The following is a 112,288-nucleotide window of genomic DNA, read 5'->3' as shown; positions in this document are numbered from 1 at the left end:
GAGCTCGACAGGGCGCCGATCAGGATCGACCCGATGAGGGCGGTGCCCAGCGACGACCCGAGGTTCTGGAACACGCCTTGCAGGCCGCCGACCTCGCTGGTCTCCTTCTCGGTGACGGCCGACATGTTGACATTGCCTAGCTGCGACGCGAGCAGACCGAGGGCGCTGCCGGCCAGGAACATCCCGGAGGCGAACAGTAGCGAACGCAGATCAGGGGTCGCCGTGCCGAGGAGCATGAAGGCACTGACGACGAGGATCCACTGACCGAGGCGCACGATTCGCCGCGGCGACCAGACCTTCGAGAGCTGGGTGCCCACGATCGAGAACAGGATCAGCGACACGGACAGCGGGAAGATGCGGATGCCGGTCTGCAGCGCGTCGAGGCCCAGCGTCATCTGGAGGTAGACCGGCACCATGAAGAAGAGGCCGGCGGTGACGGCGTATTGCGCGCCCAGCACGGAAAGCCCGCTGCGCAGCTGTGTGATGGAGAACATCTCGACGTGCACCAACGGTGCGCGCCCCTGCCGCACGAGCGCGCGCTGTCGACGAATGAAGAGGTAGATCAGCGCGACGCCGGCCACGATGAGCCACGCCGTCAGCGAGATCCCCAGCGGAGCGATCTCATTGCCGGCGATCACGGGGGAGTGCAGCGGAACCACCCAGCCCCACGTCTTGCTCTGCAGCATGCCGAACACGACGCCCACGAGTCCCGCGGACGACAGCAGGACGCTGAGGAGGTCGATCCGTACGCTCTGTCGGGCCGTCTTGTCGGTGATGACACGGGCGAACAGGACGACGAAGAACAGGATGACGACTTCTCCGACGAACACGTACCGCCAGGAGAAGTAGGTGGTCACGAAGCCGCCGATGAGTGGCCCCGCGGCGACCGCTGCCCCCGAGACGGCACCGATCACGGCATAGGCGCTGATCCGGCTGCGGCCCGTGTAGTTGTCGGCGACGAGGGCGGCGATCGCCGGGATCACGAGCACGGCGCCGAGTCCCTCGATGATGGACCAGCCGAGGAACAGGAATCCGAACGTCGGGCTGAACGCTGTCATGAGCGACCCGACGGCGTAGATGCACGACCCGATGACGAAGGCGCGTCGGCGCCCCCAGACATCGCCGAGCTTCGCGCCGAGCAGCATCAGGGAGGCCATCGTCAGCGTGTAGAACGTGATGGCCGCCTGCATGGCCGCGACAGTCGTGTCGAGGTCTTCGACGACCGTCGAGATCGACACGTTCATCACTGTGCCGTCCAAGACCATCACGAACTGCGCGAGTCCGAGGACGATCACGACCGACCATTTCTTCATTGAGTCCCCGCTCGCTCGGCCTGGGGCTGATTATGTTCCCCGGCGGGGCGGCCGGTCAACAGAAGCGGGGCTCAGGACTCGACATCCTCCGCGGGCTCCTCGGTCCGTGCGGGCGGCGTCGGGCGGCGACGCCGGCGGACGAGGGTCAGGATGCCCCAGACGACGACGCCGACGACCAGCGCGACGACGATCCACGGGATGAGGAACCCTAGCGCGATCACGATGCCGTTGAGTGTCGCGACCAGGCCGTTCCAGCCGGCGGCCAGACCATCGCCGAATCCGGCGGGGTCTGCCTTCACCACGGTGACGGTGGGCTGGAGCGACACGGACAGGCTCGACATGTCGACCTGTGCCTCGAGGTACTCCAGCTGCTGCTGGTAGGACTCCAGCGTCGCCTGTCGCTCGGCCAGCGCGCTCTCGGCGGCGATGAGGTCCGCGACCGTGGTGGCCTGTCCCATCAGTTCGGTGAGCCGGTCGACGGAGGTCTGTGCGGACTCGATACGCGCCCGCAGATCGATCGCCTGATCGGTCACGTCCTGACGGTTGATCGAGGATGCCGTGACCTCTCCGACATCCGCCAGTTGCTCGACGAGCGGAGTGAGTTGATCGGAGGGAACACGGACCGTCACCCAGCCGCCGTCGGGGGAGTAAGGGAGCGTGGTCGTGTCCCTGACCATGCCGTCCATCGGTACGACCATGCCGGACTGCCCGATCGACATCGACTCGACGTACCCGCCCGAGGCGATCGCGGCCTGGCCGACCTGACGAGCGGCCGCAGGGATGTCGTCGACGGTCACGGTGGCTGAGGCAGACGCGATGATCTCGCGATTGTCGCCCGCAGCGATGTCCGCGGAGCGCAACTGATCGGAGCCGGCGCTCTCGGGCGTGGGGGGCAAGGCCGCACCCGAGACGGCGCTCCCGGCGGAGTCCTGCTGCACCTGCGAGTCGAAGGGGGCGACGGCCACTCCTCCGGTTGACATAGGGGAGACGACGTTCAGGACCGTTGGCGCGATCACGGCCGCGACGATGAGCACTCCGGCCGCGGCGCCCACGCCGGTCCACACTCGACGTCGCCGTGTCCGGCGCTTCGACCCGGCGACGCGGTCGTCGGCGATGCCTGCGAAGACGCCGTTCTCGATGACGTCGATGCGTTCATCGCTCAACTCGGGCAGCCGGGGGTTCGCGGCATCCGGAGTCCGGGGGTCTGACGTGTTCATGTGCTCTCCGATTCCGTGAGGACGCTCCGCAGTCGGGTGCGGATGCGGGAGAGACGGTTGCGGACGACACCGTGCGCCACGCCGAGCTCGTCGGCGGCGGCCTGGTAGGCATAGCCCTCGGCGGCGCAGAGGCGGAAGATCTCGCGGTCGAGCTCGCTCAGTCCGCTCACCTCGTCGGCGATCAGGTCGACGAGTTCGGCGTCCACCACCTGCTGCGCGACATCGACCGTCGCGGGGATCGAGTCTTCGAGCCCCGCAGTGGTGTTCTCGCGGTCCCGGCGTTGGCGCCGGATACGGTTGGCGGCCTGGAAACGGCAGACCGTCACCAACCACGGCAACAGCGAGTCGCTCGCAAGCTCGAGGCCCGGAAGCCTGCGCCACGCGACCAGGAACGTCTCCTGAGTCACGTCCTCGGCATCCGCGTCGTTGCCCACGAGATTGTGCGCCAGCCAGTACACCGGTCGGACATAGGCCCGATAGAGCGTGCGGAACGCGTGCTCGCTGCCGGTCGCGGCCAGAGCCACGAGCGCGGAGTCATCGCGCAGTTCCTGCTCGGTCATGCCTCGTCCGTCCTGTCCACGGCCATTGTCTCTCACACCGGAAGTGTCCCGAGGTGTCGGATCGTCTCACCGCCGGGCTCATCAGTTCCTGCCTGTATCCTGGAGATTCGAGAGGGAGTATCCCGTTCTCGCGTGTCCGTCATCACGGACCCCGTCGGTGGGGTCCCGGGCGCGCGCCGCACATCTGGACATCGGATGCCGCGGGGGAGAGACTTTCGACGCTTCGTCATCCCTCTGAAAGGCCCTTAATGGACCTCATCCTTCCGCTGTGGTTCGAAGTCGGCTCGTTGATCGTGCTGACGCTGATCCTCGCCGCCGACCTGCTGCTGATCCTCAAGCGCCCGCACATCCCCTCGACGAAGGAATCGACCCTCTGGGTCGTGTTCTACGTGACGCTGGCCCTGATCTTCGCCGGGCTGATGTGGATCATCGCGGGCGGTGAGTTCGCCGGACAGTTCGTCGCCGGATGGCTGACCGAGTACAGCCTCTCGATCGACAACCTCTTCGTCTTCGTGCTGATCATGAGCCAGTTCGCCGTTCCGCGGCGCTACCAGCAGGAAGTGCTGATGGTGGGCATCATCATCGCGCTCATCCTGCGCGGTCTGTTCATCCTCGCGGGAGCGGCGATCATCGAGCAGTTCAGCTGGGTGTTCTACATCTTCGGCGCGTTCCTGGTCTTCACCGCGTGGCGCCAGGCGTTCCCCGGCGGCGACCACGATGAGGAAGTCAAGCGCGAGAACTTCATCGTGCGCCTCCTGCGCCGCACCATCGACATCAGCGACACGTACGACGGCGCGAAGATCCGCACGGTCGTCGGCGGCAAGAAGATGTGGACGCCGATGATCATCGTCTTCGTGGCGATCGGCATCACGGACCTGCTGTTCGCGATCGACTCGATCCCCGCGATCTTCGGCATCACGCAGAGCCCGTTCATCGTCTTCACGGCGAACATCTTCGCGCTGATGGGTCTGCGCCAGCTGTACTTCCTGCTCGGCGATCTGCTGGATCGTCTGCGGTACCTGCACTACGGCATCGCGTTCATCCTGGCCTTCATCGGACTCAAGCTCGTGTTCCACGCGATGCACGTCAACGAGCTGCCGTTCATCAACGGCGGGGAGCCGATCGAGTGGGCGCCGGAGATCTCCACGTGGATGTCGCTGGGCGTCATCATCCTCTCGATGGCGGTCGCCACGATCGCGAGCCTGGTTGCCTCCGCGCGGGACAAGAAGGCCGGCGTCGCCGCTCCGGACGGTCCCGCCGACGCTGCGCAGGACCCCTCCGCCGAGGCGTGAGGGTCTGAGCGAGTGGTAGTCTGGCCCCGTGCGGACCGCCCTACTTCTCCTTAGCAGCCGCGACGAGTCCTAGTTCCCAGGCCTCACTCGTCGCGGAGTCTCTCGCGGGCTTGATCCCCTTCTGAGGAGAACGACAGACCAATGAGCACAGCTGTTTCCGATGCATCCGTCATCCCCGATCGCCCGCGCACGCTGGCCGAGAAGGTGTGGGACGACCACCTGGTCGTGAAGGGTTCGGATGACGAACCCGACCTGATCTACATCGACCTGCACCTCGTCCACGAGGTCACCAGCCCGCAGGCGTTCGACGGCCTGCGCGCCGAGGGGCGCCCCGTGCGCCGACTCGACCTGACGATCGCGACCGAGGACCACAACACCCCGACGTTGGCGATCGACAAGCCGATCGCCGACCTCACCAGCCGCACGCAGATCGAGACGCTGCGGCGCAATGCGGCGGAGTTCGGGGTACGCCTGCACTCGCTGGGCGACAAGGAGCAGGGGATCGTCCACGTCGTCGGCCCCCAGCTCGGGCTGACGATGCCCGGCATCACCGTGGTCTGCGGCGACAGCCACACGAGCACGCACGGCGCGTTCGGGGCGATGGCCTTCGGCATCGGCACGAGCGAGGTCGAGCACGTGCTCGCCACGCAGACGCTGCCGCTGAAGGCGTTCAAGACGATGGCGATCACCGTCGAGGGCGATCTCAAGCCCGGCGTCACGGCGAAGGACATCATCCTCGCGATCATCGCGAAGATCGGCACCGGCGGGGGACAGGGCTACGTGCTCGAGTTCCGCGGCAGTGCGATCCGTGCCCTCTCCATGGAGGGGCGGATGACGATCTGCAACATGTCGATCGAGGCCGGTGCCCGGGCGGGCATGGTCGCACCGGACGACATCACGTTCGCGTATGTCAAGGACAAGCCGCATGCGCCGCAAGGCCAGGACTGGGACGACGCGGTCGCCTACTGGCGCACGCTGCCCAGCGATGAGGGCGCCGTCTACGACGCCGAGGTGTACCTGGACGCGAACGAGCTCGAGCCCTTCGTCACGTGGGGCACGAACCCCGGCCAGGGCGTGTCGCTGTCGGACGTCGTCCCGACGCCCGACGACATCGCCGACCCCAACGAGCGCGCCGCCGCCGAGCGCGCGCTGGAGTACATGGACCTGAAGGCAGGCACTCCGCTCAAGGAGGTGCCGGTCGATGCCGTGTTCATGGGCTCGTGCACGAACAGTCGTATCGAGGACCTCCGCGCCTTCGCCTCGGTCATCCAGGGCCGCACGAAGGCGCCCGGTGTGCGCGTCATGGTCGTCCCCGGCTCTGCGCGGGTGCGCCTCGAGGCCGAGGCCGAGGGCATCGACAAGATCGTCGAGGCGTTCGGCGCCGAGTGGCGCTTCGCCGGATGCTCGATGTGCCTGGGCATGAACCCGGACCAGCTCGCCCCCGGCGAGCGATGCGCATCGACGAGCAACCGCAACTTCGAGGGCCGCCAGGGCAAGGGCGGACGCACCCACCTGGTCTCGCCCCTCGTCGCCGCCGCCACTGCGGTGCGCGGCACGCTCTCGAGTCCGAGCGATCTCGAAGATACGCCGATCTATGCACGCGTCGAGGCGGGGGAGTTCTGAAGATGGACAAGTTCACGACCCACACCGGTATCGCGGCGCCGCTGAAGCGCTCGAACGTCGACACCGACCAGATCATCCCCGCGGTGTACCTCAAGCGGGTCACCAAGACGGGCTTCGAGGACGCCCTGTTCGCCAACTGGCGGCAGGACCCCGACTTCGTGCTCAACCAGCCCGCGTTCCAGGGCGCATCGGTCCTGGTCGCCGGCACCGACTTCGGCACCGGGTCCAGCCGCGAGCACGCCGTCTGGGCGCTGCGCGACTTCGGCTTCCGCGTCGTGCTGAGCCCCAAGTTCGCCGACATCTTCCGCGGCAACTCCGGCAAGCAGGGCCTGGTCACTGGCGTGATCTCCGAGGAAGACCTCGAGCGCATCTGGGCCGTGATCGACGCGGACCCGGGCGTTTCGATGACGGTCGATCTCGAGGCGCGCCGTGCCGTCATCGGTGATCTCGAGGTCCCTTTCGACATCGACGATTACACTAGGTGGCGGCTTATCGAAGGGCTCGACGACATCGGGCTCACCCTGCGCAACCAAGAAGCGATCGCGCAGTTCGAAGCGCGCCGTGAGGCGTGGCGGCCACGGACGCTACCCGTTCCGTGAGCTGGGGCTCCCCACAAGGGGGCACCCGCACGCACATCAACCATCAAGTGAGGCCCACCGCATGAAGACACTCCTGAACGAGTCCCCAGTGTCACCGTCAGGAGGGTCCGGCGAAGTCCTCGCGATCCGTGGTGGACGGCCCCTGCGCGGGCGCGTCGAGGTGAAGGGGGCGAAGAACCTCGCCACCAAGGCGATGGTCGCTTCGCTGCTCGGCAACACGCCGAGCGTGCTGCGGGATGTTCCCGGCATCAGCGATGTTCAGGTGGTCCGGTCCCTGCTCGAGGTCCACGGCGTCACCGTCGAGGACGGCGATGAGGAGGGCTCGCTCGTCTTCGATCCCCGCGGTGCCGCCTCGGCGCACTTCGAGGAGATCGACGCACACGCCGGGGCTTCCCGCATCCCGATCCTGTTCTGCGGTCCGCTACTGCACCTGTTGGGCGAAGCCCTGATACCGGACCTCGGCGGGTGCCGCATCGGCGACCGGCCGATCAACTTCCACATGGATGCGCTGCGCGCGTTCGGTGCGATCGTCGACAAGAGTTATGAGGGCATCCGGATCACCGCGCCCAACGGGCTGCACGGCGCGAACATCGAACTGCCGTACCCGAGCGTCGGCGCGACCGAGCAGGTGCTGCTCACCGCAGTCAAGGCCAAGGGCGTCACCGAGCTCAAGAACGCCGCGATCGAGCCCGAGATCATGGACCTGATCGCGGTGCTGCAGAAGATGGGCGCGATCATCTCGTACGAGCCCAACCGCGTCATCCTCATCGAGGGTGTCGACGAACTTCGCGGCTACGACCACCGCAGCATCTTCGATCGCAACGAGGCCGCATCCTGGGCCTGCGCGGCCCTGGCCACCGACGGCGAGATCTTCGTCGGCGGAGCCAAGCAGCAGGAGATGCTGACGTTCCTCAACGTGTTCCGCAAGGCCGGCGGATGGTTCGACATCAAGGAGGACGGGATCCTCTTCCGTCGCGGCGGACCGCTCAAGCCGGTCATCGTCGAGACCGACGTGCACCCCGGCTTCATGACCGACTGGCAGCAGCCGCTGATCGTGGCCCTCACGCAGGCCGAGGGCGAGTCGATCGTGCACGAGACGGTCTACGAGAACCGGCTCGGCTTCACCGAGGCTTTGAACAAGATGGGCGCCGACATCGTCGTGCACCCGCACGGGCTCGAGGGCGGCGAGCGGCGGGTGCCGCGGCGCAAGCTCGAGCAGGCCGCCGTGATCAACGGCCCCACGCCGCTGCGCGCCGCCGACATCGAGGTGCCCGACCTGCGCGGCGGCTACTCGTACGTCGTGGCGGCCCTCACCGCGAAGGGCGAGTCGATCGTCTCCGGCGTCGGCATCATCAGCCGCGGCTACGAGAAGTTCTTCGACAAGCTGGACGCGCTCGGCGCCGACTTCGACGTCATCGGATAGCCCGTGGCATCCTCTCGTCCCACGGTCACACGGAGACGCGCGTCGCCCGAGAAGCGCCGTCCGAGCATCTTCTGGCCGTTCGCGGTCATCGTGCTGCCGATCATGAGCCTCATCACGAAGATCGAGATCGAGGGCGCCGAGAACCTCCCCGAGGAGGGGCCGTACATCGTCGCCCCGAACCACTACTCCGAAATCGATCCGCTCATCGTGGCCGTCGCGGTCTGGCGCCTCGGGCGCCTGCCGCGGTTCATGGCCAAGGCCAGCCTGTTCGATGTGCCGGTCCTCGGCTGGGCGCTGCGCGCGACGGGCATGATCCCGGTCGCCCGTGCGTCCTCCAGCGCATCGGCCAAGCAGACCCTGTCGGCCGCGGAGCAGTTGGTCGAGCACGGTCGCGGAGTCATCGTGTACCCCGAAGGCTCGCTCACGCGCGACCCGGATCTGTGGCCCATGCGGGGCAAGACCGGCGCGGTGCGTCTCGCGCTGGACGGCGGCATCCCGCTCATCCCGATGGTGCACTGGGGAACGCAGAAGATCATGCCGCGGTACGGCAAGAAGATCAGCCTGTGGCCGCTGCGCAAACCGGTGCGCGTGGCGTTCGGCCCTCCGCTGGATCTGTCCGAGTACGCCGGCCGGCCGATCGGACCCGCGACGCTGAACGCGGCAACGGATACGCTGATGGACGACCTCGCCCGACTCCTGGGCGACCTCCGCGGCGAGACGCCGCCGGAGGCCCGCTGGGACCCGTCCTCACACGGGCAGAACGAAACGGGACGCCTTGAGTCGTAAGCAGGATTCCTCCCTCCCGCGCGTCACGGTGATCGGCGCCGGGAGCTGGGGCACGACGTTCGGCAAGATCCTCGCCGACGGCGGAGCACACGTGACGATGTGGGCGCGCCGGCCCGAGCTCGCCAACGAGATCAACGAGGGCAAGCGCAACAGCGGCTACCTCCCCGGCATCAACCTGCCGCGCGAGATGTACGCGACCCATCACCTCTCCGACGCCCTCGAGGGTGCGGAGCAGGTGTACCTGTCCGTGCCGAGCCAGTCGCTGCGCGAGAACCTCAAGGCCGTGCGTGCTCTCGTCGGTGAGACGGATGCCCCGATCATCTCCCTGATGAAAGGCGTCGAGCGCCGTACGGGCCTGCGCATGAGCCAGGTCATCGAGCAGGAGCTGCAGTGCGATCCGGCACGCATCGCCGTGGCATCCGGACCCAACCTCGCCCTCGAGATCGCGCGCGAGCAGCCCACGGCCGCCGTGATCTCCTCCACGAGCCGCGAGACGGCGGATGCTGTGGCCCGGCGTGCGCGAAACAAGTACTTCCGGACCTTCGTGAACACGGACGTCATCGGCACCGAGTTCGGCGGCGTGCTCAAGAACCTGATCGCGGTCGCCATCGGCATCGTCGACGGGGTCGGCTACGGCGAGAACACCAAGGCATCGATCATCACCCGCGGTCTCGTCGAGATGACCGACTTCGCGGTCGCGCAAGGCGCTGACCCGGAGACGCTGCAGGGTCTGGCGGGCCTCGGCGACCTCATCGCCACGTGCCAGTCGCCGCTCAGCCGCAACAACACCGCCGGGCGCCTGCTCGGCCAGGGATACAGCTTTCAAGATGTGGTCAAGCAGATGCAGCAGACCGCGGAGGGTCTCGCGTCCGTCGCACCAGTGCTCCAGCTCGCTCGGGAGGTCGGCGTCGAGATGCCGATCGTCGAGCAGGTCAAGCGCGTGCTGGACGGCACGATGGACCCGCGCGAGATCGCGCCGCACCTGACGACCGACGATGACAAGCCGAAGGGCGAGAGGACGCAGAATGGACAAGCGGGCAGTGGCGGTGCTCTTTGGAGGTCGCTCCAGCGAACACTCGATCAGTTCCGCAACAGCGGGCGGCGTACTTCGCGCGATTGACCGCGACCGCTTCCGGGTGATCCCGGTCGGCATCACGCGCGCGGGCGCCTTCGTCCTGGAGGACGACGACCCCGACAAGTTCGCGCTCGACCCGGCGAACATGCCCGTGGTCGCCGACAATGGCACGCGGATCCTGTGGCCGGAGGCGGCCGGGGCATCCGTGCTGCGCGTGCGTCGCGCCGACGGCACGGTCGAGGACCTCGGCGCCATCGACGCGGTGCTGCCGATCCTGCACGGCCCGCACGGCGAGGACGGCACGATCCAGGGGTTCTTCGACACGCTCGAGCTGCCCTATGCGGGCGGCGGAGTGCTGGACTCGGCGCTGTGCATGGACAAGCACTTCATGAAGATCGCCCTGCAGGCCGCCGGCGTGCCGGTCGCGCCGTGGATCACGCTGCGCCGCGCGCAGTGGACCCAGGATGTCGCCGCGATCGCGGCACAGGCAGCGCATCTGACCCTGCCGTGGTTCGTCAAGCCCGCCCGGGCCGGGTCGAGCGTCGGCGTCTCGAAGGTGCACAACATCGATGAGCTCGCCGCCGCCCTCGACGTCGCCTTCGCCGAGGACGACAAGGTGCTGCTCGAAGAGGGGCTGCACGGTCGCGAGATCGAGGTCGGCGTGCTCGAGGGACGCGGGACGGATGCCGCACGCGCCTCGCTCCCGGGCGAGATCGTGCTGACCACCCGCGAGTTCTACGATTTCGAGGGCAAGTACCTCGGTGGTGACGGCGTCGACGTCGTCTGCCCGGCCGACATGTCGGCGGCGGAGATCGCCGCCGTGCAGGAGATGGCGCTGCGCGCGTTCGAGGCGGTCGACGGCCGTGGCCTCGCGCGCGTCGACTTCTTCCTCACGCCCCACGGCCTTCCGGTGGTCAACGAGCTCAACACGATGCCCGGGTTCACCCCGATCTCGATGTTCCCCAAATGCTGGATCGCGTCGGGTGTGAGCTACTCCGAACTGATCTCCGAACTCATCGACACCGCGCTCGAACGGGCGTAGCTGTCCGGAACCAGCTACGGGCTGTCCGCCCGGATCGGCCCTACGCGGATAGCGTCGATGCATGGCCTTCTGCGACCCCGCGCGCGTCATCGACGTCCGCCGACTCACCCCGCACATGATCCGCGTCCGGCTGGAGGCGATCGGAGAGTGGAGGTGGCCGACGACGGGTCGAGGAGACGAGAAGATCGATCTCGCCTTTCCCCGACGGGGTGAGACTCACGCCGACATCGCCTTCTTCAACCGCGCCGACTACGGCACCTCAACAGGCCCCGACGAGCCCGTCTGGCGTCACTACACCGTGCGCGCCGTGGACCTCGCTGGCGCCCGAATCGATGTCGATTTCGTCATCCACGACGGCGGATTCGCATCGGATTGGGCGGGCCGAGCCGAGCCGGGCCACGTGTTGGGCGTCTTCTCCGTCGATGAGTCTCGGTCGTACTACGCGCCACCCGTGACGGCCTCACGGCAGTTGTTGGTGGCGGACGCCACTGGTCTGCCGGGGCTCGGGCGCATCGTGGAGGGCCTCCACTCGGGGACGACGGCGCAGGTGTTCGTCGAAGTCGCCGAGGAGGGAGATCGCCAGTCCTTCGACAGTGCTGCCGACCTGGATATCACGTGGCTGATCGGGACCGGTCTCGGGCTCTCGCACAGTGCACTTCCGGCGACCATCGAATCATGGACTCCACCCGCATCGCTGGAGTATGCCTGGATCGCGTGCGAGGCCGCCGCGAGCCGGCAGGTCCGCCGTCATCTGCGCACGGTCCTCCGCATGGATCGCCGACGTCACATCGCCGTCGGGTATTGGACGTCCGGGCACACCGGCCACTTCGAGCAGGACGAGCGCGTTCTTGATCACGATCACACGCACGAGCACGATCACGTGCACTGAATGAACAAGGAGGGGCCGCGTGATCCGAACCTTCCGGATCGCGCGGCCCCTTCGTTGCGCTACTCGGCGACGGCACCCGCCAGCAGCGGCACGTAGTTCTCGAGCACCCAGTCCATATTCAGGATGCTGACGCTCGTCGTCGCACGAGCGAGTTTGCGGTCGGTGATCCAGATGTCACTGCCCGAGGCGATCGGCGACCACTGCGCCAACAGCGGATTGGCCAGGCTCGCATCCACCTGCGCCTGGTCGTCTCCCCATGCGATGAAGACATCCGAGTCGACCTCGTCGAGCTTCTCGAGGCTCACGGCGCCGTACCAGACGTCGGCGGGCCGGTTGGCGCTGATGGCGGCGACGGCGGGGGAGACGACGAGCCCGAGCTGCTCGGTCAGTGCGATGCGGCCATCCTTCGAGTCATAGAACGCGAGTTCCGTGCTGCCTTCCGCAAGAGCCATGCCGTAGGCGAACGTCTTGCCCTCGAACTCCGGATGCGCCGCCGCAGCGTCGGCGAGAGAAGCCTCCGCCGCTTCGATGAGTTCCTCGGTGGCGGCGGGACGCCCGAGCGCCTGCCCGATGATGTCCGCCTGATCCTGCCAGGAGGTGGTTCCCCACGCCTCATCGGCGTACGCGACGGTCGTCGCGATGGACGCCAACCGGTCGTAGTCGGTCTCGGTGATTCCCGAGTAGGGGGCGAGGATCAGGTCGGGGGCGAGGTCGAGGATCTGTTCGAAGTCCATCTCCCCGGTGTCCGAGACGGTGAGAGTCTCAGGCAGCGCACCGCCGATCTCGTCGACGGCCTCGCGCACCCAGGGCAGGTAGCCGTCTTCATCGCCGGCCCATGTCTCGTCGGGCACGGCGACAGGCACGACACCGAGCGCGATGACCGTGTCTTCGGAGCCGATGCCGATAGTCACGATGCGCTTCGGTTCTTCGGTGATGACGGCTTCGCCGAATGCGTGCTCGATCGTCGTGGGATAGGCGCCGTCTTCTACCGGAATCAGCGATTCGACGACTGCGCTGGGGGTGTTTTGCGCCGCAGGCGCGCTGCATGCGGTGAGCGTCAACCCCAGCGACACGGCGGCGACGATCGCGACAGCGTGACGTGCGCGACGGTGGGGGAGGCGGGCAAGGTCGGTCATCGATGGATCCTCTTGTCTGATCGCTTCCTGAGCGGAGCGAGTGATGGGCGAGGCACGATCCGTCCGCGAGAACTGCGCGGACGTGGCCTGCGAACAACGCTACGAGCGTGCTCCTCGCTCAGGCGGTCGCACCGTGTGCCTATCGGGACACCGTCGTCAAGGAGGGCTGCGAACGGTCGGCGATCACGCCCGGCGTCACCCCGATCACGCGGCGGAATGTCGCCACGAACGTGCTGACCGAGGCGTAGCCGAGATGACGGCTCACCTGTTGCACGCCCCAACCGCTCATCAGCAACGAGACGGCTTCTCGCATGCGGACCGCGATGCGCCACTGAACGAAGCTCATCTGCGTCTCTGCGGAGAAGATGCGGGTCAGCGTGCGTGCGCTGATGTTGAGCATGACGGCCCAGTCCTCGAGCGAGCGGGCGTCACGAGGATGGCGGAGGACCTCTTCGACGAGGCGTGCGACGCGGTCATCGGCAGGCACGATGAGAGCGCTGTTGTGCTCTGATGCCGGGGTGAGGAGATCGATGCACACTTGCTGTGCACGAGCGCGGTGCTCGTCGGGCATGTCGTGCTGCGCCTCGTGCAGGAGCAGCTCGCGCATCGCCGGCGTCACCGTCATGAGCGTCGGACTCTCCCACGCTCGGGCGCAGGACGACGGATTGATGTGGGTGGCTCCGAGCGAGACCGGGCCGTCGGCGGTGACCCGATGGATCATCCCGGCCGGGATCCACAAGGCCAGTCCGAGTGAGAGCCGCCAGACGCGGGACTGTACGCGTACACGTACGGAGCCGCGGTCGACCCACAGCAGTTCGTGCTCGCGATGGGCGTGGGGAATCCACCCGATGGCGCTGTCAGTGGCGAAGACGCTCGTGCTGAGGTGTAACCCGGGGTCCACGACGGCGTGGATCTCGCGTGTCGCAGTGATCGTCAGAGCCGTTCCTTCCGCTGCCTCGAGCGAGGCGTCGGGGAGTCGCCTCATTATGTAAGGCTAACCTTACTAGAGGCAGGCGGTCAGGCGTTCCCGCGGGGCACCACGAGTGGCCGACCCGTGATCGGGTCGGGGATGATCACCGACTCGATGCCGAATACGGCGCGCACCATGTCGACGGTGACAATGTCCTCCGGTGCACCCTCCGCGACGACGGCACCGTCGCGCATGGCGATGAGGTGTGTGGCGTAGCGCGCGGCGTGGTTCAGGTCGTGCAGCACGGCGACGAGGGTGCGGCCCTCGCGGTGAAGGGTGGAGAACAGCTCCATGAGTTCGATCTGATGCGCGATGTCCAGGAACGTGGTCGGCTCATCCAGCAGCATGATCGAGGTCTGCTGTGCGAGTGCCATTGCGATCCACACCCGCTGACGCTGACCGCCGGAGAGCTCGTCGACGAGGCGATCGGAGAGCGGCTCGAGGTGCGTGAGCTCCAGAGCGGTGGCCACGGCATCCTGATCGTGTTTCGACCATTGCTGCAGCAGCCGCTGGTGCGGGTAGCGGCCGCGTGCGACGAGATCGGCCACGGTGATCCCGTCTGGCGCCAGCGATGTCTGAGGCAGCAATCCCAGCGTGCGGGCGACGTCCTTGGCGCGATAGGTCGTGATCTGCTTCCCGTCCAGCAGTACCTGTCCCTCCGATGTCGGGAGCAGTCGTGCCATCGCCCGGAGCAGGGTCGACTTGCCGCACGCATTGGGTCCGATGATCACGGTGAAGGAGTCCGCGGGGATCACCACGTCGAGCCCGGACGAGATGACGCGCTTGTCATACCCGATCGTCGCCCCACGTGCTTCGAGACGGGATGCTGCGGTGTCGAGGCTCATCGGGCCTTCCCTTTGAATTCGCGGATGAGGAGCCAGAGCAGGTAGCCGCCGCCGATCGAGACCGTGACCACTCCCACCGGCAGAGCAATGCGGATCGCGATCAGATCGGCGACCACCAGCAGCAGCGCCCCGGTCAGCGCGGCGGGGAGGAGTCCGATTCCGGAGGTCTTGGTCAACCTCTTGGCGACCTGCGGGGCGGCGAGCGCGATGAAGGCGATCGGGCCTGCGGCGGCAGTCACGAGTGCGATGAGGGCGACTCCGATCACGATGGCGGCGAGGCGTGCGGGTTCGGCGCGCAGCCCCAGAGCGCGCGCGGTGTCGTCCCCGAGCTCGAGCTGGCGAAGACTCGGGCCGAGCGCGATGGCCAGTGGCACCAAGACCACGAACACGATCAGCATGGGCCAGAACTGGTCGAACGCCAGCCCGCTCAGAGAACCCGCGCCCCAGGAGGCGGCGACCATGGCGTCCGGCAGGGCTGACGTGAGCAACAGGTAGGAGTTGAAGGAGCCGATCACCGCAGTGACGCCGATCCCCATGATGATGAGGCGGAATCCGTGCACGCCGCCCCGATACGACAGCGCGTAGACGACGATCGCGGTGGCGATGCCGCCGAGCAGCGCTCCGGTCGCGACCTCCCAATAGCGGAGGCTGCCGAAGAGAAGCATCACGACGAGTGCGCCGAAGTAGGACCCCGCCGAGAAGCCGATGACATCGGGACTGCCCAATGGGTTCCGGGTGAGCGACTGGAACACAGCGCCGCTGAGACCGAGTGCTGCTCCGCACACGGTCGCGAAGAGCAGGCGAGGAAGGCGCCACTCGATCACCAGCATGTTCGTCCGGGCATCGCCGCTGCCGACTAGGGCGGCCAGGACGTCGGCGAGCGGAGTGTCGGAGGTGCCGGTCGAGAGTGTGGCGACCCCCGCGACGAGCACGAGCAGTCCGATGGCGAGACCGACCCAGATCGACCGTCGGTGCAATCGGAGCGACAGCTGCGGGTGGTCGAGGCGCACGAGCCAGGTGCCTGCCGACGTCGCCCTCACAGTCCGCTCACGCTCTTGCGTCGGGCGAGCACGATCAAAACCGGAGCCCCGACGGCTGCAGTGACGAGCCCGACGCGCAGCTCGCCGCTCGGCAGCAGCACCCGGCCCACGATGTCGGAAACGAGGATCAGAATCGGCGCCCACACGAGGCTGTAGGCCAGGATCCAGCGTTGATCGGGGCCGACGAACCAGCGCACCATGTGAGGAATCATGAGCCCCACGAACGCGATGGGCCCGGCGAGGGCTGTGGCGGTCCCTGCCAGGAGGGTCACCGAGACCACGACGGCCGCTCGGGTCAATGCGACGTGGGCGCCCAGCATCCGTCCCACGTCGTCGCCCAGGGCGAGTGCGTTGAGCGATCGCGCGCTCCACAGCGCAAGAGCGATCCCGGCGAGGATGAAGGGAGCCATCGCCGCGACGACCTCCAGGTCGCGGCCGCCGATGGAACCGGCGCCCCAGAAGCGCATGCTGTCGAACACGTCGGGGAACTTCAGGCTGACTCCGGAGGCGACTCCACCGAGTACCGCGGCCAGGGCGACGCCGGCGAGTGTGAGCCTGATCGGGGTGGCCTGACCCGGGCCGGTGGAACCGATCAGGTACACGAGCACCGTCACGACGGCGGCGCCCAACAGGGCGAACCAGACGTATCCTCGCGGATCGGTGATGCCGAGGAGCCCGATCGCGATGGTGACGAAGAACCCGGCGCCCGCATTCACCCCCAGGATTCCGGGGTCGGCGAGGGGATTGCGCGTGAACGCCTGGATGAGGGCGCCGGCGAGCCCGAGCGCCGGTCCGACCAGGAGGCCGACGACGGTGCGCGGGATCCGCAACTCCCACACGATGAGGTGCTCCGTCGATCCGTTGAAGGCGAAGAGCGTCTCCCACACCGTCAGCACCGAGATCCCGCGGGCTCCGACCAGGATGCTGGCCACCACCGTGGCCGCCAGGATGACGACCGACAGCGCGAGCCCCAGGGACCGGCGCGCATTCGTGGAGGCGAGCGTCGCAGAACCGGGGCGCATGCGGAACTCCTGGGGTGGACACCCTCGTCGGGCACAGAGGACGTGGGATTCCACGCGAGGCGCGGCGTCTCTCCGAGGCTAATCGAGCTCGCTATCGCGCGTGGGCCAAGCCATAGCGCTGTTCGGACAGCACAGCGTCGCGGCTACGGGGCCGGACGGTCGGTGCACTTGCCGCCGTCAGCCGGCAGTGTGCCCACCGCGCTGCTCAGCGCCTGCAGCGACTCGTTGCCGGAGACGACGTCGTAGTCGAGGTAGACCTCGACGGCAGGCGTGCGCCCGTACGTCGTGAACAGGTAGTTCGGCGCATCCGAACCGTCGATCAGCCAGTCGACCCCGTTCACGGTCTCGCACGGGAGCGTGGACGGGCCCGGAGGCGTGACGCCGCACGTCAGCAGGACGGCCGCGGGGGAACCCCACGCCCCGGTGGCCTGTGCGTCCGTCCACTGCCGATCCTGGCCGTCGACCGAGTCGGGAAGGCGCACGGTGACCTCGGCGCAGAGGGGATCGTTGGCGTCGGCCGCGGGCGTCATCGAGACCGTCGTGGAGCACCCGCTGACGCCGAGTGCAGCGAGGATCAGGAGCGCGGCGGCGAGGGGACGACGATTGCGAAGCACCCCTCCAGGCTACCCGCGCCTGCTCGGAGGATCGGCCCATCCGGCTACGGTGGGAGTCATGAGTGCACCCGCCGACCCGACCGTGGGCAGCCTGTCGGAGGGCGAGATCCTGCGACGCATCCTCGAGGCGTTCGGCGAGTCGACTGCGCTGGTCGGGCCGGGCGATGACGCCGCCGTGATCGCGATGCCGGACGGCAGAGTGGTCGCCACCACCGACACGCTGGTGCACGGGCCCGACTTCCGTCTTGCCTGGTCGGGTGCCTTCGACCTCGGATGGAAGTCGGCGGCGGTCAACCTCGCAGACGTCGCCGCCATGGGCGCTCGCCCGATCGCACTGCTCGTGGCTCTGGCGATGCCCGACGACACCCGGCTCTCGTTCGTCACGGGGTTGGCCGAGGGTCTCCGTGCCGCCTGCGATGCCCTGGCGCCCGGCTGTCGCGTCGAGGGCGGCGACCTCACCGTCTCCGACACCCTGACCATCGCGATCACCGCGCTCGGCTCGCTCGACGGTCGTGCGCCGGTGCTGCGGAGCGGCGCACGACCAGGCGATGTTGTGGCGATCGCGGGTGACCTCGGGTGCGCGGCGCGCGGCCTCGAGATCCTCTTCGGACGGTTCCGGGATGCCGCGAACGATCCGATTCCCGTTGCGCCCGGCACGCTCGACCCCGCGGATTCCGCCTTCGTGCGCGCCCAGTTGCGACCGCATCCGCCGATCGCACTCGGCCCGCGCGCGGCGGACGCCGGTGCCACGGCGCTCATGGACGTGTCCGACGGGCTGGCTTTGGACGCACAGCGCATGGCCGGGGCATCCGGAGTCACCATCGAGCTCGACAGCGCGGCACTCGGGTCGGACCCTGCCGCGGCGCTGTCCGGCGGCGAGGATCACGCGCTGCTCGCGACCTTCCCCGCGACGATGGCGTTGCCGGAGGGCTTCCGACCGATCGGCCGCGTCGCCGTGTCATCCGGCGCGCCGCTGCTCGTCGACGGCGTCGAGCCGACCGGTCGCGGCGGTTGGGATCCGTACCGGGACTGGGACGCGCACGGCGGCTGAGCCGGCGACTACGCCTGAGGGGTCGGGCTGACCCACCACAACGTCGTATCGCCGTACTTCTTGAGCTTCACGTGCTCGAGTCCGGCGGGCAGGACCGGCGGCGCCGACCGCTTCGCGCGCTCGACCACGACGGTCGCGTGTGGCGAGAGACTGGGCTCGAGCAGGACGAGCGCCTCGGTCAGTTCGGTGTCCGGCAGGTCGTACGGAGGGTCGAGGAAGACGAGATCGAAGGGTCCGCGCGGTGAGCGCAGGAAGGCGAGCACGGGGGAGCGGTGCACGCGGGTGACGGCATCCTTTCCCACCGAGTGGGCCACCTTGGCCGCGTTGCGCTGTACCAGGGTTGCCGCGCGCGGAGACTTCTCCACGAGATCGACGGATGCCGCTCCCCGGCTGAGAGCCTCCAGCCCGAGTGCGCCGGATCCGGCGTAGAGATCGAGCACCGCGGCGCCGCGGATCGCGTCCGAGGATTCGAGGGCGCCGAAGAGCGATTCTCGAACCCGGTCGCTCGTGGGACGGGTGCCGGCGTCGGGCACCTCAAGGGTGATGGAGCCCGCGCGGCCGGCGATGATGCGTGTCACCCCCTCACGATATAGGTGGCCAGGGGACCTAGGTCGCTGGTCGTGCGTTCCGCGCCACCCCTAAGCTCGGGCTGATCCACCTCGTGAGCCAGAAAGGGGCGCTCATGTCCATGCACCGCCGTCGCACCATCGCGATCACCTCCGCCGCCGTGTTGCTCACGCTCGCGCTGAGCGCGTGCGGTGGATCGCCCGAGACCTCGCCCACCACGTCCGCGCCGCCGACGGCCTCCGCCGCCCCGACGCCGGCCGAGTCCGTCACGCCGGAGGAGCCCTCGGCCGCGCCCGCGGTCCTGCCGACCGACTGCACGACCCTCGGGACCGACGCCGTGCGGGAGGAGACCGTCGGCGACATGACCCTGCAGGGCGATGGCGTCGGGTTCGTGCGTCCGGCACCGGCCAACGCCACGCTCGCGCTGGGCTGCGACTGGATCATCGAGGAGAGCGCGGGAGTGCTGCTGCTGATCAGCACCGCCACTCCGGCCGAGGTGACGGCAGGTGTCGACAGCCTCGCCGCGCTCGGCTACACATGCTCGGTCTCGGACGACTTCGGCGCGGACTTCTGCGTGCTTCCGGGGGACGGCGCAGACACCGAGGAGATGGTCGTCGCCCGCGACGGCGTGTGGATCTTCCTGGGCAGCGTCAACCGCAACGCTCGGGCGTTCCTCTCGGACATCGCCCAGCAGATCTGGGGCTAGCGGCTCGATTCAGGATGCAGCCGCGGCCGCATCCTCCTCGCGCAGGCGCGCTTCGGTACGGTACTCGGGGCGCATCCCCGACTTGTCGGCGTAGAACGCGCGCACCCGATCCATGTCGGCGGAGACATCGCCGGTGAGGTCGATGGTCGGCCCCAGCCCGGTCGTCATCGTGGTGCGATCGACGTAGCCGAGCGTGAGCGGCAGTCCGGCCTCGCGGGCGATGCGGTAGAAGCCGGACTTCCAGTACTTGCCCGAGCTGCGTGTGCCCTCCGGGGTGACGACGAGTCCGAACACCTCACCGGCGCGGATTCGGGCGACGACGTCGCCGACGACGCTCGCGGGGTTGTCTCGGTCGACGGGGATGCCGCCGAGTCCGCGCATGAGCGGTCCGCGCCATCCGCGGAACAGGCTCGACTTGCCCAGCCAGCGGACCCGCATGTCGAGTCGCCACGCGATCGCGAGCATCAGGACGAAGTCCCAGTTCGAGGTGTGCGGCGCGCCGATGAGGATCGTAGGAGTGCGGGGTGCGGGCGTGGACGAGAGCGTCCAACGGCTGCACGCCCAATAGGCGCGGGAGAGGAACCGTCGGATCATCGTCCTACCGTAGGGCCTGACCGCTGAGTGCGTGCCGACAACAGGTGTCGCCCGCTCTGCCTAGACTCGGAGGCATGCCGGGCTTCACCCTTGAATCGCGCCTGGACGGGGCCGTCGGCGGCAAGACGGCCTCCGCCCTGCAGCGCGCGTTCGGCATGCACACCGTCGGAGACCTCGTCGCCCACTACCCGCGGCGGTACGCGCTGCGCGGCGAGCTGACGCCGATCTCCTCGTTGCCGGTGGGCGAACCCGTCACGATCGTCGCCGAGGTGCGTCGCGCGTCGGAGCGCCGGATGCAGAACCGCAAGGGCTCGCTGCTGGAGGTCGTCATCAGCGACGGCCAGGGGGAGCTCTCGCTGACGTTCTTCAATCAGTCCTGGCGCCTCAAAGACCTGCACGCGGGGCGCCGCGGCATCTTCTCCGGAAAAGTGGGGGAGTACCGCGGCGCCAAGCAGCTCGCCCACCCCGACTATGAGCTGTTCGAAGACGAAGCGGAGGCGCGCCTCAACGCGGAGGCGTACGCGAATCTGCCCATCCCGATCTATCCCGCCACGAGCACCGTGGCGAGCTGGCAGTTCACGAAGATCGTGCACTTGGTGCTGGACGGCCTCGGCGAGGTGCCCGATCCACTGCCCGACGCCTTCCGGGAGCGCCACGGCCTGCTCGAGGCGCGCGTCGCGATCGAACGGGTGCACCGTCCTGCGTTCCCCGACGAGATCGAGCCCGCCCGGGCGACGTTGCGCATGCACGAGGCCTTCGTACTGCAGGCGGCGCTCCTGCAGCAGCGCCAGTTCGTGCGGGCGCTGTCCGCGACGGCGCGACCCGCCTCCGACGGCGGACTGCTCGCGCGCTTCGACGCCATCCTCCCCTTCACGCGCACGCAGGATCAGGTCTCGGTGGGGGATCAGATCGCCAAGGACATGGTCGCGGATTGGCCGATGAACCGGCTCGTGCAGGGGGAGGTGGGCTCCGGCAAGACGCTCGTCGCGCTCCGCGCCATGCTCCAGGTCGCCGAGTCCGGCGGACAGTCCGCGCTCATCGCGCCGACCGAGGTGCTCGCCGCGCAGCACGTCCGCTCGATCGCGAAGATGCTCGGTCCGCAGCTGGCGCCCGAGTTGATGCCCATCCTGCTGACCGGGCAACTCACCGCGGCGGAGCGACGCAAGGCGGCGTTGCGCGCGGCCTCCGGGCAGGCCCATATCGTCGTGGGAACCCATGCGCTGCTGAGCGAATCGACGACCTTCGCCGATCTCGGCCTGGTCGTCGTCGACGAGCAGCATCGCTTCGGCGTCGAGCAGCGCGAACTGCTGCGCGCCAAGGGCATGGCCCCGCACGCGCTGGTCCTGACGGCCACCCCGATTCCGCGGACCGTCGCGATGACGGTCTTCGGCGACCTCGACGTGTCCACCATCCGCACCCTGCCCGCAGGGAGGGCCGGCATCCAGACCTTCGTCGCGCCGCTGGCCGAGAAGCCGGCGTGGTTCGCGCGGGTGTGGGACCGCATCGCCGAAGAGGTCGGCAAAGGCCATCAGGCCTTCGTGGTCTGTGCTGCGATCGATGCCGAGGCGGCGACCAAGGACGACACCGCCGACGAGCCGGTGCCCGCGACTGAGGGCGAGACCGCGAAGACCCGCTGGGGAGTGGTGCAGGCGGCCGACATGCTGTCGCGGCATCCGGCGTTCGCACAGATCCGCGTCGAGATCCTGCACGGCAAGATGCCGTCGGACGAGAAGGACGCCGTCATGCAGGCATTCGCCCGCGGCGACATCGACGTGCTCGTGGCCACGACCGTGGTCGAGGTCGGGGTCGACGTGCCCAACGCCTCGACGATGGCGATCCTGGAGGCGGACCGCTTCGGCGTGTCGCAGCTGCATCAGCTCCGCGGCCGCGTCGGCCGTGGCGGCGTACCGGGGCTCTGCCTGCTCGTCACCGAGGCGACGGTGGGCACGTCGGCGCGCTCGCGCGTGGATGCGGTCGCCTCGACGACCGACGGCTTCGTCCTGGCCGAGGTCGATCTCGAACTGCGCGGCGAGGGCGACGTGCTCGGCGACGCGCAGTCCGGAGCGCGGTCGTCACTGCGACTGCTGCGGGTGGTCAAGGATGCCGACATCATCGCCGAGGCCCGCGCCGAGGCGGAGCTCGTCCTGGAGGATGACCCGGCACTGCTGCGCCACGCCGGCCTCGCCGCCGCCATCGAGCGCCGCGTGGGCATGCAGGAGCGCGCCGCGCTCGCGAAGAACTGAGCCGTTCGTGTCGCGCCGCGTCCGGTGTGCGCGCACACCCTCGGAGCCTCGGTAGGCTGGCAGCATGAGCAGCCGGATCGCCGTCGTCCCGGGGTCATTCGATCCTCCGACCCTCGGTCACCTCGATGTGATCCGCCGTGCGGCCTCGCTGTACGACCAGCTCCATGTGCTCGTCGTGCACAACCCCGGTAAAGAGGCGATGCTGCCGATCGCGCAGCGTCTCGCGCTGCTGGAGCAGTCTCTCGCCGAGACCGACATCGAGGGCGAGGTCATCGTCGCGTCCTGGAGCATGGGGCTGCTGGTGGACTACGCGACGGATGTCGGAGCCGGCGTCCTGGTGAAGGGCATCCGCTCACAGATCGACGTCGCCTACGAAACGCCGATGGCGATCGTGAACCGTCATCTCGCGCACATCGAGACCGTGTTCCTCCTGCCGGACCCGTCGCACGCGCTCGTCTCGAGCTCGCTGGTGCGCCAGGTGGCGTCGCTCGGCGGCGATGTGTCGCCGTTCGTGCCGCCCGCCGTGGCGCGATTCCTCGACACGGGTGCCCGCAGCCTCTGAGGCGCTGCGGCGCGCTCACGGGCTTCGCACGGCTGAACGCCGGTACGATTGACCCTCGTGAGACGGCATCGACCAGGACCCTTCGCGCTGAACGTGCGCGACATCATTCGACACCCCGGAGAGATGCGGGAGCACACGCTCGACCTCACGGCCGACCAGAAGTGGGGCGAGGGCCTCGTGGCTGTGGCCGAGGGCGAGCAGGTCGATCTCGACGTGCGCATCGAGTCGGTCCACGAGGGCATGCTCGTGTCGGGGACCGTGCACACCTCGTACACCGGAGTCTGCGGTCGGTGCCTCAACGACATCGACATGCCCCTCAAAGTCGAGTTTCAGGAGCTTTTCGCGTATCCTGGAGATGAAACATCTGACTTCGAGGTTCAAGACGACCACGTGGATCTTGAAACTCTGGTCAGAGACGCGATCGTCTTGTCGCTTCCGTTTCAGCCGGTGTGTCAGCCGGATTGCCCCGGCCTGGATCCGGCTACGGGCGTGCGGCTGACCGATACCTCCGGCGCAGACCAGCGCGAACCCACTGATAGCAGGTGGGCTGCGCTCCAGGAATACACCACAGACCACGACGACACAGCTTCGCGCCCGTAGGGCCGGAACCGTATCGCCGAGAACACAGAAGAGAGTCAGTCATGGCAGGTAACCCCCCCAAGCGGAAAGTCTCGCGCTCGAACACTCGCTCGCGTCGCGCGCAGTGGAAGGCCGCGCCCATCGCGCTGGTGAAGACCATCGAGAACGGCACCGTCGTCTACAGCCGTCCGCACCAGGCCAAGGTTGTCACCGACTCGCAGGGCACTGAGCTGTTCCTCGAGTACAAGGGCCGCAAGGTCGCCGACGTCTGATCCGCTCTTCGCGGACAATCGTGACCGACGTCACATCGAGGCGTTCAGTCCTCACCGACAAGCTCGGGGTCGAGATCGACCCCGAGCTTCTGTCGCTGGCGCTCACGCATCGCTCGTACGCCTATGAGCACGGGCAGGTTCCGCACAACGAGCGACTCGAGTTCCTCGGGGATTCGGTGCTCGGCCAGGCCGTGACGGTGCGCCTGTTCACCGCGCACCCGGAGCTCGAAGAGGGCGCGCTGGCCAAGCGTCGCGCCAGCGTCGTGTCCACCGTCGCGCTGGCCGAGGTCGCGCGCGGCATCGGCCTGGGCGATCATGTCCTGCTCGGCCGCGGCGAGGACCAGACCGGCGGGCGCGACAAGGACTCGATCCTCGCCGACACGATGGAAGCCGTCATCGGGGCCACCTTCCTCTCCGCCGGCCCGGATGCCGCCACCGCGATGGTGCTGCGCCTGGTCGAGCCGCTGCTGGCTGACCCCGAGCGCCACGGTGCCGCCATGGACCCCAAGACGAGCCTTCAAGAGCTGGCCGCGCGCACCGGTGCCACGCCGCCGGTGTACTCCGTGATCTCGGCCGGCCCCGATCACGATCGTCGCTTCACCGCCACGGTCTCGGTGGGCGAGGTGTCGGCAGAGGGCACGGGTTCCAGCAAGAAGCAGGCCGAGATGGCCGCTGCGCTGCGCGCCTGGCACATGATCAGCAACGACGACTTCTAGGCCCAGTCGTGCCCGAACTTCCCGAGGTCGAGGTCGTCCGCGCCGGCCTCGAACCGGCCGTCTCCGGGGCGACGATCCTCGGCGTGACCGTGTGGGACGAGCGTGCGCTCACGCGACATCTTGGATCCGGCGCCCACTTCGAGGCGGTCCTGACCGGACGACGCATCGCGGCCGCCGCGCGGCGGGGCAAATTCCTCTGGATGCCGCTGTCCGAGGATTCCGGCGACCCGACCGCGGCCATCGTGGCTCACCTGGGCATGAGCGGGCAGCTGCTGCTGCGCGCACCCGGTGCCGCTCCGGAACGGCACGAACGGATCCGGCTCGACATCGCGCATCCCGATCACGGAGACCTTTCGGTGGTCTTCGCCGACCAGCGCACGTTCGGCTCGCTCGCGGTGGATCCGCTGCAGCCCACGCTGGACGGCGCGGCCGGTGGCTACGGCTCGAGTGCGCCGTCCACGCCGCACCAGGTGGCGCACATCGCCCGCGATCCGCTCGATCCCGCCTTCGACGATGCGTTGTTCCGCCAGGCGCTCAGCCGCAAGAACTCCGCGGTCAAGCGCGTCCTCCTGGACCAGTCGACCATCAGCGGCGTGGGGAACATCTATGCCGATGAGGCGCTGTGGGCAGCCCGCATCCATCCCGAGACTCCGGCGCAGTCGCTGTCCACGCGTGCAGTGAATCGCCTCCTGACAGAAGTGCGTGCCGTGCTGGAGAAGGCGCTGGCCGAGGGCGGCACCAGCTTCGACGCGCAGTACGTCAATGTCAATGGCGAGGCCGGGTACTTCGCGCACTCGCTGAACGCCTACGGCAGAACCGGTCAGCCGTGCCCTCGGTGCGGTCGTCCGATCGTGCGGGCATCCTTCATGAATCGCTCCAGTCACTACTGCGCGCACTGCCAGCGGATGCCGCGGACGGCGTGACCGGCGCTCAGTCGATCCGCTTCTGCCACTCGCCCGCATAGCGCGTCGGAGTGAAGCCCATCGCCTCGTTGATGGCGAGCATCGGGCGGTTCTCCTCGGCGTTCCCCGTCACGATCCGGCGCCCCTCGGGGAACGCGGTCGCGGCGAGCAGCAGCGTCTGCGTCTTGACGAGCGCGCCCAGACGATGGCCGCGATGCTCCGACAGGACGAGGGTGTCGTTCTGGTCGATGGGTTTTCCCGGGACGCGCATCGAGACGAGCTCGGTGAACGCCACCAGTCGACCGGATTCCGCGTGCTGCGCCGCGCCGACGAGTGTCGCCATGCCGCTGGTGAGCGTCATCGACTCCATCCGGCGCACGCGCTCGGCATCCCACGCCTCCTCGTCGACGACGCTGTCGCCCGCGGGGGCATCCGTCGACATGCGCGACTTCATCCACGCGTAGTCGTCGATCCACTCGTCCGGCGTCGGCGCCGTCCACGACACGTACCGATAGCCGGTCGATGCGCGCACGGCGTCCTCGCCCATGCGCCGCAGTGCCTCGGCCGGCGCATCGAGATCGAGTGTGCTGATCCGGTAAACCTGCTCCAGATCGTAGCCGCAGTGCGAGAGAAGGGCGGAGCTGGCGTCCGTGGGGACCGCACCGAACCCGGTTCGAGCGACGACGGGCTCCCCGGAGGAGGGGACGTGGTCGGTCCAACCCTGCAGGATGCTCCGGCCGCGCTCGCGCGCGCGGTCCTCCGCGAAGGCGAGCACGCGCCGGCCGAAGCCCTGCCCCTGGAAATCGGGAAGGATCTCGACGCGGATCTGCACCCGGCGCGATCCCTCCTCGAGGGGCACGTACATCATGAGCCTTCCGGCCAGCGCGTCCTGACTGCGCACGATCCAGCCATGCACCTCTTCGTCGGCGCTCTTCCAGTGCGGCAGGGATTGCGCCGGCGTCACGTCGATCGAATCGTCGCCCCGCACGGCCGCACCGACGCGGTTGCGCACCTCGACAGCCGCGCGGAAGTCGTCGGCAGCGGGATCGGCCGCGTCATCCGGCACCATGATGGGGCTGAGCAGCAACTCGCCCAGCGCCACGGAATCACGCATCCAGCACCTTCTTCCATGCGCCGGCGTAGGACGCCGGTACGAAGCCGATCGCCTCGTTGATGTCGAGCATGTGCCGGTTCTCCTCGGCGTTGAACGTCGACACGCGCGGCGACTCGGGTGCGATCTCGCGCCAGCGCAGCAGGTTCGCGCACTTGACGATCGTGCCGAGGCGATGCCCGCGGTGCTCCTTCAGGGCGAGTGTGCCGTACTGGTGCGTCGCCCCAGCGGGATCGCCCGCGATGACGAGTTCGTTGAAGGCGGCGAGGATACCCGTAGGCACGTGTTCCACCGCGGCGACCGAGACGGTGTGACCGCCCTTGAGCAGACGCTCGTCGCGGCGCGCCACGCGTGCGGCATCCCACGTCTCCTCTTCGAACACCATGTCACCGCTCGGGACGTCGGTTGCCATCCGTGACAGCACATAGGCGTACCCCGCGGCGTATTCGGCCGGGGTGGGCGCGGTCCACGTCACCACGCGATAATCGGGTCCCGCGATCGCCAAGGACTCGGCCAGCATGCGTTCGACCAGATCGAACGACCCGTGCAGGTCGAACACGCTGTTGCGCTCGGTCTGTGCGAACGTGAACCCGCGGCGGAGGAAGAACTCGGTCTGCCGGTCGTGCGCGGGAATGCGTCCGTACCCGGTCGGCGACGGGAGCATGTCTCCGGCGGCGTCGCCGCGGTGCAGCGTCCAGGTCTGGGCGATCGGGCGTCCCCGCTCGGCGGCGACGTCCTCCACAATGTCGAGCAGCGCGTCTTCGATGCCCTCGTTCCAGTGGTCGGGATGCGGGAACAGGTCGAACTCGAGGGTCTTGGTGCCCTCTTCGTTCGGCAGCGTGATGCTGACCGCGCCGACGATCTCGTCGTCCCGGTACGCCAGGTACCCGAGCCGCGTGTTGTCGGTCTGGTCCTGCCAGCCGGGGAGGCTCTCCTCGGGGGCGCTGCGGAAGTAGTCGTGGCCTGCGTCGCGTCGACACACCAGGTTGTCGAGCGCGTTCAGGTCCCGGAACGGTCGCGCGTCGGGGCTGTCGAGCGATGCGGGGACGGCGAGAGGCACGATGCGAAACGCCGTCGCGGTGTGGGTGGTCATGACAGTGTCTTCTTCCAAGCTCCGTTGTAGGCAACCGGCACGAAGCCGATGGTCTCGTTGATGTCCAGCATGGGTCGGTTCTCCTCGGCGTTGTAGGTGATCACGCGCGGGGATTCCGGTGCGACCTCGTGCCATGCGGCGAGTCCGGCGCACTTGACGAGCAGTCCCAGTCGATGGCCGCGGTGCTCCTTCAGCACGAGGGTGTCCTCCTGTGCGGTCGCCGTCGTGCGGTCCTTGCCGATCACGAGCTCGTTGAACGCGACGAGCGCACCGGTCTCGACGTGCTGCGCGGCCGTGACCTGCAGGGTGCGGCCGACGTCCGTGTACATCGAGTCGTGGCGCGCGAGGCGTGCGGCATCCCACACCTCCTCGTCGAACTCCATCGCGGCCGCAGGGGCGTCCGTGATCATGCGCGACTTCATCCACGCATAGCCCTCGATGTACTCGGGCGGCGTCGGCGCGAACCACTGCACGACGCGGTAGTCCGTGGACGCGGCGCGCGCCTCGGCGAGCAAGGCGGTCAACCGCTCCTGGGCCTCCGCGAGATCGAGCGCGCTCATGCGCTCGACCTGCTCGAGGGAGTACCCGTTGCGCAGGTAGAACCGGGCCGCGTGATCCTCGGGAATGGTCCCGAACCCCGTCGGCGGTGCGATCCGCGGTCCGGGAGCATCCGGATGCGTCGCCCAGGACTGCAGCACGGTGCGGTCGTGCTCACGGGCGACACGCTCGACGAGTTCGTACGCGGCCGTGCCGATGCCGCGACCCCATGACGAGCGCAGCAGCTCGATGCGCCAGAACACGACGCGAGAGCCTTCTTCGAGCGGTATGTCGACACCGATACGACCGACGACCGCGCCGTCGAGCACCGCGAGCCAGACGAACCGCAGCTCGTACTGGTCCGGGCGGAAGGCGGGCAGGAGTTCGTCGGGTGCGATGCTCTCGTCCTCGTTGCCGTTGATCTCGGCGTAGACGAGGTTGCGCACGCGCACCATCTCGAGGAAGTCGGCGGCATCGGCCGCGTCGACGGAGGCCGGCATGGTGAGGAGTCGCAGTTCAAGGTCTGCAGGCGGAGTGCTCATCGGTGTTCCTTCAGCGGATGCGGAATTGGTGGGTGGGGGCGTTCCGGGGCCGGTGAGGGCCCCGGAACGCCGGGTGACCGAGGTCATGCGCGCACCGCCCGGAGGAGGTGTTCGCGTTGTGCTGCCTGCTCTCGCGCAGTGCGGGCGGATGCCGCGGCGAGATCATTCGCGCGACTGTCGTGGTCGCGTGTCCGGTCGAGGCTGCGGGCGCCCCGCAGCAGCAGCCAGAGTCCGAGCCGCAGCGACAGACGATCGACGAGTGCAAGACGCACGCTGTCGGTCGAGGCGGCGGCGAGGGCTTCGTGCCTGTCCAGGTCGAGAGACCGGACGGGCATCAAGGTGTCATTCATGATGGTCTCTTTCGAGTGGGGGTGTGTGGGAAGGTGCCCGAATGGGCGGCGGCGCGCGGTGGCGCGGCAGGCGAGAGTGCTCGCAGAGGGATGCTCGCGGAAAGGGAGCAGCGCGGTCCGAAGCCGGAAGCGGCCAGGTGCGGAACCCGCCCGAAGGCAGAGTTCTCCCTAGAAGCCGTTAGATGGCGACGGGCGTGAATGCGCCGAAGGACAGGGTCACCGGAGCAAAGGGCGCACGGGTGTTCGGCGTAGTGCCGGTCGTGTTCATAAGCATCATCGGTAACCTCCTTTCGACTTCAGACGCGGAGACTCACGTTAGTCCGCTGGGCCGGCGCACGTCAAGCCATTTCTCAGAAATGACGGAAACCCGGGCGTGTTCGTGGGTGCGGAGACCCCGGATCACGGTCTGCCTCCGCGGACCGCGGGCAGAGTTCAGGTAGCGTAGTGCGGTAATCGACCGGGGCGAAAGGCGCATCCATGCACCTGAAGAGCGTGACGCTCAAAGGGTTCAAGTCGTTCGCGCAGCCGACCACGTTCGCTTTCGAGCCCGGCGTCACCGCGATCGTCGGACCCAACGGCTCGGGCAAGTCGAACGTCGTGGACGCTCTCGCCTGGGTGATGGGGGAGCAGGGCGCGAAGACGCTCCGCGGCGGCAAGATGGAGGACGTCATCTTCGCCGGTACCGCGACCCGCGGCCCGCTGGGCCGCGCCGAGGTGCAGCTGACGATCGACAACGCGGACGGCGCACTGCCGATCGACTACTCCGAAGTGACGATCAGCCGCACGCTGTTCCGCAATGGCGCCAGTGAGTACGCGATCAACGGCGACACATGTCGTCTGCTGGACGTGCAGGAGCTGCTGAGTGACTCCGGACTCGGCCGCGAGATGCACGTGATCGTCGGCCAGGGGCGCCTGGACAGCGTGCTGCAGGCGTCGCCGGAAGATCGCCGCGGCTTCATCGAAGAAGCCGCCGGCATCCTGAAGCATCGCCGCCGCAAGGAGAAGACCCTCCGCAAGCTGGACGCGATGGAGGCGAACCTCACGCGCCTCAGCGACCTCGCCGGAGAGCTGCGCCGCCAGCTCAAGCCGCTCGGTCGCCAGGCCGAGATCGCGCGCGAGGCCGCCACGATCGCCGCCGTCGTCCGTGATGCGAAGGCGCGGCTGTTCGCCGACGAGTTGGTGCGACTGCGCGGCGAGCTCGACGCCCACGCGCGCAGCGAGCAGGAACGCCACTCCGAGCGTCTGGTGCTGCAGGACCAGGCCGAGAACCAGAAGCTCCGCGTCGAGAAGCTCGAATCCGAACAACGCTCCGAAGTCGTCGATGCCGCGCGCGGCACCGCATTCGCGCTGGAGCGGGTTCAGGAGCGCCTCCGCGGGCTGTTCACACTCGCCGGGCAGCGGTTGGCGCTGCTGGGCGTCGACGACGACGCGGGCATCGAGCACGCGACCGTCTCACAGGCCACGATCGACGAAGCGCGCGCGGACATCGATGAGATCGGTGCCGGGCTCGGCGAGGCGCAGGATGCGGCGGCCGCCGCCATGCGCGACGTCGTGCGTGCACGTGCCGAACTGGATGCGCTGGACACAGACATCGCCGCGCAGAGCGCCCTCGTGTCCGAACACGACATGAAGCTGACCGCACTGCGTGGAACGGCGGAGGCCGCGGCATCCGCTCTCGCCGCCGTCCGTACCGCTGTCGAGCGGCAGGAGCGCGCGCTCGAGGCGGCGCTCACGCGACGCGCCGAGGCCGCGGAGACACTGGCGGGACTGGATCCCGATCTGGTCCCCGAGGAGTCGTCCGCGGAGCATGCGGCGGCCTACGACCGCGCGCAGCGCGAGGCTACCGAGACCGAGGCCGCGGTCGGCGCGCTGCGCGACAGGCTGCATGCCGCCGAGCGCGAGCATGAGGCTCTCACCGCCCAGACGAAGGCGCTGGGCCGCGCGCTGGACGTCAAGAACGGCGCCACCGAACTGATCGCACGCGGCGGTGCCGGCATCCGGGGCCTCGTCAGTGACTCCGTGCAGGTCAAGCCGGGGTACGAGGTGGCGATCGCAGCCGTGCTCGGCTCGCTGGCGGAAGGCGTACTCGTCGAAGGGCGTGGCGACGCCGTGGCGCTGGCCGACAACGTGCGTGGGGGAGACCTCGGCGTGGTCGACATGGTCATCGCCGGCGCCGGCATGATGCGTCCGTCGTTCCCGGTTCTCGCCGGCATCACACCCGCGCGCGAGGTCGTCACGGCCCCCGAAGGCGTGCTCGGCGTGCTGTCGTACGTGGCCATCGCCGACGATCTGTCAGCGGCCGTGGCAGCCGGTCCGGCCCTCGCCAACGCCGAGCTCGGCGGACCGGTGACGATCGTGACGCGTGCCGGCGAAGTCTGCACCGAATACACGCTGCGCGCCGGCTCCGGCTCGGGCCGCTCGCGACTCGAACTCGTCGCAGAACGGGATGCCGCCACCGAGCGCCTCGCCGAGGTCGCGGTCATCGCCGATGCACTGCGCGAAGAGCTCGAGGCCCGCGTCCGCGAGCTCGCGACATCACGCCAGCGCACGAAGGCGTCGCTCGAATCGCTGCGCGCCCACGATGCGGCGCTGGCCGCGCACGCGGAGCAGGTCAACCGCGCCACCGTGCGGCACGAGGCGGCCATCGCCGAGTGCGAGCGCCTGGAGGCCGGGCTCCGGCAGGCTCAGGCGGCGGTCGAGGAGGCCGAGGGTGCTGCCCGGGTCGCCGGGGACCGGCTGTCCGCGGCTATGGAGGCTCCGCGGCCGATGCTCGACGCGTCCGCGCGAGACGGCATGCTCGAGGCGCTGGAGGCGGCTCGCGATGACGAGATGCGCGCCCGTCTGGACGTCGAGACGCTCAAGGAGCGGGTGCGCGCCGGCGAGGCGCGCGTCGTGTCGCTGGAGCGGCAGCGCGAGCGGGAGCGGGCTGCGGCCGAGGAGGCCGCACGTCGTGCCGTCATCCGTCGTCTGCAGCGCGAGGTCGCCGCCGACGTGGTCGCGCAGCTGCCGGCGCTCATGGACTCGGTCGACCGGTCGGTGACGCAAGCAAAGGTCGAACTGGCCACTGCGGAGTCCGCACGCAGCGCCGTCACCGCCGAACTCACCGAGCTGCGCCGGCAGGAAGCGGCCGTGCGCGAGCGCCTGGCCGGACTCACCGAGAGCGTGCACGGCCTCGAGCTGAAGATCCACGAGAAGCGCCTGCACGTGACGAGCCTGCTGGAACGGGTGGCCTCCGAACTCGGGCTCGAGGAAGATATTCTCATTTCGGAATACGGCCCGGACCAGGCGATCCCAGGAGACGAGGTCGTCGAGGACGACGCGGCTGCGGCGTCCGTTCCGTTCGATCGCGCCGCTCAGCGCAAGCGCCTGCAAGACGCCGAGCGCAAGCTCGGCCAGCTCGGGCGGGTGAACCCGCTAGCCCTCGAGGAGTTCGCCGCGCTGGAGCAGCGGCACAAGTTCCTCACCGAGCAGCTCGGCGATCTCACCCAGACGCGCAAGGACCTCCTCACGATCATCGAGGAGCTCGACGAACGAATGCAGGTCATCTTCCTCGCGGCGTTCGAGGACACCCGCGTGGCGTTCGGCGAGGTGTTCCCGATCCTGTTCCCGGGCGGCACCGGCAGCATCTCGCTGACCAACCCCGACTCGCCGCTGACGACCGGCATCGAGGTCATGGTCCGCCCCGTCGGCAAGAAGATCGAGCGTCTCTCACTGCTGTCGGGTGGCGAGCGCTCGCTCGCGGCCGTCGCGTTGCTGACGGCCATCTTCAAGGCGCGGCCGAGCCCCTTCTACATCCTGGACGAGGTCGAGGCGGCGCTGGACGATGCCAACCTCGGTCGCCTGCTCGGCGTCTTCGAGCAGTTGCGCGAGAGCAGCCAGCTCATCGTGATCACGCACCAGAAGCGCACGATGGAGATCGCCGACGCCCTCTACGGCGTCTCGATGCGTCAGGACGGCGTGTCCGCCGTCGTCGGTCAGCGCGTCGGCGACCGCGTGGCCTCGTAGGCTCTACTCATGGCTGAAAGCTCCTGGTCTCTCGGTCGCGCGCTGCGCGGCATCTTCACCAAACCCACCATCGATGAGACGACGTGGGACGACATGGAGACCGCCTTGCTGACCGCGGACTTCGGCCCGGACATCACCGAGCGGCTGATCGAGGAGCTGCGCGAGAAGGTCGAGCGGTATCGCACGACAGATCCTCGCGACCTGCAGCGGATGCTGAAGGAAGCGCTCGAGGAGCACTTCGCGAAGTTCGACACCACGCTGCGGCTGACCGAACGCCCCGCCGTCGTGCTCGTCGTCGGCGTCAACGGCGTCGGCAAGACCACCACGATCGGCAAATTCGCCAAGTTCCTGCAACGCTTCGATCGCACCGTCGTCGTCGGTGCCGCCGACACCTTCCGTGCCGCGGCAGTCGACCAGCTCGCGACGTGGGCCGAGCGGGGCGGTGCCGCGATCGTGCGTCCGCAGCACGAAGGCCAGGATCCGGCGTCCGTCGCGTTCCAGACGATCGAGTACGCGAAGCAGACCAGCACCGAGATCGTGCTGATCGACACCGCCGGTCGCCTGCACACCAAGGGCGGGCTGATGGATGAGCTGTCCAAGATCCGCCGCGTGATCGAGAAGCAAGCGCCGATCAGCGAGGTGCTGCTGGTGCTGGATGCGACCACCGGCCAGAACGGCGTCATGCAGGCGCAGGCGTTCCTGGAGCACGCCGGCGTCACCGGGCTCGTGCTGACCAAGCTCGACGGCTCCGCCAAGGGCGGGTTCGTGCTGGCCGTGCAGGAGAAGACCGGCATCCCCGTCAAGCTCCTCGGACAGGGCGAAGGCATCGGCGATCTGACCGGTTTCACGCCGCACGTGTTCGCGGCATCCCTCGTCGATTGACCGGACTTCTTCGGGACACGCCCGTGTGGACTACCGCCCGAGCGCTCCCGCTGGTTTCATGGAGCTATGGCGATCGAGCATGACTTCTTCGGACTCTTGGAGTCCGGACCCGACGGATCGATCTTCTGGTCGGAGAACATCGAGTTCGGTGACCAATCCGTCACCGTCGATCTGACGGCCCCTGACCAGGAGGACGTGTCCCAGGCGGCGCTCGACGTCGCCGCGGCGATGGTCTCCTCCCTCGAGACGCTGGACATGTCCGCGCGCAACGCGATGGTCAACGAGCTCGACGACCGCACGAGCGAGGTGACGGAGTACCTGCTGCAGCAGCAGGCCACCTTCGGCGACCAGCTCGAGGAGCTGCTCGTCGACATCTCCGGCGACACGCACATCGACATCATCCGCTCGCTGCAGCTGATGAGCATGACGATCCTGGCCGACGAGCACGGCGGCGCCGACCCCTTCGCGGTACTCGAATACGCCCTGGACCCGGATGCCACCGACGACGTGCTGCTGGTGAACCTCGCATCCGACGGCACGGTCCAGTCCGTCACCAGCGCCGACTGAGCCGGCGTCACACCGCCTGGGCGAATTCCACGCCCTCGGCGGCGATGTCCTTGGCGAGGTGGGAGAGCGACTCCGGGATGTCGCGGCCCTTGGCGAGCATGGACTGCGCCCACAGCCGCCCGGCGCGGTACGACGAGCGCACGAGCGGACCCGCCAGTACGCCGAGGTAGCCGATGCGCTCCGCCTCCTGCTTGAACTCGACGAACTCGTCGGGTTTGACCCAGCGGGCCACCGGGAGATGCCGGGGCGTGGGGCGCAGGTACTGCGTGATCGTGATGATGTCGGTGCCGGCGTCGTGGAGGTCCTGCAGCGCCTGCACGACCTCCTCGGGCTCTTCGCCCATGCCGAGGATGAGATTGGACTTCGTGATGAGCCCGGCGTTGCGCGCCTGGGTCAGCACGTCCAGCGAACGCTCGTACCGGAACGCCGGGCGGATGCGTTTGAAGATGCGCGGCACGGTCTCGACGTTGTGTGCGAAGACCTCGGGCCGTGAGTCGAACACCTCGCCGAGCAGCGCCGGGTTGCCGGAGAAGTCCGTCGCGAGGATCTCCACCCCGGTGCCCGGGTTCTCGGCGTGGATGCGGCGGACGGTCTCGGCGTGCAGCCACGCCCCTTCGTCGGGTAGGTCATCGCGCGCCACACCCGTGACCGTGGCGTAGCGCAGGCGCATCCGCTGCACGCTCTCGGCCACACGGCGGGGTTCGTCCGTGTCGTAGTCCGCGGGCTTGCCGGTGTCGATCTGGCAGAAGTCGCATCGGCGCGTGCACTGCGAGCCGCCGATGAGGAACGTGGCCTCGCGGTCCTCCCAGCACTCGTAGATGTTGGGGCACCCGGCCTCCTGGCACACCGTGTGCAGCCCCTCGTCCTTCACGAGCGCGTGCAGCTCCTGGTACTCGGGGCCCATCTTCGCGCGCGTCTTGATCCAGTCCGGCTTGCGCTCGATGGGCGTCTCGGCGTTGCGGATCTCCAGGCGCAGGAGTTTGCGGCCGGCCGGGTCGGCGGTCATGCGGCCACCCCCGCGTACTCGGCGAGGAACACGCGCGTGACGCTGTCGAGGATGTCGCGCGGTGCGACATCCCGCCCGACGACCTCGCTCACCGTCGTGACCCCGGCATCCGTGATGCCGCAGGGGATGATGTCGCGGAAGCCCGCGAGCGAGTTGTCGCAGTTGATCGCGAACCCGTGCATGGTGACTCCGCGTTCGACCCGCACGCCGATGGCGGCCACCTTGTCCTCGGACAGGGGTCGGCGCACCCACACGCCGCTGCGTCCGTCCACCTGGTAGCCGTCCACGCCGTGCTCCCGGAGCGCGGACATCAACAGGCGCTCGAGACGGCGCACGTGCTCTACGACATCCATCGGCTCCGGCAGGCGCACGATGGGATAGCCGACGAGCTGGCCGGGGCCGTGCCATGTGATCTTCCCGCCGCGATCTACGTCGATCACAGGCGTGCCGTCCTGCGCGCGCTCATGCGCCTCGGTGCGCTTGCCTGCGGTGTACACGGCCTCGTGCTCCAGCAGGATCAGCGTGTCGGGGCGGTCTCCGTCCACCACGGCGGTGTGGACGCGTCGCTGCAGGTCCCACCCCTCCAGATAGGGCACATACGCGGGGGAGAGCCCCGCTTCCAGGATGTCGAGCACGTGCACTCCTCGCTTGTGGCGGTTGTTGGATCGCATCCAACAATACGCCCGGCTCAGGATGCTTCGCGCACCATGCGGGCTGCATGATGCCGGTCCCGCGCGCCGAGCTTGACCAGCACGATCGACACGTAGTTCGCGACGGTCTTCGCCGACAGCGACAAGCGCGACCCGATCTCGGCGTTACCGAGCCCTTCGGCCAGCAGACGGAGGACGGATGTCTCGCGCCGGGTGAGACCGGCGCTGTCGGCCAACCGACCCAGGCCGGGGTCGCGGGCGGGAGCGTGGCGCAGGCCCGAGCTCAGCATCGAGGCCCCCAGTTCTGCCGCCTGGACCGCGGTGAGGATCTGATCGGCGGCCGAGTCCTTCACGACGAACCCGATGGCCCCGGCCTCCAGGGCCGCGCTCACGGTGGCCGCGTCGTCGAAGGCGGTGACGACCACGACTTTCACGGCGGGGTCGGCCGCGATCACCCGCGCCGTCGCCACGACGCCGTGCTGATCGGGGAGCCCGAGGTCCATGATCACGATCTCGGGTGCGGTCCGCGACTGCTCTGTCAGGGCATCGGTGGCGTTCGCCGCCTCAGCGACCACATCGTGTCCGCCGGCGGTGAGGAGCGCGACCAGGCCTCGCCGGAACACCGGGTGGTCGTCGACGATCAAGATGCGGCTCATCAGGCGCTCCGTGGGGTCAGGTCGCCGGCATCGGGCGCGGGTACCGGTTCGAGGGGGAGTCTGGCGCGGACGACTGTGCCGCCCCCGAGGGCGGGCGAGATGACGGTCGCGCCGCCGAGTTCGCGGGCGCGCTGTCGCATGGACTCCAGACCGAGGCCCGCGGTGCGGTTCTCGGCGAGCCCGACGCCGTCGTCGCGGACCTCGACGAGGAGGGACGTCGGATCCAGGCCGACGCGCACGGCGATCTGTGCCGCCTCCGCATGGCGGCGGGCGTTGGAGACCGCCTCCTGTGCGATCCGCAGTGCCGCGACCTCGACGCGGGGATCGAGGTGGAACTCGCCCTCCGGACCGGTGACGCGGACCTGCGGCCCCGCGGTTCCGTCTCGAACCAGTCGTCGCTGCAGCGTGATCAGGAGTCCGTCCTGGTCTAGCGCCTCGGGCCGGAGATCGTGGGTCAGTTCGCGCACCTGCGCCAGCGCGGCTCCGGCGTCTTCGCGCAGCGTCTCGGCGAGGCGGGCCACAGCCGGACGATCGGCCGTGAGCGCTGCGATGGCGGTGGCGCTGAGTCCCAGCCCCGCCAGCGTGGGCGCCAGATCGTCGTGCAGGTCGCGCCGCATCCGCGCCCGCTCCGACTGGCGCAGCCGCTGCAGATGTTCACGCGCATCGACAAGCTCCGCGAAGGTGCGCACCCCGTGCAGGGCCGGTGCCGACTGGCGCACCAGTTCGTCGACGACGGCGGCATCGTGTGCGGTGAGGGTGAGCTCGGTCCGCCGGGGCGAGACCACCAGCACCGCGAGCCGCTCGCCGCGGTACATCACCGGGAATTCCGTCGTCGCGGAGGCATTCGGCTCACCGACCCGGACCTCCACCTCGCCGGGACCCCGCAGCACGACCTCCTCGAAGCCGAGCGCTTCGTGGATGAGGGCGACCAGCGTGTGGGGCACAGCGGTCAGGTCGAGCTGAGCATCCAGGCGCGCACCCAGCTCGCGCAACGAGCTGAGCGGATCGGCCCGGCGTCGGAACACGAGCCGATCTGCGGCGTGCGCGGAGAGCCGGGTGAGCGGGACGGCGAGGATCGCCACGGCCAGAGCCGTGAGCCACGCGGCGGAGGCGCCCAAGTCGCTTGAGAGGGCGATGACCACGGCACACGCGGCCGCCAGCGGGATCGCGGTGAAGACCACCACGAGCACGCCCCGGAGCGCCCGGTCGACGTTGAGCAGCCGCGGCCAGGCCAGGCCGATTGCGAATCCCGGACCGATCCAGAGGCCGGCGAGGTTCGCCGCGGCCACCGAGAGCGGGCCGTGCTCGGCCACTGTGCCGCCCTCGGCGAGCATGATGACGGCGAAGATGCTGACCTCGACGATGACCGCCAGCAGGGGCCAGCGCAGTCGCATCCGATCATCGGCGGACAAGCGCCGCGAATAGCGATAGATCAGCACGCCGACGCCGAGCAGCGTCTGCGCACCGGCCGCGAACGGCCACCACGCGGCATCCGTGATCTGTGAATCGGTGGCGATGTACGCCGCTGTGCCGATCACCGAGACAGCGAGCGGGATGATGGTCCACCGTGGTCGCAGGCGTCCGTCCGGATACGTGAAGCACAGGACCGGGAAGCATACGAACCAGGCCGCGGCCATCGGCGTGCTCGCCGCTGTCGCGATGAAGCCCGTGGATACGAGCAGTCCCAGCGTGGCCACGACGGGAACCCACGCCGCGCGCACGTCCCGGCGACGGACGAACGCCACGACGAGACACGTGGCGGTGCCCCAGCTGACCGCCATCACGATCAGCTGGGACGCCAGCAGCAGCGTGTGGTCCATGGGATGAGTATCCCGACTGGATCAACGGGCCGATAGCCTCACTCGCTCCGGCGCCGGCCGCGACGGAGCCAGGCCACCGCGAGCGGGATCAGACCGAGGAGGATGATGTTCATCCCGGTCAGCAGCCCGGTGACGGCGGCCGGCACCGCGATCAGGATGGCGGCGATCCACAGTGTCGTCGGCATGCTGCGGCCGATCAGCCCCGCGCGTCGCCCGGTGACGGCCAGGATCACGAACCAGGCGGCGATGCCGAGACACGCCGTGAGCCGCATACCCTCGTGCGTGATCATGATCGCCTGGTTGGCGAGCCAGCGCGCGTTCTCGGGCACCTCGGGAATCGCGGTGAGCGCCGACCCGGCCAGGCTGCCGAGGGTCAGGTCGATCGCTCCGGCGATGATCAGGGCGCCCGCCGCGAGGAACCCCAGTCCCTGCCCGACGAGCACGGGGTACGTCGCTGATTCGCGTGTGGCGCGAGCGCGTCCGCTCGCGAGGACCGCGATGCCGATCGCGACACCGAGCACGGCCAGGCCCAGTCCGATCGCGATGCCGTACGGATTCGCGGCGCGGAACTCGGCCAACGTCTGGTCGGGATTCATGTTGGCGGGGTTGAGCAGGGTCGCCGCGAAGGCGATCGGCTCGACCAGCCAGGCGATCGCGGCGACGAGCGCGGCACGCCCCGCGATACGGAACGAGCGCCGCGGGTCTTCGATCGGTGGCGTGACTTCGCGGCGGGCTGCGGCAGCTTCGGTGGATTCGACGGACATGACGGCTCCTTCTCCAGGTGGTGCCCCGATTCCAGCGGAGGACGTTCCCGGGCGGCCACGGCATCCGTTCCCGGATTCCCGGGAGCTTTCTCCCGGCTCCCCGGTCGGCCATAGCCTGGGGGCATGACGACAACGCCGCGTTCCGGACGCCCCCGCGCCTCGTCGCGCGAAGTCCTCGCTGAAGCCGCCTGCGAGCTGTTCCTCGAGCGCGGGTACGACGCGACCTCGATCGTGGACATCACCACGCGCGCCGGAGTGAGCCGGTCCAGCTTCTTCAACTACTTCGCCTCCAAGGGCGACATCCTCTGGGCGGGCCTGGACGAACGGATCGCGGATGCCGAGGCCGGACTGCGCACGGCGCCCGGGCACGCCGACGCGGCCGTCCGCCAGACGCTCGGTCACCTCGTCGCCGGCTTCGCTCCGGATGTGCTGGCGCTGGCCCTCGCGAACGCTCCGGCCATGGGGATCGAGGATGAACTGGAGCGTGAGACGGCGCTTCGCCGCGCCCGCCTGGGGCGCATGATCGCGGGCCGCTTCCGCGCAGTCGGCGTCGATGCCTTCCGCGCCGATGTGTCCGCGTCGGCCTACGCGGGCGCCCTGATGGCGGCGATCGAGCACTGGGCTCTCGCCGGGCCCGGCCGCACATCCCTGGCGGACATGCTCGGCCGCGCGCTCGCCTCCGTGACAGGTGGCGGCAACGTCCGACAGCTGCGCGTCGTGGTGCACGCCGAGGATTTCGAGGGCGCGCTGACCTTCTATCGCGACACGCTCGGGATGCCGCAGGCCGATGCGTTCGAGGCGGATGGCGGTGCGCGCGTGGTCATCCTCGACGCCGGACGCGCAACCCTCGAGCTCGCGAACTCCGCCCAGGTGCGCTTCATCGACACGGTCGAGACCGACGGCGTCGCCAGCGAACCCATCCGGCTGGCCATCGAGGTGGACGACACCCTCGGCACGGTCGAGCGCCTCGCCGACGGGGGAGCGGTGGTCGAGGCATCCGCCCGCGAGACGCCGTGGCGGTCGCTCAATGCGCGGCTGCGGGCGCCCGCCAACGTGCAGCTGACGGTGTTCCAGGAACTCGGTCCAGCCTGACGCGGACGATTCGCCGGATGCCGGACAGGTACAGGGTGACGCACACCTGACGATGGAGGCACCATGAACCCCGACGCGCTCGACGACCAGCTGCACCGATCCGCTCCGACGTCGGTCGCCCCGACACCGGCACTGCACGCGGACCTCGCTGCGATGATGCGGGATGCCGAGGCGGAAGTCACGCGGACGGCGCCCCCGACGCGCCGGCGCGTGTCCCGGATCGCGATCGGCGCCGGGCTCGCCCTGGCGATGCTCGGAGGCGCGGGAGCCGCCGTCGCGGCGGGCGGCTTCGCGTGGCTGCCGTGGGCGCAGGACCCGGACGTGGCCTACGCGTACACGCTGCCCAGCGGGCGCGCCTGCGAGGCGCGGGTACTCACGGACAACGCGTCCCTCGGCGCGGACGGCGCTTCGCCTGAATCGGTCGCGCAACTGCGGTCCTGGTTGGCTGCGACGGACGTGCTCGCGATCGCGGATGTCGACGGCGTCCTCGCGACGCTGCGGAGCGAGCCCGACCCCGAGCTCATGGTCGTGCTGACGCCGGAGGGACCGCTGGACGTCGTGCCGCGCACCGCCGAGGGGCCGACGCCGGACGATGAGTATGCGCAGGCCGTCGACCGCGCGGTGAACGAGGCGATCGCCGCGCATGCCGCGACGATCGACACCGGGTGGTGGGCGTTCGCGATCCAGATGCAGTGCGAGCGATGACCCGCTCCCACGCGGCCCTCGAGGCGGCGCTGGCCGCGTCATCCACCGATCTCCTCGCCTACCTGCAGCGACGGGTCGGACCGGTCGACGCACCCGACTTGCTCGGCGAGACCATGATCGTGGCCTGGCGCCGCGCCGGCGAGGTGCCGACCGAGCCCGAGCGCGCGCGCATGTGGCTCTTCGGCATCGCGCGGGGGACGCTCCTCAACCACGCGCGCGGTGAGCGCCGACGGTGGGCGCTGGCCGACCGCATCCGCGGGCATGTCGATGCGGATGCCGCGGCCCCGGGCTCTGACGAGGGGCTCGAGGTGCGCGACGCCATCGCCCGGCTCGACCCGGATCTCGCGGAGCTCGTGCGCCTGGTGCACTGGGAGCGGCTCTCGCTCGTCGATGCGGCGGAACTGCTCGGCATCCCGGCGTCCACCGCGCGCGGCCGCTACGCGAGGGCGAAGGAAGAGCTGCGCGTCGCCCTCGGTGCGACCGCGTCGACGCCGTGACCCCAGAGGATTCGGCGTAGCGCGGGATGCCGCATCCGCTCGGATAGAATTGGCCCCATCATGGCGACTTTTGGCACGCTCTCCGATCGGCTTACCGAGACTTTCCGCAACCTTCGCAAGAAGGGGCAGCTGACGCCCGCAGACGTCGACGGGACGGTGCGCGAGATTCGTCGCGCCCTGCTCGACGCCGACGTCGCCCTGCCGGTCGTCAAGGAGTTCACGGCGAAGGTGCGCGAGCGCGCCCTCGGCGATGAGGTGAACCGGGCGCTCAACCCCGCCCAGCAGGTCGTGCAGATCGTCAACGAGGAGCTCGTCGCGATCCTCGGAGGGCAGCAGCGTCGCCTGCAGTTCGCCAAGACCGCGCCGACCGTCATCATGCTCGCCGGCCTGCAGGGCTCCGGCAAGACGACCTTCGCGGGAAAGCTCGCGAAGATGCTCGAGAAGGAGGGCCACACACCGCTCCTGGTCGCCGCCGACCTCCAGCGCCCCAACGCCGTCAACCAGCTGCAGGTCGTCGCCCAGCAGGCCGGTGCCGCGATCTACGCACCCCAGCCCGGCAACGGCGTCGGAGACCCGGTGAAGGTCGCCCGTGACGGCGTCGAGACCGCCCGTCGCCAGCAGCACGACGTCGTCATCATCGACACCGCCGGTCGCCTCGGCGTCGACGCCGAGCTGATGAAGCAGGCCTCCGACATCCGCAAGGCCGTCGATCCCGACGAGGTGCTCTTCGTCATCGACGCGATGATCGGTCAGGATGCCGTCAACACGGCCAAGGCCTTCCAGGAGGGCGTGGATTTCACCGGCGTCGTGCTCTCCAAGCTCGACGGTGACGCGCGCGGTGGTGCCGCGCTGTCCGTGGCGTCGGTGACGGGTCGCCCGATCATCTTCGCGTCCACAGGTGAGGGCCTCGACGACCTCGAGCCGTTCCACCCGGACCGCATGGCCTCGAGGATCCTCGACCTCGGTGACATCATGACCCTCATCGAGCAGGCGCAGAGCGCGTTCGACGAGGCCGAGGCCATGAAGGTCGCCGAGAAGCTCGCGACCGACAGCTTCACTCTCGAGGACTTCCTCGAGCAGATGCAGCAGATGAAGAAGATGGGCTCGATGAAGAAGATGCTCGGCATGTTGCCGGGCATGGGCCAGATGAAGCAGCAGCTCGAGGACTTCGACGAGAAGGAGATCGACCGCACCGAGGCGATCATCCGCTCGATGACGCTCGCCGAGCGCCGCAACCCCAAGGTCCTCAACGGCTCACGCCGCCTGCGCATCGCACGAGGCTCCGGGATGACGGTGACCGACGTCAACGCTCTGGTGAACCGTTTCGAGCAGGCCGCGAAGATGATGAAGACCGTCGCGCGCGGCGGTGTGCCCAACATCCCCGGCATGGGGCCGATGCCCGGTGCGCGTCCCGGTGCGTCAGCCAAGCGCGGCAAGCAGCCCAAGGGCCGCCCCGCCTCGCGGTCGGGCAACCCGGCCAAGCGTGCTGCCGAAGCGGCCGGTGCCGTCGAGGCTGCTCCCGCAGCGCCGACCGGATCCGGTTTCGGACTCGGTGGCGGCGGCGCGAAGGCACCGACCGAGGCCGACCTGGCCGAGCTCCAGAAGCTGCTCGGCAAGGGCTGAGCCCGCGGGCCGGCCGCGTCAGCGGATCGGCCAGCTGCCGTCGAGTTCGTCGTCCGGTTCGATGCGACCGATCTGGATGAAGTACTCCGTCAGGCTCGCAGCCTGGGTGCGCGCCCACGCGATCTGTTGCGTGTGCAGCTCTTCGATCGAGGGCGGCAGCCACGGGGCGAACCGCGCCGCGAGCGCCTGAGCCACGCGGCCGGCCGCGATCGCGTCGGCGGATGCCTCGTGCGCACCGTCCAACCGCACCGCGTAGTGCGCGGCGACGACTTCGAGGGTGCGCTTGCCGCGACGCCAGCGGTCGTACGCCTTGTCGACGACGAGCGGGTCGATCACGGGCGACGGGTCGGTGATCGGCGCGATGCCGTGGCGCAGCGCCTCGTACTTGAGCAGCGAGAAGTCGTACGGCGCGTTGTACGCGACGACCGGGATACCGGCGTCCAGCAGGGCGCGCAACGCCCCGACCACCTCGTCGACGACCTCGACAGCCGGGCGGCCGTGGTCGCGGGCGTGCTCGGTCGAGATGCCATGGATGGCGGAGGCGCCCTCGGGGATGGGCACGCCGGGATCGGCGAGCCAGTCCTTCGCCTGGATCACAGTGCCCGAGGCATCCAGCACGCCGACGTGCGCGGTGACGATGCGATCGGTCGTGACGTCGATGCCCGTCGTCTCGAGGTCGAACACTCCCACGACGCGCACCCAGTCCGGAGTCTCGAACAGAGGGAGCGGCTCGGCCTGCCACTGATCCATGCCGATCACGGTATGCGCTGCCGCCGACATCCCCATCGAGGCGCTCCGCGGCGAGCGGTATGCGGTCGATGCGCAGGTGCGGACTCGTAGACTTCAGGTGTGCCCGTCATGAGTCCCTACGCCGACCTCCTCGACCGGATCCCCGTCGAACGACGGGAGGTCGAGGTGCTGGGCGGCACGACTGCGTACTGGGTCTACGGCCCGGAGGATGCCGAGACCACGATCCTCGCAGTGCACGGCTTCCGCGGCGAGCACCACGGTCTCGAGCCCGTCATCGCGCACCTCGAGGGCTTCCGCGTCATCTCACCCGACCTGCCCGGCTTCGGTGAGACGCCGCCCCTGCCGGGTCGCACGCACGACCTGGACGCGTACGGCGACTGGCTGCGCGCGTTCGCGCCCGCCGTCGCTCCGGGTGCCGTCATCCTGGGCCACTCGTTCGGCTCGATCGTCGCCTCCTCCGCCGTCGCGGGTGGCCTCGAGACCCCTCGTCTCATCCTGGTGAACCCGATCGGCGCGCCGGCGCTCGAAGGGCCCCGCGGCATCCTGACCCGTCTCGCGGTCTTCTACTACTGGGCGGGCAAGAAGCTGCCCAAGCCGGTCGGCGACGCGCTGCTGCGCAGCGGGATCGTGGTGCGGGTCATGAGCACGTCGATGGCCAAGACCCACGATGCCGAGCTGCGCCGCTTCATCCACGACCAGCACGACACGTACTTCTCCCGCTTCGCCGACCGCGACGTGCTGCACGACGCATTCCTGGCCTCGGTCTCGCACGACGTGCGCGAGTTCGCGCCGACGATCGCGCAGCCGACGCTCATGGTGGCCGCGGTCAAGGACGACATCACGCCGATCGAGGCCGAGCGCACGCTGGTGAAGCTGTTCCCGGATGCCGAGCTCGTCGAGATCCCGGACGTCGGGCACCTCATCCACTACGAGACGCCGGAACCGGCGGCCGACGCGATCAAGCGGTTTCTCGCGCCTTCCTCGCCCGGTACGCGTTGACGTTCATCCGATTGCCGCAGTTCCCCTCGTCGCAGTAGCGCTTGGAGCCGTTGCGCGAATAGTCGATGTACACCGACCCGCAGTCGTCGGCATCGCAGACGCGCAGCCGCGCGTATTCGTCGGAGCGGATGACCTCGGTGACGGCCATCGCGGTCTCCACCAGGATGCGGGTGGCCAGCGGTGCCTCGTCGACGGCGGCATGGATGTGCCAGTCGTAGTCGTCGTGGATGACGAGCTGGGGGAGTGCGCGACCGTCGCGCAGCATCTCGTTGACCAGCGGGACGGCGCCGTCGCGGTCGACCTCCCACAGGCGGTGCAGACGCGAGCGGATGCCGCGGACCGCGGTCACCTCGGCGGCATCGTGCCGGATCGTCCCGGTGTAGGGGTGGGTGCTCAGGAAGCGCTCGAAGTCCTGGACCGATACGAGTCGATCGACCCCGTCGCTCGCCGTCACCGGAAGGGTGTTGACGAGGTCGACGGCCGCCGTCAGCGACTGGCGCGTGTCATGAATGAAAACCATGTTGACTCCTGACGAACCCGTGAGTACTGTCACCAGTGTAAGCACACTTCACTCCTGACAGTCGGATGACGCATGACCGCCTCGACCGCACCCATCACCCTGGTGGCACCACGCACGCTGCCGCGCGTGCGCACGAGCGGTCTGTTCATGGCGGTGGGCTCTGCGCTGGCGTTCTCCTCGAGCGGCCCGCTGATCAAGCCGCTGCTGGAGGCGGGGTGGTCGCTCGGCGCGGCGCTGCTCGTACGCATGGGCGTGGCGGGCCTCATCCTCGCACCGGCGCTCGTGCGGGCGATGGTGCGGGAGCGCTCGTTCGTGCGTCGGCACTGGCGCATCGTCCTCGGCTTCGGCCTCACCGCGGTCGCCGGCTGCCAGCTGTTCTTCTTCGCCGCCATGCAGCGGATGCCGGTCGCAGTCGCGCTGCTCATCCAGTACCTGGCGCCCGTGCTGCTGGTCGGTCTCGCCTGGGTGCGCACCCGGCGCGCGCCGTCCCGCCTCGTCTCGCTGGGGTCCGTCGTCGCCGTCGCGGGCCTGGTGCTCGTCGTGGACATCTCGGGGGCGCGCTTTGACCTGCTCGGCACACTGTTCGCGCTGGGCGCCGCGGTCTGCGTCGGCGCCTACTTCCTGATCGCGGAGCGCGCGGGCGACGATCTGCCGCCTCTGGCGCTGGCTTCCGGCGGACTGCTCGTCGGGGCGGCGCTCATGGCGGTGCTGTGCCTCACCGGCATCCTCCCGTTCGCCGCGCCGCCCGTGATGCTGGAGTTCTCCGGCGTCGTCGTGCCGTGGTTCGTTCCGCTGATCTGGGTCGCCGCGGTGGCCACCACGGTCGGCTACGCGCTCGGTGTCATGGCGGTGCCGCGCATCGGGTCGCGGGTGGCCTCGTTCGTCGGCCTGTCCGAGGTGCTGTTCGCGCTCGGCTTCGCGTGGCTGCTGTTGGGTGAGTCGCCGGCGCCGGTGCAATTCGTCGGGGGAGCGCTGATCCTGCTCGGTGTGGTGCTCGTGCGGATGGATGCCTCCTCCGACGTGCAGCCGCCTGTTGCGGCTACGGCTCCCGCCGTGCCAACTCCATGAGCGGCGCGACGCGATAGCCGATCACCTCGCCCATCGCCAGTGAGGTCTCGGTACGCTCGACCCCCTCGATCGAGAGGATCCGGGCATCCGTGTCGAACAGATGCTGCGTGTCGCGGCACGCGACGCGCACGAGCAGATCGACCTGACCGCTCAGGCCGTGCGCCTGAACGACCTCGGGGATGCGCTGCAGCTCGGCAGTGATGCGGGGGAGTTCCGCCTGGCGCACCATGACGTTGATGAACGCCTCGATGGGGAAGCCCAACGCCGACGAGGAGATGGCCCGTTCGTACGAGAGGAACACGTCTGCGCGCTCGAGGCGCGACATCCGCGCCTGCACCGTGTTGCGCGAGAGTCCCAGCTTGTCGGCGAGAGCGACCACGGTGGCCCGCGGGTCGCTCGAGAGCACCGTCAACAGCTGCAGGTCGACGTGATCGAGATTTCCCATAGTGCGAAACATTAGCACCACGGCGGGGGGTGCTTCTTGGCAACATGCTCAAGCCGGGGCGCAATGCTTGAGCTAGGTGCGACATCGACGTAGTGTCGGCCCTGTCGGCGACGAAGCCGACATCCGATCGCGAACGCCCCACGAAGGCAGCCGCACAACGGAGGGATGACAATGGCGCACACTCTCACACCCACGGCTGAGCCGGCGACCGACATCGACGATGTCGCCCGACTCCTGACCCCGGATGGCCGGCGCATCCCCGACGCGGATCTGGACCCCTGGGTCGCCGACGTCGGCACCGATCAGCTCCGCGCGCTGTACCGCGACATGGTCCTGGTCCGTCGAATCGACACCGAGGGCGTCGCCCTGCAGCGCCAGGGACAGCTCGGCCTCTGGGCGCCGTGTCAGGGCCAGGAGGCCGCCCAGGTCGGCACCGCTCGGGCATTCCGCTCGGACGACTTCGTCTTCCCCAGCTACCGCGAGATCGGCGTCAACTTCGTGCGCGGCGCCAAGCCCGAGGACTTCGTGCTCGCCTGGCGCGGCGAAGAGCACTCCACCTACAACCCCTACGACATCAACACCGCGACGCCGCAGATCATCATCGGCGCGCAGGCGCTCCATGCGGTCGGCTACGCGATGGGCATCACCTACGACGGCACCGACGAGGTGGCGGCGGCGTACTTCGGTGACGGTGCCACGAGCCAGGGCGACGTCAACGAGGCGATGATCTTCGCGTCCTCGTTCCAGGCCCCGGTGGTCTTCATCTGCACGAACAACCAGTGGGCGATCTCCGAACCGGTCACCGTGCAGGCGAAGTTCCCGATCGCAGGCCGCGCGCCCGGTTTCGGCATCCCGAGCATGCGTGTCGACGGCAACGACGTGCTCGCATGCCTCGCCGCGATGCGGTGGGCCGTCGATCACGCGCGTCGCGGCCAGGGGCCGGCCTTCATCGAGGCCGTCACCTACCGGATGGGGCCGCACACGACCTCCGACGATCCGACGCGCTACCGCGACCCCGAGGAACTCGAGCGGTGGCGTCGACGCGACCCGATCGCCCGCGTGGAGGCGCTGCTGCGCTCCCAGGGCGCAATGGACGACGAGTTCGTGACCAGCGTCGCGGCGGATGCGGACCGTCTCGCCGCCGAGGTGCGCTCCGCGTGCCTGACGGCCGTGTCGCGCACCCCGCTCGGGGTGATGGACCACGTGTACGAGGAGCCGCACTCCGGCCTCGACGAGGAGCGCGAGAACTTCCGCGCCTACCTCGAGGGCTTCGGGGATGCCGCAGCCGATGCGGAAGGCGCAGGACGATGACTCAGCTGACCATGGGCAAGGCGCTCAACGAGGGGCTCCGTCGCGCGATGGCGGACGACCCCAAGGTCCTCATCATGGGCGAGGACATCGGCAAGCTCGGCGGCGTGTTCCGCATCACCGACGGCCTCCTCGACCAGTTCGGGGCGAAGCGCGTGATCGACACCCCTCTCGCAGAGGCCGGGATCATGGGCACCGCTGTGGGCCTGGCATACCGTGGATACCGTCCCGTCGTCGAGATCCAGTTCGACGGCTTCGTCTACCCGGCGTTCGACCAGATCGTCTGCCAGGTCGCGAAGCTGCACTACCGCACGCGCGGCAACGTGAAGATGCCGATCACGATCCGCATCCCGTGGGCCGGGGGAGTCGGCGCCGCCGAACACCACTCGGAGTCGCCCGAGGCGTACTTCGTACATACATCGGGGCTCCGCGTGGTCGCCGTCTCGAACCCGCACGACGCGCACGTCATGCTGCGGCAGGCCATCGCCTCCGACGACCCGGTGGTCTTCTTCGAGCCGAAGCGCCTCTATCACGCCAAGGGCGAGGTCGACCTCGACACGAACCTGGCCGATGCGCCGCCGATGGGGCTGGCCCGCGTCGCGCGCGAGGGCAAGGACGTCACGCTGCTCACGTACGGCGCGCAGGTGACGACGGCACTGGATGCCGCGACCGCCGCCGAGGACGACGGCGTGTCGATCGAGGTGATCGATCTGCGCTCCCTGTCGCCGGTCGACTACCGCACGGTCGAGGCATCCGTCCGCAAGACCGGCCGCGTCGTGGTCACCCATGAGGCGGCGCGTGAGGCCGGCGTCGGCGCCGAGCTCATCGCGAGCGTCACCGAACGGTGCTTCAACTACCTCGAGTCGGCGCCGGTGCGCGTCACCGGGCACGACATCCCGTACCCGCCCGCGAAGCTGGAGCGGCACCACCTGCCCGACCTCGACCGGATCCTGGACGCGGTCGACCGGGTGCTGGACCGTCCGAACAGCCTGACGGAGGTCGCACGATGATCGAGGACTTCCGACTGCCCGACCTGGGCGAGGGACTGCCTGAGGCCGAGCTCGTGTCCTGGCTGGTCGCCGAGGGCGACGAGGTCACGCTGAACCAGACCATCGCCGAGGTCGAGACGGCGAAGGCCGTCGTCGAGCTGCCTTCGCCGTACGCCGGGGTGGTGCGCACGCTGCACGCCGCCGCCGGAGACGTCGTCGCGGTCGGCGCCGTGCTGATCTCGTTCGACCTCGGTGGAGAGGACGCGCCCGCGGCCCCGACCGACGAGACCGCGGGCGAGAAGGCGCCGCCGAACCTCGTCGGGTACGGTGCAGCGCCGCGCGCCGCCGGACGCCCGCAGCGCCGCGCTCGCGGCGCGGCATCCGCTCGGCCGTCCTCGGCCGACACCGCCGTGCTCGAAGCGGCCCCGCACGACGCGATCCGCTTCCAGGAGTCGGTCGAGGAGGTGCTGGAGCGTCCGCGGTCGACACCGCCGGTGCGCAAGCTCGCCAAGGACCTCGGCATCGATCTGGTGCTCGTCGCACCTTCGGGTGTGACCGGACTCATCACACGTGCCGACGTGCTGGGCTACGCCGAGCGTGTCGGGGCGGCCCCAGAGCCGGCGACGGCTCCCGCGCCGATGCTGACCTCCACCGAGCGCACGACCCGTATTCCGATCCGCGGCGTGCGCAAGCACACGGCCGAGGCGATGGTGCGCAGCGCCTTCACGGCGCCGCACGTGACGACATTCCTCACCTGCGATGTCACCGCGACGAGTGAGCTGGTCGCCTCGCTGAAGGCCGATCGGTCGCTGGAGGGCCACCGCATCGGCATCATGGCGATCGCCGCGAAAGCGGTGTGCCTGGCCCTGACGCGTCATCCCGGTCTGAACTCGAGCTGGGACGAGGCGCACGGCGAGATCGTCGAGCACCACTACGTCAACCTCGGCATCGCCGCGGCGACGGGCCGCGGACTCGTCGTGCCCAATATCCGCGACGCCGACGCCATGACACTGGTCGAACTGGCCGACGCGATCGCGGCACTGGCCGAGACCGCACGCGCAGGCAAGACGGCGCCCGCCGAGATGATGGGCGGCACGTTCTCGATCACCAACGTCGGCGTGTTCGGCGTGGACGCCGGCACTCCGATCCTGAACCCCGGCGAGGCGGGCATCCTCGCCCTCGGCGCGGTGCGCCGGCAGCCGTGGGAGTACCGCGGCGAGATCGCGCTGCGCGACGTCATGACCCTCGCGCTGTCCTTCGATCACCGCCTGGTCGACGGAGAGCAGGGCTCGCGATTCATGGTCGATGTCGCGAACATCCTGCGTGAGCCCGGGCGGGCGATGCTGCTGCGCTGAGGTCGCCCTCGACGCGCCGCTGTGGGCGTGCTCAGCCCGCCCACAGCGGTATCCGCTAGGCTGAATGCATTGCGAAGCTCGTTCACGGGCTTCCTGCGTCGTCAGAACGCCCCTTCACTTGTGCGGCAGGCCCCCGGCCCCGACACCAGCAGATACTTCTCACGGCGAACGGATGCGTCACCCGACGCCTTCGCCATTCCGTCACACCGATCGTGCTGTGACGGCGCCTGCTCGCCTGTGTGCGTCGGGCGCAGCCTGCCCGAAAGGCACACCCATGACTTCCGACGTTCCCACCTTCGCCGCCCTCGGCGTACCCGCACCCCTGGTGCGCGTGCTCACCGACCAGGAGAAGACCTCCCCGTTCCCGATCCAGGTCGACACCCTGCCCGACACGCTCGCGGGTCGCGACGTGCTCGGTCGCGGTAAGACCGGTTCCGGCAAGACCCTCGCGTTCTCGATCCCGATGGTCGCGCGCCTCGGCGGCAAGCTCGCCGGCGGCAACCGTCGTGCCGGACGCCCGCTCGGCCTCGTCCTCGCGCCGACGCGCGAGCTCGCCACGCAGATCGACGCGGTCCTGGCACCGCTGGCCGCCGCGTACGGCATGAAGACCACCACCATTTACGGCGGCATCAGCCAGAAGCGCCAGGTCGACGCGCTCAACGCCGGCGTCGACATCGTCGTGGCCTGCCCCGGTCGCCTCGAGGACCTGATGAAGCAGCGCTTCATCACGCTCGACGCCGTCGAGATCACCGTGCTCGACGAGGCCGACCACATGGCCGACCTGGGCTTCCTGCCCGTCGTCACGCGCATCCTCGACAAGACGCCCCGCGGCGGACAGCGCCTGCTGTTCTCGGCCACGCTGGACAACGGCGTCGACAAGCTCGTCTCCCGCTTCCTGCAGAACGAGGTGCTCCACTCCGTCGACGAGGCCAACTCGCCCGTCGCCGCGATGACCCACCACGTCTTCGAGACGGCGGATGCCGACAGCAAGAAGGACCTCGTCACCGCGCTCGCCAAGGGCCGCGGTCGCCGCATCCTGTTCATGCGCACCAAGCACCACGCCAAGAAGCTCGCGAAGCAGCTGACCGATCAGGGCATCCCCGCCGTGGACCTGCACGGCAACCTGTCGCAGCCGCAGCGCGACCGCAACCTCGCCGCATTCGGCGACGGCTCGGTGCGCGTGCTGGTGGCCACCGATGTCGCGGCGCGCGGTGTGCACGTCGATGACGTCGAGCTCGTCGTCCACGTCGACCCGCCCACCGAGCACAAGGCGTACCTGCACCGCTCCGGTCGCACCGCCCGTGCCGGCAGCGCCGGTGACGTCGTGACGGTCATGCTGCCCGCGCAGCGCAAGGACACCGAGGCGCTGCTGCGCAAGGCCGCGATCTCGGTCAAGCCCGTCGCCGTGCGTCATGACTCCACCGAGGTCACCACCCTGGTCGGACCCGAGGCCGAGTACGTCAAGCCGCAGCCCCGCGTCGAGCAGCACTCCGGCGGCGGCCGCTCGCAAGGCGCCAACGCCCAGCGCAAGCGCGTCAACCGCGAAGGCGGTCAGGGCGGCAACGGCGGCCAGCGTCAGGGTCAGCGTGGTCAGGGCCGTCAGGGCCAGGGCGCCGGCGCCGCGCGCACCGAGGGCGCGCCGGCTCACCGCTCGGCCGCTCCGTCGGGCCAGCGCAGCGGCGGCAACGCGCAGCGCTCCGGCGGCCAGGCTCCGCGCGGTGGTGGCATGCGCGTCGGCGACACAGTCGGCGGTCGTCCGCGCACCAACCGTCGTTCGCAGGGCTGACCCGCTCTCCTACATCACCCGAACGGCCTCCTCCGGGAGGCCGTTCGTCGTTCGCACAGGAAGCGCCGCAGTCGGGCCCATAGGCTGGCGTAGATGAGTTCTTCAGGAGGATCCGAGTGAGTCGGTTGACAGGCAAGGGACGCGCACCGGTGGCGAGCCACGCGGTGCTGACGTCGCCGCATCCGCTCTCGTTCATCTGGAAGGTCGTCGCAACGGCCCTCGCAGTCGTGCTGGTGTCGGCCGTCGGCGTGGCCGGCTTCACGTTCTGGTACGCCGCGAACGCCGTCGCGGGTGCGTCCGTCGACATCGGCGGCGACGATCAGCTTCCCCCGACACTCGGCGAGATCGAGGGCGGGGTGAACATCCTCCTCGTCGGCACCGACTCATGCGAGGGCCAGGACATCGCCCAGTTCCCGCGGTGCGCGGAGGATGACGGCGGCGAACGCAACGACGTCACGATGCTGGTGCACATCAGCGACGAGCCGCGCCGGATCACCGTGGTGTCCTTCCCGCGCGACATGCTCGTTCCGATCCCCTCCTGCCCGGACAGCGAGGGCGGGTCGTACTCGGCGATGAGCGAGCAGATGTTGAACGCGTCGTACATGTACGGCGGGCTGCCCTGCACCGTGCTCACGGTCGAGAAGCTGACGGAGGTCGACATCGACTTCGCCGCCGCCATCCGGTGGACCGGCGTGATCAAGATGTCCGACGCCATCGGCGGGGTGGACGTGTGCGTCGCCGAAGACATCAGCGACGGCCACACCGGCCTGAACCTGACCGCGGGGGAGCACACGCTGGTCGGCGCCGAGGCGCTGCAGTTCCTGCGCATCCGTCACGGCATCGGCGACGGGTCCGACCTCGGCCGCATCTCCAATCAGCAGCAGTTCATGGGGTCGCTCGTGCGCAAGCTGCAGGGTGACGGCGTGCTCGCCGATCCGCAGAAGCTGTTCGCCCTGGCCACCACCGCCGTCGCACAGGTGGATCAGAAGCAGCTCCTGCTCAGTTCGGGTCTGGCGAACCCGACGCGCATGGTCCAGATCGCGATGGCCGCGAAGTCCGTGCCCTACGACGACATCCTCTTCGTGCAGTACCCGACCGAGTACAGCGACGACTTCCTGCGCCTCTACCCGGTGCGCGAGTCGGCCCAGCCGCTCTTCGACGCCCTCCGCGACAACAAGCCGATCCAGTTGACCGGCAAGGCGAGCTCCGGCAGCGGCGTGGAGGTCGTCGGCGAGGCGGAACAGCCGACCACGCCGACGACAGAGACCCCGGCGCCAGGCGCCACGGCTCCGGTCGTCGAGGAGCGGGTGCAGCTGCCGTCCGACATCACCGGTCAGTCCGCCAAGGACATCACTTGCACGCAGAAGGGCAACCAGTAGCGTCGGGCCCGCCGGCTAGTCGACCTTCGGGTAGAACAGCCCGAGTCCGTGCTTCTGCAGCACGGTGTACGCGTCCGCGTACGTCTCGGGCTCCGGGGCGCCGTCGTCCGCGGTGCCGTACTTGGCCAGCAGCAGCCCGAGCAGACCGCGCCCGGGCGCGCTCAACGGTTTGTGCTTGTTCTCTTCGGCGGTCAGATCGCTCTGCTCGTCCTCCAGCGGATTGGGCGGCAGATACATCGGATGCACCGTCGGCCAGGTGTGGGGGGCGCGCGGCGTCTCGAGGTTCACGGCGGAGAACATGTCGTTGGCACCGGCATCCCGCCGTGTCAACGGTTTCAACCCGTGCAGGCGTGCGAGCGTCGCGATCACGGTGCCGTGATGCATCTCGTCCGTGATGATCGTGTTCTTGCGCGTGTAGGCCGACACCGCGATGGCGGGGACCCGTACGCCGAGCCGGTCGAACGTGAAGCCCATCTCGCCCGGTTCGGCATCCAGCGTCGGAGGAGTCGCCGACGGAGGCGGCACATGGTCGTAGGTGCCGCCGTGCTCATCGAACGTGATGAGGAACATCGTGTTCATCGCGTTGGAGCCGTCCGGTGTCGCGCTCTCCTTGATCGCGTTGTAGACGCTGGCCACGAGCTTCTCGCCCGCGCGGACGTCGGACACGGCCGAGTCGACGACCTCTTCGCCCTCGACCTTGCTGGCGCGCAGCGCCCCGAACGGCGGATGGAAATCGTTGTGGTTGTAGACCATGCGCGGTTCGATGAATGCGTAGGCGGGCAGATCACCGTTCTTCGCGTCGGCGTAGAACTGCGACATGTGAGCGAACCTGTTGGTGCGCCAGTACTTCTCCAGCACCGGCGCGTGCTGCACGCCGGTGAGTGAGACGAGCTGCATCTCGTCGAAGTAGATCCGCCAGGAGATCCCGGCCTCTTCGAGCCGGTTGAAGATCGTCGGAGTGGGTGGAGCATCCAGCCATTTGTCGTACCCGCCGCCGTGCTTGTTCGTCACGAAGCCGTGCGAGGTGGAGGCGTGGAAGAACGACCGGTTGCAATAGGTCTGCGACGGAACGCCGGAGAACCACGCGTCGAAGACGGCGAACTCCTTCGCCAGCGTCGAGAGCACCGGCAGCTGCTCGGGGGAGAACCCGCCCATGATCTGATTCGCCGTCGCGGCATCGGGGGTCTTGCCGCGATGGAGGCGCTCGACGTTGATGTAGTAGTCCTTCAGGAACCCGTCCATCGTGGCCTCGGCGCCGATCGGCGGCGCGTTGTACGGCGGCTGCATCCCCTCCACCCAGAGCGTCGCGTTCGATGCGGGCTCGACGGTGCCGAAGAGCTGGGTGTTGACGTGCGGGTACTCCTCGCCCGGATCGGGATTCGGAGCACCCATCACCGTGTCGGTGGGACCCGAATACACGTGCGCCGCCACCGAGGTGCCGTCCGGCGCGGTGTTCGCGTACGACCCGAACGCGAGGCCGTCGAAGGTCTCGCCCGTGGGCAGATCGTCGGGGGTGTACAGCTGCCCGAGAAGGTTGTCGAACGAGCGGTTCTCGCCCATCAGCACGACGAGGTGGTCGAAGCCCGGCACCGAGCGCGGGGTCAGCGCCCCGTAGTCCTGTGCGCCCTCGGCGTAGCCGATCGAGTGGCCGATCGCGGCGCCTGCGGCAGCACCCGCGCCACCGCCGACGACGAGTCCTGCCGCGGCGATGCCGCCGACCTTGAAGAAGTCGCGACGCGAGGTGCTCGAGGACGACGCGTCGTCCGGGGAGGGCTGAGGGCTGGGAGTGCGGCCGAATCGCTTCTTGGTACTGGCGTCCGGCTGCTCGTCGTGCGGCGGCATGGTCGTACCAGGCTAGAGCACCGTCAGATCGACAGCGCGGAGACCGCCATCGATTCGAGGATGCCGCGCATCGTGCCGTCGGCCGGAGCGCTGCCGGCACCGCGCATGCTGTGCGGCGTGGAGTTGATGAGGCCGAAGCACGCGTGGGCGCGCACCCGCAGGTCGCTCTCGGAGCGCGCGGGATGCAGCCGCGCGAGCACGTCCATCCACAGCGCGATGTACTCGCGCTGCAGCCGCCGCACGGTGTGACGGTCCTCGTCGCTGAGGCTGGCGAGGTCACGGTCCTGGACGCGGATGACGTCGGCATCCCGCAGCGCGAAGTCGACGTGGAACTGCACGAGCGCGTCGAGCTGCGCCCGCGGGTCGTCCGTGCCCGCGATGACGGTGGCGCCGCCCTCGCGCAGGCGCTCGCTCACGCGCACCAGGATCGCGCCCAGCAGAGCCTGCTTGTTCGCGAAGTGCCGGTACACGGCGGGCCCGCTCACTCCGACCGCGGCGCCGAGCTCTTCGAGGCTGACGGCGGTGAACCCGCGGTCGGCGAACAGGCGCGCGGCTTCGTGCAGCAGCGCGGACTGACGGTCCGCCTTGGCTTTGTCGCGCTCGGTCGGGATGCGCTCGGTCAGGCCCCTTGCCATTTCAGTTAACCCCCGCTAACCTTGTTTTCCAGTTAGTGAACACTAACCAATGTGGTCACGCCATGACAACGGGCGTGACCCGATCGTGACGTCGACGGGGATGACATGAGCGAGCTGGTGAGCGCGATCGCCCACGATGCTGCCTACGCGCGCACGCGCGAAGCGCAGTCCGCATTGGCCGCCGAATTGCGCGAGCGGGTGGCCGCGGCATCCGTCGGAGGCCCCGAATCGTCGCGTGAGCGCCATGTCTCCCGCGGGAAGCTGCTGCCGCGCGACCGCGTCGCCCGGCTCCTGGACGAGGGCAGCCCGTTCATCGAGGTGGCACCGCTCGCGGCGGACGGACTCTACGACGGTGAAGCCCCGGCCGCCGGCGTGATCGCCGGCATCGGCCTGGTGCACGGCCGGCACGTCATGGTGGTCTGCAACGACGCGACCGTCAAGGGCGGCACCTACTACCCGATGACGGTGAAGAAGCACCTCCGCGCGCAGGAGATCGCGTTCGAGAACCGGCTCCCGTGCATCTACCTCGTGGACTCGGGCGGCGCGTTCCTGCCGATGCAGGACGAGGTCTTCCCCGATCGTGACCACTTCGGTCGCATTTTCTTCAACCAGGCGCGGCTGTCCGCCGCCGGCATCCCGCAGATCGCCGCGGTGCTCGGATCGTGCACGGCCGGCGGCGCCTATGTGCCCGCGATGAGCGACGAGACCGTCATCGTGCGCAACCAGGGCACGATCTTCCTCGGCGGTCCGCCGCTGGTGAAGGCTGCGATCGGCGAGGTCGTCACCGCGGAGGAACTCGGCGGGGGAGAGCTGCACGCCCGGCGGTCGGGGGTCGTCGACCACCTCGCGGAAGACGACGAGCACGCGTTGGAGATCGTGCGCGACATCGTCGCGACGCTCCCGCAGCCGGCCCCGCCGGCGTGGGATGTCATCGACAGCTGCGATCCGATCGCCGACCCTGCGGACCTGTACGGCGTGGTGCCGGTCGACGTGAACCAGCCGTACGACGTGCGCGAGGTCATCGCGCGGCTGGTCGACGGCAGCGAGCTGCACGAGTTCAAGCGCGAGTACGGCGACACGCTCGTCACCGGCTTCGCGCGCATCCACGGCCACCCGGTCGGCATCGTCGCGAACAACGGCGTGCTGTTCAGCGAGTCCGCGCAGAAAGGCGCGCACTTCATCGAACTGTGCGATCAGCGCGGCATCGCGCTGTTGTTCCTGCAGAACATCTCGGGCTTCATGGTCGGACGGGATGCCGAGGCCGGGGGCATCGCGAAGGACGGGGCCAAGATGGTCACCGCCGTCGCGACCACGCGCGTGCCGAAACTGACGGTCGTGATCGGCGGCTCGTTCGGCGCCGGCAACTACGCCATGTGCGGTCGCGCGTACTCCCCGCGGTTCCTGTGGACGTGGCCGGCGAGCCGCATCTCGGTCATGGGCGGACCTCAGGCGGCCTCCGTCCTCGCGACCGTGAAGCGGGATCAGCTCGAAGGGCGCGGCCAGGAGTGGTCGGACGAGGACGAAACGGCGTTCCGCACCCCGATCCGTGACCGCTACGAGGAGCAGGGCAGCCCGTACTACGCGACGGCGCGCCTGTGGGATGACGGAGTGATCGACCCGATGGACACCCGCGATCTGCTCGGCCTGGCCCTGGACGTCGTGTCCCGCACTCCGCTCCCCGAACCTCGCTTCGGCGTCTTCCGGATGTGATCGCGTGACCGACAAGCTCTTCGACACCGTGCTCGTCGCGAACCGCGGCGAGATCGCGCGCCGGGTGATCCGCACACTGCGGCGGCTCGGCATCCGTTCCGTCGCGGTCTACAGCGACGCGGACGCGGACGCCCCGCACGTGCACGAGGCAGATCTCGCGGTCCGGATCGGCCCCGCTGCGGCGTCCGTCTCCTACCTGGACATCGCTGCTGTGATCGCCGCGGCGCGCGAGACCGGCGCACAGGCGATCCACCCCGGCTACGGCTTCCTGTCCGAGAACGTCGCATTCGCCCATGCCTGCGCGGGAGCCGGCATCGTGTTCATCGGACCGGGGGAGCGCGCGCTCACGGTGATGGGCGACAAGATCCGCTCGAAGGAGCACGTGACCGGTCACGGCGTCCCCGTCGTGCCCGGATTCAGCGCCGCGGGGATGACGGATGAGCAGATCGCGGATGCCGCGGCTCAGGCCGGATTCCCGCTGCTCGTCAAGCCCTCCGCCGGCGGCGGGGGCAAGGGCATGCAGATCGTGCGTTCCGCGGCGGAACTGCCCGATGCCCTGGCAACAGCGCGGCGCGTGGCCGCAGCGGCCTTCGGTGACGACACCCTGCTGCTGGAGCGACTCATCGAGCGCCCGAGGCACATCGAGGTGCAGGTGCTGGCCGACACCCACGGGGCCGTGATCCACCTCGGCGAGCGTGAGTGCACGCTGCAGCGGCGGCACCAGAAGGTCATCGAAGAGGCGCCGTCGCCGATCGTCGACGCGGCCACGCGCGAACGACTGGGAGCCGCCGCCTGCGCGGCCGCGGCATCCGTCGACTATCGCGGCGCGGGCACGGTCGAGTTCCTCGTCGCGGGTGACCGTCCGGACGAGTTCTTCTTCATCGAGATGAACACGCGTCTGCAGGTCGAGCATCCGGTGACCGAGCTCGTGACCGGGGTCGATCTCGTCGAACAGCAACTGCGGATCGCCGCCGGTCTGCCCCTCGCACTGGCCCAGTCCGACGTGCGGATCGACGGGCATGCGATCGAGGCCCGCGTCTACGCGGAGAGTCCCGAGCGCGGGTTCCTCCCCGCGACCGGCGACGTGCTCCTGTGGCGCCCGGCATCCGGCGCGCGCACCGACAGCGCGGTCGAATCCGGATCGGTCGTCGGCGCCGACTACGACCCGATGATCGCGAAGGTCATCGCGCACGGCACCGACCGTGCGCAGGCCCTCGAACGACTGGACGCGGCCCTTGCCGAGACCGTGCTGCTCGGAGTCGACACGAACATCGGATTCCTCCGCACTCTGCTGGCGGATCCCGCGGTGCAGGCGGGCGACATGGACACCGGCCTGATCGACCGCATGCCGCCGTATGTCGCGCCGGCGCCGAGCCAGGTCGCACTGCGCGCCGCGACCCGGAGCCTCGACCGAGACGGTGCCCGCACCGGTGCGGCATCGTCGCTGTGGCGATCGGGGTCGGGGTGGCGCATCGCCGGGGCGCCGCATCCGTTCACCCCGCTGTTCCTCACGGACGACGATGGGCTCGTGAGGCCCGAGCCGGGCTTCGACGGAGCCGGTGACGCGTTCGTGCGGGCCGACGCCGATGACGCGCTCTGGGTGCACGCCGACGGGTCTGCCCAGCGCCTGCGTCCGCTGTCGCGCCGCGACGCCATGCACCGCCGACTCGCGCAGCGCGACCGGGTCGTCGGTGCGTCGGATCCGCTGCTGCGGTCGCCGATGCCCGGTGCCGTCGTGGCCGTCCACGTGTCCGAGGGTGCGACGGTCGCCACCGGCGATCGTCTCGTCACCATCGAGGCCATGAAGATGGAACACCCCGTCGCGGCGACCCATCCGGGGGTCGTGCAGTTGCGCGTCGGAGTCGGCGATCAGGTGAGCCGAGATCAGGCCGTGGCCGTCGTCGAGCCCGTCATCCCTGCCGACGCGTGAGCGCGGCGCTTCCCACAAGGAGAGATCCCATGCAGTACGACCTGACCGATGACGAGCGCGAGCTCGCCGCACTGGTGCGCGCATTCGCCGATGAGGTGGTGGCGCCGCAGGCCTACGAGGCCGACCGCACGCACACCCTCTCGATGGACGTCGTCGCGCAGATGGGGGAGATGGGCCTGTTCGGGCTGCCCTTCCCCGAGGAGTTCGGCGGCCAGGGCGGCGACTACTTCGCGCTGTGCCTCGCGATCGAGGCATTGGGGCGCGTCGATCAGTCCATTGCGATCACCCTGGAAGCCGGCGTCAGCCTCGGCGCGATGCCGGTGTTCCGGTTCGGCACCGAGGCGCAGAAGCAGGAGCTGCTGCCCGATCTGCTCGCCGGCCGCGCCCTCGCGAGCTTCGGCCTGACCGAGCCGGAGGCGGGATCGGATGCCGGGGCCACCCGCACCACGGCACGCCTCGACGGCGACGAATGGGTGATCAACGGCGGCAAGCAGTTCATCACCAACTCGGGCACGCCCATCACGAAGTTCGTCACCGTGACCGCGGTCACGGGGGAGCGGGACGGCCGCAAGGAGATCTCCACGATCGTCGTGCCGCACGGCACCCCCGGCTTCACCGTCGAGCCGGCCTACGACAAGGTCGGCTGGCACGCCTCCGACACCCACCCGCTGACGTTCCAGGACGCGCGCGTGCCGGCCGGCAATCTCCTCGGGACGCAGGGCCGCGGCTTCGCGAACTTCCTGCACATCCTCGATGAGGGCCGCATCGCGATCGCGGCGCTGTCCACGGGTGCGGCGGAGGGATGCCTCGAAGCGGCCATCGACTACGCCAAGAAGCGCACGGTCTTCGGCGAGCCGCTTTCCACGCGTCAGAGCATCCAGTTCATGATCGCCCGCATGCAGCTGCGCGTGCACAACGCCCGTCTCGCGTGGCATCACGCGGCCCGCCTGCGCGACGCGGGTAAGCCGTTCAAGGTGGAGGCCGCGATCGCGAAGCTCACCGCCAGCGACGCGGCGATGGACAATTCCCGCGATGCGACGCAGATCTTCGGCGGGAACGGCTTCATGAACGAGTACCCGGTGGCCCGCCACTACCGCGACTCGAAGATCCTCGAGATCGGCGAGGGCACCAACGAGGTGCAGCTCCTCGTCATCTCGCGCAGTCTCGGACTCGACGGGTAGCGTGAGGCGCATGACCGACGAGGATCCGACGACCGGCGACATCGTGCAGCGCGGTCTGTACTTCGAGGAATTCGAGGTGGGTGCGCGGTACCGGCACAGCCCCGGCCGCACGGCCACGGAGGCCGACAACGTGCTGTTCTCCTCCCTCACGATGAACACGCAGGCGCTGCACCTGGACGCGGCATATTCGGCGACGCACCCGTTCGGACAGCGGCTGATCAACTCGATGTGGACGCTGGCGACCATGATCGGGCTGTCGGTCACCCAGCTCACGCAGGGCACGCTCGTCGCTCAGCTCGCGCTGTCGGACATCAGCTTCCCAGCCCCGCTCTTCGCGGGCGACACGATCTACGTCTCGTCCGAGGTGATCGCCAAGCGGCTGTCGGGCTCCCGCCCCGGCCAGGGCCTGGTGACGCTGCGCCACACGGCGCGCAACCAGCACGACGAGACGGTGGCGGTCGCGACCCGCGTCGCCCTGATGTGGTGCCGGGATGCCCCGGCTTCGGAGGTGTCGGCATGACCGGCTTCGCGTACGGTCCCACCCTGCTGTTCTGCCCCGCCGACCGCCCCGAGCGCTTCGCGAAGGCCCTCGAGCGCGCCGACTCCGTCATCCTCGACCTCGAAGACGCTGTGGCGCCGTCCGCCAAGACAGCGGCCCGCGGCGCGCTGATCGAGTCGGAGCTGGACCCGTCCCGCGTCATCGTACGGGTGAATGCCCTCGACACCGACGCGTTCGTGGCCGACCTGGCGACCCTCTCGCAGACCGACTACCGCACCGTGATGGTCGCCAAGGCCGAGAGCGCCAAGTCACTGCGGGTGTTCGACCGGCGCTTCGCGCTCATCGCGCTGTGCGAGACGGCGCGCGGTGTGATGGCGGCGGACAAGCTCGCCGCCCACGACCAGGTCGTCGCCCTGATGTGGGGCGCCGAGGACCTGGTCGCCAGCCTCGGCGGCACGTCCAGCCGCAAGCCCAACGGCCGCTACCGGGACGTGGCCCGCCACGCGCGCTCGCACGTGCTGCTGGCGGCCGGTGCCCGCGGCAAGGCGGCGATCGACGCGGTGCACCTGGACATCGCCGACACCAAGCGCCTGGCGATCGAAGCAGCGGATGCTGCGGCCTCCGGATTCGCGGCGACCGCGTGCATCCACCCGAGTCAGGTGGACATCATCCGCCAGGCGTACGGACCGGACCGCAAGACACTCGCCTGGGCGCGTGGGGTGCTGGCCGCCGCCGAGTCACAGGGTGGCGTCTTCACCTACGAGGGACGCATGGTCGACGAGCCGGTGCTGCGCCACGCGCGCGCGGTGCTCGTGCGTGCCGGCGACAGCGCGTAGAGACGTTGCGTCAGACGAAGGCCGGTGTCGGCGACACCATCCTGAGTCGTTCGCGCTCGAACAGGATCGGGTAGGCCGAGCCGTTCGCGAGCCGGTCTCCCGGATGGGGGAACTCGCCGCCGCTGGCGTGACGGATCACCTCGCGGATCAGCGCGCCGTGCGCGACGACCACCAGCGAGACCGCGCGCGGCGCCGTCTCGCGACGTGCGTCGCGCACCGCGTGCCGCAGCCCGCGCAGCGCGCGGTGGCGCAGATCCGGCCACGGCTCGGCACCGGGGATGTCGGCAGTGCTCCAATCGCCCCAGCGGGCGAGGAAGTCCTCGGCCGAGACGCCTTCGGCCTCGCCGTAGGAGCGCTCACGCAGGTCCGGATACGGCGTCGGTGCGTCCGCGCCGAGTTCGTGCGCGATGATCTCCGCCGTCTCGCGCGCCCGCGACAGGTCGCTGGAGACCACGACCACCGGCATCCGCGGATCGAGGGAGTCACGCAGAGCCGCTGCGGCATCCCGCGCCTGTCCTCGACCGGTGTCATTGAGGGGGATGTCCGTCGAGCCCTGAATGCGCCGCTCGCGGTTCCAGTCGGTCTCGCCGTGGCGGACGAGGGTCAGGAGAGTCACCCGACGAGCCTAACCGGGGCCGCCTGGGTGCGAGCTCAGGACCCCGCGGACAGCCCGGGAAGCGCGTGTGCCAGCGCGGCCAGGACTTCGCTCGTGCCGCCGTCGATCTTCACGGTCGCGCGACCGTCCGCCCGCGTGGGACCGCGGTTGATGATGACGACGGGCAGTTTGCGGCGCCGGGCCCGTTCGACCAGGCGGATGCCGGAATTGACCACCAGCGAGGACCCCGCGATCAGCAGGGCGCTGCTGGTGTGCACGAGCTGCTCCGCCTCGCGGAACTTCTCGGCCGGGATGTACTCGCCGAAGAAGACCACTTCGGGCTTGAGGAGGCCGCCGCACACGCTGCAGTCCGGGATGCGGAATCCTTCGATGCTCTCCGGGCGCACATCGCCGTCCGGGCCGAGTACGACCTCGTCGTCGAGGCTGATCCACGGGTTGTCCACCTCGACGCGGGCCGCGAGATCGCGGCGATCGAACACCTGACCGCAGTGCGTGCAGAACACGCGGCGCATGGTGCCGTGCAGCTCCACGACCCGGCGGCTGCCGGCGCGCAGGTGCAGTCCGTCGACGTTCTGCGTGATGACCCCGGTGGCGACGCCGGCGTTCTCCAGCTCGGCGATCGCCTCGTGACCACGGTTCGGTGTCGCGGCCGCGAACGACTTCCAGCCGAGGTGGCTGCCGACCCAGTACCGGCGGCGTGCCTCGTCGCTGGAGAAGAACTGCTCGACCGTCATCGGGGTGCGCGTCGGAGCGCCCTGACCGCGGTAGTCGGGGATGCCGGAATCCGTCGATACACCGGCTCCGGTGAGGACCGCGACCCGACGGCCTTCGAGCACCTCGACGGCGCGCGCGAGATCCGCCGCCGTGACCGCATCCAGATCCGCCATGGTGCTCATCGTGATCCCCCTCGCGGTTCGAGTGTAGGGGCCCCGCTTTTCGGGCATGTTACGACGTGCCTCGCGAACCTGCGAGAGTTGAGGAGGAGGCCCCCATGCTGATCGAGCACGTCGCGTCCGCAGAAGATCCCCGACTCGCGGACTATCGCGATCTGACGGACATCGCGCTGCGCCGCATCCTGGAACCCGCGGGCGGCCTGTACATGGCCGAATCGGCGAAGGTGCTCTCGCGGGCGCTGGCCGCCGGGCACCGGCCCCGCTCCGTGCTGGTGCAGGAGAAGTGGCTCGGCGAGACGCAGCTCCTGCTGATGGAGGCCGCCGCCGACGTGCCCATCTACGTGGTCCCCGCAGACGTGGCCGAGCGCACCACCGGCTATGCCGTGCATCGCGGGCTGCTGGCGGCGATGCACCGCCCCGAGCTGCCGAGCGTCGCCGAGGTCGTGCGGGACGCGCGCCTGGTGCTCGTGCTCGAGGACATCGTCGATCACGCGAATGTGGGAGCGGCTTTCCGCGGGGCCGCAGGCCTGGGCGCCGACGCGGTGCTCGTCTCGCCGCGCTGCGCCGACCCGTTCTACCGGCGCAGCGTCCGCGTCAGCATGGGCACCGTGTTCCAGGTGCCGTGGACGCGGCTGCCCGAGTGGAGTTCGGCCCGCGTCATGCTGCACGAGGCCGGGTTCCATCTGGCCGCGCTGGCGCTCGCCCCCGACGCCGTTTCCCTCGACGACTTCGCGCTCGCGCGCCCGGAACGCGTCGCACTCATGATGGGCGCCGAAGGCGACGGTCTCAGCCGTCAGGCCCTCGCCGCCGCCGACACGGTCGTGACCATCCCGATGGCCGGGGGAGTGGACTCGCTCAACGTCGCCGCCGCCAGCGCCGTCGCCCTGTGGGCGCTGCGCAGCTGAGCTCGAGGGCTCAGACCTGCTCGCCGCGCTCGGCCGCGGCATCCTGACCCGGAGCCAGGGTCACCATCGGCATCGGCATCGGTTCGGGTCGCTTGGCTGTGACGGTGTCGCCGGAGGATTGGTGGCGCAGGCGTCGCAGCACCCACGGCATCAGGTGCGACCGGGCCCAGACCAGATCTCCGGTGCGCGCCTCGCGCCACGTCGTCGGGGGAAGCGGATCCGGCTGCATCGGCTGCAGGTCGTTCGGAACGTTGAGGGCGCGCAGCACCATACGGGCGACCTCGTGGTGACCGAGGGCGTTGTAGTGCAGCCGATCGACATCGAAGAAGCGAGGGTCCTGCACCTCCTTGAGCGCCCACTGGTCGGCCACGATGCAGTCGTACTTGTCGGCGATCGCGCGGATGTTCTCGTTGTAGATCGCGACCTTGCCTCGGAACGCGCGCAACACCGGACTGAAGTTCGTGTCGATGCCGGTGAAGACCACGATCGACGCACCGCTGGTCTGGAGCCGGATGACGGCGTCCTCGAACTGCATCGCGATCTCGTCGGGGTCCGTACCGGGGCGGATGACATCGTTGCCGCCGGCCGAGAAGGTGACCAAATCGGGCCGGAGCGCCAAGGCGGGCTCGAGCTGATCGGCGATGATCTGCCCGATGAGCTTGCCGCGGACCGCGAGGTTCGCGTAGGCGAAGTCCTCGACCTGCTGCGAGAGCACCTCGGCGACGCGATCCGCCCAACCGCGGTGGCCGTCGGGCGAGCCAGGTTCGGGATCGCCGATGCCCTCCGTGAAGGAGTCGCCCACCGCGACATAGCGCCGCCACGGGTGGAGGGCGCCGTTCTCGTGCGGGGATGCGGTGCTGCGCTCTTCTGAAGTCGACATCGTGCTCCTCGGTTCGTGGCCGACATCGAGGATACCCCGCACCCACGACGCGGGCTCGGAAAAGGACGTTGTCGGTCTGCTCGTCTAGGGTTGTGACTCGTTGTGTGCGCGCAAGCGCGATCGTAGGAAGGAGATGCCGATGGATGACGAAGCGGCCCTCCTGGTACCGGACGCGGACGAGTCCACCGTCGAGGATCACTTCGGCGGATTCGCGGCCGAGCACCTCTCGCCGTCGTACCCGCAACGTGCACCCTGGGGTACCGCCCAGCGCCTGCGTGCCTGGCAGGTCGAGGCGCTCGACCTGTACTTCCGGCTCGACGGACCGGACGGGGTGGGCTCCGGCCCTCGCGACTTCCTCGCTGCCGCGACCCCGGGCGCCGGCAAGACGACCTTCGCCCTGCGCCTGGCCAGCGAGCTGATGCGCCGCCGCGTGATCGACCGCATCGTCGTGGTGGCGCCCACCGAGCACCTCAAAACCCAGTGGGCGGATGCCGCGGCCCGCGTCTCGATCCGTCTCGATCCCGCCTTCAGTAACCGTCACGCCGTGCCCGGGCGGCACTATCACGGCGTCGCGGTCACCTACGCGCAGGTCGCCACGAAGGCCTCCGTGCACGAGCGCCTCATCATGGACGCGCGCACCCTCGTGATCCTCGACGAGGTGCACCACGGCGGCGACGCCCTGAGCTGGGGCGACGCGCTGCGCGAGGCCTTCGCGCGGGCGACTCGCCGCCTGCTGCTCTCGGGCACCCCGTTCCGCAGCGACACCGCGCCGATCCCGTTCGTGGAGTACCACCCCGACCCGCACGGCATCCGCATCTCGCGCACCGACTACGCCTACAGCTACCGGCGCGCCCTCGAGGACGGCGTGGTGCGGCCCGTCATCTTCCTGGTGTACGCCGGCAAGATGCGCTGGCGCACCAAGACTGGTGACGAGATGGAGGCGCAGCTCGGGCAGGACAACACGAAGGACATCACCTCTCAGGCCTGGCGCACCGCGCTCAATCCCGAGGGGGAGTGGATCCCGGCCGTGCTGAAGTCGGCGGATCGTCGCCTCACCGAGGTGCGGGAGCAGGTGCCGGATGCAGGCGGACTGGTCATCGCGACCGATCAGACCGCGGCGCGCGCCTACGCCGACATCCTCAAGGAGCTCACCGGCGAGGCCCCCACGATCGTCCTCTCGGACGAAGCGGAGGCGTCCTCCCGCATCGACACGTTCTCGCAGGGCACGTCGCGGTGGATGGTCGCGGTGCGCATGGTGTCCGAGGGTGTGGACGTGCCACGACTCGCGGTCGGCGTCTATGCCACCTCTGCCTCGACGCCACTGTTCTTCGCGCAGGCCATCGGCCGCTTCGTGCGGGCCCGCCGTCGAGGTGAGACCGCCAGTGTCTTCCTGCCCAATGTGCCGCAGCTGCTCGCCCTCGCAAACGAGCTGGAGCGCCAGCGCGACCATGCCCTGGATCGTGACGGCACCGGCGAGGACGAATGGTCTCTCGACGAAGACGCGATGGATGCCGGGGAGTCCGCGGAATCCGCATCCGATGCCCTCACCTACGAGTTCACGTACCAGGCGCTCGGATCGCAGGCGCATTTCGATCGCGTGCTCTTCGACGGCAAGGAGTTCGGCCAGCTCGCGGTGCCCGGCACCCCCGAGGAGGAGGAGTTCCTCGGGCTGCCCGGACTGCTCGAGCCGGAGCATGTGCACGAGCTCCTCATGCAGCGGCAGGCGCGGCAGGGCAGGCACCGCTCCGCACGCGAGGCCGACGAGGCCTCCCGCCCGGACGCCGAGCCTGCACTCCCGGCTGCGCTGCATCGCACCCTGAAGGAGCAGCGGCAGCTGCTGAACAGCCTCGTGGGGCTGTACGCGAAGCAGAGCGGCGAGCCGCACGGGGCAGTCCATGCCGAGCTGCGCCGCGTGTGCGGAGGTCCCGCAGTGCCCCAGGCGACGCTCGTGCAGCTGCAGGCGCGGATCGAGATGCTGCGCGCCCGCGTGCGCTCGTAGGCCCCGCTGTTCGGAGCCCCGAAATGCTGGCAGTTCGCGTCTCAGCGCGAGGTGCGGATGCCTCTCTCGCTACCGTTGAAGCATCCCCGCATCGCAGCCTTTGGAGGCTCCCTTGAGCGCGCCCGCAGCACCCACCGCACGTGAGCGACGACGGTGGGCGCAATACCTCGTCAACGAACGGGCAGAGGCTCGCGTCTACCGTCAGCTCGCCAGTCGTCGTGAAGGCGAAGAGCGGGCGATCCTGCTCGCGCTGGCGGAGGCGGAGGGGCGCCACGAGGCGCACTGGCTCGATCTGCTCGGTGGCGAGCCCGCGCGATTGCCGCGACCCGATGCGGGCACGCAGCTGCTGGGCTGGATGGCCAAGCGATTCGGTTCGATCTTCGTGCTCGCGCTCGCGCAGAACGCCGAGGGACGCTCGCCCTACGACGATGAGCCGTTCGCGACGCCGGCGATGGCGGCCGACGAGAAGGTGCACTACGAAGTCGTCCGGGGCCTCGCCGCCCGCGGGCGCCGACGCCTCGCCGGCACATTCCGTGCGGCGGTGTTCGGCGCCAACGACGGGCTCGTCTCGAATCTCGCGTTGATCATGGGCATCGGGGCCACCGGGGCTGCGCCGCAGTTCGTGTTGTTCAGCGGCGTCGCGGGACTCCTGGCCGGCGCCCTGTCTATGGGGGCGGGGGAGTTCGTCTCGGTCCGCTCGCAGCGCGAGCTGCTGGAGGCCACCGAGCCCAGCAATTTCGCGGACGGCGGACTCGAGCACCTGGATCTCGACGCCAACGAGCTCGCCCTGGTCTATCGGACCCGCGGGATGCCGGAGGATGAGGCACTGGCCCGCGCCCGGCGCATCGTCCAGGCCGCGCAGGAGCCCGGCCGCAGCGAGCCGTACCGCCGCCCGGTCGAGGCTGCGGATGATCACGAGGTCATCGGCAGCGCGTGGGGCGCGGCGTTCTCGAGCTTCCTGTTCTTCGCGTCCGGCGCGATCATCCCGGTGCTGCCCTGGCTCTTCGGCCTCAGCGGCATCGCCGCCGTCGTGACGGCGCTGCTTCTTGTCGGCATCGCGCTGATGGCGACCGGCGCGATGGTGGGTCTCCTGTCGGGTGGACCGCCGCTGCGCCGTGCACTGCGGCAGCTGCTCATCGGCTACGGCGCAGCCGCGATCACCTACCTGCTCGGACTCATCTTCGGGGTGTCGATGGGGTGATCTCTCCCCGTCGGCCCGCCGCGGCGGTCAAAGGTTCCCTCGCCGGATCGATACGTTCGACCTGTGGACTCGAAGAAGAAGCGTCGTCGTCGTTGGCCCTGGATCGTCGCCGGGTCGGTGGTCGCGGTGCTGGTGCTCGCTTCCGTCGGCATCGTCGTCGGGGGAGCGCAGGTGCTGCTGACACCGCACCACGGCATGGTGACCGCGGTGGGGCAGGTGGTCGCCCTGACCGACGATGAGGTCACGCTGCCCCGCTCATCCGCGGCCGAGCGGGTCGGCACATACGGCCTGGTCTGGACGGCGCCGGACGGCGAGCAGGTCGGGTCCGCCGTCATCGGACCGGTCAGCGCCACCACCGACAAGACTGTGAGCCGCCCCATCTCGCACATCATCGGAGAGCTCGCCGTCGGCACGGATGTGCAGCTGAACCCCAACGTGCACACCCGCGATCCGCGGGTGTCACTCGGCATCGACTTCGCGGATGTCGACATCGAGGGCGAGCTGGGCGCTATGCCTGCGTGGCAGGTGCCCGGGTCGGGCTCGACCTGGGTGCTGTTCGTGCACGGCATCGACGGAGAGCGCGAGAGCGGGCTGCGGCCATTGCCGACGATCGTGGACGCCGGCCTGCCGACGCTCCTGATCACGTACCGCAATGACGTCGGCGCGCCGCCGAGTCCGAACGGACTGATCTCGCTCGGCGAGACCGAGTGGCAGGACCTCGAGTCTGCGGCGGACTACGCGATCGCGAAGGGGGCGACGAAGTTCGTGCTGTACGGCGATTCGATGGGCGGGAGCATCGTCACGCAGTTCCTGCACCGTTCCGCGCATGCCGACCGCGTCGTGGGCATGGTGCTGGATGCGCCGGTGCTCAACTGGGCGGGTGTGCTGCAGGGCCAGGCGGATCGTCTGTACGTCGGGTTCCTCGGCGCTCCGCTGCAGTGGACGGTGCAGTGGCGCGGCGGAATCGACCTGGGCGTGCTGAACGAACTGGACCAGACGGCGACGTTCGAGCGGTTGCCGATTCTGCTGTTCCAGGGCCTGGCGGATCCCCTGGTGCCGCCCGCGGAGAGTGCGGCCTTCGCCGATTCGCTGCCGCAGGCGCAGTATGTCCCGGTCGCCGGTGCCGGGCACATCCAGAGCTGGAACGTCGACCCGGCCGCGTACGAGAAGCAGCTTGCGGCTTTCTTGGCCCGATTCGCCCCGTGACGCGGCATTTGCTCGGACAATGACAACGGCCCTGACCAGATTTCCCTGGTCAGGGCCGTTATTTCCCTCTGTGCGCGAAGGGGGACTTGAACCCCCACGCCCTTTCGGGCACTAGCACCTCAAGCTAGCGCGTCTACCTATTCCGCCACCCGCGCAGGGTGTAGAAGTTGTTACCAACCGAAGAGAAACGTTACCACGTTTCGAGGGCCGTTCAGAATCGAAGGGCGTCTCGCGGACGACCGGTAGCCTTGTCCGCATGCCCGCGTCCGAACATCCCGAGGTCATCCGCGTCGCTCGAGACCTCATCCGTTTCGACACGACGAACTACGGCGGAGGACGAGCCAACGGGGAACGCGAGGCCGCGGAGTATGTCGGGGAGTTCCTCTCCACGCTCGGCCTGGAGCCGCAGTTCTACGAGCCGATCCCGCGGCGCACCAACGTCTGCGCCCGTGTGCCGGGTCGCGACCGCAGCAAGCCCGCACTCGTCGTGCACGGCCACCTCGACGTGGTGCCCGCCGTCGCCGAGGACTGGAGCGTCGATCCGTTCGCCGGAGAGATCCGGGACGGGATGCTGTGGGGTCGCGGTGCCGTCGACATGAAGAACATGAACGCGATGATCATGACCTCGGTCGCCGACATGCTGCGGGCCGGCGAGACGCCCGAACGCGACCTCGTCCTGGCGTTCTTCGCGGACGAGGAGAACGGCGGCGTCGAGGGCTCGGCACTGGTCGTACAGGATCATCCGGAATGGTTCGAGGGCGCGACCGAGGCGATCAGCGAGGTCGGCGGGTATTCGATCACGGTGGGGGACCGCAGCGCCTACCTGCTGCAGGTGGGCGAAAAGGCGCTGATGTGGATCCGCCTGGTGGTCCGCGGTCGCGCGGGGCACGGCAGCCGCTACCACCCCGAGAACGCGATCACGCGCCTCGCTGAGGCCGTTGCGGCCCTCGGGCGCACCGAATGGCCGATCCGCCTGACCGCGACCACACAGCAGACGCTGAGCCTGCTGGCCGAGATCTCCGGGGCGGATCCGTCCGACCCCGACGCCATCGCGGACAGCACCGGCGCCGCATCCGCCTTCATCCGCTCCACCCTGCGCACCACGTCCAACCCGACGGGGCTGACCGCCGGCTACAAGCACAACGTGATCCCCGATCGGGCCGAGGCGCTCATCGACGTGCGGGTGCTGCCCGGCACGGAGGACGCCGTGCTGGCGGACATCCAGCGCATCGTCGGCGATGACATCGCGATCGAGATGGTCGTGCGCGACATCGGCATGGAGGTCCCGTTCGAAGGGGATCTCGTCGACGCCATGGTCGCCGCGCTCGGTCGCCACGATCCGGGTGTGCCGGTGATCCCGTACCTGCTCGGCGCGGGCACCGACAACAAAGCCCTGGCCCGACTCGGCATCGCCGGCTTCGGCTTCGCTCCGCTGAAGCTGCCGGCGGACCTCGACTTCACCGGAATGTTCCACGGCGTCGACGAACGCGTACCGTTGGACGCTCTCGTGTTCGGGCAGCGCATCCTGACAGATCTTCTCCGCACCTACTGAAAGACATCCATGCAGCTCATCGAGGCGATCATCCTGGGACTCGTCCAAGGATTGACCGAGTTCCTGCCCGTGTCCTCCAGCGCCCACCTGCGCATCCTGGGCGAGATCCTGCCCGGCGCGCAGGACCCGGGCGCCGCGTTCACCGCGATCACGCAGATCGGCACGGAGGCGGCGGTCGTCGTCTTCTTCTGGCGCGACATCGTGCGGATCATCGGGCACTGGTGCCGGTCACTGGTGGGGCGCATCCCGCGCAACGACCCGGACGCACGGATGGGCTGGCTGATCATCATCGGCACCATCCCGATCGTCGTCCTCGGACTCCTGTTCCAGGATCAGATCGAGACGACGTTCCGTTCGCTGTGGCTGGTGGCCGGCATGCTGATCTTCTTCGGCGTCCTGCTCGGCATCGCCGACCAGGTCGGTGCCAAGAAGCGCGCGCTGAAAGACATCACGGTGCCGCAGGGGCTCATCTTCGGCGGCGCTCAGGCACTGGCGCTCATCCCGGGCGTGTCCCGCTCCGGCGGCACGATCACCGCCGGGCTGTTCATGGGCTTCGAGCGCGCGGCAGCCGCGCGCTACGCGTTCCTGCTCGCGATCCCGGCGGTCTTCGGCAGCGGGTTCTACCAGCTGTTCAAGAGCTACGACCAGCCCGGGGTGTTCACACTCGGTGAGACCGCTGTCGCGACCGTCGTCGCGTTCCTCGTGGCACTCGGCGTGATCGCGTTCTTCATGAGCTGGATCTCCAAGCACAGCTTCATGCCGTTCGTGATCTACCGTGTGGCGCTCGGCTCGCTGCTGCTCGTCCTGCTCAGCACGGGAGTGATCCAGGCCTAGCCTGCGAGCGGATGCCGCTACCGGCGCGGTTCGTCGCGTCCGGGCTTTGTCGGCCCGTCGCCGCCGCGCCGGAGGTACCGCTCGAACTCCTGCGCGATGGCGTCGCCGGACGCCTCGGGGGAGTCCCATGTGTCGCGCGTGCGCTCGAGCTGCCGGATGTACTCGGTCATCTCCTCGTCATCGGCCGCGGCAGCGTCGATCGACGCCTCCCAGGCGACGGACTCGGCTGCCAGCTGACCGCGGGGCACCTGTGCGCCGGTGATGTCCTCGAGCTTGTCCAGCAGCGCCAGCGTGGCCTTCGGTGACGGTGTGTGGCCGGCGACGTAGTGCGGGACGCTTGCCCACAGGCTGGCGGTCGGGATGCCGGCCGCGTCCGCGGCGTGGCTCAGCACGCTCAGGATGCCGACCGGACCCTCGTAGTTGCTCCGCTCGATCTCGAGCAACGTGCGGACCTGGTCGTTGTCGCTGCCCGCGAAGACGGAGATCGGGCGCGTGTGCGGGACATCCGACATCATCGAGCCCAGCGAGACGAACCCGGTGATGTCCTCCCGGAGGGCGACGTCCACGAACTCGGAGACGAACGCCTGCCACGCGCGGGCGGGCTCGACACCGGTCAGCAGCCAGAGCTGCGTACCGCGCAGCGACCGTGTAGGTCGATACAGCGTCGCCTCCGGCCAGCGCAGGGTACGGCGCCCATCGGTCTCGATCGCCACCGACGGACGGGTGTACTGATAGTCGAAGTACAGTTCGGGGTCGACAGTGAAGACGGGCTCGTACGCGCCTTCGTCGCGCAGCACCGTGAGCGCGGACGACGCGGCCTCGCCTGCGTCGTTCCACCCATCGAACGCGGCGACGATCACCCGGCGACCCAGTCCGTCCACACGACCTCCTCTGCCCGAGAATCGGGGCTCCATCCAGGATAGGCGTCCTCGTGCGATCCGGGGGCGAGCGCGCGGGACCGCTCTGTCGCGGGACGAGGATCGTGGGCTCGGTACCATGGACCAGTGAGTCATACCCTTCCCGCCGCCGTCCTGTGGGACATGGATGGCACCCTCGTGGACACCGAACGCTATTGGATGGCTGCGGAGACGCCGCTCGTGGAGAGCTTCGGCGGGACGTGGTCGCACGAGCAGGCGCTGCAGCTGGTCGGCCTCGGTCTCGAGGACTCCGCGCGCATCTTCCAGGCGGCGGGCGTGCGGATGACCGTTCCCGCCATCATCGATCGACTGACCGACGACGTCATGGCCGCGCTCGCCAGCGACGGTGTTCCGTTCCGCCCCGGTGCGCGCGAACTGCTCGCGAGCCTGCGTGCAGCGGGCGTGAAGACCGCGCTGGTCACCATGTCGATCCGGCGCATGGCCGACGCCGTCGTGGACCTCATCGACTTCGACGCGTTCGACCTGGTCGTCGCCGGTGACGAGGTCACACGGCCCAAGCCGTTCCCCGACCCCTACCTGCAGGCCTGCGCCACCCTCGGCGTCGATCCGGCGGACACCGTCGCCATCGAGGACTCACCCAACGGACTGCGCTCGGCCGTGGCATCCGGCGCCTCCGTGATCGGAGTGCCGCTGATGGTGTCGCTGGCGGGGGCCGGCGCCCACGTCCTGTGGCCATCGCTCGAGGGGAAGACGGTCGAGGATGTCGCCGCCTTCCACGCCGCACACATCGCACGAGGAGCAGCACAGTGACCACTCAGGAATCGTTCCGACCGAGCGGGCCGTTCCGCGTCGGCGACCGCGTGCAGCTCACGGGTCCGAAGGGACGCCTGCACACCACGACCCTGCGCGAGGGCGGTGAGCTGCACACCCACCACGGCGTGCTGCGCCACGAGGCGCTCATCGGTCAGCCCGACGGCTCCGTCGCGACCAACAGCGGGGGGCACGAGTACCTCGCGCTGCGTCCGCTCCTGAAGGACTTCGTGATGTCGATGCCGCGCGGTGCCGCGATCATCTACCCGAAGGATGCCGCGCAGATCGTCGCCGACGCCGATATCTTCCCGGGTGCGGTCGTCGTCGAAGCCGGTGTCGGCTCCGGCGCACTGTCGCTGTGGCTGCTGCGCGCGATCGGCGCTGAGGGGCGCCTCGTATCGTTCGAGCGCCGTGCCGACTTCGCCGATGTGGCCCGTGCCAACGTAGAGACGTTCCGGGGCTCCGTGCCGGAGAACTGGTCGATCGTGGTCGGAGACCTCGTCGAAGAGCTCCCGGGTGCGGTGGCACCGGCATCCGTGGACCGCGTCGTGCTGGACATGCTGGCGCCGTGGGAGTGCATCGATGCGGTGGCCGACGTGCTGACGCCCGGGGGAGTGGTGCTCTGTTACGTCGCCACGGCGACGCAGCTCAGCCGTGTCGCGGAGTACGTGCGCGGCACCGGGCTGTTCACCGAGCCGGACGCGAGCGAGACGATGGTGCGCGGCTGGCACGTCGAGGGCCTCGCGGTGCGCCCGGATCACCGCATGATCGCGCACACCGGGTTCCTCATCACCGCGCGGCGTCTGGCACCCGACACGATCGCTCCGGAGCAGAAGCGCAGGGCGTCCAAGTCCAGCTACGGCGACGAGGATGTGGAGCTGTGGACCCCCGGCGCCGTGGGCGACCGCGACATCACCGACAAGAACCTGCGCAAGCGCGTCCGGGAGGCCCAGCGCGCTGCCGATGGCGCACGCCAGGCCGCGGCGGGCGCCGCCCCGGAGGCGGCATCCGCGCAGGAAGCTCTCTGAACCTGCACCTAGACTGTTCCGGTGCGTAAGATCCCCGCTGTCATCGCGGTCCTCGGCCTCGCTGCCGTGACCCTTGTCGGATGCTCCACCTCGACGTCGGCCGATTGCCCTCGACCGACCACATCGGACCAGGCCTCTATGGACCTGATCACCGTGAAGGGTGCGGCCGACGAGGCTCCAGAGGTCACGGTCCGCGCGCCGTTCCACACGAAGACGACGGAGTTCTCCGACGTCGAGGAGGGCGACGGCATCGCGATCACCGACGGCGAGCAGCTCGTCGTGCTCGATGTCACCCTCGTCAACGGCGCGTCCGGCAAGACGCTGGTGCAGACGCCGTACGACGGCGACCTGTCGCGGGTGTTCCCGCTGTCGCGCTGGGTGCAGACGTTCCCAGGTTTCGCCGACGCGCTCGAGTGCGCCACCGAGGGGTCGCGCGTCGCGATCGCGCTGGCTCCCGGCGATGTCGAGGCTCAGAACGCCGCGAACCTCGGCCTCGAGGAAGGCGACTCGGCCGTGGCCGTGGTCGACCTGCGCAAGGTCTACCTGCCCAAGGCCGAAGGCGCAGACCAGTACAACGACGCGCTCGGCATGCCGACCGTCGTGCGCGCCCCCGACGGCCGGCCCGGAATCATCGTGCCGGACGCCACGCCGCCGACCGACCTGGTCGTCCAGACGCTCCAGAAGGGCGACGGCCCCGTCGTGACCGGCGATGACCCGGTCCGCGTGCACTACACCGGCGTCACCTGGGCCGATCGCAAGGTGTTCGACACGACGTGGGGCGCCGAACCCCAGTCCGTGGTGCTCGACTCGATGATCCCCGGCTTCGCGGAGGCGCTCAAGGGCGCGACCGTCGGCTCCCAGGTGCTCGTCGTCATCCCGCCCGACCAGGGTTACGGCGACCAGCAGCAGGGCAGCATCCCCGGCGACTCCACACTCGTGTTCGTCGTGGACATCCTCGGGATCGACGCGGCACCGTCCGAGTAAGCAGGCTCGTACCCCGACCCCGCTTAGGATGAGGGGGTGTCTGTCACCGCGCCTGCGAAGAACCCTCCCGAGGAGCGACTCGTCAATCTCGTCGTGGCCCTCATGGCCACCGAACAGGGGCTGACCAAGGACACGATCCTCGGTTCGGTCACCGGTTATCGCGAGCAGAGCGAGGCCGGCGCGTCCAAGGACGCCCTCGAGAAGATGTTCGAGCGCGACAAGGAAAGCCTGCGCGGACTCGGCGTCCCGATCGAGACGATCGGCGACTGGGCCGACCCCGACGACCTGCGCGAAGCGCGGTATCGCGTGCCGGTGTCCGAGTACGAACTTCCGGCGGACATCGAGTTCACACCGGCCGAGGTCGCGCTGCTCACGCTGGCCGGCGGGGTGTGGAGCCAGAGCTCGATGTCCAGCGACGCCCGCAGCGGATTGCGCAAGATCCGCGCGCTCGGTATCGCCGTCGACGAGCCCATCATCGGCTTCTCCCCGCGCATCAGCGTGCGCGAACCCGCGTTCCCCGCGCTGCAGCAGGCGATGGAGCAGTCCCGCGTGGTGGCGTTCTCGTACCTGAAGCCGGGAGAGGAGAAGCCGACCCTGCGGCGGCTCCGCCCCCTCGCGCTGGTGGACTACGAAGCCCGCTGGCACGTGTTCGGCGTCGACCTCGATGCCGGGGCGGACCGCACGTTCCTGCTCGCACGGATCGTGGGTGACGTCGAGATCACGCGCCAATCCTTCGACTCGGCACTGCGCGAGGGCGCCGGTGATCGCGCGCTGGCCGGCCTGGAAGCGGTCGCGGCGCGGCAGCGCGCACTGCTCGAGGTCAACCCGGGAACCGAGGCCGCCCTGCGCCTCGGACGCCGCAGCATCCCCGCAGATCAGGGCATCTACGTGCCCTACGTCGACATCCACATCTTCGCCGACGAATTGGCGTCCTACGGCCCCGAGGTGCGCGTCGTGGCACCCGTCGAGCTGCGCGACGAAGTGATCGCGCGCCTCGAGGCGACCCTGACCCGCAACGAGGTGCCCCGATGAGTGCACGCAAGCCGCTGGTGGCGACCGACCGGGCCGCCCTGATGCTCCAGCTGGTGCCCTATCTGCTGGGCAAGGGCGAGGTCTCGATCGCCGAAGCCGCCGACGAGTTCGACGTCACGCCCGCCCAGATGCGCGCCATGGTCGAGAAGCTCACCGTGATCGGCTTGCCGGGTGACGGCGGATTCTGGCAGATGTCCAACGACCTGTTCGACATCGATTGGGATCTGCTGGACCAGCGCGATCTGATCGTGATCACCAACTCGGTCGGCCTGGAGCGTTCGCCCAAGCTCACCGCGCGCGAGGCCGCCGCACTGCTGGCGGGACTCCAGCTCGCCCGCACCCTGCCCGGCTCGGGCGACAGCGCCCTGTTCTCGGCCCTGCTCGCGAAGCTCGCGCGCGGAGCCTCCAGCACGCCCGCCGATGTCATCGTGGCCCCGGGTCCTGTCGACGCCGTCCGCGACACGGTCGCCGCGGCGCTGCAGCAGGGCGTTGCGGTGTCGTTCACCTACAAGGCGCCCGACGCCGAGGCGACGATCCGCACGGTCGACCCCGTCAAGGTGCACATCGCCAACGGCCAGTGGTACTTACAGGGCTGGTGCCACCTGCGCGAGGCCATGCGCACCTTCCACCTCGACCGGGTGAGCGAGATGGTGCTGACGGATATGCCGATCACCCACGGCGAGGAGCAGGTTCCCGCCCTGTTCGCTCCGGGGGAGGACGACATCGTGGTGCGGATCCGTTACCCGAAGTCGGTCGCACCGCTGTTGGGCGACTACCTCGACCGCGCCGAGATCGAGACAACCGGCGATGTGTCGGTCGCGACCCTGCGCCTGCCCGACGAGCACGCGATCCGCCGGCTCGCGGCGCGTCGCGGCGGCACCGTCGAGGTACTGGAACCTGCTGCCGCACGCCGCGCCGCGGCATCCTGGGCCGAAGCCGGGCTGGCTCAGTACCGCTGATCGAAAGCCTCTGCATCCCCGCTGTGTCGCCGCCGGAACACCGGCGCCGGGCTACACTGGGAGCACATTCCTTCACACAGAGGAGATCACCATGGGCGCATTCGGATGGCCGCACCTGCTCATCATCCTCGCCGTCGTTCTGCTGCTGTTCGGCGCTGCGAAGCTCCCGGCCCTCGCCAAGAGCGTGGGGCAGTCGGCTCGCGTCTTCAAGGGCGAGATGAAGGCGATGAAGGACGATGACAAGGCCGCCACCCCCGCGGAGACCGCGGCAGGCACCGCCGAGTCGACGGCTGCCGACACCGCGACGAAGTCCGGCGGTACGGCGGATCCTCAGCCGTAAGTGGTCGTGACCAGCACCGAGACGACTCCCGGCTCACCGGGGCAGAGGCGCGCCCGCGACAAACGGATGTCGCTGGGCGCGCATCTCGTCGAGCTGCGCCGGCGTCTGCTGATCTCGGTCATAGGCATCATCGTCGGCATGATCGCGGGGTTCATCCTCAGCGGTCCGATCATCGAGCTGTTGATCCACCCGATCAACCTGATCGCAGAACGCACCGGGCATGCGGAGTTGAACGTCGACACCGTCAGTGGTGGATTCGACATGCGCATGCGCATCGCCTTCGTCGTCGGCATCTTCCTCTCGGCGCCGGTCTGGCTGTCGCAGATCTGGCTGTTCATCATGCCGGGCCTCACGCGCAAGGAGCTGCGGTACACCGTCGGCTTCCTCTGCGCCGCGATCCCGCTGTTCTTCGCGGGACTCACGGTCGGCTGGCTGCTGGCTCCGCACGTCATCGAGCTGATGTCCTCGTTCGTGCCCGATGGCGCCGTCACGTTCTTCCAGTACAGCTACTACATGGACTTCATCCTGAAGCTGCTGCTGGTGATCGGCGTCGCGTTCGTGCTGCCCGTCTTCCTGGTGCTCCTGAACGTCGCCGGGGTCCTCAGCGGCATGGCGATACTGAGGGGCTGGCGCGTGGCCATTCTGGTCATCACGATCTTCGCCGCCGCAGCGACCCCGGCCGCCGACGTCACCTCGATGCTGATCCTGGCCGGCATCCTGGTCGTGCTGTACTTCGCCGCGGCAGGGGTGTCGCTCCTGTTCGATCGTCGCCGCGCCAAGCGCGACGCCAGCATCCTCCCGCCTGAGGCTCCCGCGTGAGCGACCCGTCTCCCGCGGAGCGATTCGAGCGCGCGCGGGAGCGGCAGGAACACCCCATCTCGGCGGCGTTCGCGGCATCCCAGCGCTTCGAACTCGATCCTTTCCAGATCGCGGGATGCCACGCCCTCGAAGACGGCCGCAGCGTGCTGGTCGCCGCCCCCACCGGCGCGGGCAAGACGATCGTCGGCGAGTTCGCCATCCACCTCGCCATGCGCGCGCCCGCCGTCGACGACGACGGTGCCCGTCGACACCCGGACAAGGCGTTCTACACGACCCCGATCAAGGCGCTGTCCAACCAGAAGTTCCGCGAACTCGTCGATGTGTACGGCGCGGATGACGTCGGGCTGCTGACCGGCGACACCAACATCAACGGCAACGCGCGCATCGTCGTGATGACGACCGAGGTGCTGCGCAACATGCTCTATGCGGACTCACCCGCGCTGCGCGGACTCCGCTACGTCGTGATGGACGAGGTGCACTATCTCGCCGACCGATTCCGCGGCGCCGTGTGGGAGGAGATCATCATCCACCTGCCGCCGCAGGTGCGCCTGATCTCACTGTCGGCGACGGTGTCCAACGCGGAGGAGTTCGGCGACTGGCTCGACACCGTCCGCGGCGACACCGAGGTCATCGTGTCCGAGATCCGGCCCGTCCCGCTCGAGCAGCACGTGCTCGTCCGCGGCGATCTCCTGCCCCTGTTCGATGACCGCGCCGGTGTCGCGACCGCGCAGGTGAATCAGGAGCTGATGCGGATCCGCTCGCCGAAGGGGCAGGCGTTCGAGAACAATCGGCGCACGCAGTCGGCTCGCAGCGCCTCGATGGCCGACGGCGGGCGCTACGAGGCATCCCGTCGTCGTCCGCACAAGGGCGGTCAACGACCCGTGCGCTCCGCCAATGTGCAGCGCATCGAACGGATCGACCGCCCCGACGTCGTGCAGCTGCTGGACCGCGCGAATCTGCTGCCGGCGATCTTCTTCATCTTCAGCCGCGTCGGATGCGACGCAGCTGTGCAGCAGGTGCGTCGCTCGGGCGTCCGGCTGACCACACACGAAGAGCGCCTCGAGATCCGCGCCATCATCGAAGAGCGCACCCGCTCGCTCCAGGACGAGGACCTCGCGGTACTCGGCTACTGGGAGTGGGTCGAGAACCTCGAGCGCGGGGTCGCCTCGCACCACGCCGGGCTGCTGCCCGCGTTCAAGGAAGTCGTCGAGGAACTTTTCAAGCGCAAGCTCGTCAAGGTCGTCTTCGCGACCGAGACCTTGGCGCTCGGCATCAACATGCCCGCCCGCACTGTCGTGCTGGAGAAGCTCGAGAAGTTCAACGGCGAGGCCCGTGTCGCGATCACATCGGGGGAGTACACCCAGCTGACCGGTCGCGCCGGCCGACGCGGGATCGACGTCGAGGGGCACGCGGTCATCCAGTGGACCCAGACCCTCGATCCGCAGCAGGTCGCCGCACTCGCCTCACGACGCACCTACCCACTGAACTCCAGCTTCCGCCCCACGTACAACATGGCCGTCAACCTGATCGACCAGTTCGGCAGAACACGGGCGCGCGAGATCCTCGAGTCCTCCTTCGCCCAGTTCCAGGCCGACCGCTCGGTGGTGGGCCTGGCACGCCAGGTGCGCGAGGCCGAGGAGTCGATCGCCGGCTACGAGAAGGCGATGAACTGCGATCGCGGCGACTTCACCGAGTACTCCGGCATCCGTCGCGACCTCGCCGATCTGGAGAAGCTCAATCGCAAGGACGCCAACGCCTCCCGCGGCACCCGGGAGAAGCGGCAGCGTGAGATCGGCGGACTCCGACGGCGGATGCAGCGGCATCCATGTCATCAGTGCCCCGAACGCGAGCAGCACGCCCGCTGGGCGGAGCGCTATTGGAAGCTCGCGCGCACGATCGAGAAGACCCGTCAGCAGATCGAGACCCGCACCGGTACGGTCGCGCGCATCTTCGACCGCGTCGTGGAGGTGCTCAAGGAGCTCGACTACGTCCGCATCGACGAGCACGGCGCCGCCAGCCTCACGGACGCGGGGCGCACGATGCGCCGGATCTACGGCGAGCGCGACCTCCTCGTGGCCGAGTCGCTGCGGCGCGGGCTCTGGAACGATCTGGATGTCCCTTCGCTGGCCGCGCTGGCCTGCTGCCTCGTGTACGAACCCCGCCGTGATGAATCCGGGCCCGGCGAGCACGCTCTGCCGCGCGGACCGTTCCGGCGCGCGCTCAGCGAGACCGAAAGCCTCTGGCAGCGTCTGGACGACCTGGAGAAGGACCACCGACTGCCCGGCTCCGAGCCGATCGCGTCGGGACTCGCCGTGGCGATGCACTCCTGGGCCCGCGGTGGCCTTCTGGACCGAGTGCTGAGCGAGGCCGACATGGCCGCAGGCGACTTCGTCCGGTGGGCGAAGCAGACGATCGACCTGCTCGACCAGTTGTCGCTGGTCGCGGATGCGCCGCTGGCGACCACGGCCCGCAAGGCGCTGGATGCCGTGCGCCGGGGCATCGTCGCCTACAGCACGGTGTGACCTGCGGCCCGGAGGATCCGAGTTTCCGACGTTGCCATGGATACCCTAGGGGGGTATAGTATCCATCATGACCGGATACATGGGCAACAAGGATGACCTCCTCAAGCGTCTGCGTCGCGCCGAGGGACAGGTGCGGGGGATCGCGCGGATGGTGGAGGACGACCAGTACTGCATCGACGTGCTCACCCAGGTGTCGGCGGCCACCAAGGCGCTGGAGACCGTCGCGTTGTCGCTGCTGTCCGATCACCTCAATCACTGCGTCGCCGAGGCCAGCGCCGAAGGCGGCCCCGTCGCCGAGGAGAAGTTGCGCGAGGCCAACGACGCCATCGCCCGCCTCGTCCGTTCTTGACCCCTCACCCTTCTTCACCCCTTCGAAAGGACACACCATGACTGAGCTCGACCGCATCGACCTGGGCCTGAAAGACACCACCGGTGGCAGTTGCTGCACCACGACCTCTGACTCCGCCGAGGGTGCGAGCTGCTGCGCGCCGACGTCGACAGTCACCGCTGCCGAGGCATCCGTCGGCGCCGTGAACGCCGAATTCCTGGTCGAGGGCATGACGTGCTCGCACTGCGTCGCCAGTGTGACCGAAGAGCTGACGGCGATCGACAGCGTCAGCGATGTGTCGGTGGACCTCGTCGTGGGCGGGGCTTCCCGCGTCACGGTGCAGAGCGCCGCGCCCGTCGATGTCGACCTCGTCCGTGCCGCCGTCGAGGAGGCTGGATACGCGCTGGCGGGCGACCCCGCATGAGCACTGCGGATATCGAACTCGACATCACCGGGATGACCTGCGCGTCGTGCGCGATGCGCATCGAACGCAAGCTGAACAAGCTTCCCGGTGTCGAGGCGACCGTCAACTACGCGACCGAGAAGGCGCGCGTGCACGCCGACGGCGTCGACACCGACGAGCTGATCGCCGCCGTGCGATCGGCCGGCTATGACGCCGCGGTGCCGCTTCCACCCGCCGTGCAGGAGTCCGTCGAGCCCGGGGCATCCCGCGAGGACGTCGAGCTGAAGGCGCTCCGCACGCGACTGCTGATCTCCACTGCGCTGGCCGTGCCGGTCGCGCTCATGTCGATGATTCCGGCGCTGCAGTTCACGAACTGGCAGTGGCTGGCTTTGACCCTGACCGCTCCGGTCGCCGTCTGGGGTGCGTGGCCGTTCCACCGCGCCGCCGCCGTCAACGCCCGTCACGGAGCCGCGACGATGGACACGCTGATCAGTCTCGGCGTGATCGCCGCGATGGGCTGGTCGCTGTACGCCCTGTTCTTCGGCATGGCCGGGGTTCCGGGCATGCACATGACCTTCACCCTCTTCGGCAACCCCGAAGCCGGCTCCGGCGAGATCTATCTCGAGGTCGCCGCCCTGGTGACGGTGTTCATCCTCGCCGGGCGCTACGCCGAGGCGCGGGCCAAGAAGTCCTCCTCGGCCGCGCTCCGCGCTCTGCTGGAGCTCGGCGCGAAGGATGCCACGCGTCTCGTGAACGGGGTGGAGCAGCGCGTGCCTGTGTCTCAGCTCGCCGTGGGCGATCGTGTGCTCGTGCGCCCGGGGGAGAAGATCCCCTCCGACGGGCTCGTCATCGACGGTGCCTCGGCGATCGATGCCAGCATGCTCACCGGCGAATCCGTCCCCGTGGAGGTCGCGCCCGACTCCCGTGTCGTCGGTGCCACACTCAACGTCGGCGGACGGCTCGTGGTGGAGATCACCCGCGTCGGCGCCGACACCGAACTCGCCCGGATGGGTCGCCTGATGGAAGAGGCGCAGACCGGCAAGGCGCAAGTGCAGCGCCTCGCAGACCGCGTGTCGAGCATCTTCGTGCCGATCGTGATCGGCCTGTCGATCCTCGCCTTCGTCGCCTGGATGCTCGTCGGCGGCTCGCTCGAGGTCGCCTTCACCGCGGCCGTCGCGACCCTGATCATCGCGTGCCCCTGCGCGCTCGGTCTTGCCACGCCGACCGCCCTACTGGTCGGAACCGGCCGCGGCTCGCAGCTGGGCATCCTGATCCGCGGCCCCCAGGTTCTCGAACAGACGCGCGCCGTCGACACCATCGTGCTGGACAAGACCGGAACGGTCACCAGCGGTGAGATGGCGGTCACCGCGGTGCTGCCTGCCCCCGGAGTGACCGAGCAGGAGCTGCTGCGCCTCGCGGCCGGCGTGGAGGTCGGGTCGGAGCATCCGATCGCGCGCGCCATCGTCTCCGCCGCCGATTCGACCCCGCACGCTGAGTCCTTCGCCTCACACGCCGGCTACGGCGTGCAAGGCGTCGTGGACGGCGCGTCGATCGTCGCCGGTCGCCCCTCCTGGGTCACCGCCGAGTGGGCCATCCGCCCGTCGACCGACGCCGAGTCCGCCGCCGATGCGTTGGCCGCACAGGGCGCGACCGTCGTCATGGTCGCTCGCGACGGTGAGTACCTCGGGGCGATCGCGGTGGCCGACACCGTCAAGCCGACGAGCGCCGAAGCGATCGCCCGGTTCCGGAAGCTCGGCCTTCAGCCGGTGCTGCTGACCGGCGACAACGAGGGCTCGGCGCGTCACATCGCCGCGCTCGTCGGGATCACCGAGGTGCACGCCGGTGTCGATCCGGCAGGCAAGCTCGAGGTCATCCGTGCGCTGCAGGCCCAGGGGCGAGTTGTCGCAATGGTCGGTGACGGCGTCAACGACGCCGCGGCTCTGGCCGCCGCCGACCTCGGACTCGCGATGGGCGGCGGAACGGATGCCGCGATCGCCGCGAGCGACGTCACGGTCGTCTCCGGTGACCTGATCGTCGTAGCTGACGCCATCCGACTCGCACGGCGCACGCTCGGCACCATCAAGGGCAACCTGTTCTGGGCCTTCGCCTACAACGTGGCCGCGATCCCGATCGCGATGCTCGGGCTGCTCAACCCGCTGGTCGCGGCGGCGGCGATGGCACTGTCATCCGTGTTCGTCGTCACGAACAGCCTCCGGCTGCGCAACTTCCGGCCGGAGCCCGCGACCTCTGCGGTGAGTGCTCCGGCATCCCGCGCAACTGTATCCGCCTAGCAATTCCGCGAGACCCACTCGCACAATCAGTGAGGACACTTCGATGAGTCAGCACGACCACTCCACAGGCAAACCGGGGATGGAACACGACCACGCAGCCATGGATCACGCGGACATGGATCACGGCGGACATGGCGGGCACGCCGGGCACGGCGATCACGTCGGGCAGTTTCGCCGCCTGTTCTGGATCATGCTCGTCCTGGCGGTGCCCGTCGTGGCATTCTCGCCGATGTTCGCGATGGTGCTCGGCTACTCGCTGCCGGATGCCGCGTGGGTGCCGTGGGTCTCGCCCGTGCTCGGCACGGTGATGTATCTGTGGGGCGGCAAGCCGTTCCTCACCGGTGCCGTGAGCGAGCTGAGGGCCCGCAAGCCGGGGATGATGCTCCTGATCGCGCTGGCGATCACCGTCGCGTTCTTCGCATCGTGGGGCGCTTCCCTGGGCCTGCTGCACCACGAGCTGGAGTTCTGGTGGGAGCTCGCACTCCTGATCGTAATCATGCTGCTCGGGCACTGGGTCGAGATGCGATCGCTGGCGCAGACCACGTCCGCGCTGGATTCGCTCGCGGCGCTCCTGCCCGACGAGGCGGAGCGGGTCGAGGGGGACACCACCGTCACGGTGGCGCCGTCCGAGCTCCGTGTCGGCGATGTCGTGGTCGTACGGCCGGGCGGCCGTGTACCGGCCGATGGTCGCATCGTGCAGGGCTCGGCCAGCATGGACGAGTCGATGATCACGGGGGAGTCGCGTCCCGTGCGACGCGGAGACGGCGACCCCGTCGTCGCGGGGACGGTCGCGACGGACTCCGGCGTGCGGATCCAGATCACTGCGGTCGGGGAGAACACTGCTCTCGCCGGTATCCAGCGTCTGGTGACCGAGGCGCAGAACTCGTCGTCGCACGCGCAGAGACTGGCCGATCGCGCCGCCGGCTGGCTGTTCTGGTTCGCCCTGATCGCCGCCGCGATCACCGCGATCGTGTGGACGGCACTCGGCCTGCCCGATGACGCGGTGGTGCGCACCATCACGGTGCTCGTGATCGCCTGCCCGCACGCGCTGGGCCTGGCCATCCCGCTGGTGGTCTCGATCGCGACGGAGCGGGCCGCCCGCGCGGGCGTGCTCGTGAAGGACCGTCTCGCGCTGGAGAGCATGCGTTCGATCGACACGGTGCTGTTCGACAAGACGGGCACGCTGACCAAGGGCACGCCCGCCGTCACCGCCGTCGACCCGATCAATGGCGTCGACGCCGACGAGCTGCTCGCGCTGGCCGCCGCCGCCGAAGCCGATTCGGAGCATCCGCTCGCCCGCGCGATCATCGCGGCCGCGAAGGAGCGTGCGCTGACCGTTCCCGCGGCGTACGACTTCACTTCCTCACCCGCGGTCGGAGTGACCGCGCGGGTCGGAGACCGCACCGTGCGCGTCGGCGGACCGTACATGCTCCAGGAGGAGGATGCCGCGGAGCTGCCGATCGCCGACGCCTGGCGGTCGGAGGGGGCGATCATCCTGCACGTACTCGTCGATGGCGCCGTCGCCGGCGCCCTGCGGCTGGCCGACGAGATCCGGCCGGAGTCGCGTGAAGCGGTCACCGCGCTGCAACAGCGCGGTGTGCAGGTCGTCATGATCACCGGTGACGCCGAAGCCGTTGCCGCCTCGGTCGCTGCGGAGCTCGGCATCGACCGTGTGTTCGCCGGCGTGCGCCCGGAGGACAAGTCCTCCAAGGTCAAGGAACTGCAGGCCGAGGGCCGCAGAGTCGCGATGGTGGGGGATGGGGTGAACGACGCCCCGGCGCTCGCGCAGGCCGATGTCGGCATCGCCATCGGCGCCGGCACCGACGTCGCCATCGCCTCGGCGGGCGTCATCCTCGCCAGCGACGATCCGCGCTCGGTGATCTCGGTGATCGAGCTGTCCCGCGCGGGCTACCGCAAGATGGCGCAGAACCTGTGGTGGGCGGCCGGCTACAACCTCATCTCCGTGCCGCTTGCGGCCGGCATCCTGGCCCCGATCGGCTTCGTCCTGCCGATGTCGGTCGGAGCGATCCTGATGTCACTCTCCACCATCGTCGTGGCGCTCAACGCCCAGCTGCTGCGGCGCCTGGATCTGAGCCCCGAAGCGGTCATCCGCTCCAAGCCCTGACACCTCCGCACGCGCTCCGGCGCTCGGTCCTCGGGATCGGGCGCTCACCAACGACGAAAAGAGAAGCCATGAAGATCCACCACGCAGCCACCGCTGCACTCGCCCTCGCCACCGCGCTCGCCCTCACCGGCTGTGCATCGGGCGGCACCGCCGCGGACAGTGGTCACGGCGAACACGCCGTGACGCCCTCCGACACCGCGGCTACGACCGCCGGCGCGGCCGACGTGATGCTCACGACGATGATGATCCCGCACCACGCCCAGGCGGTGGAGATGGCCGAGATGATCCTGGCCAAGGACGGCATCGATGTCCGTGTCGTCACGCTCGCCGAGGAGATAGCCGCGGCGCAAGGTCCGGAGATCGAGCAGATGCAGTTGTGGCTCGAGCAGTGGGGCGTTCCCGCCGGCGAGAGCAGCGGAATGGACCACGGCGACGGGATGATGTCGGAGGCCGACATGCAGGCGCTGGATGCCGCGACGGGGGTCGAGGCATCCCGTCTCTTCCTCGAACAGATGATCGTTCACCACGAGGGCGCCGTCGCGATGGCCGAGGAACAGCTGGCCGAGGGGGAGGATCCCGGTGCGATCGCTCTCGCGCAGGCGATCATCGACGCGCAGCTCGCGGAGATCACGACCATGAAGGAGATCCTCGCGACACTGTGACCGGGGTGGTCCTGTAGCCCTAGCGGTGCGGGCGCAGGGCGAGGCGTGTCTGCGTCTGGCCCGCGCCCGCGCTGCTCTTCAAGCGCCGGAGCAGCTCGTCGAGGTCTGCGGTGCTGTCGACGACGACGTGCACGAGGTAGTCGTACGGGCCGGTGACATGGACCGCATCGCGCACGGCGGGGTGGCCCAGCGCCCACTGCATGAACGCGTCGGAGTCCTGCTCGGGCCGCAGCCGTACGTCGATGAACGCCTCGATGCCGTCCACCGCGCCGGGGCCCTCCTTCGCGAGCACGGCCCGATAGCCGACGATCACTCCGGCGGTCTCGAGCCGGCGCACGCGGGCGGCAGCCGCATTCGTGCTCAGGCCGACGCGGGTGCCGAGGGCGCTGAACGAAGTGCGCCCGTCCTCGGTCAGGATCTGGAGGATCGTGTCGTCGATGGCGTCCATACCGCGAATCTAGCGGTCGGACTGCGGCTTGCGCAGTCAGATTCCCTGCGCGGGCGGCCGTCTGTTCTCGCCGATCGCCCAGACAATCCCACTTAGGGTGGACACGTGCCTCTCGCCGCCGCGCCGCGCCCGCTTCTGCCTCTTTGGGCGGCCGTGCTCACAGCCGCCGTCGCGGGGCCTGCGCTGGATCTCGCCTTCCCTGCCATCGGGTGGTGGCCGATGGCTTTCGTGGGCGTCGGATTCGCCCTCACGACACTGATCGGCCGCAGCGTCGGCGGCGCACTGCTCGTCGGGTTCATCTTCGGCGTCTCGTTCTACCTGGTGCACATCCTCTGGATCACGCGGTACCTCGGGGTCGTGCCCTGGTTCGCGCTGACGGGGCTCGAGGCGGTACTGATGGCCGTGGGCGCCATCCCGATCGCCCTCGCTTACCGGTGGATGCCGCGAGTGCTGCCCGGGCGCTGGGCGCAGCTGGTCCTGCTCCCGCTGCTGGTGGGCGGGCTCTGGACCGCCCGCGAGCTCTTCATGGGCTCCTGGCCCTACACGGGCTTCCCCTGGGGCCGGATCGGCATGAGCCAGTCCGAGAGCCCCCTGGCGGGTATCGCGAGCTGGACGGGCGTCACAGGCCTCACGTTCCTGATGGTCGTATTGTGCGCGGCTGTCATCGAGTGGGCGCGCGTCGCGCGGTTCCGGGACCTGCGTACGGCGGTGCCGGCCGCGGCGCTGGCGGTCGTCCTACTGCTCGTGCCCGCGTTCCCGACCTCATCCGCCGGAACACTGCGGGTCGGCAGCGTGCAGGGGAACGGGCCGTCGGGCTATTTCGACGAGCGCCCGCGCAACGCGGTCCTGAACGCGCAGCTGAAGGCGACCGCTCCGCTGTTCGGAGAGGACATGGACGTGCTTGTGTGGCCGGAGGGCGGCATCGACTCGGACCCGCTCACCAACACGTCCACCGCGGCTGCGCTCGACGCCGTGTCGGCGCACGTCGACGCACCTCTCATCGTCAATGCCGCGACCACCCGCGGCGATGCGACCTTCAACACATCGATGCTCTGGGAGCGCGGCGAGGGCGCCGTGCAGATCCACGACAAGACCCACCCCGTGCCGATGGGGGAGTACGTTCCCGACCGATGGTTCTACGAAAAGCTGGCGCCCGACCTGGTCGGCCTCATCCAGCGCGAGTACACGCCCGGCACCAACCCGCCGTTCTTCGATCTGAACGGGGTCGGGGTCGGACTGGCGATCTGCTTCGACGTGATCTACGACGATGTCATCTGGGAAGGCGCGAAGGACGGCGCCCAGGTCTACATGTTCCAGACCAACAACGCCGACTTCCGCGACACCGACGAGAACCTCCAACAGCTCGCGTTCGCCCGCATGCGCGCAATCGAAACCGGGCGATCGGTGGTCAACCTCTCGACGGTCGGGACCAGCCAGGTCATCGCTCCCGACGGTTCGACGATCGACGGGCTCGACGCCGGGGTGGCCGGTCACATGCTGACGGACGTCCCGCTGCGCACGGGACTCACGCCCGCCGTCGTGGCCGGACCCTGGATCCAGGCGGTCCTCGGCTGGGGGAGTCTCGCAGCGCTCATCGCGCTGGGCATCGTGGTGACGGTGACCGAGCGCCGCCGACGCGCGGTCTGAGGGCGCGCCAAGACGCCGGCTCCCGAAGGAGCCGGCGTCTAAAGGATCACTCAGTCGGCGTCAGGCGCTGATCTTCGTGTTGGCGGTGCTTCCGCCGGCGCCACGGCGCTCACGCACGAAGGCGAGACGCTCTTCGAGGAGCTCCTCGAGCTCGGGAATCGTGCGGCGCTCCAGGAGCATGTCCCAGTGCGTACGCGCGACCTTGTCTTCACTGTGGTCGACGGTCGCGGTTCCCTCGCCGATACGGCGCAGCGCCTCTGCGCCGCACGTGCGGCACTCCCAAGCGGGCGGCACCTCAGCATCGACGGCGAAGGTCATTGTCGTGTCACGTCCGCACACAGTGCACGTGTAGATGTGCTGGGCGCGTTCATGGAACACGACGCCGTCTTCGCTTTGTAGGCTCTGGGCGCCGAGTCGGATGCCGCGCAAGCTGCGGTCTGCCATCTTGTGGTCCTCTCGTTGCTCTCAGGTATAACGTCATGACCTGAGCGCTTCATCCGAACGGGAGCGTCCGCCGGATCATTCACAGTGGATGCACAGGGCGTGCATCCGTATCGGGGTTTCGGGTCCCCTACGCGCGAGCATTCAGCGGGTCGCTCCACCTTTCCGGGTGACCCGCAGCGCGATGTCGGCACGGTCGGTCACGAGCCCGTCGACGCCGAGCGCGAGCAGGCGCTGCATGTCGTCGGGGTCGTTGACCGTCCAGATATGGATCTCGACACCATGACGGTGCGCGGCGTCGAGAAGACGAGGGGAGAGGATGCGGGTGCGCCCGTGCCTCTCGGGGATCTGCAGGGCATCGATGCCGGACAGGGCCCGCTGCAAGAGTCGTTCCGAGCGCACCGCGAGTGCGCCCAGGACCCGGGCGATCGTGGCGGTGCCCGCCGAGGTCGCCGGAGTGATGCCGCCGTTCCGGACCGCGGCCGCGAGTGCTTCCCTGCGGCGTGCGTCGGCGAAGCTCGTCAACAGCACGCGGTCTCCGTGGGCGGCGACCGCGCGACCCACCGGGGTCGCGGCATCCGCTGCCTTCACATCGAGGTTGAACCGCAGTGTCGGGAACACGTCCAGGGCCTGATCGAGGGTGATGAGACCGCCGCGATCCGCCATCAGCGTTTCGAGCTCGGCGGCCGTGACATCGGACACGAGCCGACGGTCTCCGGTCACGCGGGAGAGGTCGGTGTCATGGAACAGCACGACGACGCCGTCGGCCGTGAGGTGGCAGTCGGATTCGACGTAGAGAGCACCCGCAGCGTGGGCACCGGCAACGGCGGCGAAGGAGTTCTCCACGACTCCATGCGCTGCGGCATCCGGTGTCACCAATCCGCGGTGTGCGAGCACGCGGGGTTTCGCCGCGCGCTCGAACCAAGGGTGAGTCACGGCGCGGGCGGCTCCGTACCGTCCTTGACGGGCCGGCGTGCGGCGGCGTCCGCCACCGTGCCCGCGAACGCGCCTGTGACGCCCTTCAGCGCCTCCGTGAACTCGCTCGGGATGATCCAGAGCTTGCTGGACGGGCTGTCGCTGACCTTGGGGAGCATCTGCAGGTACTGGTACGCGAGCAGCTTCGGGTCGGCGTCGCCCTCGTGGATGGCGCGGAACACCGTCTGGATGGCTTCCGCCTCGCCCTGCGCGCGCAGCACGGCTGCCTGCTTGTCACCCTCCGCACGGAGGATCTCGGCCTGACGGGCGCCCTCCGCGGTGAGGATGGCGGACTGCTTGGTGCCCTCGGCGGTCAGGATGAGGGCGCGGCGGTCGCGCTCGGCCCGCATCTGCTTCTCCATCGAGTCCTGGATCGAGAGCGGCGGGTCGATCGCCTTGATCTCGACGCGGCCGACGCGGATGCCCCACTTGCCGGTGGCCTCGTCCAGCACGATGCGCAGCTGACCGTTGATCTCGTCGCGGCTGGTGAGTGCTTCCTCGAGGTTCAGGCCACCGACCACGTTGCGCAGCGTGGTCGTGGTGAGCTGTTCAACGGCGCCGAGGTAGTTGCGGATCTCATAGGTCGCGGCGCGCGCGTCGGTGACCTGGAAGTAGATGACCGTGTCGATCGAGACGACCAGGTTGTCTTCGGTGATGACCGGCTGCGGGGGGAACGAGACGACCTGCTCGCGCATGTCGATGAGCGGCCGCACGCGGTCGATGAAGGGGACCAGGAGGTTCAGGCCCGGGGTGAGTGTCTTGTGGTACCGGCCGAGCCGCTCGACGACACCCGCCGTCGCTTGCGGGATGATCCGGATGGAGCGGATGATCACGACCAGCACGAAGATGAAGACCGCGATGGCCAGCAGCCAGCCGATCGCCTGCGGGATGAACTCCTCGGGAGTCATGCGGACTGCTCCTCCTGTTGCTGAACGAACGCGGTCGCGCCGTCGATGCGGCGGACCTGCACGAGGGTGCCGGGCTCGATCGTGCCGGTCCCGGCGCTGCGTGCGGTCCAGATGTCGCCGTTCGCGAGCTTCACCTGGCCACCCAGCGACGACACCGTCGAGATCACCTGACCCTGCAGTCCGACGAGCGCTTCGACATTGCTCGGAGTGGGGTCCTCGCCGCGCCGCAAGCGCTTGAGCAGCGGTGGGCGCAGGAACAGTACGAGCACGGCGGCGACTGCTGCGGCGACGATGACCTGGAGCCAGATCGGCGCTCCGAGCAGGTCGGTGCCGAGGCCCGCGAGGCTTCCGATGGCGAGCATCAGGAAGGTGAAATCGAGCGTCAACATCTCGATCACGAGGAAGGCCAGGATCAGCACCAACCACCCGATCCACGCGAACTGCTCGATGGCTTGGATGAACTCCATCACGCCCCTCCTCGTATGCTCCGAACCTAGCACGATGGCTCCTGGTGAGCGCGGGATTGGTAGGGTCGACAGGTCGCTCCCGACGGCGTCGGCAGGGCGGTGAGACCCACTGAAATGTCAGGAGTTCCCGTGTCCCAGACCCTCCCACCCGCGTCCCTCGCCGGCCGCACCGCACTCGTGACCGGCTCGTCGCGCGGCATCGGCGCCGACACGGTCCGATACTTCGCCGAAGCCGGTGCGAACGTCGTCATCAACTTCCGCAACAAGGCGCCGCGCGCGCAGAAGCTCGCCACCGAGCTGGAGGGCCTCGGAGTGCAGGCGCTCGTCGTCGGCGCCGACCTGACAGACCCCGCGTCGGTGCAGGAGATGTTCTCCGAAGTGGAGCGCACGTTCGGCTCGCTCGACATCCTCGTCCTCAACGCGTCCGGCGGCATGGAAGGCGGGATGGCCGAGGACTACGCCCTCCAGCTGAACCGCGATGCGCAGGTGCGCGTGCTCGAGACCGCCCTGCCGCTGCTGGGCGACGACGCCCGAGTCGTGTTCGTGACGAGCCACCAGGCGCACTTCATCCGCACCACCCCGACCATGCCCGAGTACGAGCCGGTCGCACGTTCCAAGCGTGCCGGCGAGGACGCGCTGCGTGAGCTCATCCCGATGCTCCAGGAGCGCGGTATCGGCTTCGTCGTCGTCTCCGGCGACATGATCGAGGGCACCATCACCGCGACTCTGCTCGAGCGCGCCAACCCCGGCGCGATCGCGGACCGCCGCGAGTCGGCCGGCAAGCTCTACAACGTGAGCGAGTTCGCCGCAGAGGTGGCGCGCGCCGCGATCGACCCGATCCCCGCGGACAACACGCGTCTGGTCGGGGACACGAGCTCGTTCCAGGGGGAGTGACCGGTGCGCGCACAGGACATCGAAAAGCTCGTCTCCGTCGGTCGGCCGGTCATCGCCCCGGACGGCTCGTTCACCGTGTTCGCGGCGTCTCGTCCCGATCTCGCTGCCAACCGTGCGGTGGGACAGCTGTGGCGCATCGACCTGCCGGACGGTGCGCCGCGTCGACTGACACGTGGAACAGCGGATGCCTCGCCCCGACTGTCGCCGGACGGTCGTCGTCTCGCGTTCGTCCGCGGTGACGCGAAGGGCGTCGCGCAGATCTTCGTCGTCGATGCCGGGGGAGGGGAGCCCGTGCAGGTCACGGAAGCCCCGCTCGGGGTGTCGGATGTGACCTGGTCACCGGACGGCGAATCGTTGGCGTTCACGGCACGTGTCCCGGAAAAGGGGCGCTACGGCAGTGTCGAAGGGCTGGAGGCCTCGGCGGAGTCGCCGCGCCACATCACCGGCATCCGCTGGCACTCCAACGGGCTCGGGTACACGCAGGACCGTCCCGCACACCTGTTCATCGTTCCGGCGCCTGCCACCGACTCCGAGCCGGCGTACGAACCCGCCGCCGCCGTGCGCCCCGAGGGTGTCGAAGCGCCCCGCAAGAAGCTGGTGCCGGCTGCCGCGACGCAGCTGACGGAGGGCACGGCATCGCACTTCGGTGCTGTCTTCACGGGCGACGGCGCCGAGCTGCTCACCGTCGTCGACGAGATCGAGCGCGACCGTCGCGATCTGCGCTCGCGCCTCGTCGCGGTGTCGGCCGACGGCTCCGGACAGCGCGAGGTGCTCGGCCGCGAGGCGAACCTCACCCTGAACGACCTGTTCATCACGGCCGACGGCACGATCGCGGTTCTCGGCGACGACGTCGGCGCGGACGGCATCGACTTCATCGCCCCGGGCGTGTCGCTGTGGCTGCTCGAGGATACCGGTCCGCGTCGGCTCACCGATCCCGACACCATTGATCTCGGCGAGGTCGGCAGCCACATCGGCGAGGTCGGCGAGGACTTCCTCGTGCAGGACCGCAGCCGTGGACGCGTCCGTCTGCTGCGGATCACCCGCACCGGGGAGATCACCGAGCTCATCGGCGGCGACGTCGAGGTCAACGGCCACGCGGCCGCGGGGCAGCGGATCGTGGCGTCGGTGTCGCTGCCCGCGTCCTACGGCGAACTCGTGCTGGTCGACGGCGGTGCGATGCGCACGCTCACGGCCTTCGGCGCCGGAGCCGAGGCATCCGGTGTCGCGGCTCCGCAGGAGCTGACGGTCCAGGGCCGCGACGGATATCCGGTGCACGGCTGGGTCGCGCGGCCGGCAGGGGAGGGGCCGCACCCGGTCATCCTCCAGATCCACGGCGGACCATATGCCACGTACGGCATACATCTGTTCGATGAGACGCAGGTCCTCGTCGACGCGGGCTACGCGGTCGTGTACTGCAACCCGCGCGGGTCAGCCGGGTACGGACGGGCTCATGGCCGCAGCATCCGTCAGGCGATGGGCACAGTGGACTTCGCCGACGTGATCGATTTCCTCGACGGAGCGATCGCGGCAGATCCGGCACTGGACGGTGCGCACGTCGGCGTGCAGGGCGGCTCCTACGGCGGCTACCTCACCGCATGGGTCATCGCTCACGACCACCGGTTCGCCGGCGCGATCGTGGAGCGCGGTTTCCTGGATCCGATCTCGTTCCAGGGCACCAGCGACATCGGATCGTTCTTCGGCGACGAGTACGTCGGAACGGATGCCGCGGCCATCGCCCGCCAGAGCCCCATGGCGGTGGTGGACCAGGTCACCACGCCGACCTTCGTCATCCATTCCGAGCTGGACTTCCGATGCCCGCTCGAGCAGGCGACGCGGTACTACATGGGCCTCAAGCGCGCCGGAACCGAAGCCGAGATGCTCGTGTTCCCAGGAGAGAACCACGAGCTGACGCGCGGAGGACAGCCGCGCCACCGTGTGGAGCGCTTCGACGCCATCCTCGACTGGTGGAAGCGCAAGCTGCCCGTCGGCGGCTGACCCGCACGATCTGAAACGGAGAACGGCCCCGGATTGCTCCGGGGCCGTTCTCCGTTGAAGGTCGCTCAGACGGACGCGCCCTTACCCCAGGTGAATGCACGCACGATCTGGATGATGCCCAGAACGATGAGCGAGATGCCCAGCAGCCACCAGAGCACGACAGCGCCCCAGAGGGGGGAGAAGAGCAGGACGATACCGGCGATGATGCTGATGATCGCGAAGAAGATCGTCCAGCCCTTGGAAGCCGCGTCGCCCAGCGTCGTCAGCGAGACGATGCCCTCGACGATCCACATGATTCCGACGAGGATTCCGAGGAAGACGCCGAACCATCCGGTCGCTGCCTGCAGGTTCACGAACGCGACGATACCGGCGATGATGAAGACGATGCCCAGGAGGATGTGACCCACACGAGCCCAGCCACCCATGCCCTTGGCGAAGATGCCGAGGCCGGCGTACACCAGTCCGCCGGCGATCGCGTAGATGGCGATGATCGCCACTACGACGGCCGCGGTCTTACCGGGCCAGACGAGAATCAGGATTCCGACGATGAGGGCGATGACGCCACCGACGCCGAGCGCCGTCCGAATGCCGTTGACGGCAGATTTCTCTGCGGGGGATGCAGTAGTCATAAGAGACCCTTTCCTGGGAGTTTCCTGCGAGGCGGTGCCCAGCATAGACCCGATGAACGCAGGGGAGGCACCACCACGCGGGGTTTCCGCACTTGCAGGCGGTGCGCGCGGGCCTGTCGCGGTAGACATGCGGACCGTGGACAAGCCGTGCTGCAGCCGAATTCCCTGATAAGTGGCTGACTGGCGACCAGCACGACAACGGCCATGTCAGTCGCGCGGCGGAGCTTGCGCTGGAGTTTCAGTGCGAGCGGCTTCCTGGTGCGGAATCACGCGCTTTCTCCCACCAGTGGATCCCGGAGGATGGCCCTATGAATCCACCAAGGGCTATTGCCGATAATGCACATACTCGGGCATCGAAAATACGCGACACGCCGAATGGGTCAATCAAACTTTCGATTGTTGTGCTACCTGCGTCGTTTAGCTGAAGAACGGCGACGGCTTTTTCCAAGCGCCACACGCCCCAGAACTGAGTACCGGCCTCACCGTTGGCGATCTGATCGCGCCAGGCGGTCGGCATGTCGTTCTGGTACTCCTTGTCGTTGAACGTGCCGTGCTTCGCAAAGTAGCTCGCGATGCGGCGCGGATCGCGATAGCCGTCTCCGACGTAGTCGACGCCGGTTCCCGCCTTCACATGGCGCGCGTACTCATCCGGATCCGGGTGATTCACGATGTTGGCCCAGGTGCGAGAGAGCCACTGCGGAAACTCAAGCTCGAGGTGGCCTTTAGCCACGCCTGCTGGAGGCGTCATCAGGATGTGCGTGTGCGGCGCGCCGCGACGCTGGAACTCCTGCTTCCACACACCACGGGGACGCTCACCCCAAGCACGGTCGTAGTAGATCTTGAAGCGATCGATCAGAGCCTTGTATGCGGCAGGAGTCGGTGCCACCGTGAGCCAGTCGCCAGGAAGGGTAAGCGTGACAAGAGCAGGTTCATTGCCCGACTCGAAGAGCGGTGCCCAATCCAACTGATTGAGCCGAATCCGCATACGGTTTCGCGACTTGTTCGACCATCCCACGATCTTGCCGCGCGTGGCTTTCGAGGGGCGACCTCGGACCGCGCGACGCACCGGATCGGGAGCCGTCAGGACTTCCATATCCACATCATTAAGTAGCGCCATGGAGTCATGGTAGATCCCGTGGAGCTGCGCCACAGCGGCATCGACGTTTCGTCGACGAGCTTCCCAGGTGAGATCTCGCTCATGATCTTCTTGGCCGGGGCGAGTCTGGCGGATGCGCACGACGCCCGGGCCGATGTCAAGGAACGTTGCTGCGGCGGTGTGCGCGTACTTCGACCGCCACTGCTCCCGATCTTCAACCTGGGGAATAGCGGCACCGACGGCGCGCATTTCATCAACCGTCGGAAGTCGAAGTGCGGTGATCTGCCCCGCTGTGAGGGTACGCGCTACCATCAGATTGCGGTCCCCTCTCCAAAGGTATTGACCGTGAACCCCCGCCACCGTGCGGGGGTTCTCTCATACTGGCATACGCGCACCATTCAGCAGCTGCACTGCGCGAGTGTCTTTTTGGGTCGGTCGCCGCCGCAGCGGAAGCAGAAGCCCTCGCCGGAGTCGACGTTGTCGACAGAGTCGAAGGTGTCGTAGGACTGTTCCGCCCAGGATCCGGGTCGCCACATCCAGGCGTTCGCCTTTCCCTTGAGGTTGCCCTCTTTGCTGTCCGTCCAGGTCGTGAAATCCATGGCGTCGTAGGTAATCCACCGGAACAGCCGGTTCATGCCCCACATGCGGGAATCGTCGCCGCGGTTCTCGTACTTCGGGAAGTAGCCACGGCAGACCGTGACGGCCTGGGTGACCTCGCGCAGGACGATGTTCGCGCGGGACCATGACGGGGCTGTCCAGCGGAGCAGGATGTCACGGCGACGGAGCTGGTTCAGAAGGAGTTGCACGGGCTTGGGGAGCTGCTTCCCGGCCTCGGATGCCGCGATGCCGAGGACCTCATCGAAGAGAACGTCACCCCCGGAGAACTCCAGGAGCTGCGACCACTCCCGCAGCGGCGTGTATCCGGCGTAGGTGTCACCCGTGTCCGGATCGATGACCCGGACCGTCGAGAGAATCGGCCGGCCTTTTTCCATCGACAGCTTGGTGTCGTGCATCATCGCCAGCGACTTACCGTGACCGTTCGCACCGACGTAGGCATGAATCGTGAAGCCACGGCGGGTCCGGCTGCCCTTCGACTTCCATTGAGCCGATCCCGGGCGGGACAGGGCGCGCCGCTCCGCGACACCCCCTGTCTCCGCCTCGGGTTCGGCTTCGAGGGAATCGAACACATCAAGGTCCGACGGGATCAGAAGATCAGTCACCAGCGCCTCCAAAGGCGGGAATGTGCGCGATGACAGCGCGCACGAGCTTGATACCTACGACGATTGCCCAGGCCGTGATCGCGGCGCCCACACACGCGCCGAGGACCGGCCACGCGACCCACACACCCATCCCTGCCAGGCTGCCGATGATGCCGTTGACGGCGGAGGACGCGCCCGTGAGCTCGGGCGGCGGAGTCCACTCTCCGAACACACCCGCGAGCCACTGCACGAAGCCCACAGCGAGGCCGAGGAACCACTCGGAGATCATGACGGCCCTCCGCCCACTCCCGGGGCGTTGACGCTCGCTGAGGCCCGCCTGATGATGCCCATGGCCGTCAGATAGATCAGGATCGCCGCACCGATCGTGCGCGCTGCCGCCGCCACCTCAGCCATGGGGGAGCTGCACGCCTGGAGCGGGTACGCATCGAAGTTCGGCCAGGACGAGTTGATCGATGAGAACGGCATGAACACGTGTGGTCCCATGCACCCGCCCGGGTCGCCGGGGACTACCAAAGCCGCGCTCACAATGCCGGGGAGCTTGCCGGGCATCGTCGTGGACCAGGCCGACGCAATCGACACCTGAGTAGCGGTCACCACCGACGCGCGCGGAACGAACGCCCACACCAGCGCGCACTTGACCGGCTGCAGCACCCACTCCAGCGGGTTCGGGGCCGACGCCCACTGCGCCATACACGCATCACCGGGAGTCGGGCCGGTTCCGGGGTTCGTGGAGTTGACGTCAGGTCCGGCTGACCACTCCGTGTCCTCGCCGGTGACGGGGTCGGTGATGGTCGGTTTGTCGGTCTTGGTGTCGAAGGTGCGCCGGTACGGGCCGCACTCCGCCAGGTCAATGGTCACGCCGCCGAAGCTGCACTTGTAGGTACCCGGGGTGGTGCCTTCGTCGGTTTCTTCCCACCAATTGGCGCAGTCCGCTTCCCAAGTCATGCATGACTGAAGGATCGTGCCGACAGTCTTTTCGAGGACCAGGCCGCGACCGTTCCCGGTCGTCATCGGGAGCCGCTGGGTTTCTGTCATCGGCGGGACTTCTTGATCCGAAATCGTGGTGATCGATCCTCCGTCGTCGGACTCCACCTGGATGCGCGACGGCAGGAAGTCGGGACCGGCACCCGGTTTCGAGACAAACGCCGATTCGCAGCCGAGGCCCGCCGCTGACAGCGGTAGTCCAGTTGTCTCCTTGTACGGGATGCCGGTGCCGGTCGTGACCGTGGAGTCCGACCAGGTGATCTTGCACTTAGGTGTCCGAACAGGGTCCCCGGAAGATTTCGACGCCGTCTCAAGGACAGCGCCGGACGCCTGGACTATCCGTTCAATCTTGACGGCGTCGAGCGGGTACCCCTCTGCGAGGGTGTTCTGTGACTGACGCCAGTACTGCTGGGTGCCCGCCGCGCGGCCACACTCGGTAAGACCGTTCGTTGTCCGGGACGTCGTCAATGTCGTCGCACCGCCCGCCAGCGTGAACCGGTAGGCCTGGCCCGCCGCGAGAACAGCCGTCGTCGGTCCACACCAGTACCGATAGGCGAATCCCGACCGGATAAACACCACACTCTGCCACGCGCCCGATGGGAGCGCGAAGGTGCCCGACTGGACATCTGAATTCGGAGTAGTAACTGCCGCCCGACAGTCTGGCGCGACAGTCATATTCACCGCCCACGTCACACCCTGGTACCACTCAGGCTGCGCGCAATAAACGCTCGAATAGTCGCTGCCAGTGACAGCAGCTATAGCCGTCAGCGTGCCATTCGCGCCGATGCCCCACGCAAGCTGGGGAAGCATCATGACCGAGCCGCCCAACGCCCGCTGGAACGCCGTAGGAGCCGTGATCGGCACCGGCGGCCTCAGCACAGCCGGAGTCTTCGCCTTGAATCCGAGCATCGCGCGCAGCATGTCAGATGCGTGATTACCGCTCCCGGGGACCGGACCCATAAACGCCTGCTTCGACGGAACATCCGGAATCTCCAACACAGGAGGCGGCGCAGGCTCGACCGCTTGCGCAGCCGGGACGCCGACCAGGACCAGAGCGGAAGCCAGGCCTACAACGCTCAGGAACGCGGGGAACCGACGCATGATGTCTCCATCTCCAGATAGTCAGAACCCCGCCCCGGCTCTGGAGAAGACCGGGACGGGGAACCTGCGCGACCAGCGCGACGGCTACTTTGCCGTGCGCTTGAACAGGCCGATGAGCTTGGGGAAGCCCCAGAACGCGCCCATCACACCGAGAGCAGCAGTCAGGACAAGACCCGCCGCAGCGACCACCGCGACCACCAGGGCCGGAAGGGCACCCGTGATGCCGGTGAAATCGAACGTTTCGCCAACGAGAGGAACCATATTCACCCCCTTCCACTCCATGAGGCCGACCGGAAAATACCGACCAGCACGCCGGACCCCAACAGCAGCAGCGTGCCGAGGATTGCCTCTCCCAGAAGCATCAGGTGATGCCCCTGAACAGACGGAGAAGCGAGATGATGCCCCACGCCAGCAGATCGATCGTGGCGATCGCTCCAGCCACCGCGAGAGGGAGAGCCACTAGCGGCCCGCCACGATGAACCGGCCCGCGCAGTACGCGGCAACCCAGCCCAGAACAATCGCCCACGTGTGCTCGATCGGCAGCGGAACCGACATCATGTCGATCACTGGGCGTCCTCCGGCTTCCACAGGTCCACAATCGCCGCGCCGACCATGAGCACGACGCCCACAATCGCGACGCCGACGAGGAACGCGTCCGAGAAGCCAGACATGGCTACTTCGCCGCGACCGAGAGACCGGAATTGAGCCGGTCGAGGTCGTCGGCGGTCACCATGGCGTCGAAGCTGAGCGAGTCCCCATAGGAACCGTTGCCCGACTGGACTTCGGCCCAGACGGCGAGGGGCTGAGAGACACCGACCGCGCGGAGAGCTTCGGCGGACTCGTCACGGTCCCAGAACCGGACGAAGATCTCCGCTCCGGCTCCGCCGTCGAGGGTGACGTCGTGCGCGTACAGGTCGCCCGACTGCTTCGCGAACTTGGGGGTGATGCGCAGCACCGTACCCGCCGCGATGACGCGCGGCCCCTTCGAACGGCCAATAGCCATGATTCCTCCGTTGTGTGCTAGGGGATCTTCCCCTTCTGGTGTATGAGTTATGAATATGGCACATGTAACAAGCCCGGCCACGGACCTGGGGAGGACTGACAGATGAAGCTGACGAACGACTCAGCGAAGGCGCTGGAACGACTGGCGCGGACGGCGGATCAGATGAAGCTGGGGCGCGAGGTGCTGCGGCGTCAGGTCATCGAGGCCAGGGGAGCGGGAGCGTCGTGGGAGTCCATCGGGCGGATGCTCGGAGTGACGAAACAGACGGCGGCAAAGGTCTACGGACCGAGAGTGCCAACGGCGCGGGTGTCACAGCCGGTCGGACTCTGGTGATGGGCCACCTGGCTACCTACGGAGTAAACCCCCGATCAGATGGTCTTTCTACCGAGGGAAGGAACTCCGTTCCTGTGCGGGGGAGTACCAGCGCTGGGGGGTTGACACCTACGGCATCCAGGCAGCAGGTCGCAGGGGCGACGAATGGCACAGGCCATTCGTGCCGAATCGACCAGCGAGAGGATCAAGGCAATGCTCATGACTGAGAAGCGCGTCATCGAGGTGTTCAGGTCGAACAACTCTGACGAGACCAACGCCGTCGCCGCCGAGGGACGAGCTCGAGGTGAGCGAATCATCGAGGACTGGCGAGAGGCGGGGATCGTCGTTCTCCGGTTTGAAGGGATGACCGAGCCCGAGATCCTGGCGTGGCTAGACGAGACCTGGGAAGCACGCCGATGAGCCCCACAGCGCAGACCATCGCCCGCCAGGCTCTAGCGATGACGCGGACGGACCTGGACAGCATCGAGCGAGCACTCGACAGGGAAGACGAGGCCACAGCACTAGACTTCCTGGCCGTGGCAGTCGCTCAACTTCGAGCAGCCGCCCGCATCCTCAACCCGACTGGAGCAATGCTGTGATGCGGTTCTTGCGACAGCTCCGCCGTGAGTGGAGATGCTTCTGGCTCGGCGACCACCACAACTGCTAGCTACATTCGTACAAGCATTCGGGTCCCGCGTCGACGTTGACGCGGGACCCTTGATTTTCCGCCAAAGTCGAGACCGCCGGCGCCGGCGGCCGGCGTCCTGCAGCGCAGCCGCCGGCGAGAACGACCTTCGTAACTACCTTCACCCACGCGGTGCAGTTCACGCAGCGGATTATGCGGTAAGACTCCATGACGCCTTTGTGTCGAGGATGCGCAGAATGCTGTGACCCGTGACGCGACCGTCGTGCACCAGGAGGAATCCGGAGCCACCGTTGCTGACGCCGTCGTAGTACCCGATCTTATAAGTCCGCCTGGTAATGCATTCTCCGGTGCGGTAGTCGTAGATCGTGCGATCAACCTTGCGGATACGTTCACGCGGGAGGATCGGTTGGCCGAACTTGTTGCGTTCGAGCTTCTGACCGCGCATCGCCATGGACTTGGAGAGCTTGCGGAGGTATCTGCGAACCTTGACGGCATCGGAGGACGCAGAGCCCATCGCATCAACGCCACGCTGATAAGCACGGCCTACAGAGGCGTCTGTGGCGGAATCACGCCGTTCTTCAGAATCAACGATTGCTGATAATGCACATTATGTCAGTTAAAGTTTGCGAGAGCGCATCAGATGCGGCTAGGCGGCCTCCCGGAACACCTCGAAGTACGGCACGGTGACGGTCACCTGCAGGACGTCGTCGGCGACTCTCCCCTGCTGCTTCAGCTGAGTGACCAGTTTCTCGCCATCGGAGACCACAGTCTCGTTGCGATGCCAGAGCGGCAGGATGTCGATGTCGACGTCTTGGCCGCGACCGATGCGCGCCTCGATGCTGACGCGTGTCCCGTTGTACGTCACGTGGCCGAAGACCAGCGGGACGCGTTCGCTGGGCTGCAGGCCGGGAACGTCCTGCTGCTGAGCCATGTCTGCGAAGGCCAGTGAGATCTCCGCAACAGCGGCGTACGCCGCGGCATCCTCTCGGCTCGTCTTCACTTCATCAGCGCGGATGTAGAGCGTCCGACGCACGAGGGCGCAGGAGTATCCCCCGACATGCGCATCGTCGAAACCACCGCGGTCATTCGTCAGCGAGCCGCAGCCATCCACCTGCCGCTCCGCGATCGGCTGCCATCCCTGCGGCGTCGGCACCTCGACGCTCGCAAGGGTGTCCACGCCGGTGGGGCGAGCATCTTCCGCTCCCCCGATCTCCTCGGCGGTCGGCGGGCTGCTGCTGCCGCATCCGGCGAGCATCACGGCGACGAGGCATCCTACGAAGACGACTGTCGTCGACCGGACCACTCTGCCTTCGCGCACGCCGCGACCCTATCCGATGCACTCGTGTGACCCGTTGCGAACGCTGCGAAAAGTTGGTGCGATGGGTTTGCCGATGACGAGTGTTGCCGAAGTCGCCTGAGACCGGCCAGGTGAACCCGGACGCGCACCAAGGGAGAGCAATGAGATGAGACCGCTTCGATACTCGATCAACGTCACGCTCGACGGGTGTTGCCACCACGAGGCGGGGCTCCCTCCGGACGACGAATCCATGCGCTACTGGACCGCTCAGATGGCGCGAGCCGACGCCCTGCTCTTCGGCCGAGTGGCCTACGAGATGATGGAGTCCGCGTGGCGGAAGCCGTCCACGGGCACGTGGCCTGACTGGGTGACGGCGTGGCAGATGCCGTTCGCCGAGACCATCGACGGGGCGAAGAAGTACGTCGTGTCGAGCACGCTGGACAGGGTCGATTGGAATGCCGAGCTGCTACGCGGCGAACTGGAGAAGAGCGTTCGACGGCTCAAGGAGGAGCCAGGCGACGGCCTGTGGGTAGGTGGCGTGACACTCCCCCTTGCGCTGGCAGATCTAGGGCTGATCGACGAATACGAGTTCCTCGTGCAGCCGGTCCTTGCCGGACACGGGCCGACGCTGCTCGCGGGTCTGCGCGAGCGCATCCAGCTGGAGCTCGTGGATCGCCAGGCGTTCCGGTCAGGGGCAGTCGCCATGCGATACCGGCCCACGCGAGCTGTGGCTTGACTCGACTGCGGTGTGAACGGCTCACACGGCGAGGCTCAGCGAAGCGCTCTGACCCGCTCCCCCACCCTCAGGATCGGGATGCCGCGGGTCGGGCACGCACCTTCCGGTACGGGTGGGTTTCGACCTGGCTGGTGATCCGCACGATGGCGGCGTCGACCCGGTCGCGCTTGCGCGCCGCGGCGACCATGCGCTTGGTGGTGCGGGCCGCTCCGCGCAGGTTCATCGGGCGCCCCTCGATGCCGTAGAGGTTCTGCGCCCATTCCGGCATGACCGCGATGATGCCGTCCTGGATCACGACGCCGATCCACACCGCGATCGGGTTGCCGCGCAGGCTGGGCTTGCGCAGGCCGCGAGCGAGCGTCGCCGCATCCAGCGTCAGCGCCATCCAGTCCTGCTGACCGTCGATGTAGGCGGTGAGCTCGGCCCACGTCCTGGCCAGGTTCGTGGTGTCGACACCGGCGAGTTCGGCGGCCTTGTGCTGCTCGAGCACGAAACGGTCCTGCTCGGCGCGTGAGAGCTCCGGGCCGTACAGCTCGGCGGCGCGCAGGACACCCCACGACACTGTGTTGTGGGTCCACTCGAGCCACGCGGGTTCATCCGCGGCGTAGGCGATGCCGGTCTGCGGGTCGGTCCACTTCGCGTGGCTGTGCATACGGCGCACCGAGGCGCCGGCGGCATCCGCGTGCGCCGTGTCGCCGTACGTGATCGTGTCGATGTAGCGGCTCGTGCGCTCAGCGCGGCCCTCGGCGTCGGCGAAGAAATCGCTGGTCCCGGCGAACAGGCGCATCATGCCCGGATTGAGTGCCTGCAGCAGGATCGCCGCCACTCCCCCGAGCTTGGAAGACGGATCGGCGAACAGGCGCCAGCTCACACTGTCCGGGCCGAAATAGCCGTCGTCCTGACGCGGCTGATCCTGGGCAGTACGAAGGGTGGATTCTTGCTGAGGCATGGTGAGGCTCACATCTCCGTTCGGGTGGGCGCGGCCGCGCTTCCCCGGCGCGGCACAGCCCTGATCTCCCTCGAGACTATCGACAGGCCAACTGCAACTCGGCGCATCGAGGGCAGCCGCGTGTCGGAGCCCGTTGCTACCGTCGACGCATGACGCGCGCGATCTTCTACACGGCCACGACTCTCAACGGCTTCCTCGCGGACGACGACGACTCCCTCGAGTGGCTGTTCGTCGTTCCGCCCGGAGAGAGCCGTGAGGGCGACTTCCAGCGCTTCCTCGACGGTGTCGGAGTCCTCGTGCAGGGTTCGTCGACCTACGAGTGGGTCGTCGAACACGAGGGGCTCGTCGAGCACCCCGAGAAGTGGCCGGAGTACTACGGCTCTCGTCCGACCTTCGTGTTCACTAGCCGCGATCTGCCGGGGGTGCCCGGCGCCGATGTGCGCTTCGTTTCCGGCTCGGTCGCGGACGCGTGGCAGGAGATCACGGATGCCGCGGACGGGCGTGACGCATGGGTCGTGGGTGGCGGCGATCTGGCGGGTCAGTTCGTGGATGCCGGACTGTTGGACGAGATCCGCGTGTCCGTGGCGCCCGTGACGTTGACGTCAGGCAAGCCGCTCCTCCCCCGCAACCTGCCTGCCGATCGACTCGAACTGGTCTCCGTCGCGCAGGTCGGGCAGTTCGCGGAGCTCAGCTACCGTGTGACCGCGCCGAGCGAGTGAGGTCCCGCGCCGTCAGGCGTGGGCGGGCTCGATCGGCGTCCAGACGCCGAACTTCGGCTCCCGCCCGTCGCCCGACGAAGTGCCGGTGAGACGGCGTCGCACCCATGGCCCGACGTGCTCGCGGTAGTAGGCGCGCCCGCGGAGCTGCTCGACCTCAGGCAGCGTCGGCAGTGACCACCAGTCCACCGGCGGGTCGAAGCCGAGTGCGTCCACGACACGGGCCGCGACGCGGTGGTGTCCGCGGCTGTTCATGTGCAGGCGATCGTCCGACCAGTAGGGCGGCGTGCTCAACTCGTGGTCCGGCCAGTTCAGGGCGCGAATGACGTCCGGACGCTCGTCGAATCGTGTGACCACCGCTGCCGACAGCGCATCGCCGCGGCGCTGGACGAGACGCCCGAGCGGCAGCTGGCCAGCCGGGTTGGCACCCGACAGGAGGATCAACTGCACGCCCTCCTCGTCGCATCGGCGCAGCACGTGGTCGAACGCGTCCACGATCCACGCGACGTCCGTGCGCGGACGGAGCATGTCGTTGCCACCGCCGTTGAACGACAGGTGCGTGGGTTTCAGCGCGAGCGCGGGTTCGAGTTGCTGCTCGATGATGGGCCAGACGAGCTTGCCGCGGATGGCGAGGTTCGCATATTCGACGACGTCGCCCGAGGCATCCGCCCATCCCTGTGCCACAAGGTCCGCCCAGCCGCGCACGCGACCGTCGGGGAGCTCGTCCCCGACCCCCTCGGTGAAGGAGTCGCCGATCGCCACGTACCTTACGGATGCCACGGTCTCAGCCTACGACGGCCGGCCACCTGCCGTGTGGGCGTCCATTGTCAGGAGAGCATGTCGCGGACGAGCGGGATGACCTTCGTGCCGTACAGCTCGATGGAGGTCATCATCTTCTCGTGCGACAGCGTTCCGGTGGCGAACTTCATGTCGAATCGGGACGCGCCGAGCGTGCGCACTGTGTCGACGATCTTGCGCGCGACCGTCTCCGGGGATCCGACGTAGGTCGAACCCTCGGGGCCGACGTCGTGCTGGAAGCGCATCCGGCTGTAGGGAGGCCACCCGCGCTCGCGTCCGATCGTGTTGTGCATCGCCTGGAACCCTTCGTACGCTTCATCCCACGCCTGCTGGTCCGTGGCGGCGACGTGCCCGGGCGAGTGCACGCCGACGGGCAGGGTGTCCCGTCCGAACTCCGCCAGTGACCGGTGGTAGAGGTCGACGAACGGCCGGAACCGCGCCGACGGTCCGCCGATGATCGCGAGCATGAGTCCGAGCCCGTGACGGGCTGTGCGCACGACCGACTCCGGCGATCCGCCGACGCCGATCCACGCCTTCAGCCCGCCCTCGGTCTTGGGGAAGACATCGGCGTCGGTGAGCGAGGCTCGGGTGGTGCCCTGCCAGGTCACCGGCTTCTCGGTGAGCAGCTGGGTGAACAGGTCGAGCTTCTCCTCGAAGAGCACCTCGTAGTCGCTCAGCTCGTAGCCGAACAGGGGAAAGGACTCGATGAACGAGCCGCGTCCGAGGATGACCTCGGCTCGCCCGTTCGAGATCGCGTCGAGCGTCGCGAAGCGCTCGAACAGGCGCACCGGGTCGTCGGACGACAGCACCGTGACGGCTGTTCCCAGGTGGATGTTCTTGGTGCGGGCGGCCGCGGCGGCCAGCACGATCTCGGGGCTGGAGATGGCGAACTCGGGACGGTGGTGCTCCCCCACACCGAAGAACGCGACACCCACTTCATCGGCGAGCACCGCCTGGTCCACGACGTTGCGGATGGTCTGCGCGTCGCTGAGCAACTCCCCCGCGCTGTCGCGGGTGACATCGCCGAACGTGTCGAGACCGAGTTCGATGGCGGCGAGATTCTGATCAGTCATGGCCGATCCTTCCTATGCACCTGCATAGAACGCAGGACGGCTCGATACATTCCCGAGACGACGCGGATGCCGCGGCGTAGGGTGAGCGCGTGACCATCTTCGCGGATCGCGCGGCGGCGGGACAGGAGCTCGTGGCGTCGCTGGAACAGTGGCGGGATTCGGACGCCGTGGTGTTCGGCATCCCCCGTGGCGGTGTCGTGGTCGCGGCCGAGGTGGCGCGTGCCCTGGGGTTGCCTCTGGTGGCGGCGGTGGTGCGCAAGCTGGGTGCTCCCTCGCACGAGGAGTTCGCGGTCGGAGCGATCGCCGAGGGGGTGCGCGTGATCAACCCGGATGCGGTGCGTGCCGGTCATGTGACGCCCGAGCAGCTCGACTTCATCGAGGACATGGAGCGGGTCGAGCTGGCACGGCGCATGCTTCTGTTCGGCACCGGGAGTGACACTCTCGCCGGCGCCGTGGCGATCGTGATCGACGACGGCATCGCGACGGGGGCCACGGCATGGGCCGCGTGCCACTCGCTGCGGATGCGTGGAGCTGAGCGCATCGTACTCGCGGTGCCGGTCGCCCCCGCCGATTGGCGGCCGGACATCGCAACGGCCGACGAGTACGTCTGCCCGCACGCCCGCGAGGACTTTTGGGCGGTCGGCCAGTACTACGACGACTTCACCCAGACCACAGACGAAGAGGTCGCGCGCCTGCTGGCACGCGACCTCTTCGAGTGATCTCTTCGCCGGATCAGCCCTGCAGCAGCGCGGTGCGCAGCGTGTCGAGGCCGACGCCGCCCATGTCGAGTGCGCGCTTGTGGAAGTCCTTCATCGAGAAGGCATCCCCCTTGAGCGCACGGTAGTCGTCGCGGACCTGCTCCCAGATGCGCTGACCGACCTTGTACGACGGGGCCTGTCCCGGCCATCCGAGGTAGCGGTTGACCTCGAAGCGCACGAACTCGGGCGGCATGTTGACGTTGCGCAGCATGAACTCCAACGCGTAGTCCGCATCCCACGTTCCGGCGCCGTCGAGGCGCGGCTTCTCCAGGTGCACACCGATGTCCAGGACGACACGGGCGGCGCGCATGCGCTGACCGTCCAGCATCCCGAGTCGGTCCGCTGGGTCCTCGAGGAAGCCGAGGTCCTGCATGAGACGCTCGGCGTACAGCGCCCAGCCTTCAGCATGGCCCGAGGTGCCGGCGAGCAGGCGGCGCCACGAGTTCAGCTCCGCGCGGTTGTAGACGGCCTGCGCGATCTGCAGGTGGTGGCCAGGAACGCCCTCGTGGTAGACCGTGGTCAGCTCACGCCAGGTGTCGAACTCGTTGACGCCCTCGGGCACCGACCACCACATGCGGCCGGGACGCGAGAAGTCGTCGGTCGGGCCGGTGTAGTAGATGCCGCCCTCGTTGGTCGGCGCGATCATGCACTCGAGCTTGCGGATCGGCTCAGGGATGTCGAAGTGCGATCGTCCGAGCTCTTCGATCGCACGGTCGCTCGTGGCCTGCATCCACTTCTGCAGCGCGTCGGTGCCGTGCAGCTTGCGCGAGGAATCCCCCTCGAGGAACGCAACGGCCTCTTCGACCGAGGCGCCGGCCTTGATCTCATTGGCGATGGACTCCTGCTCGGCGACCATGCGTGCGAGCTCCTCCACGCCCCACTCGTACGTCTCGTCCAGGTCGATCGTGGCGCCGAGGAACCGCTGCGACTGCAGCGCGTAAAGCTCGCGACCGACGGCGTCCTTCTCCACGGCCGCCGCGGCCAGCTCGGTGCCGAGGAAGCTCGCCAGCTGGTCGTAGGCGACGCGAGCCGCGTTCGCGTTGTCGGACAGGTCGCGAGCGAGGGATGCCGGAAGCTGGCCCTCCGCCGGGGCGGCGTCGCCGGCGAACGTGGCGAAGTATCCGCTGTCGCCGGTGTAGCGCGCGATCTGGGTCACGACCTCGAGCACCTGGCGGCGGGCCGGGACGACGCCCTTCGCGATGCCTTCGCGCAGCGTCTCGACGTAACCGTCGATCGCGCCCGGGAGCGCCTTCAGACGGGTCGCGATGACGCTCCAGTCGTCGGTGGTCGCCGTGGGCATCAGATCGAAGACCGACCGCAGCTCCTGCGCCGGCGATGCGATCACATTCAGGTCGCGCAGGTGCCAGTTCGCGTCGAGCAGCTCGAGCTCGAGGCGCAGGTCGCGGGAAAGGTCTTCCTTCGTGATCCGGTCGATTTCGTCGGCGGGCACGGCCGCGTCGAGCGCGGCGAGCGTGCTGCGCGCCGCTTCAGCGAGGCGCTCGGCTCCGGCGGGCGAATAGTCGCCGAACCGGTCGTTGTACTCGGAGCGTCCGATGTAGGTCGCCAGCATCGGCGACAGTTCTGCCAGGGTGTCCACCCACGCGTCGGCGATCGTGTCGACCTGCGAAGGGGTGCGGGATGCATCAGTCATGCCCTCGAGCCTAGGGACGACACCCGCTCCCGACAAACACCAGTTTCAGTGTCCGGCTTCGTCCCAGTCCCCGCCGCGGCCGATCTGCACGTCCAACGGCACCGACAGCTGCGCGGCGTCGCCCATCCGGTCGCGCACGATGCGCTCCGCGGCATCCCACTCCCCCGGTGCGACCTCCACGACGAGTTCGTCGTGGATCTGCATGAGGACGCGTGAGCGCAGGTTCTGCGTGGAGAACTCGTTGTGGATGTGGAAGAGCGCGATCTTCATGATGTCGGCGGCGCTGCCCTGGATGGGGGCGTTGAGCGCGGCGCGTTCGGCATTCTCGCGCAGCACCCGGTTAGGGCTGGCCAGATCGGGGAATGGGCGGCGACGACCGAAGATCGTCTCGGTGTACCCGTCGATGCGCGCCTGCTCGACGGAGGAGCGCAGGTAGTCGCGCACGGCACCGAACCGTGCGAAGTACTCGGTCATGAGCTGTTTCGCTTCGGACTGCTCGATGCGCAGCTGCTTGGAGAGACCGAATGCCGACAGGCCGTAGACCAGGCCGTACGACATCGCCTTGACCTTCGTGCGCATCGCCGGAGTGACCTCCGCGGGCTCGACGCCGAACACGCGCGCACCGACGAAGCGGTGCAGGTCCTCGCCGGAGTTGAATGCCTCGATGAGTCCCGGGTCTTCGGAGAGGTGCGCCATGATCCGCATCTCGATCTGCGAGTAGTCGGCTGTCAGCAGCGTCTCGTAGCCTTCCCCGACCTCGAACGCGGCACGGATGCGGCGGCTCTCCTCGGTGCGGACGGGGATGTTCTGCAGGTTGGGGTCGGTACTGGACAGCCGGCCGGTCTGGCTGCCGGTCTGCACGTAGGTCGTATGGACGCGGTGGTCCGCACCGATCGCGGCATCGAGGGACTCGATGATCTGGCGCAGCTTGGTGGCCTCGCGGTGCTGCAGCAGCAGGTCGAGGAACGGATGCGGGTTGGATTCCTGCAGATCGGCCAGGACCGCGGCATCCGTCGAGTAGCCGGTCTTGGTCTTGCGGGTCTTCGGCAGCGCGAGGTCCTCGAACAGCACCTCCTGCAGTTGCTTGGGCGAGCCGAGGTTCACCTCGCGGCCGATCGCCGCATACGCGTCCTGCGCGATCGCGTCCGCCCGTGCGGCCAGCTCTGCGGAGAACTCGGAGAGTCGGGCGTGCGACACCGCGACGCCGGCGAGCTCCATGTCGGCGAGCGTGAGCAGCGTGGGCAGCTCGATCTCGTTCATCAACGCGGTGACGCGTTCGGGCAGCTCGGCGCGCAGCGCCTCGGCGACGCGCAGCGCGTACCAACCCAGCTGAGCGGGAGTCGCCCCCTCGGTCTCAGGCACGAGCTGCGTCGGGTCGGCCTCGGGCAGCTTCTCATCGAGGTAGCGATCGACGAGGTTCGCGAGCGTCTTGTCGGGGAAGCTCGGGCGCAGCAGCCAGCCCGCCAGGATCGTGTCGAACGCGAGGCCGCCGAGCCGCAGGCCGGCA

At 68.7% G+C, this 112,288-nt stretch carries 110 protein-coding genes and 1 tRNA gene (2 of these 111 only partly in view); 62 read left to right on the top strand and 49 right to left on the bottom strand.

Annotated elements, in window-relative coordinates; genetic code table 11:
- The 3 genes from ASD65_RS03570 to ASD65_RS03560 form a co-directional block, all read right to left on the bottom strand.
- Positions 1 to 1,313 carry the 5' portion of an MFS transporter gene (locus ASD65_RS03570; RefSeq protein ID WP_056218625.1) on the bottom strand. 292 nt of this gene lie to the left of the window's left edge, so the window shows 1,313 of its 1,605 coding nt (coding positions 1-1,313); it begins with the start codon at positions 1,311 to 1,313; its stop codon lies off the left edge, out of view.
- Positions 1,314 to 1,384: 71 nt separating this feature from the next.
- Positions 1,385 to 2,530 carry a DUF4349 domain-containing protein gene (locus ASD65_RS03565; RefSeq protein ID WP_056218622.1) on the bottom strand — a complete coding sequence of 382 codons (1,146 nt, stop codon included), beginning with the start codon at positions 2,528 to 2,530 and terminating at the stop codon, positions 1,385 to 1,387.
- The gene (locus ASD65_RS03560; protein WP_056218620.1) at positions 2,527 to 3,090 is read right to left on the bottom strand and encodes an RNA polymerase sigma factor; all 564 of its coding nucleotides are present in this window, start codon (positions 3,088 to 3,090) and stop codon (positions 2,527 to 2,529) included. Before ASD65_RS03560 ends, ASD65_RS03565 begins: the two co-directional genes overlap by 4 nt.
- 248 nt (positions 3,091 to 3,338) lie before the next feature.
- Between ASD65_RS03560 and ASD65_RS03555 the strand changes: the two genes are divergently transcribed.
- The 8 genes from ASD65_RS03555 to ASD65_RS03520 all read left to right on the top strand — a co-directional run bounded on the left by ASD65_RS03555 (position 3,339) and on the right by ASD65_RS03520 (position 11,819).
- A complete protein-coding gene (locus tag ASD65_RS03555; protein WP_056218616.1) occupies positions 3,339 to 4,382 on the top strand; it encodes a TerC family protein in 1,044 nt (347 codons plus the stop codon).
- A 141-nt stretch (positions 4,383 to 4,523) separates the two neighbouring features.
- A complete protein-coding gene (gene leuC, locus ASD65_RS03550) occupies positions 4,524 to 6,005 on the top strand; it encodes a 3-isopropylmalate dehydratase large subunit (RefSeq protein WP_056218614.1) in 1,482 nt (493 codons plus the stop codon).
- Between the two features lie 2 nt (positions 6,006 to 6,007).
- On the top strand, positions 6,008 to 6,604 hold the full coding sequence (leuD, locus tag ASD65_RS03545) for a 3-isopropylmalate dehydratase small subunit (protein ID WP_056218611.1): 597 nt from the start codon (positions 6,008 to 6,010) through the stop codon (positions 6,602 to 6,604).
- Positions 6,605 to 6,665: 61 nt separating this feature from the next.
- Entirely contained in the window at positions 6,666 to 8,027 is a 1,362-nt protein-coding gene (gene murA / locus ASD65_RS03540; protein WP_056218608.1) for a UDP-N-acetylglucosamine 1-carboxyvinyltransferase, read from the top strand.
- Positions 8,028 to 8,030: 3 nt separating this feature from the next.
- Positions 8,031 to 8,813: a lysophospholipid acyltransferase family protein gene (locus tag ASD65_RS03535; RefSeq protein ID WP_056218605.1), complete on the top strand. Its 783-nt coding sequence runs from the start codon at positions 8,031 to 8,033 to the stop codon at positions 8,811 to 8,813.
- Positions 8,803 to 9,933 (top strand): NAD(P)H-dependent glycerol-3-phosphate dehydrogenase, encoded by a 1,131-nt coding sequence (locus ASD65_RS03530; protein ID WP_056218602.1) that lies wholly within the window; start codon positions 8,803 to 8,805, stop codon positions 9,931 to 9,933. Before ASD65_RS03535 ends, ASD65_RS03530 begins: the two co-directional genes overlap by 11 nt.
- Complete coding sequence (locus ASD65_RS03525; protein ID WP_056218596.1) at positions 9,839 to 10,930, top strand: D-alanine--D-alanine ligase family protein; 1,092 nt, start codon at positions 9,839 to 9,841, stop codon at positions 10,928 to 10,930. Before ASD65_RS03530 ends, ASD65_RS03525 begins: the two co-directional genes overlap by 95 nt.
- A gap of 61 nt (positions 10,931 to 10,991) precedes the next feature.
- The gene (locus ASD65_RS03520) at positions 10,992 to 11,819 is read left to right on the top strand and encodes a siderophore-interacting protein (protein WP_056218593.1); all 828 of its coding nucleotides are present in this window, start codon (positions 10,992 to 10,994) and stop codon (positions 11,817 to 11,819) included.
- 59 nt (positions 11,820 to 11,878) lie between these two features.
- Here the strand turns inward: ASD65_RS03520 and ASD65_RS03515 are convergent, their stop codons facing one another.
- The 6 genes from ASD65_RS03515 to ASD65_RS03490 form a co-directional block, all read right to left on the bottom strand.
- The gene (locus ASD65_RS03515) at positions 11,879 to 12,955 is read right to left on the bottom strand and encodes an ABC transporter substrate-binding protein (protein WP_056218590.1); all 1,077 of its coding nucleotides are present in this window, start codon (positions 12,953 to 12,955) and stop codon (positions 11,879 to 11,881) included.
- Positions 12,956 to 13,094: 139 nt separating this feature from the next.
- Positions 13,095 to 13,940, bottom strand: coding sequence for a helix-turn-helix transcriptional regulator (locus tag ASD65_RS03510; protein ID WP_082561555.1), 846 nt, complete (start codon positions 13,938 to 13,940; stop codon positions 13,095 to 13,097).
- A gap of 32 nt (positions 13,941 to 13,972) precedes the next feature.
- Complete coding sequence (locus tag ASD65_RS03505; RefSeq protein ID WP_056218587.1) at positions 13,973 to 14,770, bottom strand: ABC transporter ATP-binding protein; 798 nt, start codon at positions 14,768 to 14,770, stop codon at positions 13,973 to 13,975.
- Positions 14,767 to 15,810 carry a FecCD family ABC transporter permease gene (locus ASD65_RS03500; protein ID WP_056218585.1) on the bottom strand — a complete coding sequence of 348 codons (1,044 nt, stop codon included), beginning with the start codon at positions 15,808 to 15,810 and terminating at the stop codon, positions 14,767 to 14,769. The genes ASD65_RS03505 and ASD65_RS03500 overlap by 4 nt, the downstream gene beginning before the upstream one ends.
- Positions 15,807 to 16,832: an iron chelate uptake ABC transporter family permease subunit gene (locus ASD65_RS03495; RefSeq protein ID WP_056218582.1), complete on the bottom strand. Its 1,026-nt coding sequence runs from the start codon at positions 16,830 to 16,832 to the stop codon at positions 15,807 to 15,809. The genes ASD65_RS03500 and ASD65_RS03495 overlap by 4 nt, the downstream gene beginning before the upstream one ends.
- A 143-nt stretch (positions 16,833 to 16,975) precedes the next feature.
- A complete protein-coding gene (locus ASD65_RS03490) occupies positions 16,976 to 17,446 on the bottom strand; it encodes a DUF3515 domain-containing protein (protein WP_056218579.1) in 471 nt (156 codons plus the stop codon).
- 58 nt (positions 17,447 to 17,504) lie between these two features.
- Between ASD65_RS03490 and thiL the strand changes: the two genes are divergently transcribed.
- On the top strand, positions 17,505 to 18,497 hold the full coding sequence (gene thiL / locus ASD65_RS03485; RefSeq protein WP_056218573.1) for a thiamine-phosphate kinase: 993 nt from the start codon (positions 17,505 to 17,507) through the stop codon (positions 18,495 to 18,497).
- A gap of 8 nt (positions 18,498 to 18,505) precedes the next feature.
- Here thiL and rsmD read toward each other — a convergent pair whose 3' ends face one another.
- Positions 18,506 to 19,075, bottom strand: a complete 570-nt coding sequence (gene rsmD, locus ASD65_RS03480; protein WP_056218570.1) for a 16S rRNA (guanine(966)-N(2))-methyltransferase RsmD — start codon at positions 19,073 to 19,075, stop codon at positions 18,506 to 18,508.
- A 104-nt stretch (positions 19,076 to 19,179) separates the two neighbouring features.
- Between rsmD and ASD65_RS03475 the strand changes: the two genes are divergently transcribed.
- On the top strand, positions 19,180 to 19,770 hold the full coding sequence (locus ASD65_RS03475) for a hypothetical protein (RefSeq protein WP_056218565.1): 591 nt from the start codon (positions 19,180 to 19,182) through the stop codon (positions 19,768 to 19,770).
- Between the two features lie 9 nt (positions 19,771 to 19,779).
- On the opposite strand, the gene ASD65_RS03470 is transcribed toward ASD65_RS03475, so the two are convergent.
- Positions 19,780 to 20,364, bottom strand: a complete 585-nt coding sequence (locus tag ASD65_RS03470; protein WP_056218560.1) for a 1-acyl-sn-glycerol-3-phosphate acyltransferase — start codon at positions 20,362 to 20,364, stop codon at positions 19,780 to 19,782.
- A 74-nt stretch (positions 20,365 to 20,438) separates the two neighbouring features.
- Here ASD65_RS03470 and ASD65_RS03465 point away from each other — a divergent pair, with 74 nt between their 5' ends.
- From ASD65_RS03465 to mutM, 6 genes are all read left to right on the top strand, one after another.
- Entirely contained in the window at positions 20,439 to 22,607 is a 2,169-nt protein-coding gene (locus ASD65_RS03465) for an ATP-dependent DNA helicase RecG (protein ID WP_056218557.1), read from the top strand.
- A 64-nt stretch (positions 22,608 to 22,671) separates the two neighbouring features.
- Positions 22,672 to 23,169 carry a pantetheine-phosphate adenylyltransferase gene (gene coaD, locus ASD65_RS03460; protein ID WP_056218554.1) on the top strand — a complete coding sequence of 166 codons (498 nt, stop codon included), beginning with the start codon at positions 22,672 to 22,674 and terminating at the stop codon, positions 23,167 to 23,169.
- 123 nt (positions 23,170 to 23,292) lie between these two features.
- A complete protein-coding gene (locus ASD65_RS03455) occupies positions 23,293 to 23,769 on the top strand; it encodes a YceD family protein (RefSeq protein WP_056218549.1) in 477 nt (158 codons plus the stop codon).
- Between the two features lie 41 nt (positions 23,770 to 23,810).
- Positions 23,811 to 24,020: a 50S ribosomal protein L32 gene (gene rpmF, locus ASD65_RS03450; protein WP_056218546.1), complete on the top strand. Its 210-nt coding sequence runs from the start codon at positions 23,811 to 23,813 to the stop codon at positions 24,018 to 24,020.
- 20 nt (positions 24,021 to 24,040) lie between these two features.
- Positions 24,041 to 24,736 (top strand): ribonuclease III, encoded by a 696-nt coding sequence (rnc, locus tag ASD65_RS03445; protein ID WP_056218544.1) that lies wholly within the window; start codon positions 24,041 to 24,043, stop codon positions 24,734 to 24,736.
- An 8-nt stretch (positions 24,737 to 24,744) separates the two neighbouring features.
- Positions 24,745 to 25,659 carry a bifunctional DNA-formamidopyrimidine glycosylase/DNA-(apurinic or apyrimidinic site) lyase gene (gene mutM, locus ASD65_RS03440; protein WP_056218540.1) on the top strand — a complete coding sequence of 305 codons (915 nt, stop codon included), beginning with the start codon at positions 24,745 to 24,747 and terminating at the stop codon, positions 25,657 to 25,659.
- 7 nt (positions 25,660 to 25,666) lie between these two features.
- Here the strand turns inward: mutM and ASD65_RS03435 are convergent, their stop codons facing one another.
- The 4 genes from ASD65_RS03435 to ASD65_RS03420 all read right to left on the bottom strand — a co-directional run bounded on the left by ASD65_RS03435 (position 25,667) and on the right by ASD65_RS03420 (position 29,271).
- Positions 25,667 to 26,752, bottom strand: coding sequence for a GNAT family N-acetyltransferase (locus ASD65_RS03435; protein WP_056218537.1), 1,086 nt, complete (start codon positions 26,750 to 26,752; stop codon positions 25,667 to 25,669).
- The gene (locus ASD65_RS03430; protein WP_056218534.1) at positions 26,745 to 27,842 is read right to left on the bottom strand and encodes a GNAT family N-acetyltransferase; all 1,098 of its coding nucleotides are present in this window, start codon (positions 27,840 to 27,842) and stop codon (positions 26,745 to 26,747) included. The genes ASD65_RS03435 and ASD65_RS03430 overlap by 8 nt, the downstream gene beginning before the upstream one ends.
- Positions 27,839 to 28,921, bottom strand: a complete 1,083-nt coding sequence (locus ASD65_RS03425) for a GNAT family N-acetyltransferase (protein ID WP_056218531.1) — start codon at positions 28,919 to 28,921, stop codon at positions 27,839 to 27,841. Before ASD65_RS03425 ends, ASD65_RS03430 begins: the two co-directional genes overlap by 4 nt.
- 83 nt (positions 28,922 to 29,004) lie before the next feature.
- Complete coding sequence (locus ASD65_RS03420) at positions 29,005 to 29,271, bottom strand: hypothetical protein (protein WP_056218523.1); 267 nt, start codon at positions 29,269 to 29,271, stop codon at positions 29,005 to 29,007.
- Positions 29,272 to 29,748: 477 nt separating this feature from the next.
- Here ASD65_RS03420 and smc point away from each other — a divergent pair, with 477 nt between their 5' ends.
- The 3 genes from smc (at position 29,749) to ASD65_RS03405 (ending at position 34,725) form a co-directional block, all read left to right on the top strand.
- Complete coding sequence (gene smc / locus ASD65_RS03415) at positions 29,749 to 33,276, top strand: chromosome segregation protein SMC (protein WP_056218520.1); 3,528 nt, start codon at positions 29,749 to 29,751, stop codon at positions 33,274 to 33,276.
- 9 nt (positions 33,277 to 33,285) lie between these two features.
- The gene (gene ftsY / locus ASD65_RS03410; protein WP_056218517.1) at positions 33,286 to 34,158 is read left to right on the top strand and encodes a signal recognition particle-docking protein FtsY; all 873 of its coding nucleotides are present in this window, start codon (positions 33,286 to 33,288) and stop codon (positions 34,156 to 34,158) included.
- 66 nt (positions 34,159 to 34,224) lie between these two features.
- The gene (locus ASD65_RS03405; protein WP_056218516.1) at positions 34,225 to 34,725 is read left to right on the top strand and encodes a DUF2004 domain-containing protein; all 501 of its coding nucleotides are present in this window, start codon (positions 34,225 to 34,227) and stop codon (positions 34,723 to 34,725) included.
- Positions 34,726 to 34,732: 7 nt separating this feature from the next.
- Here ASD65_RS03405 and lipA read toward each other — a convergent pair whose 3' ends face one another.
- Genes lipA through ASD65_RS03380 form a run of 5 tightly spaced genes read right to left on the bottom strand, consistent with a single transcriptional unit; the run spans position 34,733 to position 39,621 of the window.
- The gene (gene lipA / locus ASD65_RS03400) at positions 34,733 to 35,731 is read right to left on the bottom strand and encodes a lipoyl synthase (protein ID WP_056218513.1); all 999 of its coding nucleotides are present in this window, start codon (positions 35,729 to 35,731) and stop codon (positions 34,733 to 34,735) included.
- On the bottom strand, positions 35,728 to 36,366 hold the full coding sequence (lipB, locus tag ASD65_RS03395) for a lipoyl(octanoyl) transferase LipB (protein ID WP_056224422.1): 639 nt from the start codon (positions 36,364 to 36,366) through the stop codon (positions 35,728 to 35,730). Before lipB ends, lipA begins: the two co-directional genes overlap by 4 nt.
- A 53-nt stretch (positions 36,367 to 36,419) precedes the next feature.
- Positions 36,420 to 37,037 (bottom strand): response regulator transcription factor, encoded by a 618-nt coding sequence (locus tag ASD65_RS03390; protein WP_056218510.1) that lies wholly within the window; start codon positions 37,035 to 37,037, stop codon positions 36,420 to 36,422.
- Positions 37,037 to 38,857, bottom strand: a complete 1,821-nt coding sequence (locus ASD65_RS03385) for a sensor histidine kinase (protein ID WP_056218507.1) — start codon at positions 38,855 to 38,857, stop codon at positions 37,037 to 37,039. The genes ASD65_RS03390 and ASD65_RS03385 overlap by 1 nt, the downstream gene beginning before the upstream one ends.
- 38 nt (positions 38,858 to 38,895) lie before the next feature.
- Positions 38,896 to 39,621 (bottom strand): hypothetical protein, encoded by a 726-nt coding sequence (locus tag ASD65_RS03380; RefSeq protein ID WP_056218504.1) that lies wholly within the window; start codon positions 39,619 to 39,621, stop codon positions 38,896 to 38,898.
- 123 nt (positions 39,622 to 39,744) lie between these two features.
- On the opposite strand from ASD65_RS03380, the gene ASD65_RS03375 reads away from it, so the two are divergent.
- The 4 genes from ASD65_RS03375 (at position 39,745) to ffh (ending at position 43,538) form a co-directional block, all read left to right on the top strand.
- Positions 39,745 to 40,713, top strand: coding sequence for a TetR family transcriptional regulator (locus tag ASD65_RS03375; protein ID WP_056218500.1), 969 nt, complete (start codon positions 39,745 to 39,747; stop codon positions 40,711 to 40,713).
- A 63-nt stretch (positions 40,714 to 40,776) separates the two neighbouring features.
- A complete protein-coding gene (locus tag ASD65_RS03370) occupies positions 40,777 to 41,418 on the top strand; it encodes a hypothetical protein (RefSeq protein WP_056218497.1) in 642 nt (213 codons plus the stop codon).
- Positions 41,415 to 41,915, top strand: a complete 501-nt coding sequence (locus ASD65_RS03365) for an RNA polymerase sigma factor (protein ID WP_056218495.1) — start codon at positions 41,415 to 41,417, stop codon at positions 41,913 to 41,915. The genes ASD65_RS03370 and ASD65_RS03365 overlap by 4 nt, the downstream gene beginning before the upstream one ends.
- 60 nt (positions 41,916 to 41,975) lie before the next feature.
- Entirely contained in the window at positions 41,976 to 43,538 is a 1,563-nt protein-coding gene (ffh, locus tag ASD65_RS03360; RefSeq protein WP_056218484.1) for a signal recognition particle protein, read from the top strand.
- Positions 43,539 to 43,556: 18 nt separating this feature from the next.
- Here the strand turns inward: ffh and ASD65_RS03355 are convergent, their stop codons facing one another.
- Positions 43,557 to 44,288, bottom strand: coding sequence for a 3'-5' exonuclease (locus tag ASD65_RS03355; protein ID WP_056224420.1), 732 nt, complete (start codon positions 44,286 to 44,288; stop codon positions 43,557 to 43,559).
- Positions 44,289 to 44,387: 99 nt separating this feature from the next.
- Between ASD65_RS03355 and ASD65_RS03350 the strand changes: the two genes are divergently transcribed.
- Positions 44,388 to 45,287 (top strand): alpha/beta fold hydrolase, encoded by a 900-nt coding sequence (locus ASD65_RS03350; protein ID WP_056218481.1) that lies wholly within the window; start codon positions 44,388 to 44,390, stop codon positions 45,285 to 45,287.
- Here ASD65_RS03350 and ASD65_RS03345 read toward each other — a convergent pair.
- A complete protein-coding gene (locus ASD65_RS03345; protein WP_056218479.1) occupies positions 45,247 to 45,807 on the bottom strand; it encodes a CGNR zinc finger domain-containing protein in 561 nt (186 codons plus the stop codon). The two genes, ASD65_RS03350 and ASD65_RS03345, sit on opposite strands and share 41 nt — an antisense overlap.
- Before the next feature lie 72 nt (positions 45,808 to 45,879).
- Here ASD65_RS03345 and ASD65_RS03340 point away from each other — a divergent pair, with 72 nt between their 5' ends.
- Positions 45,880 to 46,875, top strand: coding sequence for an EamA family transporter (locus tag ASD65_RS03340; RefSeq protein WP_056218476.1), 996 nt, complete (start codon positions 45,880 to 45,882; stop codon positions 46,873 to 46,875).
- On the opposite strand, the gene ASD65_RS03335 is transcribed toward ASD65_RS03340, so the two are convergent.
- Positions 46,847 to 47,320: an Lrp/AsnC family transcriptional regulator gene (locus tag ASD65_RS03335; protein ID WP_056218472.1), complete on the bottom strand. Its 474-nt coding sequence runs from the start codon at positions 47,318 to 47,320 to the stop codon at positions 46,847 to 46,849. The two genes, ASD65_RS03340 and ASD65_RS03335, sit on opposite strands and share 29 nt — an antisense overlap.
- A gap of 165 nt (positions 47,321 to 47,485) precedes the next feature.
- Here ASD65_RS03335 and pdhA point away from each other — a divergent pair, with 165 nt between their 5' ends.
- The 5 genes from pdhA (at position 47,486) to ASD65_RS03310 (ending at position 54,137) form a co-directional block, all read left to right on the top strand.
- Positions 47,486 to 48,631: a pyruvate dehydrogenase (acetyl-transferring) E1 component subunit alpha gene (gene pdhA / locus ASD65_RS03330; RefSeq protein WP_082561553.1), complete on the top strand. Its 1,146-nt coding sequence runs from the start codon at positions 47,486 to 47,488 to the stop codon at positions 48,629 to 48,631.
- On the top strand, positions 48,628 to 49,638 hold the full coding sequence (locus tag ASD65_RS03325; RefSeq protein WP_056218468.1) for an alpha-ketoacid dehydrogenase subunit beta: 1,011 nt from the start codon (positions 48,628 to 48,630) through the stop codon (positions 49,636 to 49,638). The genes pdhA and ASD65_RS03325 overlap by 4 nt, the downstream gene beginning before the upstream one ends.
- On the top strand, positions 49,635 to 50,972 hold the full coding sequence (locus ASD65_RS03320; protein ID WP_056218465.1) for a dihydrolipoamide acetyltransferase family protein: 1,338 nt from the start codon (positions 49,635 to 49,637) through the stop codon (positions 50,970 to 50,972). Before ASD65_RS03325 ends, ASD65_RS03320 begins: the two co-directional genes overlap by 4 nt.
- 274 nt (positions 50,973 to 51,246) lie before the next feature.
- Positions 51,247 to 52,758 (top strand): DEAD/DEAH box helicase, encoded by a 1,512-nt coding sequence (locus ASD65_RS03315; protein WP_056218462.1) that lies wholly within the window; start codon positions 51,247 to 51,249, stop codon positions 52,756 to 52,758.
- A gap of 116 nt (positions 52,759 to 52,874) precedes the next feature.
- Positions 52,875 to 54,137 carry an LCP family protein gene (locus ASD65_RS03310; RefSeq protein ID WP_235566594.1) on the top strand — a complete coding sequence of 421 codons (1,263 nt, stop codon included), beginning with the start codon at positions 52,875 to 52,877 and terminating at the stop codon, positions 54,135 to 54,137.
- Between the two features lie 15 nt (positions 54,138 to 54,152).
- Here ASD65_RS03310 and ASD65_RS03305 read toward each other — a convergent pair whose 3' ends face one another.
- Complete coding sequence (locus tag ASD65_RS03305; RefSeq protein ID WP_056218457.1) at positions 54,153 to 55,979, bottom strand: alkaline phosphatase family protein; 1,827 nt, start codon at positions 55,977 to 55,979, stop codon at positions 54,153 to 54,155.
- Between the two features lie 23 nt (positions 55,980 to 56,002).
- Entirely contained in the window at positions 56,003 to 56,614 is a 612-nt protein-coding gene (locus ASD65_RS03300; protein ID WP_056218454.1) for an SACE_7040 family transcriptional regulator, read from the bottom strand.
- 105 nt (positions 56,615 to 56,719) lie between these two features.
- Between ASD65_RS03300 and ASD65_RS03295 the strand changes: the two genes are divergently transcribed.
- From ASD65_RS03295 to ASD65_RS03275, 5 genes are read left to right on the top strand one after another with little or no spacing between them, the layout of a single operon-like run.
- A complete protein-coding gene (locus ASD65_RS03295; protein WP_056218448.1) occupies positions 56,720 to 58,324 on the top strand; it encodes a carboxyl transferase domain-containing protein in 1,605 nt (534 codons plus the stop codon).
- A 4-nt stretch (positions 58,325 to 58,328) separates the two neighbouring features.
- Positions 58,329 to 60,254, top strand: a complete 1,926-nt coding sequence (locus tag ASD65_RS03290) for an acetyl/propionyl/methylcrotonyl-CoA carboxylase subunit alpha (RefSeq protein WP_056218440.1) — start codon at positions 58,329 to 58,331, stop codon at positions 60,252 to 60,254.
- Between the two features lie 29 nt (positions 60,255 to 60,283).
- Positions 60,284 to 61,435 (top strand): acyl-CoA dehydrogenase family protein, encoded by a 1,152-nt coding sequence (locus ASD65_RS03285; RefSeq protein WP_056218435.1) that lies wholly within the window; start codon positions 60,284 to 60,286, stop codon positions 61,433 to 61,435.
- Positions 61,436 to 61,445: 10 nt separating this feature from the next.
- On the top strand, positions 61,446 to 61,955 hold the full coding sequence (locus tag ASD65_RS03280; protein ID WP_056218431.1) for a MaoC family dehydratase: 510 nt from the start codon (positions 61,446 to 61,448) through the stop codon (positions 61,953 to 61,955).
- A complete protein-coding gene (locus tag ASD65_RS03275; protein WP_056224417.1) occupies positions 61,952 to 62,770 on the top strand; it encodes an HpcH/HpaI aldolase/citrate lyase family protein in 819 nt (272 codons plus the stop codon). The genes ASD65_RS03280 and ASD65_RS03275 overlap by 4 nt, the downstream gene beginning before the upstream one ends.
- 10 nt (positions 62,771 to 62,780) lie before the next feature.
- Here the strand turns inward: ASD65_RS03275 and ASD65_RS03270 are convergent, their stop codons facing one another.
- Positions 62,781 to 63,386, bottom strand: coding sequence for a histidine phosphatase family protein (locus tag ASD65_RS03270; protein ID WP_056218429.1), 606 nt, complete (start codon positions 63,384 to 63,386; stop codon positions 62,781 to 62,783).
- Between the two features lie 35 nt (positions 63,387 to 63,421).
- Positions 63,422 to 64,282, bottom strand: a complete 861-nt coding sequence (locus ASD65_RS03265) for a Sir2 family NAD-dependent protein deacetylase (RefSeq protein ID WP_056218426.1) — start codon at positions 64,280 to 64,282, stop codon at positions 63,422 to 63,424.
- 95 nt (positions 64,283 to 64,377) lie between these two features.
- Here ASD65_RS03265 and ASD65_RS03260 point away from each other — a divergent pair, with 95 nt between their 5' ends.
- On the top strand, positions 64,378 to 65,184 hold the full coding sequence (locus ASD65_RS03260; protein WP_056218423.1) for a TrmH family RNA methyltransferase: 807 nt from the start codon (positions 64,378 to 64,380) through the stop codon (positions 65,182 to 65,184).
- A 10-nt stretch (positions 65,185 to 65,194) separates the two neighbouring features.
- Here the strand turns inward: ASD65_RS03260 and ASD65_RS03255 are convergent, their stop codons facing one another.
- Positions 65,195 to 66,064 carry an SGNH/GDSL hydrolase family protein gene (locus tag ASD65_RS03255; protein WP_056218419.1) on the bottom strand — a complete coding sequence of 290 codons (870 nt, stop codon included), beginning with the start codon at positions 66,062 to 66,064 and terminating at the stop codon, positions 65,195 to 65,197.
- 139 nt (positions 66,065 to 66,203) lie between these two features.
- Here ASD65_RS03255 and ASD65_RS03250 point away from each other — a divergent pair, with 139 nt between their 5' ends.
- The 3 genes from ASD65_RS03250 to ASD65_RS03240 all read left to right on the top strand — a co-directional run bounded on the left by ASD65_RS03250 (position 66,204) and on the right by ASD65_RS03240 (position 70,470).
- On the top strand, positions 66,204 to 68,063 hold the full coding sequence (locus ASD65_RS03250) for a DEAD/DEAH box helicase (RefSeq protein WP_056218416.1): 1,860 nt from the start codon (positions 66,204 to 66,206) through the stop codon (positions 68,061 to 68,063).
- 112 nt (positions 68,064 to 68,175) lie between these two features.
- Positions 68,176 to 69,264 carry a VIT1/CCC1 transporter family protein gene (locus ASD65_RS03245; protein WP_056218412.1) on the top strand — a complete coding sequence of 363 codons (1,089 nt, stop codon included), beginning with the start codon at positions 68,176 to 68,178 and terminating at the stop codon, positions 69,262 to 69,264.
- 63 nt (positions 69,265 to 69,327) lie between these two features.
- Positions 69,328 to 70,470, top strand: a complete 1,143-nt coding sequence (locus ASD65_RS03240; RefSeq protein ID WP_056218409.1) for an alpha/beta hydrolase family protein — start codon at positions 69,328 to 69,330, stop codon at positions 70,468 to 70,470.
- 71 nt (positions 70,471 to 70,541) lie between these two features.
- Here ASD65_RS03240 and ASD65_RS03235 read toward each other — a convergent pair.
- Positions 70,542 to 70,625, bottom strand: a tRNA-Leu gene (locus ASD65_RS03235).
- Positions 70,626 to 70,726: 101 nt separating this feature from the next.
- On the opposite strand from ASD65_RS03235, the gene ASD65_RS03230 reads away from it, so the two are divergent.
- Both ASD65_RS03230 and ASD65_RS03225 read left to right on the top strand, forming a co-directional pair.
- The gene (locus ASD65_RS03230; RefSeq protein WP_056218405.1) at positions 70,727 to 72,022 is read left to right on the top strand and encodes a M20/M25/M40 family metallo-hydrolase; all 1,296 of its coding nucleotides are present in this window, start codon (positions 70,727 to 70,729) and stop codon (positions 72,020 to 72,022) included.
- Between the two features lie 9 nt (positions 72,023 to 72,031).
- Entirely contained in the window at positions 72,032 to 72,856 is an 825-nt protein-coding gene (locus ASD65_RS03225; protein ID WP_056218400.1) for an undecaprenyl-diphosphate phosphatase, read from the top strand.
- 17 nt (positions 72,857 to 72,873) lie between these two features.
- Here the strand turns inward: ASD65_RS03225 and ASD65_RS03220 are convergent, their stop codons facing one another.
- Positions 72,874 to 73,737, bottom strand: a complete 864-nt coding sequence (locus ASD65_RS03220; RefSeq protein WP_056218399.1) for a PAC2 family protein — start codon at positions 73,735 to 73,737, stop codon at positions 72,874 to 72,876.
- A gap of 123 nt (positions 73,738 to 73,860) precedes the next feature.
- On the opposite strand from ASD65_RS03220, the gene ASD65_RS03215 reads away from it, so the two are divergent.
- The 13 genes from ASD65_RS03215 (at position 73,861) to ASD65_RS03155 (ending at position 88,037) form a co-directional block, all read left to right on the top strand.
- Positions 73,861 to 74,544 carry an HAD family hydrolase gene (locus ASD65_RS03215; protein ID WP_156378773.1) on the top strand — a complete coding sequence of 228 codons (684 nt, stop codon included), beginning with the start codon at positions 73,861 to 73,863 and terminating at the stop codon, positions 74,542 to 74,544.
- Complete coding sequence (locus ASD65_RS03210; protein ID WP_056218396.1) at positions 74,541 to 75,572, top strand: tRNA (adenine-N1)-methyltransferase; 1,032 nt, start codon at positions 74,541 to 74,543, stop codon at positions 75,570 to 75,572. Before ASD65_RS03215 ends, ASD65_RS03210 begins: the two co-directional genes overlap by 4 nt.
- Positions 75,573 to 75,593: 21 nt before the next feature.
- Positions 75,594 to 76,556, top strand: coding sequence for an FKBP-type peptidyl-prolyl cis-trans isomerase (locus ASD65_RS03205; RefSeq protein WP_056218393.1), 963 nt, complete (start codon positions 75,594 to 75,596; stop codon positions 76,554 to 76,556).
- 36 nt (positions 76,557 to 76,592) lie between these two features.
- Positions 76,593 to 77,588 (top strand): helix-turn-helix transcriptional regulator, encoded by a 996-nt coding sequence (locus ASD65_RS03200; RefSeq protein ID WP_056218390.1) that lies wholly within the window; start codon positions 76,593 to 76,595, stop codon positions 77,586 to 77,588.
- Complete coding sequence (locus ASD65_RS03195) at positions 77,585 to 78,547, top strand: helix-turn-helix transcriptional regulator (RefSeq protein WP_056218387.1); 963 nt, start codon at positions 77,585 to 77,587, stop codon at positions 78,545 to 78,547. The genes ASD65_RS03200 and ASD65_RS03195 overlap by 4 nt, the downstream gene beginning before the upstream one ends.
- Before the next feature lie 91 nt (positions 78,548 to 78,638).
- A complete protein-coding gene (gene tatA / locus ASD65_RS03190) occupies positions 78,639 to 78,887 on the top strand; it encodes a Sec-independent protein translocase subunit TatA (RefSeq protein WP_056218383.1) in 249 nt (82 codons plus the stop codon).
- 6 nt (positions 78,888 to 78,893) lie between these two features.
- A complete protein-coding gene (tatC, locus tag ASD65_RS03185) occupies positions 78,894 to 79,706 on the top strand; it encodes a twin-arginine translocase subunit TatC (RefSeq protein WP_442922445.1) in 813 nt (270 codons plus the stop codon).
- The gene (locus tag ASD65_RS03180; RefSeq protein WP_056218380.1) at positions 79,703 to 82,228 is read left to right on the top strand and encodes a DEAD/DEAH box helicase; all 2,526 of its coding nucleotides are present in this window, start codon (positions 79,703 to 79,705) and stop codon (positions 82,226 to 82,228) included. Before tatC ends, ASD65_RS03180 begins: the two co-directional genes overlap by 4 nt.
- Positions 82,229 to 82,295: 67 nt before the next feature.
- Positions 82,296 to 82,577, top strand: coding sequence for a metal-sensitive transcriptional regulator (locus tag ASD65_RS03175; RefSeq protein WP_056218377.1), 282 nt, complete (start codon positions 82,296 to 82,298; stop codon positions 82,575 to 82,577).
- Between the two features lie 37 nt (positions 82,578 to 82,614).
- Positions 82,615 to 82,980, top strand: a complete 366-nt coding sequence (locus ASD65_RS03170; RefSeq protein WP_056218374.1) for a heavy-metal-associated domain-containing protein — start codon at positions 82,615 to 82,617, stop codon at positions 82,978 to 82,980.
- Complete coding sequence (locus ASD65_RS03165; protein ID WP_056218370.1) at positions 82,977 to 85,250, top strand: heavy metal translocating P-type ATPase; 2,274 nt, start codon at positions 82,977 to 82,979, stop codon at positions 85,248 to 85,250. Before ASD65_RS03170 ends, ASD65_RS03165 begins: the two co-directional genes overlap by 4 nt.
- 43 nt (positions 85,251 to 85,293) lie before the next feature.
- Positions 85,294 to 87,375, top strand: coding sequence for a heavy metal translocating P-type ATPase (locus tag ASD65_RS03160; RefSeq protein WP_082561552.1), 2,082 nt, complete (start codon positions 85,294 to 85,296; stop codon positions 87,373 to 87,375).
- 68 nt (positions 87,376 to 87,443) lie between these two features.
- Entirely contained in the window at positions 87,444 to 88,037 is a 594-nt protein-coding gene (locus tag ASD65_RS03155) for a DUF305 domain-containing protein (protein ID WP_056218365.1), read from the top strand.
- Positions 88,038 to 88,056: 19 nt separating this feature from the next.
- On the opposite strand, the gene ASD65_RS03150 is transcribed toward ASD65_RS03155, so the two are convergent.
- On the bottom strand, positions 88,057 to 88,485 hold the full coding sequence (locus tag ASD65_RS03150) for an Lrp/AsnC family transcriptional regulator (RefSeq protein WP_056218362.1): 429 nt from the start codon (positions 88,483 to 88,485) through the stop codon (positions 88,057 to 88,059).
- A 105-nt stretch (positions 88,486 to 88,590) separates the two neighbouring features.
- On the opposite strand from ASD65_RS03150, the gene lnt reads away from it, so the two are divergent.
- A complete protein-coding gene (lnt, locus tag ASD65_RS03145; RefSeq protein ID WP_056218359.1) occupies positions 88,591 to 90,132 on the top strand; it encodes an apolipoprotein N-acyltransferase in 1,542 nt (513 codons plus the stop codon).
- A 60-nt stretch (positions 90,133 to 90,192) separates the two neighbouring features.
- Here lnt and ASD65_RS03140 read toward each other — a convergent pair whose 3' ends face one another.
- The 4 genes from ASD65_RS03140 to ASD65_RS03125 form a co-directional block, all read right to left on the bottom strand.
- Positions 90,193 to 90,576, bottom strand: coding sequence for an RNA polymerase-binding protein RbpA (locus tag ASD65_RS03140; RefSeq protein ID WP_056218355.1), 384 nt, complete (start codon positions 90,574 to 90,576; stop codon positions 90,193 to 90,195).
- Between the two features lie 141 nt (positions 90,577 to 90,717).
- Positions 90,718 to 91,509 (bottom strand): glycerophosphodiester phosphodiesterase family protein, encoded by a 792-nt coding sequence (locus tag ASD65_RS03135; RefSeq protein ID WP_056218351.1) that lies wholly within the window; start codon positions 91,507 to 91,509, stop codon positions 90,718 to 90,720.
- Positions 91,506 to 92,456: an SPFH domain-containing protein gene (locus ASD65_RS03130; protein WP_056218347.1), complete on the bottom strand. Its 951-nt coding sequence runs from the start codon at positions 92,454 to 92,456 to the stop codon at positions 91,506 to 91,508. Before ASD65_RS03130 ends, ASD65_RS03135 begins: the two co-directional genes overlap by 4 nt.
- Entirely contained in the window at positions 92,453 to 92,923 is a 471-nt protein-coding gene (locus tag ASD65_RS03125) for an NfeD family protein (RefSeq protein ID WP_056218344.1), read from the bottom strand. The genes ASD65_RS03130 and ASD65_RS03125 overlap by 4 nt, the downstream gene beginning before the upstream one ends.
- Positions 92,924 to 93,052: 129 nt before the next feature.
- Here ASD65_RS03125 and ASD65_RS03120 point away from each other — a divergent pair, with 129 nt between their 5' ends.
- Both ASD65_RS03120 and ASD65_RS03115 read left to right on the top strand, forming a co-directional pair.
- Complete coding sequence (locus tag ASD65_RS03120; RefSeq protein ID WP_056218342.1) at positions 93,053 to 93,817, top strand: SDR family oxidoreductase; 765 nt, start codon at positions 93,053 to 93,055, stop codon at positions 93,815 to 93,817.
- Positions 93,818 to 93,820: 3 nt separating this feature from the next.
- Entirely contained in the window at positions 93,821 to 95,812 is a 1,992-nt protein-coding gene (locus ASD65_RS03115) for a S9 family peptidase (protein WP_056218338.1), read from the top strand.
- A gap of 65 nt (positions 95,813 to 95,877) precedes the next feature.
- Here ASD65_RS03115 and ASD65_RS03110 read toward each other — a convergent pair whose 3' ends face one another.
- The 7 genes from ASD65_RS03110 to ASD65_RS03090 all read right to left on the bottom strand — a co-directional run bounded on the left by ASD65_RS03110 (position 95,878) and on the right by ASD65_RS03090 (position 101,845).
- Positions 95,878 to 96,441: an HdeD family acid-resistance protein gene (locus ASD65_RS03110; protein ID WP_056218336.1), complete on the bottom strand. Its 564-nt coding sequence runs from the start codon at positions 96,439 to 96,441 to the stop codon at positions 95,878 to 95,880.
- A 238-nt stretch (positions 96,442 to 96,679) separates the two neighbouring features.
- Positions 96,680 to 97,786 carry a rolling circle replication-associated protein gene (locus tag ASD65_RS18905; RefSeq protein WP_156378772.1) on the bottom strand — a complete coding sequence of 369 codons (1,107 nt, stop codon included), beginning with the start codon at positions 97,784 to 97,786 and terminating at the stop codon, positions 96,680 to 96,682.
- Positions 97,787 to 97,935: 149 nt separating this feature from the next.
- On the bottom strand, positions 97,936 to 98,757 hold the full coding sequence (locus ASD65_RS03105) for a hypothetical protein (protein WP_056218332.1): 822 nt from the start codon (positions 98,755 to 98,757) through the stop codon (positions 97,936 to 97,938).
- Positions 98,750 to 99,025: a hypothetical protein gene (locus ASD65_RS03100; protein WP_056218328.1), complete on the bottom strand. Its 276-nt coding sequence runs from the start codon at positions 99,023 to 99,025 to the stop codon at positions 98,750 to 98,752. The genes ASD65_RS03105 and ASD65_RS03100 overlap by 8 nt, the downstream gene beginning before the upstream one ends.
- Complete coding sequence (locus tag ASD65_RS03095) at positions 99,022 to 100,650, bottom strand: hypothetical protein (RefSeq protein WP_235566593.1); 1,629 nt, start codon at positions 100,648 to 100,650, stop codon at positions 99,022 to 99,024. Before ASD65_RS03095 ends, ASD65_RS03100 begins: the two co-directional genes overlap by 4 nt.
- Positions 100,651 to 100,926: 276 nt before the next feature.
- Entirely contained in the window at positions 100,927 to 101,103 is a 177-nt protein-coding gene (locus ASD65_RS18900) for a hypothetical protein (RefSeq protein WP_156378771.1), read from the bottom strand.
- 412 nt (positions 101,104 to 101,515) lie between these two features.
- Entirely contained in the window at positions 101,516 to 101,845 is a 330-nt protein-coding gene (locus tag ASD65_RS03090) for a hypothetical protein (protein WP_056218322.1), read from the bottom strand.
- A gap of 102 nt (positions 101,846 to 101,947) precedes the next feature.
- Here ASD65_RS03090 and ASD65_RS03085 point away from each other — a divergent pair, with 102 nt between their 5' ends.
- Together ASD65_RS03085 and ASD65_RS03080 are read left to right on the top strand one after the other, a co-directional pair.
- Complete coding sequence (locus ASD65_RS03085; protein WP_056218318.1) at positions 101,948 to 102,178, top strand: hypothetical protein; 231 nt, start codon at positions 101,948 to 101,950, stop codon at positions 102,176 to 102,178.
- A gap of 144 nt (positions 102,179 to 102,322) precedes the next feature.
- Positions 102,323 to 102,577, top strand: coding sequence for a hypothetical protein (locus ASD65_RS03080; RefSeq protein WP_156378770.1), 255 nt, complete (start codon positions 102,323 to 102,325; stop codon positions 102,575 to 102,577).
- Between the two features lie 416 nt (positions 102,578 to 102,993).
- Here the strand turns inward: ASD65_RS03080 and ASD65_RS03070 are convergent, their stop codons facing one another.
- Complete coding sequence (locus ASD65_RS03070; protein ID WP_056218307.1) at positions 102,994 to 103,317, bottom strand: hypothetical protein; 324 nt, start codon at positions 103,315 to 103,317, stop codon at positions 102,994 to 102,996.
- 132 nt (positions 103,318 to 103,449) lie between these two features.
- On the bottom strand, positions 103,450 to 104,121 hold the full coding sequence (locus ASD65_RS03065; protein ID WP_156378769.1) for a hypothetical protein: 672 nt from the start codon (positions 104,119 to 104,121) through the stop codon (positions 103,450 to 103,452).
- A gap of 145 nt (positions 104,122 to 104,266) precedes the next feature.
- Here ASD65_RS03065 and ASD65_RS03060 point away from each other — a divergent pair, with 145 nt between their 5' ends.
- Positions 104,267 to 104,836 (top strand): dihydrofolate reductase family protein, encoded by a 570-nt coding sequence (locus ASD65_RS03060; RefSeq protein WP_056218302.1) that lies wholly within the window; start codon positions 104,267 to 104,269, stop codon positions 104,834 to 104,836.
- Between the two features lie 67 nt (positions 104,837 to 104,903).
- Here the strand turns inward: ASD65_RS03060 and ASD65_RS03055 are convergent, their stop codons facing one another.
- Positions 104,904 to 105,785, bottom strand: coding sequence for an oxygenase MpaB family protein (locus ASD65_RS03055; protein ID WP_056224408.1), 882 nt, complete (start codon positions 105,783 to 105,785; stop codon positions 104,904 to 104,906).
- Between the two features lie 149 nt (positions 105,786 to 105,934).
- Between ASD65_RS03055 and ASD65_RS03050 the strand changes: the two genes are divergently transcribed.
- Complete coding sequence (locus ASD65_RS03050) at positions 105,935 to 106,504, top strand: dihydrofolate reductase family protein (protein WP_056218299.1); 570 nt, start codon at positions 105,935 to 105,937, stop codon at positions 106,502 to 106,504.
- A 12-nt stretch (positions 106,505 to 106,516) separates the two neighbouring features.
- On the opposite strand, the gene ASD65_RS03045 is transcribed toward ASD65_RS03050, so the two are convergent.
- Together ASD65_RS03045 and ASD65_RS03040 are read right to left on the bottom strand one after the other, a co-directional pair.
- Complete coding sequence (locus ASD65_RS03045) at positions 106,517 to 107,281, bottom strand: SGNH/GDSL hydrolase family protein (protein WP_056218296.1); 765 nt, start codon at positions 107,279 to 107,281, stop codon at positions 106,517 to 106,519.
- A 47-nt stretch (positions 107,282 to 107,328) separates the two neighbouring features.
- Entirely contained in the window at positions 107,329 to 108,372 is a 1,044-nt protein-coding gene (locus tag ASD65_RS03040) for an LLM class flavin-dependent oxidoreductase (RefSeq protein ID WP_056218292.1), read from the bottom strand.
- A gap of 89 nt (positions 108,373 to 108,461) precedes the next feature.
- Here ASD65_RS03040 and ASD65_RS03035 point away from each other — a divergent pair, with 89 nt between their 5' ends.
- On the top strand, positions 108,462 to 109,091 hold the full coding sequence (locus ASD65_RS03035; protein ID WP_056218289.1) for a phosphoribosyltransferase: 630 nt from the start codon (positions 108,462 to 108,464) through the stop codon (positions 109,089 to 109,091).
- A 13-nt stretch (positions 109,092 to 109,104) separates the two neighbouring features.
- Here the strand turns inward: ASD65_RS03035 and ASD65_RS03030 are convergent, their stop codons facing one another.
- Positions 109,105 to 110,781: a DUF885 domain-containing protein gene (locus ASD65_RS03030; protein WP_056218287.1), complete on the bottom strand. Its 1,677-nt coding sequence runs from the start codon at positions 110,779 to 110,781 to the stop codon at positions 109,105 to 109,107.
- 45 nt (positions 110,782 to 110,826) lie between these two features.
- Positions 110,827 to 112,288 carry the 3' portion of a DNA polymerase I gene (gene polA, locus ASD65_RS03025; protein ID WP_056218283.1) on the bottom strand. 1,178 nt of this gene lie beyond the right edge of the window, so only the last 1,462 of its 2,640 coding nucleotides appear in the window; its start codon lies off the right edge, out of view; the stop codon is at positions 110,827 to 110,829.

This window comes from Microbacterium sp. Root61, from assembly GCF_001427525.1.
Lineage (GTDB): Bacteria > Actinomycetota > Actinomycetes > Actinomycetales > Microbacteriaceae > Microbacterium.
Note: the sequence above shows the minus strand (reverse complement) of the source record. Positions and strands in the feature narration are given on the sequence as shown.

What these genes read in the sequence shown, in the direction of transcription:
- ASD65_RS03565 (WP_056218622.1), bottom strand. Translation starts at nt 2,530, where the DNA reads ATGAACACGTCAGACCCCCGGACTCCGGATGCCGCGAACCCCCGGCTG.
- ASD65_RS03560 (WP_056218620.1), bottom strand. Translation starts at nt 3,090, where the DNA reads ATGACCGAGCAGGAACTGCGCGATGACTCCGCGCTCGTGGCTCTGGCC.
- ASD65_RS03555 (WP_056218616.1), top strand. Translation starts at nt 3,339, where the DNA reads ATGGACCTCATCCTTCCGCTGTGGTTCGAAGTCGGCTCGTTGATCGTG.
- leuC (WP_056218614.1), top strand. Translation starts at nt 4,524, where the DNA reads ATGAGCACAGCTGTTTCCGATGCATCCGTCATCCCCGATCGCCCGCGC.
- leuD (WP_056218611.1), top strand. Translation starts at nt 6,008, where the DNA reads ATGGACAAGTTCACGACCCACACCGGTATCGCGGCGCCGCTGAAGCGC.
- murA (WP_056218608.1), top strand. Translation starts at nt 6,666, where the DNA reads ATGAAGACACTCCTGAACGAGTCCCCAGTGTCACCGTCAGGAGGGTCC.
- ASD65_RS03525 (WP_056218596.1), top strand. Translation starts at nt 9,839, where the DNA reads ATGGACAAGCGGGCAGTGGCGGTGCTCTTTGGAGGTCGCTCCAGCGAA.
- ASD65_RS03520 (WP_056218593.1), top strand. Translation starts at nt 10,992, where the DNA reads ATGGCCTTCTGCGACCCCGCGCGCGTCATCGACGTCCGCCGACTCACC.
- ASD65_RS03515 (WP_056218590.1), bottom strand. Translation starts at nt 12,955, where the DNA reads ATGACCGACCTTGCCCGCCTCCCCCACCGTCGCGCACGTCACGCTGTC.
- ASD65_RS03510 (WP_082561555.1), bottom strand. Translation starts at nt 13,940, where the DNA reads ATGAGGCGACTCCCCGACGCCTCGCTCGAGGCAGCGGAAGGAACGGCT.
- ASD65_RS03505 (WP_056218587.1), bottom strand. Translation starts at nt 14,770, where the DNA reads ATGAGCCTCGACACCGCAGCATCCCGTCTCGAAGCACGTGGGGCGACG.
- ASD65_RS03495 (WP_056218582.1), bottom strand. Translation starts at nt 16,832, where the DNA reads ATGCGCCCCGGTTCTGCGACGCTCGCCTCCACGAATGCGCGCCGGTCC.
- thiL (WP_056218573.1), top strand. Translation starts at nt 17,505, where the DNA reads ATGAGTGCACCCGCCGACCCGACCGTGGGCAGCCTGTCGGAGGGCGAG.
- ASD65_RS03475 (WP_056218565.1), top strand. Translation starts at nt 19,180, where the DNA reads ATGTCCATGCACCGCCGTCGCACCATCGCGATCACCTCCGCCGCCGTG.
- ASD65_RS03470 (WP_056218560.1), bottom strand. Translation starts at nt 20,364, where the DNA reads ATGATCCGACGGTTCCTCTCCCGCGCCTATTGGGCGTGCAGCCGTTGG.
- ASD65_RS03465 (WP_056218557.1), top strand. Translation starts at nt 20,439, where the DNA reads ATGCCGGGCTTCACCCTTGAATCGCGCCTGGACGGGGCCGTCGGCGGC.
- coaD (WP_056218554.1), top strand. Translation starts at nt 22,672, where the DNA reads ATGAGCAGCCGGATCGCCGTCGTCCCGGGGTCATTCGATCCTCCGACC.
- ASD65_RS03455 (WP_056218549.1), top strand. Translation starts at nt 23,293, where the DNA reads ATGCGGGAGCACACGCTCGACCTCACGGCCGACCAGAAGTGGGGCGAG.
- rpmF (WP_056218546.1), top strand. Translation starts at nt 23,811, where the DNA reads ATGGCAGGTAACCCCCCCAAGCGGAAAGTCTCGCGCTCGAACACTCGC.
- ASD65_RS03435 (WP_056218537.1), bottom strand. Translation starts at nt 26,752, where the DNA reads ATGCGTGATTCCGTGGCGCTGGGCGAGTTGCTGCTCAGCCCCATCATG.
- ASD65_RS03430 (WP_056218534.1), bottom strand. Translation starts at nt 27,842, where the DNA reads ATGACCACCCACACCGCGACGGCGTTTCGCATCGTGCCTCTCGCCGTC.
- ASD65_RS03425 (WP_056218531.1), bottom strand. Translation starts at nt 28,921, where the DNA reads ATGAGCACTCCGCCTGCAGACCTTGAACTGCGACTCCTCACCATGCCG.
- ASD65_RS03420 (WP_056218523.1), bottom strand. Translation starts at nt 29,271, where the DNA reads ATGAATGACACCTTGATGCCCGTCCGGTCTCTCGACCTGGACAGGCAC.
- smc (WP_056218520.1), top strand. Translation starts at nt 29,749, where the DNA reads ATGCACCTGAAGAGCGTGACGCTCAAAGGGTTCAAGTCGTTCGCGCAG.
- ftsY (WP_056218517.1), top strand. Translation starts at nt 33,286, where the DNA reads ATGGCTGAAAGCTCCTGGTCTCTCGGTCGCGCGCTGCGCGGCATCTTC.
- ASD65_RS03405 (WP_056218516.1), top strand. Translation starts at nt 34,225, where the DNA reads ATGGCGATCGAGCATGACTTCTTCGGACTCTTGGAGTCCGGACCCGAC.
- lipA (WP_056218513.1), bottom strand. Translation starts at nt 35,731, where the DNA reads ATGACCGCCGACCCGGCCGGCCGCAAACTCCTGCGCCTGGAGATCCGC.
- ASD65_RS03390 (WP_056218510.1), bottom strand. Translation starts at nt 37,037, where the DNA reads ATGAGCCGCATCTTGATCGTCGACGACCACCCGGTGTTCCGGCGAGGC.
- ASD65_RS03385 (WP_056218507.1), bottom strand. Translation starts at nt 38,857, where the DNA reads ATGGACCACACGCTGCTGCTGGCGTCCCAGCTGATCGTGATGGCGGTC.
- ASD65_RS03380 (WP_056218504.1), bottom strand. Translation starts at nt 39,621, where the DNA reads ATGTCCGTCGAATCCACCGAAGCTGCCGCAGCCCGCCGCGAAGTCACG.
- ASD65_RS03375 (WP_056218500.1), top strand. Translation starts at nt 39,745, where the DNA reads ATGACGACAACGCCGCGTTCCGGACGCCCCCGCGCCTCGTCGCGCGAA.
- ASD65_RS03370 (WP_056218497.1), top strand. Translation starts at nt 40,777, where the DNA reads ATGAACCCCGACGCGCTCGACGACCAGCTGCACCGATCCGCTCCGACG.
- ASD65_RS03365 (WP_056218495.1), top strand. Translation starts at nt 41,415, where the DNA reads ATGACCCGCTCCCACGCGGCCCTCGAGGCGGCGCTGGCCGCGTCATCC.
- ffh (WP_056218484.1), top strand. Translation starts at nt 41,976, where the DNA reads ATGGCGACTTTTGGCACGCTCTCCGATCGGCTTACCGAGACTTTCCGC.
- ASD65_RS03355 (WP_056224420.1), bottom strand. Translation starts at nt 44,288, where the DNA reads ATGGATCAGTGGCAGGCCGAGCCGCTCCCTCTGTTCGAGACTCCGGAC.
- ASD65_RS03345 (WP_056218479.1), bottom strand. Translation starts at nt 45,807, where the DNA reads ATGGTTTTCATTCATGACACGCGCCAGTCGCTGACGGCGGCCGTCGAC.
- ASD65_RS03340 (WP_056218476.1), top strand. Translation starts at nt 45,880, where the DNA reads ATGACCGCCTCGACCGCACCCATCACCCTGGTGGCACCACGCACGCTG.
- ASD65_RS03335 (WP_056218472.1), bottom strand. Translation starts at nt 47,320, where the DNA reads ATGGGAAATCTCGATCACGTCGACCTGCAGCTGTTGACGGTGCTCTCG.
- pdhA (WP_082561553.1), top strand. Translation starts at nt 47,486, where the DNA reads ATGACAATGGCGCACACTCTCACACCCACGGCTGAGCCGGCGACCGAC.
- ASD65_RS03325 (WP_056218468.1), top strand. Translation starts at nt 48,628, where the DNA reads ATGACTCAGCTGACCATGGGCAAGGCGCTCAACGAGGGGCTCCGTCGC.
- ASD65_RS03320 (WP_056218465.1), top strand. Translation starts at nt 49,635, where the DNA reads ATGATCGAGGACTTCCGACTGCCCGACCTGGGCGAGGGACTGCCTGAG.
- ASD65_RS03315 (WP_056218462.1), top strand. Translation starts at nt 51,247, where the DNA reads ATGACTTCCGACGTTCCCACCTTCGCCGCCCTCGGCGTACCCGCACCC.
- ASD65_RS03305 (WP_056218457.1), bottom strand. Translation starts at nt 55,979, where the DNA reads ATGCCGCCGCACGACGAGCAGCCGGACGCCAGTACCAAGAAGCGATTC.
- ASD65_RS03300 (WP_056218454.1), bottom strand. Translation starts at nt 56,614, where the DNA reads ATGGCAAGGGGCCTGACCGAGCGCATCCCGACCGAGCGCGACAAAGCC.
- ASD65_RS03295 (WP_056218448.1), top strand. Translation starts at nt 56,720, where the DNA reads ATGAGCGAGCTGGTGAGCGCGATCGCCCACGATGCTGCCTACGCGCGC.
- ASD65_RS03285 (WP_056218435.1), top strand. Translation starts at nt 60,284, where the DNA reads ATGCAGTACGACCTGACCGATGACGAGCGCGAGCTCGCCGCACTGGTG.
- ASD65_RS03280 (WP_056218431.1), top strand. Translation starts at nt 61,446, where the DNA reads ATGACCGACGAGGATCCGACGACCGGCGACATCGTGCAGCGCGGTCTG.
- ASD65_RS03275 (WP_056224417.1), top strand. Translation starts at nt 61,952, where the DNA reads ATGACCGGCTTCGCGTACGGTCCCACCCTGCTGTTCTGCCCCGCCGAC.
- ASD65_RS03265 (WP_056218426.1), bottom strand. Translation starts at nt 64,282, where the DNA reads ATGAGCACCATGGCGGATCTGGATGCGGTCACGGCGGCGGATCTCGCG.
- ASD65_RS03260 (WP_056218423.1), top strand. Translation starts at nt 64,378, where the DNA reads ATGCTGATCGAGCACGTCGCGTCCGCAGAAGATCCCCGACTCGCGGAC.
- ASD65_RS03255 (WP_056218419.1), bottom strand. Translation starts at nt 66,064, where the DNA reads ATGTCGACTTCAGAAGAGCGCAGCACCGCATCCCCGCACGAGAACGGC.
- ASD65_RS03250 (WP_056218416.1), top strand. Translation starts at nt 66,204, where the DNA reads ATGGATGACGAAGCGGCCCTCCTGGTACCGGACGCGGACGAGTCCACC.
- ASD65_RS03230 (WP_056218405.1), top strand. Translation starts at nt 70,727, where the DNA reads ATGCCCGCGTCCGAACATCCCGAGGTCATCCGCGTCGCTCGAGACCTC.
- ASD65_RS03225 (WP_056218400.1), top strand. Translation starts at nt 72,032, where the DNA reads ATGCAGCTCATCGAGGCGATCATCCTGGGACTCGTCCAAGGATTGACC.
- ASD65_RS03195 (WP_056218387.1), top strand. Translation starts at nt 77,585, where the DNA reads ATGAGTGCACGCAAGCCGCTGGTGGCGACCGACCGGGCCGCCCTGATG.
- tatA (WP_056218383.1), top strand. Translation starts at nt 78,639, where the DNA reads ATGGGCGCATTCGGATGGCCGCACCTGCTCATCATCCTCGCCGTCGTT.
- ASD65_RS03175 (WP_056218377.1), top strand. Translation starts at nt 82,296, where the DNA reads ATGACCGGATACATGGGCAACAAGGATGACCTCCTCAAGCGTCTGCGT.
- ASD65_RS03170 (WP_056218374.1), top strand. Translation starts at nt 82,615, where the DNA reads ATGACTGAGCTCGACCGCATCGACCTGGGCCTGAAAGACACCACCGGT.
- ASD65_RS03165 (WP_056218370.1), top strand. Translation starts at nt 82,977, where the DNA reads ATGAGCACTGCGGATATCGAACTCGACATCACCGGGATGACCTGCGCG.
- ASD65_RS03160 (WP_082561552.1), top strand. Translation starts at nt 85,294, where the DNA reads ATGAGTCAGCACGACCACTCCACAGGCAAACCGGGGATGGAACACGAC.
- ASD65_RS03155 (WP_056218365.1), top strand. Translation starts at nt 87,444, where the DNA reads ATGAAGATCCACCACGCAGCCACCGCTGCACTCGCCCTCGCCACCGCG.
- ASD65_RS03150 (WP_056218362.1), bottom strand. Translation starts at nt 88,485, where the DNA reads ATGGACGCCATCGACGACACGATCCTCCAGATCCTGACCGAGGACGGG.
- ASD65_RS03140 (WP_056218355.1), bottom strand. Translation starts at nt 90,576, where the DNA reads ATGGCAGACCGCAGCTTGCGCGGCATCCGACTCGGCGCCCAGAGCCTA.
- ASD65_RS03130 (WP_056218347.1), bottom strand. Translation starts at nt 92,456, where the DNA reads ATGACTCCCGAGGAGTTCATCCCGCAGGCGATCGGCTGGCTGCTGGCC.
- ASD65_RS03125 (WP_056218344.1), bottom strand. Translation starts at nt 92,923, where the DNA reads ATGGAGTTCATCCAAGCCATCGAGCAGTTCGCGTGGATCGGGTGGTTG.
- ASD65_RS03110 (WP_056218336.1), bottom strand. Translation starts at nt 96,441, where the DNA reads ATGACTACTGCATCCCCCGCAGAGAAATCTGCCGTCAACGGCATTCGG.
- ASD65_RS18905 (WP_156378772.1), bottom strand. Translation starts at nt 97,786, where the DNA reads ATGCGCGCCGTCGGTGCCGCTATTCCCCAGGTTGAAGATCGGGAGCAG.
- ASD65_RS03100 (WP_056218328.1), bottom strand. Translation starts at nt 99,025, where the DNA reads ATGATCTCCGAGTGGTTCCTCGGCCTCGCTGTGGGCTTCGTGCAGTGG.
- ASD65_RS03095 (WP_235566593.1), bottom strand. Translation starts at nt 100,650, where the DNA reads ATGCTCGGATTCAAGGCGAAGACTCCGGCTGTGCTGAGGCCGCCGGTG.
- ASD65_RS18900 (WP_156378771.1), bottom strand. Translation starts at nt 101,103, where the DNA reads ATGGTTCCTCTCGTTGGCGAAACGTTCGATTTCACCGGCATCACGGGT.
- ASD65_RS03090 (WP_056218322.1), bottom strand. Translation starts at nt 101,845, where the DNA reads ATGGCTATTGGCCGTTCGAAGGGGCCGCGCGTCATCGCGGCGGGTACG.
- ASD65_RS03085 (WP_056218318.1), top strand. Translation starts at nt 101,948, where the DNA reads ATGAAGCTGACGAACGACTCAGCGAAGGCGCTGGAACGACTGGCGCGG.
- ASD65_RS03080 (WP_156378770.1), top strand. Translation starts at nt 102,323, where the DNA reads ATGGCACAGGCCATTCGTGCCGAATCGACCAGCGAGAGGATCAAGGCA.
- ASD65_RS03070 (WP_056218307.1), bottom strand. Translation starts at nt 103,317, where the DNA reads ATGGGCTCTGCGTCCTCCGATGCCGTCAAGGTTCGCAGATACCTCCGC.
- ASD65_RS03060 (WP_056218302.1), top strand. Translation starts at nt 104,267, where the DNA reads ATGAGACCGCTTCGATACTCGATCAACGTCACGCTCGACGGGTGTTGC.
- ASD65_RS03055 (WP_056224408.1), bottom strand. Translation starts at nt 105,785, where the DNA reads ATGCCTCAGCAAGAATCCACCCTTCGTACTGCCCAGGATCAGCCGCGT.
- ASD65_RS03050 (WP_056218299.1), top strand. Translation starts at nt 105,935, where the DNA reads ATGACGCGCGCGATCTTCTACACGGCCACGACTCTCAACGGCTTCCTC.
- ASD65_RS03040 (WP_056218292.1), bottom strand. Translation starts at nt 108,372, where the DNA reads ATGACTGATCAGAATCTCGCCGCCATCGAACTCGGTCTCGACACGTTC.
- ASD65_RS03030 (WP_056218287.1), bottom strand. Translation starts at nt 110,781, where the DNA reads ATGACTGATGCATCCCGCACCCCTTCGCAGGTCGACACGATCGCCGAC.